Origin of the sequence: Microbacterium aquimaris (assembly GCF_039531285.1) — a bacterium.
GTDB lineage: Bacteria > Actinomycetota > Actinomycetes > Actinomycetales > Microbacteriaceae > Microbacterium > Microbacterium aquimaris.
The window spans coordinates 55756-168564 of record NZ_BAAAPT010000001.1 but is presented as its reverse complement, the minus strand read 5'-3'; the positions used below and the strand labels follow the sequence as shown (position 1 = coordinate 168564).

The 112809-nt window shown below is 69.5% G+C and carries 104 protein-coding genes, 5 tRNA genes and 1 other RNA gene (2 of these 110 cut by a window edge); 64 read left to right on the top strand and 46 right to left on the bottom strand.

Annotated features, from left to right (window positions below):
* Together cydB and ABD204_RS00835 are read right to left on the bottom strand one after the other, a co-directional pair.
* Positions 1-54, bottom strand: partial view of a cytochrome d ubiquinol oxidase subunit II gene (gene cydB, locus ABD204_RS00840; protein WP_194422841.1) — the 5' end (the start) only. It extends 978 nt beyond the left edge of the window; only the first 54 of its 1032 coding nucleotides appear in the window; its start codon is at positions 52-54; its stop codon lies off the left edge, out of view.
* An 18-nt stretch (positions 55-72) separates the two neighbouring features.
* Positions 73-1500, bottom strand: a complete 1428-nt coding sequence (locus ABD204_RS00835; protein WP_194422840.1) for a cytochrome ubiquinol oxidase subunit I — start codon at positions 1498-1500, stop codon at positions 73-75.
* A gap of 120 nt (positions 1501-1620) precedes the next feature.
* On the opposite strand from ABD204_RS00835, the gene ABD204_RS00830 reads away from it, so the two are divergent.
* The 3 genes from ABD204_RS00830 to ABD204_RS00820 are packed head-to-tail and all read left to right on the top strand — an operon-like array spanning position 1621 to position 3080.
* Positions 1621-2124 carry a MarR family winged helix-turn-helix transcriptional regulator gene (locus ABD204_RS00830; RefSeq protein ID WP_194422839.1) on the top strand — a complete coding sequence of 168 codons (504 nt, stop codon included), beginning with the start codon at positions 1621-1623 and terminating at the stop codon, positions 2122-2124.
* A gap of 31 nt (positions 2125-2155) precedes the next feature.
* Positions 2156-2689 (top strand): bifunctional nuclease family protein, encoded by a 534-nt coding sequence (locus ABD204_RS00825; RefSeq protein WP_241747744.1) that lies wholly within the window; start codon positions 2156-2158, stop codon positions 2687-2689.
* Positions 2673-3080 (top strand): (deoxy)nucleoside triphosphate pyrophosphohydrolase, encoded by a 408-nt coding sequence (locus tag ABD204_RS00820; protein WP_194422837.1) that lies wholly within the window; start codon positions 2673-2675, stop codon positions 3078-3080. Before ABD204_RS00825 ends, ABD204_RS00820 begins: the two co-directional genes overlap by 17 nt.
* A gap of 27 nt (positions 3081-3107) precedes the next feature.
* Here ABD204_RS00820 and ABD204_RS00815 read toward each other — a convergent pair whose 3' ends face one another.
* Positions 3108-4148: an LLM class flavin-dependent oxidoreductase gene (locus ABD204_RS00815; RefSeq protein ID WP_194422836.1), complete on the bottom strand. Its 1041-nt coding sequence runs from the start codon at positions 4146-4148 to the stop codon at positions 3108-3110.
* 151 nt (positions 4149-4299) lie between these two features.
* On the opposite strand from ABD204_RS00815, the gene ABD204_RS00810 reads away from it, so the two are divergent.
* Positions 4300-4947 carry an SDR family oxidoreductase gene (locus tag ABD204_RS00810; protein ID WP_194422835.1) on the top strand — a complete coding sequence of 216 codons (648 nt, stop codon included), beginning with the start codon at positions 4300-4302 and terminating at the stop codon, positions 4945-4947.
* Positions 4948-4957: 10 nt separating this feature from the next.
* Positions 4958-5494, top strand: a complete 537-nt coding sequence (locus ABD204_RS00805) for a GNAT family N-acetyltransferase (RefSeq protein WP_241747806.1) — start codon at positions 4958-4960, stop codon at positions 5492-5494.
* Between the two features lie 57 nt (positions 5495-5551).
* On the opposite strand, the gene ABD204_RS00800 is transcribed toward ABD204_RS00805, so the two are convergent.
* The 4 genes from ABD204_RS00800 to ABD204_RS00785 all read right to left on the bottom strand — a co-directional run bounded on the left by ABD204_RS00800 (position 5552) and on the right by ABD204_RS00785 (position 10226).
* Positions 5552-5639: transfer RNA gene (locus tag ABD204_RS00800), tRNA-Ser, on the bottom strand.
* A gap of 49 nt (positions 5640-5688) precedes the next feature.
* A complete protein-coding gene (locus ABD204_RS00795) occupies positions 5689-7965 on the bottom strand; it encodes a transglutaminase TgpA family protein (protein ID WP_344098266.1) in 2277 nt (758 codons plus the stop codon).
* Positions 7955-9202, bottom strand: a complete 1248-nt coding sequence (locus ABD204_RS00790; protein WP_194422833.1) for a DUF58 domain-containing protein — start codon at positions 9200-9202, stop codon at positions 7955-7957. Before ABD204_RS00790 ends, ABD204_RS00795 begins: the two co-directional genes overlap by 11 nt.
* A 7-nt stretch (positions 9203-9209) precedes the next feature.
* Positions 9210-10226, bottom strand: coding sequence for an AAA family ATPase (locus ABD204_RS00785; RefSeq protein WP_409264004.1), 1017 nt, complete (start codon positions 10224-10226; stop codon positions 9210-9212).
* A 124-nt stretch (positions 10227-10350) separates the two neighbouring features.
* Between ABD204_RS00785 and ffs the strand changes: the two genes are divergently transcribed.
* The 7 genes from ffs to recR all read left to right on the top strand — a co-directional run bounded on the left by ffs (position 10351) and on the right by recR (position 20144).
* An RNA gene (gene ffs / locus ABD204_RS00780) (signal recognition particle sRNA small type) lies at positions 10351-10447 on the top strand.
* A 113-nt stretch (positions 10448-10560) separates the two neighbouring features.
* Positions 10561-12702 carry a phosphate acetyltransferase gene (pta, locus tag ABD204_RS00775; protein ID WP_194422831.1) on the top strand — a complete coding sequence of 714 codons (2142 nt, stop codon included), beginning with the start codon at positions 10561-10563 and terminating at the stop codon, positions 12700-12702.
* A 1-nt stretch (position 12703) separates the two neighbouring features.
* Positions 12704-13930, top strand: a complete 1227-nt coding sequence (locus ABD204_RS00770; protein ID WP_194422830.1) for an acetate/propionate family kinase — start codon at positions 12704-12706, stop codon at positions 13928-13930.
* 92 nt (positions 13931-14022) lie between these two features.
* Entirely contained in the window at positions 14023-14766 is a 744-nt protein-coding gene (locus ABD204_RS00765; protein ID WP_194422829.1) for an HAD family hydrolase, read from the top strand.
* Positions 14763-17279: a glycoside hydrolase family 65 protein gene (locus ABD204_RS00760; protein WP_194422828.1), complete on the top strand. Its 2517-nt coding sequence runs from the start codon at positions 14763-14765 to the stop codon at positions 17277-17279. The genes ABD204_RS00765 and ABD204_RS00760 overlap by 4 nt, the downstream gene beginning before the upstream one ends.
* A 43-nt stretch (positions 17280-17322) precedes the next feature.
* Positions 17323-19548, top strand: a complete 2226-nt coding sequence (locus ABD204_RS00755; RefSeq protein ID WP_194422827.1) for a DNA polymerase III subunit gamma and tau — start codon at positions 17323-17325, stop codon at positions 19546-19548.
* Positions 19548-20144, top strand: coding sequence for a recombination mediator RecR (gene recR, locus ABD204_RS00750; RefSeq protein ID WP_194422826.1), 597 nt, complete (start codon positions 19548-19550; stop codon positions 20142-20144). The genes ABD204_RS00755 and recR overlap by 1 nt, the downstream gene beginning before the upstream one ends.
* A gap of 36 nt (positions 20145-20180) precedes the next feature.
* Here recR and ABD204_RS00745 read toward each other — a convergent pair whose 3' ends face one another.
* The gene (locus tag ABD204_RS00745; RefSeq protein WP_194422825.1) at positions 20181-21578 is read right to left on the bottom strand and encodes a threonine/serine exporter family protein; all 1398 of its coding nucleotides are present in this window, start codon (positions 21576-21578) and stop codon (positions 20181-20183) included.
* A gap of 221 nt (positions 21579-21799) precedes the next feature.
* Between ABD204_RS00745 and ABD204_RS00740 the strand changes: the two genes are divergently transcribed.
* The 7 genes from ABD204_RS00740 to ABD204_RS00710 all read left to right on the top strand — a co-directional run bounded on the left by ABD204_RS00740 (position 21800) and on the right by ABD204_RS00710 (position 29640).
* Positions 21800-23086: an aspartate kinase gene (locus ABD204_RS00740; protein ID WP_194422824.1), complete on the top strand. Its 1287-nt coding sequence runs from the start codon at positions 21800-21802 to the stop codon at positions 23084-23086.
* A gap of 81 nt (positions 23087-23167) precedes the next feature.
* Entirely contained in the window at positions 23168-24238 is a 1071-nt protein-coding gene (locus ABD204_RS00735) for an aspartate-semialdehyde dehydrogenase (RefSeq protein WP_194422823.1), read from the top strand.
* A gap of 37 nt (positions 24239-24275) precedes the next feature.
* Positions 24276-25748 carry a malate:quinone oxidoreductase gene (locus ABD204_RS00730; RefSeq protein WP_194422822.1) on the top strand — a complete coding sequence of 491 codons (1473 nt, stop codon included), beginning with the start codon at positions 24276-24278 and terminating at the stop codon, positions 25746-25748.
* Between the two features lie 62 nt (positions 25749-25810).
* Positions 25811-26467 (top strand): thymidine kinase, encoded by a 657-nt coding sequence (locus tag ABD204_RS00725; RefSeq protein WP_194422821.1) that lies wholly within the window; start codon positions 25811-25813, stop codon positions 26465-26467.
* A 28-nt stretch (positions 26468-26495) separates the two neighbouring features.
* Positions 26496-27518 (top strand): UDP-glucose 4-epimerase GalE, encoded by a 1023-nt coding sequence (gene galE, locus ABD204_RS00720; RefSeq protein ID WP_194422820.1) that lies wholly within the window; start codon positions 26496-26498, stop codon positions 27516-27518.
* Positions 27519-27601: 83 nt separating this feature from the next.
* A complete protein-coding gene (locus ABD204_RS00715) occupies positions 27602-28318 on the top strand; it encodes a FadR/GntR family transcriptional regulator (protein ID WP_194422819.1) in 717 nt (238 codons plus the stop codon).
* 32 nt (positions 28319-28350) lie between these two features.
* Positions 28351-29640 carry an alpha-hydroxy acid oxidase gene (locus tag ABD204_RS00710; protein WP_194422818.1) on the top strand — a complete coding sequence of 430 codons (1290 nt, stop codon included), beginning with the start codon at positions 28351-28353 and terminating at the stop codon, positions 29638-29640.
* A 60-nt stretch (positions 29641-29700) separates the two neighbouring features.
* Here ABD204_RS00710 and ABD204_RS00705 read toward each other — a convergent pair whose 3' ends face one another.
* The 5 genes from ABD204_RS00705 to ABD204_RS00685 form a co-directional block, all read right to left on the bottom strand.
* Positions 29701-30468 carry an HAD-IIB family hydrolase gene (locus ABD204_RS00705; RefSeq protein ID WP_194422817.1) on the bottom strand — a complete coding sequence of 256 codons (768 nt, stop codon included), beginning with the start codon at positions 30466-30468 and terminating at the stop codon, positions 29701-29703.
* Positions 30469-30563: 95 nt separating this feature from the next.
* Positions 30564-30637: transfer RNA gene (locus ABD204_RS00700), tRNA-Pro, on the bottom strand.
* A 76-nt stretch (positions 30638-30713) separates the two neighbouring features.
* Positions 30714-33167 (bottom strand): hypothetical protein, encoded by a 2454-nt coding sequence (locus tag ABD204_RS00695; protein ID WP_194422816.1) that lies wholly within the window; start codon positions 33165-33167, stop codon positions 30714-30716.
* A gap of 96 nt (positions 33168-33263) precedes the next feature.
* The gene (locus ABD204_RS00690) at positions 33264-34199 is read right to left on the bottom strand and encodes a metallophosphoesterase (protein WP_194422815.1); all 936 of its coding nucleotides are present in this window, start codon (positions 34197-34199) and stop codon (positions 33264-33266) included.
* Positions 34199-36931, bottom strand: coding sequence for a transglycosylase domain-containing protein (locus tag ABD204_RS00685; RefSeq protein ID WP_194422814.1), 2733 nt, complete (start codon positions 36929-36931; stop codon positions 34199-34201). Before ABD204_RS00685 ends, ABD204_RS00690 begins: the two co-directional genes overlap by 1 nt.
* An 84-nt stretch (positions 36932-37015) precedes the next feature.
* Here ABD204_RS00685 and sp36 point away from each other — a divergent pair, with 84 nt between their 5' ends.
* Both sp36 and ABD204_RS00675 read left to right on the top strand, forming a co-directional pair.
* Positions 37016-37243, top strand: coding sequence for a Sp36 family protein (sp36, locus tag ABD204_RS00680; RefSeq protein WP_071044419.1), 228 nt, complete (start codon positions 37016-37018; stop codon positions 37241-37243).
* On the top strand, positions 37240-37707 hold the full coding sequence (locus ABD204_RS00675) for a RidA family protein (protein ID WP_194422813.1): 468 nt from the start codon (positions 37240-37242) through the stop codon (positions 37705-37707). The genes sp36 and ABD204_RS00675 overlap by 4 nt, the downstream gene beginning before the upstream one ends.
* Before the next feature lie 106 nt (positions 37708-37813).
* On the opposite strand, the gene ABD204_RS00670 is transcribed toward ABD204_RS00675, so the two are convergent.
* A complete protein-coding gene (locus ABD204_RS00670; RefSeq protein ID WP_194422812.1) occupies positions 37814-38389 on the bottom strand; it encodes a uracil-DNA glycosylase family protein in 576 nt (191 codons plus the stop codon).
* 34 nt (positions 38390-38423) lie between these two features.
* On the bottom strand, positions 38424-40397 hold the full coding sequence (acs, locus tag ABD204_RS00665) for an acetate--CoA ligase (RefSeq protein WP_194422811.1): 1974 nt from the start codon (positions 40395-40397) through the stop codon (positions 38424-38426).
* A 402-nt stretch (positions 40398-40799) separates the two neighbouring features.
* Here acs and ABD204_RS00660 point away from each other — a divergent pair, with 402 nt between their 5' ends.
* The 9 genes from ABD204_RS00660 (at position 40800) to ABD204_RS00620 (ending at position 49997) form a co-directional block, all read left to right on the top strand.
* Positions 40800-41879: a TadA family conjugal transfer-associated ATPase gene (locus ABD204_RS00660; protein WP_241747743.1), complete on the top strand. Its 1080-nt coding sequence runs from the start codon at positions 40800-40802 to the stop codon at positions 41877-41879.
* The gene (locus ABD204_RS00655) at positions 41867-42847 is read left to right on the top strand and encodes a type II secretion system F family protein (RefSeq protein ID WP_322597661.1); all 981 of its coding nucleotides are present in this window, start codon (positions 41867-41869) and stop codon (positions 42845-42847) included. Before ABD204_RS00660 ends, ABD204_RS00655 begins: the two co-directional genes overlap by 13 nt.
* Positions 42848-42957: 110 nt before the next feature.
* Positions 42958-43170 carry a DUF4244 domain-containing protein gene (locus ABD204_RS00650; RefSeq protein ID WP_409264007.1) on the top strand — a complete coding sequence of 71 codons (213 nt, stop codon included), beginning with the start codon at positions 42958-42960 and terminating at the stop codon, positions 43168-43170.
* Positions 43167-43523, top strand: a complete 357-nt coding sequence (locus tag ABD204_RS00645) for a TadE family type IV pilus minor pilin (RefSeq protein ID WP_194422810.1) — start codon at positions 43167-43169, stop codon at positions 43521-43523. The genes ABD204_RS00650 and ABD204_RS00645 overlap by 4 nt, the downstream gene beginning before the upstream one ends.
* On the top strand, positions 43523-43840 hold the full coding sequence (locus ABD204_RS00640) for an Rv3654c family TadE-like protein (RefSeq protein WP_194422809.1): 318 nt from the start codon (positions 43523-43525) through the stop codon (positions 43838-43840). Before ABD204_RS00645 ends, ABD204_RS00640 begins: the two co-directional genes overlap by 1 nt.
* A 68-nt stretch (positions 43841-43908) precedes the next feature.
* Entirely contained in the window at positions 43909-46605 is a 2697-nt protein-coding gene (topA, locus tag ABD204_RS00635) for a type I DNA topoisomerase (protein WP_194422808.1), read from the top strand.
* Positions 46602-47255: a dTMP kinase gene (gene tmk, locus ABD204_RS00630; protein WP_194422807.1), complete on the top strand. Its 654-nt coding sequence runs from the start codon at positions 46602-46604 to the stop codon at positions 47253-47255. Before topA ends, tmk begins: the two co-directional genes overlap by 4 nt.
* Positions 47256-47265: 10 nt before the next feature.
* Positions 47266-48450 (top strand): DNA polymerase III subunit delta', encoded by a 1185-nt coding sequence (locus ABD204_RS00625; RefSeq protein ID WP_194422806.1) that lies wholly within the window; start codon positions 47266-47268, stop codon positions 48448-48450.
* Positions 48447-49997 carry an alpha/beta hydrolase gene (locus ABD204_RS00620; RefSeq protein ID WP_322597662.1) on the top strand — a complete coding sequence of 517 codons (1551 nt, stop codon included), beginning with the start codon at positions 48447-48449 and terminating at the stop codon, positions 49995-49997. Before ABD204_RS00625 ends, ABD204_RS00620 begins: the two co-directional genes overlap by 4 nt.
* A 4-nt stretch (positions 49998-50001) precedes the next feature.
* Here the strand turns inward: ABD204_RS00620 and ABD204_RS00615 are convergent, their stop codons facing one another.
* The 6 genes from ABD204_RS00615 to ABD204_RS00590 form a co-directional block, all read right to left on the bottom strand.
* Entirely contained in the window at positions 50002-51351 is a 1350-nt protein-coding gene (locus ABD204_RS00615) for an NtaA/DmoA family FMN-dependent monooxygenase (RefSeq protein WP_194422805.1), read from the bottom strand.
* A gap of 86 nt (positions 51352-51437) precedes the next feature.
* On the bottom strand, positions 51438-52487 hold the full coding sequence (locus ABD204_RS00610) for a LacI family DNA-binding transcriptional regulator (RefSeq protein WP_194422804.1): 1050 nt from the start codon (positions 52485-52487) through the stop codon (positions 51438-51440).
* A gap of 2 nt (positions 52488-52489) precedes the next feature.
* Entirely contained in the window at positions 52490-53308 is an 819-nt protein-coding gene (locus ABD204_RS00605) for an ABC transporter permease (RefSeq protein ID WP_206697109.1), read from the bottom strand.
* Positions 53305-54114 carry an ABC transporter ATP-binding protein gene (locus tag ABD204_RS00600; protein ID WP_194422803.1) on the bottom strand — a complete coding sequence of 270 codons (810 nt, stop codon included), beginning with the start codon at positions 54112-54114 and terminating at the stop codon, positions 53305-53307. Before ABD204_RS00600 ends, ABD204_RS00605 begins: the two co-directional genes overlap by 4 nt.
* Positions 54111-55184: a zinc-binding dehydrogenase gene (locus ABD204_RS00595; protein ID WP_194422802.1), complete on the bottom strand. Its 1074-nt coding sequence runs from the start codon at positions 55182-55184 to the stop codon at positions 54111-54113. The genes ABD204_RS00600 and ABD204_RS00595 overlap by 4 nt, the downstream gene beginning before the upstream one ends.
* Positions 55184-56281 (bottom strand): ABC transporter substrate-binding protein, encoded by a 1098-nt coding sequence (locus ABD204_RS00590; RefSeq protein ID WP_194422801.1) that lies wholly within the window; start codon positions 56279-56281, stop codon positions 55184-55186. Before ABD204_RS00590 ends, ABD204_RS00595 begins: the two co-directional genes overlap by 1 nt.
* Positions 56282-56529: 248 nt before the next feature.
* On the opposite strand from ABD204_RS00590, the gene ABD204_RS00585 reads away from it, so the two are divergent.
* The 4 genes from ABD204_RS00585 to ABD204_RS00570 all read left to right on the top strand — a co-directional run bounded on the left by ABD204_RS00585 (position 56530) and on the right by ABD204_RS00570 (position 58519).
* Positions 56530-57180: a pyridoxine/pyridoxamine 5'-phosphate oxidase gene (locus tag ABD204_RS00585; RefSeq protein WP_194422800.1), complete on the top strand. Its 651-nt coding sequence runs from the start codon at positions 56530-56532 to the stop codon at positions 57178-57180.
* Positions 57177-57920, top strand: a complete 744-nt coding sequence (locus tag ABD204_RS00580) for an SDR family NAD(P)-dependent oxidoreductase (RefSeq protein WP_194422799.1) — start codon at positions 57177-57179, stop codon at positions 57918-57920. The genes ABD204_RS00585 and ABD204_RS00580 overlap by 4 nt, the downstream gene beginning before the upstream one ends.
* Before the next feature lie 74 nt (positions 57921-57994).
* Positions 57995-58067, top strand: a tRNA-Thr gene (locus ABD204_RS00575).
* A gap of 59 nt (positions 58068-58126) precedes the next feature.
* Positions 58127-58519: a hypothetical protein gene (locus tag ABD204_RS00570; protein ID WP_194422798.1), complete on the top strand. Its 393-nt coding sequence runs from the start codon at positions 58127-58129 to the stop codon at positions 58517-58519.
* A 4-nt stretch (positions 58520-58523) separates the two neighbouring features.
* Here the strand turns inward: ABD204_RS00570 and ABD204_RS00565 are convergent, their stop codons facing one another.
* Positions 58524-59483 (bottom strand): EamA family transporter, encoded by a 960-nt coding sequence (locus ABD204_RS00565; RefSeq protein ID WP_194422797.1) that lies wholly within the window; start codon positions 59481-59483, stop codon positions 58524-58526.
* A 54-nt stretch (positions 59484-59537) separates the two neighbouring features.
* Here ABD204_RS00565 and ABD204_RS00560 point away from each other — a divergent pair, with 54 nt between their 5' ends.
* Genes ABD204_RS00560 through ABD204_RS00550 form a run of 3 tightly spaced genes read left to right on the top strand, consistent with a single transcriptional unit; the run spans position 59538 to position 62724 of the window.
* A complete protein-coding gene (locus ABD204_RS00560) occupies positions 59538-61838 on the top strand; it encodes an MMPL family transporter (protein ID WP_194422796.1) in 2301 nt (766 codons plus the stop codon).
* Entirely contained in the window at positions 61835-62416 is a 582-nt protein-coding gene (locus ABD204_RS00555; protein ID WP_194422795.1) for an isochorismatase family protein, read from the top strand. The genes ABD204_RS00560 and ABD204_RS00555 overlap by 4 nt, the downstream gene beginning before the upstream one ends.
* 38 nt (positions 62417-62454) lie before the next feature.
* Positions 62455-62724, top strand: coding sequence for a hypothetical protein (locus ABD204_RS00550; RefSeq protein WP_194422794.1), 270 nt, complete (start codon positions 62455-62457; stop codon positions 62722-62724).
* 19 nt (positions 62725-62743) lie between these two features.
* On the opposite strand, the gene ABD204_RS00545 is transcribed toward ABD204_RS00550, so the two are convergent.
* Positions 62744-62816: transfer RNA gene (locus ABD204_RS00545), tRNA-Lys, on the bottom strand.
* Positions 62817-62929: 113 nt separating this feature from the next.
* Positions 62930-63589, bottom strand: a complete 660-nt coding sequence (locus ABD204_RS00540; protein WP_194422793.1) for a fasciclin domain-containing protein — start codon at positions 63587-63589, stop codon at positions 62930-62932.
* A 225-nt stretch (positions 63590-63814) separates the two neighbouring features.
* On the opposite strand from ABD204_RS00540, the gene sigK reads away from it, so the two are divergent.
* The 4 genes from sigK (at position 63815) to ABD204_RS00520 (ending at position 66986) form a co-directional block, all read left to right on the top strand.
* A complete protein-coding gene (sigK, locus tag ABD204_RS00535) occupies positions 63815-64417 on the top strand; it encodes an ECF RNA polymerase sigma factor SigK (RefSeq protein ID WP_194422792.1) in 603 nt (200 codons plus the stop codon).
* Positions 64414-65181 (top strand): anti-sigma factor, encoded by a 768-nt coding sequence (locus ABD204_RS00530; RefSeq protein WP_194422791.1) that lies wholly within the window; start codon positions 64414-64416, stop codon positions 65179-65181. The genes sigK and ABD204_RS00530 overlap by 4 nt, the downstream gene beginning before the upstream one ends.
* 28 nt (positions 65182-65209) lie before the next feature.
* Positions 65210-65848, top strand: coding sequence for a DNA-directed RNA polymerase subunit beta (locus ABD204_RS00525; RefSeq protein ID WP_194422790.1), 639 nt, complete (start codon positions 65210-65212; stop codon positions 65846-65848).
* Between the two features lie 253 nt (positions 65849-66101).
* Positions 66102-66986 carry an aminodeoxychorismate lyase gene (locus ABD204_RS00520; RefSeq protein WP_194422789.1) on the top strand — a complete coding sequence of 295 codons (885 nt, stop codon included), beginning with the start codon at positions 66102-66104 and terminating at the stop codon, positions 66984-66986.
* 61 nt (positions 66987-67047) lie between these two features.
* Here ABD204_RS00520 and pstB read toward each other — a convergent pair whose 3' ends face one another.
* From pstB to ABD204_RS00500, 4 genes are all read right to left on the bottom strand, one after another.
* Complete coding sequence (gene pstB / locus ABD204_RS00515; RefSeq protein WP_194422788.1) at positions 67048-67827, bottom strand: phosphate ABC transporter ATP-binding protein PstB; 780 nt, start codon at positions 67825-67827, stop codon at positions 67048-67050.
* A gap of 25 nt (positions 67828-67852) precedes the next feature.
* The gene (gene pstA / locus ABD204_RS00510) at positions 67853-68944 is read right to left on the bottom strand and encodes a phosphate ABC transporter permease PstA (protein WP_194422787.1); all 1092 of its coding nucleotides are present in this window, start codon (positions 68942-68944) and stop codon (positions 67853-67855) included.
* A complete protein-coding gene (pstC, locus tag ABD204_RS00505; RefSeq protein WP_194422786.1) occupies positions 68944-69909 on the bottom strand; it encodes a phosphate ABC transporter permease subunit PstC in 966 nt (321 codons plus the stop codon). The genes pstA and pstC overlap by 1 nt, the downstream gene beginning before the upstream one ends.
* Before the next feature lie 111 nt (positions 69910-70020).
* Positions 70021-71127, bottom strand: coding sequence for a phosphate ABC transporter substrate-binding protein PstS (locus tag ABD204_RS00500; protein WP_194422785.1), 1107 nt, complete (start codon positions 71125-71127; stop codon positions 70021-70023).
* A gap of 183 nt (positions 71128-71310) precedes the next feature.
* Between ABD204_RS00500 and ABD204_RS00495 the strand changes: the two genes are divergently transcribed.
* Genes ABD204_RS00495 through ABD204_RS00485 form a run of 3 tightly spaced genes read left to right on the top strand, consistent with a single transcriptional unit; the run spans position 71311 to position 77190 of the window.
* Positions 71311-71961, top strand: a complete 651-nt coding sequence (locus tag ABD204_RS00495; protein ID WP_194422784.1) for a hypothetical protein — start codon at positions 71311-71313, stop codon at positions 71959-71961.
* 1 nt (position 71962) lies between these two features.
* Positions 71963-75919 carry a Pls/PosA family non-ribosomal peptide synthetase gene (locus ABD204_RS00490; protein WP_194422783.1) on the top strand — a complete coding sequence of 1319 codons (3957 nt, stop codon included), beginning with the start codon at positions 71963-71965 and terminating at the stop codon, positions 75917-75919.
* Positions 75916-77190 (top strand): M1 family metallopeptidase, encoded by a 1275-nt coding sequence (locus ABD204_RS00485; RefSeq protein ID WP_194422782.1) that lies wholly within the window; start codon positions 75916-75918, stop codon positions 77188-77190. The genes ABD204_RS00490 and ABD204_RS00485 overlap by 4 nt, the downstream gene beginning before the upstream one ends.
* Before the next feature lie 15 nt (positions 77191-77205).
* Here the strand turns inward: ABD204_RS00485 and ABD204_RS00480 are convergent, their stop codons facing one another.
* Genes ABD204_RS00480 through ABD204_RS00465 form a run of 4 tightly spaced genes read right to left on the bottom strand, consistent with a single transcriptional unit; the run spans position 77206 to position 81561 of the window.
* Positions 77206-77706 (bottom strand): chemotaxis protein CheY, encoded by a 501-nt coding sequence (locus tag ABD204_RS00480; protein WP_194422781.1) that lies wholly within the window; start codon positions 77704-77706, stop codon positions 77206-77208.
* A 1-nt stretch (position 77707) separates the two neighbouring features.
* Positions 77708-78649 (bottom strand): NUDIX hydrolase, encoded by a 942-nt coding sequence (locus ABD204_RS00475; protein WP_194422780.1) that lies wholly within the window; start codon positions 78647-78649, stop codon positions 77708-77710.
* Positions 78646-80811, bottom strand: coding sequence for an RNA degradosome polyphosphate kinase (locus tag ABD204_RS00470; RefSeq protein WP_194422779.1), 2166 nt, complete (start codon positions 80809-80811; stop codon positions 78646-78648). The genes ABD204_RS00475 and ABD204_RS00470 overlap by 4 nt, the downstream gene beginning before the upstream one ends.
* 48 nt (positions 80812-80859) lie before the next feature.
* On the bottom strand, positions 80860-81561 hold the full coding sequence (locus tag ABD204_RS00465) for a winged helix-turn-helix domain-containing protein (RefSeq protein ID WP_194422778.1): 702 nt from the start codon (positions 81559-81561) through the stop codon (positions 80860-80862).
* Positions 81562-81674: 113 nt separating this feature from the next.
* On the opposite strand from ABD204_RS00465, the gene ABD204_RS00460 reads away from it, so the two are divergent.
* The 4 genes from ABD204_RS00460 to ABD204_RS00445 all read left to right on the top strand — a co-directional run bounded on the left by ABD204_RS00460 (position 81675) and on the right by ABD204_RS00445 (position 84913).
* A complete protein-coding gene (locus tag ABD204_RS00460) occupies positions 81675-81965 on the top strand; it encodes a hypothetical protein (protein WP_194422777.1) in 291 nt (96 codons plus the stop codon).
* Between the two features lie 134 nt (positions 81966-82099).
* Entirely contained in the window at positions 82100-82702 is a 603-nt protein-coding gene (locus tag ABD204_RS00455) for a heme-binding beta-barrel domain-containing protein (RefSeq protein ID WP_194422776.1), read from the top strand.
* A gap of 5 nt (positions 82703-82707) precedes the next feature.
* Positions 82708-83805 (top strand): CAF17-like 4Fe-4S cluster assembly/insertion protein YgfZ, encoded by a 1098-nt coding sequence (gene ygfZ / locus ABD204_RS00450; protein ID WP_194422775.1) that lies wholly within the window; start codon positions 82708-82710, stop codon positions 83803-83805.
* A gap of 1 nt (position 83806) precedes the next feature.
* Entirely contained in the window at positions 83807-84913 is a 1107-nt protein-coding gene (locus ABD204_RS00445) for an FUSC family protein (RefSeq protein WP_322597663.1), read from the top strand.
* Between the two features lie 5 nt (positions 84914-84918).
* On the opposite strand, the gene ABD204_RS00440 is transcribed toward ABD204_RS00445, so the two are convergent.
* Positions 84919-85761, bottom strand: coding sequence for a class I SAM-dependent methyltransferase (locus ABD204_RS00440; protein WP_194422774.1), 843 nt, complete (start codon positions 85759-85761; stop codon positions 84919-84921).
* Between the two features lie 33 nt (positions 85762-85794).
* Here ABD204_RS00440 and ABD204_RS00435 point away from each other — a divergent pair, with 33 nt between their 5' ends.
* Positions 85795-86544 carry a phosphoglyceromutase gene (locus ABD204_RS00435; protein ID WP_194422773.1) on the top strand — a complete coding sequence of 250 codons (750 nt, stop codon included), beginning with the start codon at positions 85795-85797 and terminating at the stop codon, positions 86542-86544.
* Between the two features lie 64 nt (positions 86545-86608).
* On the opposite strand, the gene phoU is transcribed toward ABD204_RS00435, so the two are convergent.
* A complete protein-coding gene (gene phoU, locus ABD204_RS00430; RefSeq protein ID WP_194422772.1) occupies positions 86609-87292 on the bottom strand; it encodes a phosphate signaling complex protein PhoU in 684 nt (227 codons plus the stop codon).
* 157 nt (positions 87293-87449) lie between these two features.
* Between phoU and ABD204_RS00425 the strand changes: the two genes are divergently transcribed.
* Together ABD204_RS00425 and ABD204_RS00420 are read left to right on the top strand one after the other, a co-directional pair.
* On the top strand, positions 87450-88646 hold the full coding sequence (locus ABD204_RS00425; protein ID WP_194422771.1) for a sensor histidine kinase: 1197 nt from the start codon (positions 87450-87452) through the stop codon (positions 88644-88646).
* A complete protein-coding gene (locus tag ABD204_RS00420) occupies positions 88643-89326 on the top strand; it encodes a response regulator transcription factor (protein WP_194422770.1) in 684 nt (227 codons plus the stop codon). Before ABD204_RS00425 ends, ABD204_RS00420 begins: the two co-directional genes overlap by 4 nt.
* 60 nt (positions 89327-89386) lie before the next feature.
* Here the strand turns inward: ABD204_RS00420 and ABD204_RS00415 are convergent, their stop codons facing one another.
* A complete protein-coding gene (locus ABD204_RS00415) occupies positions 89387-89908 on the bottom strand; it encodes a DNA modification methylase (RefSeq protein ID WP_194422769.1) in 522 nt (173 codons plus the stop codon).
* A gap of 131 nt (positions 89909-90039) precedes the next feature.
* Between ABD204_RS00415 and ABD204_RS00410 the strand changes: the two genes are divergently transcribed.
* Positions 90040-90522: a CarD family transcriptional regulator gene (locus ABD204_RS00410; RefSeq protein ID WP_071044454.1), complete on the top strand. Its 483-nt coding sequence runs from the start codon at positions 90040-90042 to the stop codon at positions 90520-90522.
* A 21-nt stretch (positions 90523-90543) separates the two neighbouring features.
* A complete protein-coding gene (gene ispD / locus ABD204_RS00405; protein ID WP_194422768.1) occupies positions 90544-91752 on the top strand; it encodes a 2-C-methyl-D-erythritol 4-phosphate cytidylyltransferase in 1209 nt (402 codons plus the stop codon).
* 41 nt (positions 91753-91793) lie between these two features.
* Here ispD and ABD204_RS00400 read toward each other — a convergent pair whose 3' ends face one another.
* On the bottom strand, positions 91794-92714 hold the full coding sequence (locus ABD204_RS00400) for a DMT family transporter (protein ID WP_194422767.1): 921 nt from the start codon (positions 92712-92714) through the stop codon (positions 91794-91796).
* A 74-nt stretch (positions 92715-92788) separates the two neighbouring features.
* Here ABD204_RS00400 and cysS point away from each other — a divergent pair, with 74 nt between their 5' ends.
* The 3 genes from cysS to ABD204_RS00385 are packed head-to-tail and all read left to right on the top strand — an operon-like array spanning position 92789 to position 95856.
* Positions 92789-94198 carry a cysteine--tRNA ligase gene (cysS, locus tag ABD204_RS00395; protein WP_194422766.1) on the top strand — a complete coding sequence of 470 codons (1410 nt, stop codon included), beginning with the start codon at positions 92789-92791 and terminating at the stop codon, positions 94196-94198.
* Positions 94191-95192, top strand: coding sequence for a 23S rRNA (guanosine(2251)-2'-O)-methyltransferase RlmB (rlmB, locus tag ABD204_RS00390; protein ID WP_194422765.1), 1002 nt, complete (start codon positions 94191-94193; stop codon positions 95190-95192). Before cysS ends, rlmB begins: the two co-directional genes overlap by 8 nt.
* 25 nt (positions 95193-95217) lie before the next feature.
* Complete coding sequence (locus tag ABD204_RS00385) at positions 95218-95856, top strand: NAD(P)-dependent oxidoreductase (RefSeq protein WP_194422764.1); 639 nt, start codon at positions 95218-95220, stop codon at positions 95854-95856.
* Positions 95857-95863: 7 nt separating this feature from the next.
* Here the strand turns inward: ABD204_RS00385 and ABD204_RS00380 are convergent, their stop codons facing one another.
* Together ABD204_RS00380 and ABD204_RS00375 are read right to left on the bottom strand one after the other, a co-directional pair.
* Positions 95864-97171 carry a DUF4032 domain-containing protein gene (locus ABD204_RS00380; protein ID WP_194422763.1) on the bottom strand — a complete coding sequence of 436 codons (1308 nt, stop codon included), beginning with the start codon at positions 97169-97171 and terminating at the stop codon, positions 95864-95866.
* Positions 97172-97242: 71 nt separating this feature from the next.
* Positions 97243-98346: an ABC transporter ATP-binding protein gene (locus ABD204_RS00375; protein WP_194422762.1), complete on the bottom strand. Its 1104-nt coding sequence runs from the start codon at positions 98344-98346 to the stop codon at positions 97243-97245.
* A gap of 221 nt (positions 98347-98567) precedes the next feature.
* Here ABD204_RS00375 and ABD204_RS00370 point away from each other — a divergent pair, with 221 nt between their 5' ends.
* From ABD204_RS00370 to ABD204_RS00360, 3 genes are all read left to right on the top strand, one after another.
* The gene (locus ABD204_RS00370; RefSeq protein ID WP_194422761.1) at positions 98568-99557 is read left to right on the top strand and encodes a DsbA family protein; all 990 of its coding nucleotides are present in this window, start codon (positions 98568-98570) and stop codon (positions 99555-99557) included.
* 32 nt (positions 99558-99589) lie between these two features.
* Positions 99590-99665: transfer RNA gene (locus ABD204_RS00365), tRNA-Thr, on the top strand.
* Between the two features lie 99 nt (positions 99666-99764).
* The gene (locus tag ABD204_RS00360; RefSeq protein ID WP_194422760.1) at positions 99765-100700 is read left to right on the top strand and encodes a DMT family transporter; all 936 of its coding nucleotides are present in this window, start codon (positions 99765-99767) and stop codon (positions 100698-100700) included.
* A 3-nt stretch (positions 100701-100703) separates the two neighbouring features.
* On the opposite strand, the gene ABD204_RS00355 is transcribed toward ABD204_RS00360, so the two are convergent.
* On the bottom strand, positions 100704-101234 hold the full coding sequence (locus ABD204_RS00355; RefSeq protein WP_194424151.1) for a nitroreductase family protein: 531 nt from the start codon (positions 101232-101234) through the stop codon (positions 100704-100706).
* 17 nt (positions 101235-101251) lie between these two features.
* The gene (gene msrB, locus ABD204_RS00350; RefSeq protein WP_194422759.1) at positions 101252-101659 is read right to left on the bottom strand and encodes a peptide-methionine (R)-S-oxide reductase MsrB; all 408 of its coding nucleotides are present in this window, start codon (positions 101657-101659) and stop codon (positions 101252-101254) included.
* A 90-nt stretch (positions 101660-101749) separates the two neighbouring features.
* Here msrB and ABD204_RS00345 point away from each other — a divergent pair, with 90 nt between their 5' ends.
* From ABD204_RS00345 to groL, 5 genes are all read left to right on the top strand, one after another.
* Positions 101750-102724: a DUF2332 domain-containing protein gene (locus ABD204_RS00345; protein ID WP_194422758.1), complete on the top strand. Its 975-nt coding sequence runs from the start codon at positions 101750-101752 to the stop codon at positions 102722-102724.
* Between the two features lie 27 nt (positions 102725-102751).
* A complete protein-coding gene (locus ABD204_RS00340; RefSeq protein ID WP_194422757.1) occupies positions 102752-102997 on the top strand; it encodes a DUF3263 domain-containing protein in 246 nt (81 codons plus the stop codon).
* A 78-nt stretch (positions 102998-103075) separates the two neighbouring features.
* Positions 103076-103675 (top strand): LytR C-terminal domain-containing protein, encoded by a 600-nt coding sequence (locus ABD204_RS00335; RefSeq protein ID WP_322597664.1) that lies wholly within the window; start codon positions 103076-103078, stop codon positions 103673-103675.
* Between the two features lie 127 nt (positions 103676-103802).
* Positions 103803-104006, top strand: a complete 204-nt coding sequence (locus ABD204_RS00330; protein WP_194422756.1) for a cold-shock protein — start codon at positions 103803-103805, stop codon at positions 104004-104006.
* 183 nt (positions 104007-104189) lie between these two features.
* Complete coding sequence (gene groL, locus ABD204_RS00325; protein ID WP_194422755.1) at positions 104190-105809, top strand: chaperonin GroEL; 1620 nt, start codon at positions 104190-104192, stop codon at positions 105807-105809.
* 80 nt (positions 105810-105889) lie between these two features.
* Here the strand turns inward: groL and ABD204_RS00320 are convergent, their stop codons facing one another.
* The 6 genes from ABD204_RS00320 to ABD204_RS00295 all read right to left on the bottom strand — a co-directional run.
* Positions 105890-106177: a WXG100 family type VII secretion target gene (locus tag ABD204_RS00320; RefSeq protein ID WP_194422754.1), complete on the bottom strand. Its 288-nt coding sequence runs from the start codon at positions 106175-106177 to the stop codon at positions 105890-105892.
* Between the two features lie 117 nt (positions 106178-106294).
* Entirely contained in the window at positions 106295-107944 is a 1650-nt protein-coding gene (locus ABD204_RS00315) for a sensor histidine kinase (protein ID WP_322597665.1), read from the bottom strand.
* 113 nt (positions 107945-108057) lie between these two features.
* Positions 108058-108750, bottom strand: a complete 693-nt coding sequence (locus ABD204_RS00310) for a response regulator transcription factor (protein ID WP_194422753.1) — start codon at positions 108748-108750, stop codon at positions 108058-108060.
* 64 nt (positions 108751-108814) lie between these two features.
* Positions 108815-110017 carry a saccharopine dehydrogenase family protein gene (locus tag ABD204_RS00305; RefSeq protein WP_194422752.1) on the bottom strand — a complete coding sequence of 401 codons (1203 nt, stop codon included), beginning with the start codon at positions 110015-110017 and terminating at the stop codon, positions 108815-108817.
* Positions 110018-110065: 48 nt separating this feature from the next.
* Positions 110066-111709 (bottom strand): DNA repair helicase XPB, encoded by a 1644-nt coding sequence (locus ABD204_RS00300; protein ID WP_194422751.1) that lies wholly within the window; start codon positions 111707-111709, stop codon positions 110066-110068.
* A gap of 46 nt (positions 111710-111755) precedes the next feature.
* Positions 111756-112809 carry the 3' portion of a helicase-associated domain-containing protein gene (locus ABD204_RS00295; RefSeq protein WP_194422750.1) on the bottom strand. It continues 662 nt past the right edge of the window, so the window shows 1054 of its 1716 coding nt (coding positions 663-1716); its start codon lies beyond the right edge, outside the window — the gene reads right to left on this strand; its stop codon occupies positions 111756-111758.

The following is a 112809-nucleotide window of genomic DNA, read 5'->3' as shown; positions in this document are numbered from 1 at the left end:
ATAGCCCACGAACAGGAAGCCGACGATCCAGAACCACAGGTATGCGAGATCCATGATGTGCTCCTGACGTGCTCAGTAGACGGTCGTGGGCGTGTCTTGGACGGACACGTCGTTCGGGTCGGGGTCGTCCGGCCCGGGCAACGGGTCGGGGCCGGTCTGTGCGGCCTTCTTGATGAGACCGAACTCCACCACCGCGAGAGCGGCGTAGATGAGGGTGAACGCGACGAGCGAGATGAGCACCGTCCATCCGGGCACATTGGGCGAGACGCCGTCTTCGGTGAGCATCAGGCTGAACACGATCCAGGGTTGGCGGCCCATCTCGGTGAAGACCCAGCCGACGAGGCTGCCCAGCAGCGGCAGGGGGGCCGACCAGATCGCCACACGCCACGCCCACTGGGGGACCTCCCGCTTGGCGTTCTTGCGGGTGAGCCACAGGCCGACGACGGCGATGAGGAATGCGACACCACCCAGGCCCATCATCCAGCGGAACGACCAGTAGGTGACCCACACGATGGGCATGTAGTCGACGCCGGCGCCGTAGAGGGTCTCGTACTCCGATTGCAGGGCGTTGAAGCCTTCGACACAGCCGTTGATGTCGTGCGTGGACAAGAAGGCGAGGAGGTAGGGGACGCGCAACGACCAGACTTCCTGCGACGCGTCCGGGGTGCCGATCGAGAAGATCGAGAAGGAGGCGTCTGCGCCGCACTCGGTCTCCCACAGCGCTTCGGCGGCCGCCATCTTCATCGGCTGGGTGTCCACCATCACCAGGCTCAGCTGATCACCGCTGATGCCCACGCCGATGAAGGAGATGATCATGAACCACAGACCGAACTTCAACGACGAGCGCATGGTCTCGATGTGCTGGCCCCGACGCAGGTGCCACGCGGAGACGGCGATGACGATCGCCGCGGCGAACATCCACGCGCTCGTGATCGTGTGCGGGAACGCCGCGAGGACCACCGGGTTGGTGAGGACGGCGACGATGTCGGTCAGCTCGGCGCGACCGCCGTCCGAGGCCATCTGGTAGCCGACGGGGTTCTGCATGAACGCGTTGGCGGCGAGGATGAAGTAGGCCGACAGGGTGGAGCCGAACACCACCGCCCAGATACTCGCGAGATGGAGTTTCTTCGGCAATCGGTTCCACCCGAAGATCCAGACCCCGATGAAGGTCGCCTCGAAGAAGAACGCCATGAGGCCTTCGAAGGCCAGCGGGGCGCCGAAGACGTCCCCGACGAAGCGCGAGTATGCCGACCAGTTCATCCCGAACTGGAACTCCTGCACGATGCCGGTGACCACGCCCATCGCGAAGTTGATGAGGAAGATCTTCCCGAACTGTCGCGTCAGGTGAAGCCACTTGACGTTCCCCGTGCGGTGCCACACCGTCTGGAAGATCGCCGTGACCAGCGCCATTCCGAGGGTGAGGGGGACGAACAGGTAGTGGTAGAGCGTGGTGAGTCCGAACTGCCATCGTGCGAGCAGGAGCGGGTCGAGCAGATCCACGGGGCACCCTCCGGGTCTTGGCGCGGTGTTGGTGCCGTCAGCATACCCGCGTGTGGTCTGACCACACAACGACGTGGGGCGAGATGTCTCGGCGTCGAAGGAGTTCGGTAGGTTCGGAACATGGCGAACACCGGTCCGGATGACGAGGTCGACCTCCTGATCGACGCATGGTCGACCCGGCTGCCCGATGTCGACCTCACCCCGCTGGACGTGTTCTCGAGACTCCGTCGGGTGGCCCTCCGGCTCGGCCGTCTCCGATCGGCGGCGTTCCGTGCCGCCGGGCTGGCCGCGTGGGAGTTCGACGTCCTCGCCGCCCTCCGGCGCGCGGATCCGCCGCACCGTCTGTCCGTCGCGCAGTTGATCGATGCCACGATGATCTCCAGCGCCGCGATGTCCCACCGGATCGACGGCTTGGTCTCGCGCGAGTTCGTCGCCCGAAAAGCCAACCCGCTCGACGGGCGCGGGGTGCTCGTGCAGCTCACCGACGAGGGCGCCCGGCACGTCGATGCCGCCATGACGGCCCTCGCGCGTCGCGAGGCGGAGGTGCTCGAGGGGATCGACCCGACCGATCGCGCGACGTTGGCGCGACTGCTGCGCGCCCTGCTCGACGCGCCCGTCGATTGAGACCTCCCCGTGGGGCGCGTCGCGCCGTACGATGGCAACACACGCATCCCGGGAGGCCGCCATGGTGCAGGTGAGGGTCGCGGGGGTCGCGTTGGACGCCTCGCGGCAACACGTCATCCTGCTCAAGCCCGTGGATGAGATCCCGGGCGCGGGCAGAGTGTTGCCGATCTGGATCGGGGAGCAGGAGGCCACGTCGATCCTCATCGCCGTCGAAGCGGCGCCCACGCCGCGTCCGTTGGCGCATGACCTCATGAAGACGCTCCTGGAGACTGCCGGCGCAGCCGTCGACCGCGTCGAGGTCACGCGCATCGAAGAAGGCACGTATTACGCCGAAGTGACCGTGGCCACGCCGCAGGGGTCACGGTCCGTGGATTGTCGGCCCTCCGACGCCGTCGCGCTCGCCTCGCGCACGGGGGCCCCGATCTGGGTCGCCGACGCCGTGATGGACGAAGCCGGGGTGACCGACATGCTCGCCGATGCCGAGGAGACCGAGGCCGCCGAGCAGAAGGTCGACGAGTTCAAGAGGTTCCTCGACGACGTCGACCCCGATGACTTCCGCAGCTGACGGGGTCGTGCTCGACGTCGTCGCGGCCGTGATCGATCGCGGTGGTCGTATCCTGGCGTGTCGTCGGCGCGAGGACCGGTCCGCCGGCGGGCGATGGGAGTTCCCCGGCGGCAAGATCGAGCCGGGGGAGACCCCGGCGGCGGCGCTCGAACGTGAGATCGCGGAGGAACTCGGCGTGCCCATCCGCGTGCGCGGTGAGCTGACGGTCGATGTCACCGTCGTGGCCGGTCGCGGCATCCGGTTGAGATGCCTGCGCGCCGAGCTGGTCGGCGCGGTGCCTTCGCACAGCACCGACCACGACGAGCTCCGCTGGGTCGCCCCCGCAGACCTCCCCGGCCTTCGATGGGCCGAGCCCGATCTGCCGGCGGTCGCTTTGCTCTCCACCCGGTGACCCGCCGCGGACGGGTGGGATGTCGGGCTACGTCGAGGCGGTCTGGCGGGTGCTCTTCCAGCCGAGGGACGGCGCGACGTGCGTGGCGAAGTTCTCCACCAGGCGCAGGTTGAACTCCACCCCGAGTTGGCTGGGGATGGTGAGCATGAGGGTGTCGGCGGACTGCACGGCGGCGTCCCCCAGGAGCTGGTCGACCAGAGCGTCCGGTTCGCCGGCGTACGTCTTGCCGAACGTCGAGCGCATCCCGTCGATGACACCGATCTGGTCATCGCCCTGAGCGCCGCCGAAGTACAGGCGGTCTTCGGCGGAGACGATCGGGAACACCGATCGGCTGACCGACACCCGCGGCGTGCCGGCATGCCCGGCCTCCCGCCAGGCGGCGCGGAACGCGTCGATCTGCTGTGCCTGGAGCAGATCGAACGGGGTGCCGTCGGCTTCGGTGAGGAGGGTGGAGGACATCAGGTTCACCCCGGTCCGTCCCGCCCATTCGGCGGAGTCGCGGTTGCCGGCGCCCCACCACACGCGCGAGCGCAACCCGTCGGACAGCGGCTCGATGTGCGCACGCCCGCCCACGCCGCCGAACGGTGAGCCCGGGTCGCCGTCTGCGAGCCCCTCGCCCTCGATCGCGCCGAGGAAGGTGACGAAGTGCGCACGCGCGATGTCGGCGCCGCGCGGATCCGCGGAATCGGTGTAGCCGAACGCCTCGTATCCGCGCACGACGGTCTCCGGTGATCCGCGGCTCACGCCCAAGGCGAGGCGTCCGTCGCTGATGAGGTCGACGGACGCGGCCTCCTCGGCCAGGTACAGCGGGTTCTCGTACCGCATGTCGATCACCCCCGTACCGATCTCGATGCGCTCGGTGCGCGCGGCGATCGCCGCGAGCAAGGGCATGGGGGAGGACTGCTGTCGGGCGAAGTGGTGCACACGAAAAAAGATGCCGTTCGCACCGAGTTCGTCCATACCCTGGGCGAGGTCGATCGCCTGATGCATCGAGTCCCGCGCGGTGAGTTGCCGGCCGCCTCCGAGGGGTCCGTAGTGTCCGAACGAGAGCGTTCCGAAGCGTTCCATGCCCGATGCAACCGCGGGAGACCGCAATCCATTCCCCTGGATGGATTCGGCGTCGTCCGCGGCGTTAGCACAGGTGCGGCGTGATGTCTCCCGCCCCGGGCGCGTCATCACGTGTCGGTAGGCTCGCGACACCGACGGAAGGAAGCCCACCATGACCACGCGAATCCTGCTCATCGGCGGCCACGGCAAGGTCGCCCTCCTGACCGAGCCGCTCCTGGTCGACGCCGGCCATCATGTCACCGCGGTCATCCGCAACCCTGATCACGAAGCCGACGTGCGGTCGACCGGAGCCACGCCGTTGCTGGCCGACGTGCAGTCGTTCGACGACGAGCAGATGCGCAACCTCGTCAGCGGCAACGACGTGGTGATCTGGGCGGCCGGCGCCGGCGGGGGCGACGCGGAGCGTACCTATGCGGTGGATCGTGACGCCGCGATCCGGTCGATGGATGCCGCGGTCGCCGCCGGCGCACGTCGGTACGTGATGGTGTCGTACTTCGGTGCGGGACCGGACCACGGCGTGCCCGAAGACCACGCGTTCTTCGCCTACGCCGAGGCGAAGTCGGCCGCGGACGAGCACCTGCGCGGCGCGGAGCTGGATTGGACGATCCTCGCCCCCAGCGCGCTCACGCTCGACGACGGCACCGGCATGATCGACGCGGCCGCCGAGGAGGCCGGCTCCGTCCCGCGCGCAGACGTCGCGGGTGTGATCGCCGCGTCCCTCGCCGACGACTCGACGATCGGCAGGACGATCCGCTTCAACAGCGGCACGACCCCGATCGCCGAGGCCATCGGAGGCTGAGATCGTGGCGATGGACCGGTCGGGGCAACTGGTCGTCCGGGGGATGAGCCCGGCCGATTGGCCCGCCGTCGAGGCCGTCTATGCCGAGGGGATCGCCGAGGGGGAGGCCACCTTCGAAGCGATGACACCGACATGGGAGGCGTTCGACGAGGGGCGACTCGACGTGGGCCGACTCGTGGCGGTCGACCCGGTCGACGACACCGTCGTCGGGTGGGTCGCGGCGTCTCGGGTCTCTTCGCGTGCGGCGTACGCGGGCGTGGTCGAGCACTCCGTCTACGTCTCTTCGCGCGCACGCGGCCGTGGTGTGGGCCGGGTCCTCCTGCAGGCCTTCCTGGATGCCTCCGAGGCCGCGGGCGTGTGGACCGTGCAGTCCAGCGTGTTCCCGGAGAACAGGGCGAGCGTGCGATTGCACGAGTCGCTGGGCTTCCGTGTGATCGGACGCCGCGAGCGGATCGCGCGGAGCGTCGTGGGCCCTCGGGCCGGGCAGTGGCGCGACACCCTGCTGGTCGAGCGGCGCAGCGACGCGGTCGGCCGCGACGACAGCTGACGAGCCTTTCGAGACGGTAGAAGCGCTGCACCTTCGTGGGGTGCAGCGCTTCTTCCGTGGCGGAGGATAGGGGATTCGAACCCCTGAGGGCTTGCACCCAACACGCTTTCCAAGCGTGCGCCATAGGCCACTAGGCGAATCCTCCATGGCCGGTGAGGGCCGCGGACCATCCTAACGCACGTGCGGAGCGGGTCTTACGTCCGCGCCCGTGCACCGGCCCCGGCGAAGGCGCTACCGGGGCGCATGACGAGCGATCGCGGCGTGGCGACGGCGAGGATGCGTCTCGCGATCGGCGCGCTGCGCAGCAACTCCGACGCCGACGCCGCGGCGGCGTCCGCGAGGGTCTCGGGCGCTGCGGAGGCGACCGTGCCGGACGGGGCGTAGCTGGCGCGTTCGACCGCTTCGACGAGGACGGCCAGGGCCGCGGAGGGTGCGCCGTGATCTTCGACCAGGCGCGCGGCCAGCGTGCGGGGGGTGTCGCCGGCCGGCACCGGGATACCGAGGTCGATCGCCGCGTCCTGCACCACCGACCACGCCGCGACGGCGTCGCCGGCTCGCGCTGCGCCGAGCAGGCGCCGCGTCCGTGCGGCGCGCAGGAGTCCGGGCGCGGCGAGCAGGAGGAGCAACGCGGTCACGACGCCGACGACCGGCACCGCGCCCCCGGACTCGCCGCGGTCGCCGAGGGCCTGACCTTCTTGCGGGCCGGTCTCCTCGGGCAGGAGGGTGGGGGTGGGGGTCGGGTCCGCGTCGTCGGTCTGTGCGGCGTCGCCCCGATCGGCGGCGGGGCCGGTCAGCGAGGTCGCCGCGGAGAAGTTCGTCGGCGTTCCGAGGCTGTTGGTCGGCTCGAACGAGATCCAGCCGAGACCCTCGAAGTGGATCTCGGGCCAGGCGTGCAGTTGCGACGAGGACACCGAGTAGACGGTCTGCCCCTCGATCGCGTCTGTCGTGGAGGTGCCGGGCAGGTAGCCGACGACGATGCGACTGGGCATGTCGAGGACGCGGGCCATCAGCGCGAAGGCGCCCGCGTAGTGCACGCAGTACCCCTCCTTCTGCTCGAGGAACTGCGCGACCGCCTCCGCGCCGGTGCCGTCGAAGCCGTCGTCGACGGGGGCGTCCAGGGAATAGCGGAACTCGGAACCGCGGAACCATGCCTGCAGCGCGATGAGCGCGTCGTAGTCGTTGGATGTGCCGGCGGTCACCTCGCGTGCGAGGTCGCCGACGATGTCGGGGAGACCCTCGGGGAGCTGGGTCAGTTCCGGTCGCAGGCCCGACGGCGAGGCGTCGTAGGTGCGGATCTGTTCGCGCGTGGGGCGGGGCACCTGCGTGAGGACCTCGTACTCCTGATCCTGGGTGCGGCCACCGTCGCTGATGACCGTGCGGTTGTCGGCGACGGTGGACCAGTCGCCGTCGAGCCCGGTGACACCGACCGCGGGGAAGGGCATGGGAAGCCACGTCGATGCGAGATTCTGGATCGACACGTCTGTGGTGTATTCCTCGAGTCGGATCTCCGAGGCCACCGAGACGGACTCCATCTCGGTCTGGTCGTCGAGGACCTCGGCCTCATCCTCGTCCGGCAGCCACACCGCGCCGTCGAAGGTCGACAGGGTCGTGGCGCGCAGGTACGGCGGCAAGGGCGAGGTGCTGTACATGCGGAGCACCTCGACCTCGCGCGGCCGGCGCAGGTCGTCGCCGAGTTGGAGCGTCGCGTCGATCCCACTGCCGACGTTCACGCCCCCGGGTGCGCTGCGGGCCAGTGGCTGCGGGAGCGAGGGGGCGACCACGAGGGTGACGACGACGGCGACGACTCCGATACCGGCGGCCGTCGCCGGTACGCCCGCGCCGCGGGTGGCCGCGCGCGCCTTCGGCGCCTGACGCGAGAGGGTGTCCACCCGCATCAGGAACAGGATCGAGGCCGACAGCAGCACGAACGCGACCACGTCGATCTCGTCGGGGACCACGATCGACGGGATGAGGGAGACGGCGATGAGGGCGACGCCGGCCAGGAGGGGCATCCGTGCCGTGACCACGACGTGGTCGACGACGATGGCCAGCAACCCCACCGACGCGACGATGAGGAACGCCAGCGGGGAGCCGGCCCGCAGGGGTGCCGCGCCGTAGGTGATCTCCTCCGCGGCGGTCGCGAGGAGGCGGAACAGCTCGTCCACGGTCTCGGTGGTCGGGATCACCCACAGCAGTGCCGTGTCGCGCAGGAAGAACAGCATGACCAGAACGGCCCAGACGCCGGTTTCGATCAGCGTCACGGCCAATGCGGCCAGTCCGGCGCGGCGCGCGAGGTAGCCGGAGGCGAGGGCGGCGACGATCAGGACGACGGTACCCGGCATCCATTGCCCGGGCAGGACCACCCGTGTCAACGGCAGGAGTGCGGCCACCACCGCGGCGGCCACGCCGAGGGGCAGCAGGACGGCCACGGCCGTGCGATCTCGGGCCGTGACACCTGGATCAGGCGACATGATCGCCCACGAGTCGTTCGCCGACCGATGCCCACGCACCCGACGGATCGCCGTCGACCGGGATCGACGCGGCATGCCACCCCGCGTCCTCCGCCCGCGCGAGGGCGTCGCCGCGCGGTGCGACCGCCAGCACCATCGGCAGGGTGCTGTGGTGGGCGACCGGGGCCACCGCCACCACGTCGGCCGGATCGAAGCGACCGACGATGAGGACCACCGGTCCGCTCATCCCTCCCGTGAACACGGGAGCCAGCCGGGCGAGGTGGTCGTCGGGGTGGGCCACCAGTGTGGCGAAGCGGATGGTGAGATGCTCGACCTCCCCCATGTCGCCCGCGTCGATGCGGTCGGACAGGGCCGTCCCGTCGCTGTCGATCACGTCGACGCCGTACCCGTCGTGCACGAGCCGTGCGACGACGGACACGCACGTCGACACCGCGGTCTCGAACGCCGGGTCGGTGCCCGGTGCGGTCATGGCTTCGGGGGACCATCGCAACGTGCCCAGGTCGAAGACCACGGTCGCTTCCGGAGTGGATTCCTGCTCCTCCTGGCGGACCATCAGCTCGTCGCGGTGCGCGGTCGCCCGCCAATGGATGCGCCGCATCGAGTCGCCTGATTGATAGGGGCGGGCGACGAGGTTGTCGGCGCCCTGTCCCAGGTGCAGGTCGGCTGTGAGCCTGCTTCCGCCCGATGCCCCGCCAGCCTCCGGCAACCCGGGGAGCTCGACGACGGCGGGGGTGACCGTCACGTCGGTGCGTTCGCCGCGCAGGGTGCGTCGGCGCGCAAGACCGAACGGATCGGTCGTCGTGAGCGCGAGCGGACCCAGCGTGTGGATGCCGCGGGTGACCCCCGTGACGGTGTAGGACCGCTCGATCGCACGCGGTGCACCCCGAAGACCGGATGCGAGCGCGGGGAAGGCGCCGGTCGCCGCGCCCATCAGGCCCGTGGGTAGGGAGTCCTCCCACGTTCCCGGAGGGGTCGGGACGGCCGTCCGGATCGCGACCCGTGCCGTCACGACGGCGGTCTCCCCGACTCCGACGGTCTCGGGGACCATCGTGCGTTCCACCGCGCCGGTGCGGCGTGTCAGGAACAGGGAGAGCACCGCCGCGGCCAGGACCGCGAAGAGGAGGACCCCGAAGTAGAGCAGCTCGACCAGGCCGAGCTCGCCGGCGGCGACGAGGCATCCGACGGCCAGGATGAGCGCACCCGTCCCGCGGGTGGTCAGCGGCCACAGACGTCTCATGCTCACCTCACGCGCGGGTCGCCAGGGGCACGCGTACCGCGGCCGCGATCGTCTCCAGCACGCTCGTGACGGCGTCTGGTCCGGATCGGGAACGAGAGCCGCCGGCCGCGCGGGTGGGGATGAGGCGGTGCGCGAAGACGGGGGCCAACAGCGCCGTGACATCGTCGGGGATGACGAAGCCGCGTCCGTCCAGGGCCGCCCACACCTTCGCGGCCCGGACGAGTTGCAGGGTGGCCCGGGGGCTCGCGCCCAGCCGCAGATCGGGATGGGTGCGGGTCGCCGCGGCCAGGGCGACCGCGTACTCCTCGATGGCCGGCGCGACATGGACCCGCCGCGCCCAGGCGATCAACTGCTCGACCTGCGCGGCGGTGACGACCGGCGTGACACCGCGCAGCGGATTGACCGTCTCGCGCTGCCGCAGCATGAGCGCTTCGGCCGCGGCATCCGGATACCCCATCGAGATGCGCATCATGAATCGGTCGCGCTGCGCCTCCGGCAAGGCGTAGGTGCCCTCCATCTCGAGCGGGTTCTGGGTCGCGACGACCAGGAACGGCTCGTCGAGCTCGTGCGACATCCCGTCGACGGTCACCTGATGCTCCTCCATCGCCTCCAGCAGGGCGGACTGGGTCTTGGGGGAGGAGCGGTTGATCTCGTCGGCGATGACGATGTTGGCGAAGATCGCCCCCGCCTTGAACTCGAATTCGCGGGCGACGGGGTTGAACACGCTCACGCCTGTGACGTCGCCGGGCAGCAGGTCCGGGGTGAACTGGATGCGGCGCACGCTCGCGTCGACCGAGGCGGCGAGCGCCCGGGCGAGCATCGTCTTGCCGACCCCGGGGACGTCCTCGATGAGGAGGTGGCCTTCGGCCAGCAGGCAGACCAGCGCGGAACGGACCGCGTCGGGCTTGCCGTCGATCACGCGTTCGACCGACCCGACGATGGCGCGGGTCGTCTCGGCGAAATCCTCGGCCGATGTGATCGTCGCCGCACCGCCGACGTGCCCGGTGATGGTCCTGTCAGTCACTGGGACTCCCCTCGCCCGCGGTGGCGCGAGCCTCATCGCCCACGCGTCGATCGTAACAACGCGTGGTGACTTCGGGGCCCGAACCGCCTCGGCTCGACGCACTCGCGAGAACCGTTAGACTGGGGACAGCTCTCCGCGAGGCGGCATCCAGGCCAACTCCCCCAGGACGGAAACGTAGCAAGGGTAACCGGGCTCTGCCGGGTTCGCGGAGAGTCTTACTTTTCCCGCGACCTGGTGCGTCGGAGCCCGCCGATGGCGACGCAGGTGTCGGTGCGGTCGCTGAACATCCGGCGAATTCAGGTGCCCGCCGGGACACGCCGCCTAGGCTGGGGACGTGACGCAGAGCATCTACATCACGTCCGCCGAAGGCCATTCGGGCAAGTCGACCGTCGCGCTCGGGCTCCTGGAGACCCTCGGGCACGCGACGCCGAAGGTCGGCGTCTTCCGCGCGATCGCCCGATCGACCACCGAGCGCGACTACGTGCTCGAAATGCTCCTCGCGCACGACGGTGTCGACCTCGACTACGACGATTGCATCGGCACGACCTACGACGATGTGCGGCGCGACCCCGACGCGGCTCTGTCCGCCGTCGTCGAGCGGTACAAGGCCGTCGAGGCCCAGTGCGATGCGGTCGTCATCGTCGGCAGCGACTACACCGACGTGGGAAGCCCCGCCGAACTCGCCTACAACGCGCGCATCGCCGCGAACCTCGGGGCCCCGGTGCTCCTCGTGCTGGGCGGCCGGGCCGCGCAGGGCCAGCCGGAGCAGCTCGGTTCCACCGTGCCGCGCACCCCGGACGAGATGGGCCAGATCGCCGCGCTCGCCGTCACGGAGCTGCTCCACGAGCGTGCCGAGCTGTTCGCCGTCGTGGCCAACCGGGCGGGCGAAGACCACCTCACCGAGACGGTCGGGGCCGTGCGGGCCTCGGTCAACGCCTCCATCGCGTCGCACCCGCGGGCCGATCAGGCCGAGGTGCCGGTGTGGGCCATCCCCGAGGACCGGTTTCTCGTGGCCCCCTCGATCCGAGGGATCATGCGGGCGGTCGACGGTGAACTGCTCGCCGGTGACCCGGACCTGCTGACCCGACCCGCCCTCGGTGTGGTCGTGGCGGCCATGTCGATCGTCAACGTCCTGCCGCGCCTGTACGAGGGCGCGGTGGTCGTGATCCCCGCCGACCGCGCCGAAGTGCTCCTGGCGACACTGCTGGCAAACGCCTCCGGGACCTTCCCCTCCATCGCGGGCATCGTCCTCAACGGCGGGTTCGAGTTGGCGGAGCCGGTCCGCCGGCTCCTGGACGGTCTGGGCTCCAAGGTCCCGATCATCACCTCCGACCTGGGCACCTACGAGGCCGCCGTCCGGATCATGTCGACGCGCGGCCGGCTCGCGGCCGACTCGCAGCGTCGCTATGACACGGCGCTGTCGCTGTTCGAGAACCACATCGACACGACCGAGTTGCTGCGTGCCTTCGGTGTCGCTCGCGCGACGGTCGTCACGCCGTTGATGTTCGAGTTCCAGCTGATCGAACGCGCCCGCGCCGCGCGGAAGAAGATCGTGCTGCCCGAAGGAGACGACGACCGCGTGCTCCGGGCGGCCGCGACGGTGCTCAAGCGCGGCATCGCCGATCTGGTCATCCTGGGCGAACCCTTCGAAGTCCGCGCGCGGGCGCTGGAACTGGGCATCGACATCCAGGCCGCCGAGGTGCTCTCCCCGTTCGACGCGGTGCACGTGCACAAGTTCGCCGACGCGTACACCGAGCTGCGCGCGCACAAGGGGATGACGTTCGAACGTGCCGCCGACACGGTCACCGACGTGTCCTATTTCGGCACGATGATGGTGCACCAGGGGCTCGCCGATGGAATGGTCTCCGGTGCCGCGCACACCACGGCGCACACCATCCGGCCGGCGTTCGAGATCATCAAGACCAAGCCGGGGGTCTCGGTCGTCTCGAGCGTGTTCCTCATGGCCCTCGCGGACCGGGTGCTCGTCTACGGCGACTGCGCGGTCATCCCGGACCCCACCAGCGAACAGCTCGCCGACATCGCCGTCACATCTGCCGCGACCGCGACCCGGTTCGGGATCGAGCCGAAGGTCGCGATGCTGTCCTACTCCACCGGCGAGTCCGGGACCGGCGCGGATGTCGACAAGGTGCGGGCGGCGACAGCCCTCGTGCGCGAGCGTGCGCCGGAGCTCCTCGTCGAGGGGCCGATCCAGTACGACGCCGCCGCGGACGCGGCGGTGGGTGCCGCCAAGCTCCCCGGATCGGAGGTCGCCGGGCGCGCCACGGTCTTCGTCTTCCCCGATCTCAACACCGGCAACAACACCTACAAGGCCGTGCAGCGCTCGGCCGGTGCGGTCGCCATCGGCCCGGTGCTGCAGGGGCTGAACAAACCGATCAACGACCTGTCGCGCGGTGCGCTGGTGCAAGACATCGTCAACACCATCGCGATCACCGCGATCCAGGCGCAAGGGAAGTGACATGACACCGGTCCTCGTCATCAACAGCGGTTCGTCGTCGTTCAAGTACCAGCTCATCGACATGGTCGATGAAAGGGTCCTCGCCTCGGGCCTGGTCGAACGGATCGGTGAGGAGGGCGGCTCGGCCACCCACACCGTCTTCTTCCACACCGAGGAGGGGCCGGCACCCGCAGTGCGTAAGGCCACCTCGACGATCGAGGCGAGCATCCCGACCCATACCGCGGGCTTCGACGTGATGACGCGGGCCTTCGCCGAGCACGGTCCCTCGCTCGAGGAAGACCCGCCGATCGCCGTGGGGCACCGCGTCGTGCACGGCGGCGCGCGCTTCTTCGAGCCGACCCTGATCACCTCGTTGGTCGAGATCAACATCGACGAGCTCGCCGTCCTGGCCCCGTTGCACAACCCGGCGAACCTGCAGGGGATCACCGCGGCGAAGAAGGCGTTCCCCGACGTGCCGCACGTCGCGGTGTTCGACACCGCGTTCCACCAGACGCTGCCGGCGGCGGCCTACACCTACGCCATCGATGCGGAGCTGGCCGCCGCACACCGCGTGCGCCGATACGGATTCCACGGCACGTCGCACAAGTTCGTCAGCGAGGCCGTGGCGCGGTTCGTGGACCGCCCCCTCGCAGAACTGCGCCAGATCGTGTTCCATCTCGGGAACGGGGCGTCGGTCGCCGCGATCGAGGGCGGAGCGTCGGTGGAGACCTCCATGGGACTCACACCCCTCGAAGGGCTCGTGATGGGAACGCGGTCCGGCGATCTCGATCCCGCCGTCTTGCTCCACCTCGCGCGGCGCGCGGGGATGACCGTGGACGACCTCGACACCTTGTTGAACAAGCGCAGTGGGATGCTCGGACTCGCCGGGGTCTCCGACATGCGTGATATCCAGGCCGGCATCGCGCGTGGCGACGAGGCGGCCGTGCTCGCGTTCGACGTCTACGTCCACCGGCTGCGGGCCTATGCCGGCGCCTATCTGGCACAGCTCGGCGGCGTCGACGTGATCGCGTTCACCGCGGGCGTGGGCGAGAATGTCCCCGCGGTGCGCGAGCAGGCCCTGGCCACGCTCGGCTTCGCCGGGGTGCGGGTCGACCCCGATCGCAACGCGTCGCGCGAGCGCGGCATCCGGGTCATCTCGACCGACGACTCGACGGTGACGGTGTTGGTGGTCCCCACCGACGAGGAGCTCGAGATCGCCCGGCAGACGCTCCAGGTCGCGCGTGGCTGAGCCGGACCGTACCTCGCACGGCCACCGATCCCCCTAAGCTGGCCACAGGCGCGAAGGTGTGCCCGTCCCGTCCGCCCCCGCGAGGAGGTCCCGTGTCTTCCCCCGCCCTGCCCGACCTGACGGCCTACGACGCCGTGCTCTTCGATCTCGACGGGGTCCTCACCCCGACCGCCGAGGTGCACATGCACGCGTGGCGGACGATGTTCGAGGAGCTCTTCTCCCACTGGGGGATCGAGCCGCCGTACACCGAGCGCGACTACTTCGACCACCTCGACGGCAAGAAGCGGTATGACGGCGTCGCCGCGCTCCTGCACAGCCGCGATGTGGAGGTGCCCTGGGGTGAGCCGTCCGACCCGACCTCGGCCGACACCGTGTGCGGCATCGGCAACCGTAAGAACGACGTCTTCGCACGCGTGCTGCGCGCGGAGGGCATCGCCCCGTACCCGGGGTCGGTCCGCCTACTGGACGCGCTCGCCGCCGTCGACATGCCGGTCAGCGTCGTGTCGAGCTCGAAGAACGCCGAAGAGGTGCTCGCCGCCGCGGGGATCCGCGATCGCTTCCCGGTCGTGATGGACGGCGTCATCGCCGAACGTGACCACCTGGCCTCCAAGCCCGCTCCGGATGTGTTCGTGACCGCCGCCCGCATGATGCAGGTCGCCCCGGAACGCAGCGTCGCGGTGGAGGATGCCATCAGCGGCGTGCAGTCCGCGGCGGCGGGCGGTTTCGGTCTCGTCGTGGGCGTCGACCGCGGAGCGGGCGAGGAGGCGTTGCGCGCCGCCGGTGCGCACGTCGTCGTCGCCGATCTGGCCGAGTTCGTCACGGAGGCACCCGCATGATCGACCGCGACCGGTTCCCCGCCGACCCCTGGCGTCTGGTCGAGACACGTGTCGACATGTCCGACATCGGTGTCACCGAGACGCTCTTCGCCGTGGGCAACGGCTACCTCGGTCTGCGCGGCAACTCCCCCGAGGGCAGGCACGGGCACGAGGACGGCACGTTCATCAACGGCTTCCACGAGACCTTCCCGATCCACCACGCCGAGCGCGCGTACGGCTTCGCCGAGGTCGGTCAGACCATCGTGAACGCACCGGACGCGAAGGTCATGCGCGTCTACATCGACGACGAACCGCTGTCGTTGGACCTCGCCGACGTGCGCGAGTACGAGCGCGTGCTGGACATGCGCGACGGTGTGCTGCGCCAGCGCATCCTGTGGGTCACCCCGTCGGGCAAGGAGGTGCTGATCGAGGACGAGCGGATGGTCTCGTTCGAGGAGAAGCACCTGGCGGTGATGCGCCGGACGGTGACCGTGCTCAATTCCGACGCGCCGGTGACCATCTCGTGCCAGCTGCTGAACCGGCAGGACGGAGAGGACGTCTACGGCGGGATCCCGAACGCCACGAAGAAGTCGGGTTGGGACCCGCGCAAGGCCGAGCGCATCCAGGACCGTGTCCTGCAGCCGCAGGAGTACTGGCAGGACCATGACCGTTCCGCGCTGTCGTTCCGCGTCTCGGAGTCGGGGATGACCATCGCGGTCGTCGCCGACCATGAGATCGAGACGGAGAACGACTACGACGCGCGGCGACTGATCGAGCCGGACATCGCGAAGAACGTCTTCCGCGTGAACGCCCGCGCCGGGGTGCCGACGACGGTGACGAAGTTCGTCAGTTACCACACCTCGCGCGGTGTGCCGGCGCGGGAGCTCGTGGACCGTGGGCGTCGTGTCGTCGACCGCGTGTGCGACCTGGGCTACGACGCGCTCTTCGCCGCGCAGCGGTCGTGGCTGTCGGACTTCTGGGAGCGCTCGGACGTGCGCATCGGCGGCCAGGACGACATCCAGCAGGCGGTGCGCTGGTGTCTGTTCCAGCTCGCCCAGGCGGCTGCGCGCGCCGACGGCATGGGCGTGCCCGCCAAGGGGATGACCGGATCGGGCTACAGCGGTCATTACTTCTGGGACACCGAGGTGTACATCATGCCGTTCATGGCGTACACCAGCCCGTTGTGGGCGCGAAACGCGCTGCGTATGCGCTACCTCATGCTCCCCGCCGCACGTCGCCGCGCGCGGCAGCTGAATGAGGCCGGAGCGCTGTTCCCGTGGCGCACCATCAACGGGGAAGAGGCATCGGCGTACTACGCCGCCGGCACCGCGCAGTACCACATCAACGCCGACATCAGCTTCGCGGTGGCGAAGTACGTGCGGGCCACCGGGGATGAGGAGTTCCTCTACCGGGAGGGCGTCGACATCGCCGTCGAGACCGCGCGGCTGTGGACCACCCTCGGTTTCTGGCGCTCGAGCAACGGCCACGGCGAGGACTCGTTCCACATCCACGGCGTGACCGGGCCCGACGAGTACACCACCGTCGTCAACAACAATCTCTTCACCAACGTCATGGCGCGCTTCAACCTGCGTTTCGCAGCGCGCACGGTCGACGAGATGGCCGAGAACGATCCCGAGGCGTACCGCCTCATGGTCGAGCGTCTCCGCCTCGATCCGACCGAGGCGGAGACGTGGGACCGTGCGGCCGAGGCGATGCACATCCCGTACAGCGAGACGCTCGGGATCCACCCGCAGGACGAGGTCTTCCTCGACCGCGAGGTGTGGGACCTCGAACACACCCCCGACGAGCAGCGTCCGTTGCTGTTGCACTTCCACCCGCTGGTGATCTACCGGTACCAGGTGCTCAAGCAGGCCGACGTCGTGCTGGCGTTGTTCCTGCAGGGGAACCACTTCTCGCCCGAGGACAAGCTCGCCGACTTCGAGTACTACGATCCGCTGACCACGGGCGACTCGACCCTGTCGGCGGTCGTGCAGTCGATTCTCGCCGCGGAGGTCGGCTACCAGGATCTGGCGTTGCAGTACTTCTCGCAGTCGCTGTTCGTCGATCTCGCCGACCTGCACCACAACGCCTCCGACGGCGTCCACGTCGCGTCGGCGGGCGGCGTGTGGACAGCCCTCGTCTCCGGCTTCGGGGGTATGCGCGATCACTTCGGGGAGCTGTCCTTCGACCCGCGTCTGCCGGCTGACTGGCCCGAGTTGGCCTACACGTTGCACTGGCAGGGCACCCGGTTGAGCGTGTCCGTGCGCCCGCACGAGCTGCGCATCTCCGCCGGCGAGGGCGACCCGGTCGCGTTCACCGTCCGCGGTGCGTCATATGTCATCGAGGGCGGGGGAGAGGTCGTCGTGCCGCTGCCCGATCAGGGGCCGCTCATCCCGGGCCGTCCCTCGATCCGCAGCTTCCTCGACGCCCGGCGCGAGGACGGCACGCTGCTGTCGGCGTCCGTGCCCGCGATGACCACGGCGATCCCGGTGCTCGGCGACGGCGAGGAGGTCGAGGAGGGCGCCCCGGCCTGACCCGACTCGCCACGATGTCGGAGCGACGCCGTAGGCTGTCTGGGTGACCACCGCCCTCTACCGCCGCTACCGCCCCGAGGCGTTCGGGGAGATGATCGGACAGTCTCAGGTCACCGAGCCGCTGATGACCGCGTTGCGCGGTGACCGCGTCGGTCATGCCTACCTGTTCTCGGGCCCCCGCGGGTGCGGCAAGACGACCTCCGCACGCATCCTGGCCCGCTGCTTGAACTGCGCGGAAGGCCCGACCGACACCCCGTGCGGCACGTGCGAGAGCTGCGTGGAGTTGGGGCGCGCCGGCGGTGGATCGCTCGACGTCGTCGAGATCGACGCCGCCTCCCACAACGGCGTCGACGACGCGCGCGACCTCCGCGAACGCGCCGTGTTCGCGCCGGCGCGCGACCGCTTCAAGATCTTCATCCTCGACGAGGCGCACATGGTGACGCCGCAGGGGTTCAATGCGCTCCTGAAGCTCGTCGAAGAGCCACCCGACCACGTCAAATTCATCTTCGCGACGACCGAGCCCGAGAAGGTCATCGGCACGATCCGGTCGCGCACGCATCACTATCCGTTCCGTCTGGTGCCGCCCGCGGCGATGCTCGCCTATGTCGAAGAGCTCTGCGCGAGCGAGGGCGTGGCCGTCGAAGCGGGCGTGCTTCCGCTCGTGGTGCGCGCCGGCGGCGGATCGCCCCGAGACACCCTTTCGCTGTTGGATCAGCTCATCGCCGGGTCCGACGTCGGCGAGCAGGGCGTGCTGGTGCGGTATGAGCGGGCGGTCGCGTTGCTCGGTTACACGCACGGTGAACTGCTCGACGAGGTCGTCCACGCACTTGGTGCACGCGATGCCGCGGCGGCGTTCGCCGCGGTCGACCGCGTCGTGCAGACCGGACAGGACCCGCGGCGGTTCGTGGACGATCTCCTCGAGCGGCTCCGTGATCTGATCATCATCGCGGCGACCGGGGACGACGCCGCGGCGGTGTTGCGCGGCGTCTCGGAGGAGGAACTGGCGAACTACACGCGGCAGGCGGACGCCTTCGGGGCGTCCCGCCTTTCGCGGACGGCCGATGTCGTGATCGCTGCTCTCGACGAGATGTCGGGGGCGACCTCGCCGCGACTGCAACTCGAACTCATGGTCGCGCGTGTGCTCACGGCAGCGGAGGCGCCTGCGCCGGCTCCCGCCGAGGGACCGGCGGCCCCGGCCGCCGCGGCGCCGACACCGAGCGCGGCACCCGTCGCGCCGCCCCGTCCCACCGGGGACACGCCTGTGGCGGCACCCGCGACCTCGTCGCCGGCGCCGCCCGCACCCGGCTCCGCGACCTCGTCGACCGCCGTCGCGGAGCCGACGCCCCCGGCCGAGCCGGTGGTCGTCTCGGGACCGATCACGACCGAGGTGGTCCGTGACCACTGGGACGCGGTGCTGGCGCGCCTGGAGGGCATCAGCCGATCCTCGTGGCTCATCGTGCTCGGAGCGCGGGTGGCCGATCTCACCGACGACGTGCTCACGCTGGCGTTCACGAGCAACGCCGACATCGCGAAGTTCAAGCAACGCACCGCCGGTGCCGGCCCGAGCGAAGACCTCCGCCAGGCGATCGTCGCCGTCCTGGGCATCCGGGTGAAATACCTCGCCAACCTCGACGACGGTGGTTCCGGTGGTTCCGGTGGTTCCGGTGGTTCCGGTGGTTCCGGTGGTTCCGGCGGTTCCGGTGGTCCGGGCGTGGAGCCGGGCGGCATGCCGGCCCCCGTTCGCCCGGCCGAGGCGTCACCGAGGGTGTCGGCACCGGCATCCGCCCGGGGGTCGGCGCCCGCGCAGGCGGCGGCGAGCCCCGTCACGGACTGGGCCGTCGCCCCGATCCCGCAGGATGACCCGTCGATCGGACGCGCGCCGTCGGGCGCCGTCCCCTCGGTGGGATCCTCTCTCGGGCAGCTGGCCGTCGACGACGACCCGGAGGACGCCCGAGCGGCGGTGCGCACGGCGACCATCGCCCCCGACCGCGAGGGCGACGTGCTGCCACGCGAGGCCACGACCGCCGTGTCGGACGACGATCGCGACGAGGACCCCGAGCTCGACACCGACGTGCGGCCCGCCGATGTCCCCGTGCCCCCGGTCGTCGCCCCGCCGTTGGCCACCCCCACCCCCGAACCGCGCGCCGCCGGTCGTGCTCCCCGGCGCGAGGGCGGCGTGCAGCGCTACGGCGAAGCGGTCGTGCGGCAGGTGCTGGGTGCGACCTTCGTGCGTGAAGAGCCCTACGAGGCGCCCACGAGGTTCAGCTGATGTACGACGGCATCGTCCAGAACCTGATCGACGAGTTCGGCCGCCTCCCCGGGATCGGGCCCAAGTCGGCGCAGCGCATCACGTTCCACATCCTCCAGACGCCCGGTTTCGATGTGTCCCACTTGGCCCAGCTCCTGTCCGAGGTGCGCGACAAGGTGCGCTTCTGCGAGATCTGCGGGAATGTCTCCGAGCAGGAGCGGTGCGGTATCTGCCGCGACCCGCGCCGCAACCTGACGTTCATCTGCGTGGTGGAGGACGCGAAGGACGTGGCGGCGATCGAGCGCACGCGCGAGTTCCGCGGGCTCTACCACGTGCTCGGCGGCGCCATCAGCCCGATCGCCGGCATCGGCCCCGACGACCTGCGCATCGCGCAACTCATGCAGCGTCTCGCCGACGGCACCGTGCAGGAGGTCATCATCGCCACGAACCCGAACCTCGAGGGGGAGGCGACGGCGACGTATCTGAGCCGGCTGTTGCAGACGCTGCAGATCTCGGTCACCCGCCTCGCGTCCGGTCTGCCCGTCGGCGGCGACCTCGAGTACGCCGATGAAGTGACCCTCGGGCGGGCCTTCGAAGGGCGCCGCGCCATCGGGTGAGTCCGCTCGTGACGGACCCGGGATCTCGCGCGGGTGTCAGCGGCGAAGGCGCACGCGCGCCTTGGAGACCGAGCCGAGCGACGCGCGCACGGGCTGCCCGAGGTAAATACCCAGCGACGCCCCCACGGCGAGACTGATGCCGACGACGGCCGCACCGACGAGCGTCTCGAACCCCACCAGCATGAGCGACCCCTCGTCCCCGGCCTCGACGATGCTCAGCAACCCGCGGAATACCGCGGCGCCGGGGACCATGGGGAGGATGGCGGCGATCGTGATGGCCACCGACGGCACGTGGAGTCGGTAAGCCGCGAGGACCCCGACGAAGCTGCCGACGAAGGCCCCGATGCCGCTCGCTGCGGCCGTGTCGAGTCCGATGGAGGAGGCGGCGAGGTAGCCCGCCCACGCAATGAGACTCAACACGGTGCTCACCACGATGATGCGGCGGCCGGCGCCGTTGTACACGGCAACGGCGACGGCGATGAGTCCCGCTCCAAGGAACTGCAGCGGGACCGCGCCCAGGGGGACCGCCTCATTGGGTGGGTCCATCCCCCGTCCGACGACGCTGGCCACTTCCAAGGCGGCCAGGATGCCGAGCACGACCCCCAACGTGTGCGTCGTCAGCTCGAGCATGCGCCCCATTGCGGTCAGGGCGAACCCGTCGATCGCATCCTGCGCCGCGCCGACGACGGTGAGACCGGCCAGCATCAGGACGATGCCGGAGGCGACGATCACCGATGGTCTGATGTCCTGCGCCCCGGGAAGGGGGGTCAGGGCGAGGAGCGGACTGAACGCAGCGGCCAGGGTGAGGACGAACGCCCCGGCGATCTGGCTGAAGAAGTACGGCACGTGTGCCTTCGCGAGCGCGTACTGGGTGAGAGCGGCCAGGATCGCGGCGACGAACGCGAGCACGATGACGATCCACGGCGCACCGAACATGATGGCGACGCCGACCGCGAGCATGCCCTGCGCGATCACGACCGCCGGCGGGCGGTACAGGAAAGGGGTGTGTCGGATTCGTCGGAACCGTTCCGACGCCGTCTGGGGATCCAGACCCGACCGGATGTCGCTGACCAGTGCCTGCACCCGCTGGAGTCGTTCGTGGTCCGGGGCCGCACCGCGCACCACACGCATGGACGTGATCGGGCGCGCCGCGCCCGGCCGGTGATAGGTCGCCGTGATCGAGTTGTAGCTGACTTCGACGTGGACTTGGTCGAGGCCGTAGGTGCCGGCGACGCGCACGATCGTGAGGGTGACCTCGCTCGCGGGGGCACCGGCGACCAGCATCGTCTCTCCGATGCGGATCGCGAGCTCGACGATCTGCGCGGCCAGAGCGTCGTCGATCACCGGGAACGCCTCGGTGAGGGTGTCGGTGGGCAGGTCACTGCGCACCAGGCTGCTCAGCGAGGGCAGCAGCTTGCGGCGGCGTGGGGCCATGCGGCCGCGACCTCCTGTGACTCGTTCGGCGACGGTCCTCCGGGCGCGGGGACCGCCTCGATCCTAGGACCGATCGCCTGTGCGGGGACCGTGCACGGGCCGAGCGGAAGCCGGGTGCGGTTCGTCACATGGCGATGTGCGCATGATCGCGTCCGTAAGATGGTGGGTCGGGCGTGCTTTCGCCCGATTCCTTCGTGCCCGCGCAACCCGGGAGATCCAACGTGGCGCTGATCGTCCAGAAGTACGGCGGTTCGTCCGTCGCCGACGCGGAGAGCATCAAACGCGTCGCGAAGCGCATCGTCGACGCCCGCCGTGCCGGCCACGACGTCGTCGTGGCCGTCAGTGCGATGGGCGACACGACCGACGAGCTCATCGACCTCGCCGGCCAGGTCGCCCCGATCCCCGCCCCGCGCGAAATGGACATGCTGCTCTCCAGCGGTGAGCGCATCTCGATGGCTCTGCTGGCGATGGCGATCCATTCGATGGGATTCGAGGCGCGGTCCTTCACCGGTAGCCAGGCCGGGATGATCACCACCGCCGATCACGGCTCCGCCCGCATCGTCGACGTCACACCCGTGCGTCTGCGCGAGGCCCTCGACGACGGTGCCATCGTCATCGTCGCCGGCTTCCAAGGGTTCAACCGCGACACCCGCGACATCACCACGCTGGGGCGCGGGGGGTCGGACACCACCGCCGTCGCGCTCGCCGCCGCGCTCGAGGCCGACGTCTGCGAGATCTACAGCGACGTCGACGGCATCTTCACCGCCGATCCGCGCGTGGTCCCCAAGGCCAGGAAGCTGTCGGTGGTCGGTGCCGAGGAGATGCTCGAGCTCGCCGCCAACGGCGCGAAGGTCCTGTACATCCGCGCGGTCGAGTACGCGCGCCGTCACGGCGTGCTCATCCACGCCCGCTCCACGTTCAGCTCGGGCGTGGGCACCTACGTTCTCGGTCCGGGGATGTCGATCCCCGACGGCGAAGAGGGAGAGACCATGGAAGAGCCGATCGTCGCCGGAGTCGCCACCGACCTCGGCCAGGCCAAGATCACCGTCATCGGTGTACCCGATGTGCCCGGGAAGGCGGCGGAGATCTTCAAGATCGTCGCGAAGTCCGGCGCGAACGTCGACATGATCGTGCAGAACGTGTCGGCCGCCTCGACCGGGCGCACCGACATCTCGTTCACCCTTCCCAAATCCGACGCCGCCACGGCCATCAAGGCGCTCGCCGGTGACCAGGACGACATCGGTTTCGCGAGCCTGGTGCACGACGACCAGATCGGCAAGCTCTCGGTCGTGGGCGCCGGGATGCGCACCCACTCGGGTGTCTCGGCGACCCTGTTCGAAGCGCTGAGCACCTCGGGCATCAACATCGAGATGATCTCCACCTCCGAGATCCGCATCTCGGTCGTGCTGCGCGGAGACGATCTCGCCGACGCCGCCCGCGTCGTCCACACCGCCTACGGACTCGACGGTGACATCGAGGCGACCGTCTACGCCGGTACCGGCCGCTAGACTCGGCCCCTCCACCCTTTCCGGCCGCCCGTCGCGGCCGCCGTGCGAGCCGGCAGGTTCGAACCGACCCGAGGAACCGTCATGACCCGTATCTCCGATTCCGGACTCTCCGTCGCCGTCGTCGGCGCCACCGGCCAGGTTGGCACCGTCATGCGTGAGATCCTCGCGGAGCGCTCTTTCCCCATCCGTGAGCTGCGCCTGTTCGCGACCGCCCGTTCTGCGGGGACCGCGGTGGAGTTCGGTGGCCGGAGCGTCGTCATCGAAGACGTCGCCACCGCAGACCCCGCGGGCATCGACATCGCGCTGTTCTCGGCCGGAGCCACGGGCAGCCGCGCCCACGCGCCCCGGTTCGCGGAGGCCGGCGCGACCGTCATCGACAACTCCAGCGCCTGGCGCATGGACCCGGAGGTCCCGCTGGTGGTCAGCGAGGTGAATCCGCACGCGATCGATCAGGCCGTCAAGGGCATCGTCGCGAACCCGAACTGCACGACGATGGCGGCGATGCCGGTCCTGAAGGCCCTGCACGCCGAGGCCGGGCTGGAACGTCTCATCGTCAGCACCTATCAGGCGGTGTCCGGTTCCGGGCTCGCGGGCGCCCAGGAGCTGCTCGGCCAGGTCGAAGGTGTCCTCGCGCAGGGTGACACCCTGCGGCTCGTGCACGACGGTTCGGCGGTGGATTTCCCGCAGCCCGAGAAGTACGTCGCGCCGATCGCGTTCGACGTCATCCCGCTCGCGGGTTCGGTCGTCGACGACGGACTGAACGAGACCGACGAGGAGAAGAAGCTTCGCAACGAGAGCCGCAAGATCCTCGAACTGCCCGACCTCCGTGTCGCCGGGACGTGCGTGCGGGTCCCGGTGTTCACCGGCCACTCGCTGTCGATCAATGTCGAGTTCGCGCGCGAGATCACGCCCGAGCGCGCCCGCGAGGTGCTGGCGGAGGCGCCCGGCGTGCGCCTCGACGAGGTCCCGACACCGCTGCAGGCGGCAGGCCAGGACCCGAGCTTCGTCGGCCGCATCCGCCCCGACCAGTCGGCGCCGGAGGGTCGCGGGCTCGTGTTGTTCATCAGCAACGACAACCTCCGCAAGGGGGCGGCGCTGAACGCCGTGCAGATCGCCGAGGTCGTCGCGGCCAAGCGGGGCGTGTCCGCCTGAGTTCGGCGCATCGCGGCCGCCCGCCTAGAATCGACGGGTGACCGAAACCGCCGACGTCGTGCTGATCGGTGGTGGCATCATGAGTGCCACCCTGGGCACGCTCATTTCCGAACTGCAGCCCGACTGGAAGATCGTCGTCTACGAGCGCCTCGGCGAGGTCGCCGAAGAGAGCTCCAGCGCGTGGAACAACGCCGGCACCGGTCACGCCGCGCTGTGCGAGCTGAACTACATGCCCGAGGCGAAGGACGGCACCGTCGATCCCGCCAAGGCGATCTCGATCAACGAGCAGTTCCAGCAGAGCCGACAGTTCTGGTCGTCGCTGGTCGAGGCCGGAGTGCTCGATGAGCCCTCGACGTTCATCAACTCCACGCCGCACATGACGTTCGTGCGCGGCGAGAAGGACGTCGCGTATCTCAAGAAGCGGTACGAGGCGTTGAAGGACCAACCGCTGTTCGCCGGCATCGAGTACAGCGAGGACTCCCGCGTCATCAATCAGTGGGCGCCGCTGTTGATGGACAAGCGCCGCGCGGGGGAGTCGTTCGCGGCCACCCGGGCTCCCGCCGGAACCGACGTCGACTTCGGCGCCCTCACCCGGCAGATGTTCGCCGCCTTGCGCGAACGCGGCGTCGAGGTGATCACGAACCGTGAGGTGCGCAAGCTGAAGCGCCGCCCGGACGGGTCTTGGCGTGTCCGCTGGCGTGACACCGTCGGTCGGACCCCCGGCGCGACCGACGCGAAGTTCGTGTTCGTCGGCGCCGGCGGCTGGGCGATCAAGCTGCTGCAGTCCTCCGGCATCCCCGAGATCTCCGGATACGGGGTGTTCCCCATCGGCGGGCAGTGGCTGAAGACCTCGAATCCGAAGATCGTCGCCCGCCATCGCGCGAAGGTGTATTCGCAGGCGTCCGTCGGCGCACCGCCGATGTCGGTCCCTCACCTCGACACGCGCGTCGTGGACGGCGAGACATCGCTGCTGTTCGGTCCGTTCGCGACCTTCAGCCCGAAATTCCTGATGAACGGGTCGTGGTTCGACCTGTTCGCACAGGTGCGCCCGGGCAACATCCTCCCCATGCTCAAGGTCGCGGTCGACAACCCCGGGCTGATCAAGTACCTCATCGGTGAGCTGCTGAAGAACCACGCCAAGAAGGTCGACAGTCTGCGCGAGTTCATGCCGACCGCCAAGGACGAGGACTGGGAGCTGCTGAACGCCGGTCAGCGCGCACAGGTGATGAAGAAGGATCCGAAGAAGGTCGGCGTGTTGCAGTTCGGCACCGAGGTGGTGACCGGTGCGGACGGGTCGATCGCGGGCCTGCTGGGCGCCTCGCCGGGGGCGTCCACGGCAGTGTCCATCATGCTGGGTCTGCTGAAGACCTGCTTCCCCGACCGTATCGACGAGTGGGAGCCGCGTCTGCGCGAACTCATCCCGAGCTACGGCGAGACCCTCAATCCGCGTCCCGAAGCGGCCGACGCGGTGCTCGAGGAGACGGCCGAGACCCTCGGCATCGGGCGATGACGCGCCGGTCGACGGAGTCCGCGCGCGTGTACCCCGCCGGGCACGGAAGCTGAGGACGCCCCGTGGCCAAACTGTACTTCCGCTACGGCGCGATGAACTCGGGAAAGTCCACCGCGCTCCTGCAGGCCGCCTACAACTATGAAGAGCGCGGTCAGCGTGTGCTGTTGGCCAAACCCGCCATCGACACGAAGGACGCCGATCGGGTCTCCAGCCGGCTCGGCGTGACGCGACCGGTCGACTTCCTCATCCCGCCGGACGCTGATCTGCGCACGCTCTTCGCCGTGCACCGCGACCGGGTGAAGGAGGACGCCGAGGCGAGCCTGCTTCCCGACGAGCAGCCTCCGCGTCGCGCCGACGTGGCATGCCTGTTGCTCGATGAGGCACAGTTCCTCACGCCCACCCAGATCGACGACCTGTTGCGGATCGTCGTCCTGGACAAGATCCCGGTGCTCGCGTACGGCATCCGCACCGACTTCCGCACCGAGGCGTTCCCGGGTTCGCGGCGGCTCATGGAGCTCGCGCACAGTCTCGAGGAGCTCAAGACGATCTGCCGCTGCGGGCGCAAGGCCCTGTTCAATGCGCGCCTGGTCGGCGGGCGGTTCGTCTTCGACGGCGACCAGGTCGCCATCGACGAACTCACCGCCGACCGTGTGACCTATGAGTCGATGTGTGCGGAGTGCTACCTGCGCGAATCCGGCGGGCGGCTGGACGGCCGCTGATCACGGCGCCCCTGGATAGGCTGGTGCCATGCGAGTTCTCCTTGCCGGCGGTGCCGGCTACATCGGTGCGCACACCGCCGTGTCCCTGCTCGACGCCGGCCATGACGTGGTCCTCCTCGACGATCTGTCGGGGACCAGTGCCGTGGCCGCACAACGGGTCGAGCGCATCACCGGGAAGTCCGCCCCGTTGGTGGTCGGCGACGCGGCGGACGACGAAGTGGTCGAAGGCGTCTTCGCCGACCACGGCCCGATCGACGCGGTCATCCACTTCGCCGCGTTCAAGGCCGTGGGGGAATCGACCCTGAAACCCCTGGAGTACTACGCGAACAACCTCGACACGACATTCGCGCTGCTGCGCGTCGGGCTGGCGCACGGCATCCGCTCGTTCGTGTTCTCGAGCACCGGGACCGTCTACTCCGACCCGGCCGACCTGCCGTTCACAGAGGATTCGACCACGAGCGTCGACCTGTCCAACGCGTACAGCAAGTCCAAGCGCATGAACGAGGTCGTCCTCGCCGATGTGGCACGCGTGAACCCCGACGTGAACGTCACCGTCCTGCGCTACTTCAACCCGGTGGGCGCGCACACCAGCGGCCTCATCGGGGAGGACCCCACCGGCATCCCGAACAACCTCATGCCCTACGTCTCCCGCGTCGCGATCGGGAGCCTCGAGCGGATCGGGGTCTTCGGCGACGACTACGACACCCCGGACGGCACCGGGTTGCGCGACTACATCCACGTCGTCGACCTCGCGGAGGGTCATGTGTCGGCGCTCGAGAAGGCCGCCCCCGGCTACGCGGTCTACAACCTCGGCACCGGGCGCCCGGTGAGTGTGCTCGAGCTGATCGCGTCGTTCGAGAAGGCCGTGGGCCACGCGCTTCCCACGCAGATCCTGGACCGGCGGCCCGGTGACGTCGCCGCGACGTACTGCGACCCGGCGAAGGCCGAGCGCGAATTGGGGTGGAAGGCGCGGTTCGACATCGACGACGCGTCTCGCGACTACTGGCGCTGGCAGTCGCAGAACCCGCAGGGGTACGCCACCGCGACGTAGTTCTCTGCGAGCTCCCGCACACAGACTCCTCGTGGTCTGACCACAGTGTGTACTATGGTCAGACCACACGAGGGGAACGCTGAATGGTCGAAGAGGCCGCATCCGCGCCGTCGCGCGCGTGGCAGATCGTGCTCGAGCGGATCGAGAACGATCTGCTCGACGGTCGCCTCGGTCCCGGCGACCGGCTCCCGGCCGAGCGTGAGCTCGCCGGCACCCTCGGCGTCGGTCGATCCAGTGTCCGTGAGGCGCTGCGCGTGCTCGAGGTCATGGGGCTCATCCGCACCGGGACCGGCTCGGGGCCATCCTCCGGTGCGATCATCGTCGCGGCGCCCAGCGGGGGTATGCAGTCACTCCTGCGATTGCAGGTCGCCGCGCAGGGGTTCCCCCTGGACGATGTCGTGCGTACCCGCCTGGTGCTGGAGGAAGCCGTCGTCGATGCGTTGGCGCAGGATCCGAACCGCGGTATCCGGGAGGCCCGGCGCGTGGTCGAGGCGATGGCCGGCACCGACTTGTCGCCGGGGGAGTTCCTCGCGCTCGATGCGCAGTTGCACCTGAGCCTGGCCGAGGCATCCGGCAACGTCGTGATCACGGCGATGATGGCGGGTCTGCGCTCGTCCATCGAGTCCTACGTGCGCGAGGGCGCCGACAACATCGAGGACTGGGAGGCGACCGCCGATCGTCTGCGTGACGAGCACGCGGCGATCCTCGACGCCATCGATGCCGGTTCTCCCGACCGCGCCCGTGCGCTCGTGCACGCGCACATCTCCGGGTACTACGCCCACGCGGGTCTTTCCCGTTGACCGTCCGTCCACCGAAGAACGAAAAGGAAACAATGGTCCAGCGCCAGCTGCCCCAGCCCGCCGAACTGCTCGAACTCATGCAGTTCAAAAAGCCCGAGCTCAACCCCACCAAGCGTCGCCTCGACGGCGCGCTGACGATCTACGACCTGCAGCGCATCGCGAAGCGGCGCACGCCCAAGGCCGCTTACGACTACACCGACGGTGCCGCCGAGGGGGAGTTGTCCCTCGCACGCGCCCGTCAGGCTTTCGAGGACATCGAGTTCCACCCCGACGTGCTGCGGCCCGCCGAAAAGGTGGACACCTCCATCGAGGTGCTCGGCGGTCCCAGCGCGCTCCCGTTCGGCATCGCGCCCACGGGGTTCACCCGTCTCATGCAGACAGAAGGGGAGATCGCCGGTGCCGGAGCCGCCGGGGCTGCGGGCATCCCGTTCACGCTGTCGACGCTCGGGACCACCTCGATCGAGGACGTGAAGGCGACCAACCCCGGCGGTCGCAACTGGTTCCAGCTGTACGTCATGCGCGATCGCGACATCTCCTACGGTCTCGCCCGGCGCGCGGCTGCGGCCGGGTTCGACACGCTGATGTTCACGGTCGACACGCCGATCGCGGGAGCCCGCCTGCGGGACAAGCGCAACGGATTCTCCATTCCGCCGCAGCTGACGGTCGGGACGATCCTGAACGCGATCCCCCGGCCGTGGTGGTGGATCGACTTCCTCACCACTCCGAAGCTCGAGTTCGCGTCGCTGTCGACCACCGGCGGCACCGTCGGTGAGTTGCTGAACGCCGCGATGGACCCGACCATCAGCTACGAGGACCTCGCGGTCATCCGCGATCTGTGGCCCGGCAAGATCGTCATCAAGGGCGTGCAGAACGTCGCCGACTCGAAGAAGCTCATCGACCTCGGCGTCGACGGCATCGTGCTCTCCAACCACGGTGGTCGACAGCTCGATCGGGCTCCGGTTCCGTTCCACCTGCTTCCGCAGGTCGTGCGCGAGGTGGGCAAGGACGCCACCGTCATGGTCGACACGGGCATCATGAACGGTGCCGACATCGTCGCGTCGATCGCGCTCGGGGCCAAGTTCACGCTGATCGGTCGTGCATACCTGTACGGCCTGATGGCCGGTGGCCGTGCGGGTGTCGACAAGACGATCGAGATCCTGCGCACCGAGATCACCCGGACGATGGCCCTGCTCGGTGTCTCGTCGCTCGACGAGCTCGAACCGCGGCACGTCACGCAGCTGCAGCGGATGACGCCGGTCGCGGCGCCGACCCGCTCGCCGCGACCACGTGCGGCCGCGGCGAAGTCGCCCGCGAAGGCCTGAGGCATTCCGGGTGGGTGTCCGTGCCGTGCGCGTCAGCGGGCGCGGACGCCCTCCGGGAGGTCAGCGTGGGGGAAGGGTGGGGATGAGGCCGTCGAGGAAGTCGGCGGTCTGTTCCCAGCCGTCGACCGCCTGACAGGCGACACCCATCGCCAGAACGGGGTAGTCGTTGCCGTCGGGGTCGAGTCGATCGCCGACGAAGAGCATCTCGTCGAGGGGGATGCCGGTCTGTTCGGAGAGCTGACGCATCCCGTAGGCCTTGTCGATGCCGCGGTGGGTGATGTCCACGGAGGTGGAGCCGCCTGAGCGTACCTCCAGGTCGGGGATGCGGTCGGCGACGGCCTGACGGAGGGCGTTCTTCTTCTCGCCGGTCGGATCCCATGCCTTCTTGGCGTCCAGTGGCGCGCTCTGGCCGAGGGCCGAGAAGGTGATCTGCGAGCCGCGGTCCTCCAGGATCGGCCCCCAGGTCTCGCTCTCCCAGTAGCCGAGTCGTCGGGCTTCCTCCTCGACGGCGGTGAGGGCGCGGGACTTCTCGTCATCGGTCAGGCTGTGGGCGTAGACGGTGTGCACGTCGCCGTCCCGGAGTCGGTAGTACTGGGTGCCGCACGTGGGAAGCAGGTGGATCCGCTCGAGGCTCGTGCGATCCGACTCGGGGAGACGCTCGACGACCTGGCTGCGGAACTGGGTGAGCTGGCCGCCCGAGATGACGGCCACCTCCACGCGCTGGGCGAGGGCGATGAGCAGGTGTCCCATGCGTGCGTCGATGGCGCTCTTGGACGGGGCGAGGGTGTCGTCGAGGTCGAAGGCGACCAGGCGGATGCTGTCGGGCACGATTCTCCACATCTTCGATGTCACCGTACTCGAGGCATGCCCGATCGCACACCCCGACACGAAAGGCTCCACCCGAAGGTGGAGCCTCTCTGCGGTCGGGGTGACAGGATTTGAACCTGCGGCCTCTTCGTCCCGAACGAAGCGCGCTACCAAGCTGCGCCACACCCCGTGGCAACCCTGCGAGTCTACCCTGCTTCGGCCGATGTGCCGAATCGGAACCGGGGTGCAGCAGACCGATGGCCCGGTCAGGCGCGCCGCGAACGCAAGCCCAGTGCGGCGAGTCCGAGGGAGACCAGGGCGATGCCTCCGGCCGCCCACATCTGCGTCGACACGCCGGCCCCGCTGCCGGAGACGCCGGTCGCCGCGAGGTCGTCGACGATCGTCGACTCGCCCTCCTCTCCGCACTCGCCGCGGTGGATCACCACCGTGTCACCGCCCGCTTCGGGCCGGTATTGCAGCTGAGCGACCCACTGGACGGTGCCGGCGATGTCCGACGTGACGGCGGGCGATTCGTACTCCCCGTCGCCGTGGACCGGCACGGCCGCGGTCTCGACGATCCGTTCCGAACAGTCCGGGGTCTGACCGGTGCGGTGCAGGTAGGCGGAGAACACCAGCTCGGCGTCGACCGACTCGTCCAGGCCGGTGACCGTGGCGATGTCCGTGAACGGCTCGCCGGTCGCGGCGCGGGGTGTCGCACGGGTGGCCACCGCCGGTCGGTCCACGACCGTGGTCTCCTCCTCGGTGCCACACGCCCCGCGCGCAAGGGTCCGGGGTTCGCCGTCATCGGGGCTCCAGCGGAGTTCTTCGATCCAGTAGTAGGTGCCAGACGCGGTCGTGGGGACGCCGGGGGAGTCGTATTCGCCCGCGTCGGGCACGGCGACGGGCTCGGTCACAGCGACGAGCGTCTCCTCGGTGCAGGCCTCCGCCGGAGGGAGCCCGTCGGGGGCGAGGTGTACCCGGAAGACCAGGGATGTCGAGCCGCTCGCCGGGACGTTTCCGGAGACCGTCGCGGTGTCGGTGATCACCGCGCCGAAGCCCGCCGAGGGCTGCGCGTGGGTCACCACGGTCGGCGGCTCTGCGACGGCGGTCTCCTCGGGCACGCCGCACCCGCCTACGTGCACGCGCACGCCGTCGGCGTCCTCTGCGCTCTCCTGCCAGTAGTACGTGCCGAACTCCGGTACCGAGGGTGCCGTGAACGTCGCCGCGCCCGGTTCGGAGACACGCGTCTTCTCGGAGGCCCACACGAGGTTCTCCGCCGTGCAGCTGTCTTCGGGCGCGATCCCGTCGACGGCGCGGTAGACCGCGGTGCTCAGGACGAGGCCGTCGCGAGGCACGGGGCCGGCCACGATCACCTCGTCGGACATCGTCCCTCCCACGGTGAGGTCGCTCTCCGCGCGCGAGAAGACCGAGGGCACCATGATCGTCTGGGCACGCACGCCGTACTCCTCTTCCCACGCATAGTCGTCGGGGAGACGGTCGCGCACCGCCGCGCTCTGATCTGCGGCGAAGATGCGCCAGACCGCGGTGTAGAACCCGGGCTCGGTGAGCGCCTCGGTGGCCTCGACGCGATACGGGGAGGTGGGGCCGAGAGCAGGGTCGGTCTCGAGCACCATCGTCGCGACGGGCTCACCGGGGATCGCGTCTCCGGGGGCGGGCTCGACGTCGTCGCGGTACACGTCGGCGACGGCACGGACCACGGCGTAGGCGCCGTCGTCGGCGCGTGGCCATGAGCCGTCGCCGCGGACGGTGACCTCGTCGGCGAACACCCCGTCCGTGACGTACCGTTCGACCACTTGTGTGGTGATCGTGGGCGTGAAGGTGAAGACGCGGGGCTCCATGTCTTCACCTTCCACGGTCGTCTCTGCCGGTCCTGCGGGCCCGGCGGTGTCCTGACCGCCCGGTGTGGTGAAGTACCGGACCGCGGCGCGGGGCGCGGTCGGGAACACACCCGATCCGCGCACGGTGACCTCGGGCGCGCCGGCGGCGGGTGTCACGCGGATCTCATAGCTTTCGCCGGCACGGACATCCGATCGTGACGTGCCGCCGCCCGCGAACTCTGCGCCGGTCAGCTCGATCGTGCCGAGGCCGGTCGCGCTCGCGACCTTCGCGGTGACGGTCCCGTGGCGCGGGTCTTCGTCGTCGGTGGTGAAGACGAGACGTCCTTCAGATCCGCCCTCGGCGACGGGAAGCGCGGTCGCCTCCGCATAGTACGAGGTCGCGAGCTGTTGCACGCGCTCGTTGTGCTCGGGGGCGAGGGCGGAGAACGTCCAGTTGATCGCACCGGCGAGTGTGTCGCCGGGATAGCCGAAGGCATGAAGTGTCTGGTCCCAGTCGGCGATCGCCTTCACCGCCCACCCCACACTCGCCGCCTGCACGGGATCCGATGTCTGACCGTATGCGGTCACGAGATGGTTGATGCCGGTGAGCTGCTTCGGGCTGAGCCCGCCCGCGTCGGAGCGGACCCCGCGATCGGTCGTCTGGCCGGTCGGGGCCGCAAGGCCCGGCCGGATGCAGTACGTGTGCACGTCTCCCACCTTCATCGACCCGTGCCATCCGTACGTCGAGGTCGGTGCCCACGTCCCGAATCCGGCGCCGGCGGATGCGGCCTGAGACGGGGTCGCGACCGACCAGGAGGTGATGACGATGCCCGCGGAGACGACGGCGAGGAGGATCCCGAAGACGACCAGAGCGCGTTTCATACCCTCGATGGTCGGCAGTCCCCGCTTCAGACCGAAGGGTCGATGCGGTTCCTGTGGATGCAGGCGCGCCCGCCGTCGATGGGGAGGAGGAGTGGGTCAGCTCCGTGCGGTGAGGGTGATCAGCGACACCTCGGGGCGGCATCCGAAACGCACCGGCGCGAAGATCGAGTGGCCGATGCCTGCGCTGACGTTCAACGGGACGTTCCGGCCGTCGTGCGTCCACGCGCTCAAGCCACGCGCCTGGTCGAGTGGGATGTCGCAGTTGGCCACCAGCGCGGCGGGGGAGCCGGGGATGCGGACCTGGCCGCCGTGCGTGTGGCCGGCGAACATGATGTCGGCGCCGAGCTCGCTGTACGCGTCGAGGACGTGACGATACGGGGCATGGGTGACCCCGAGCGTCAGAAGGGCCTCCGACCGGTTCGGCAGCGCCTGGAGGGCGGCGGGCAACCCGTCCAGGCGCTCCCACCCCCGATGGGCGTCGCTGACGCCGAACGCGTCGATCCGCGCACCCGCCACGTCGATGCTTCCCGCAGCGTTGTTCAAGTCGAGCCAGCCGAGCCCGTCCCGCAGGTATGCGTCCAGCGCCGCGGTATCGAGCGGCACCTCGCGCGGCTTCGATCGGCTCGGGCCGGTGAAGTAGCGCAGCGGGTTGCGCGGCGAGGGCGCGCTCAGGTCGTTGGAGCCGTGGACGAACACGCCCGGCACACCGCGGAGCGGATCGAATGCGTGCTGGATGCCGGCGAGTCCCGCGGCGTGGCCGAGGTTGTCGCCGGTGTTGACGACGAGATCGGGCTCGAGGGCCGCCAGGCCCGCCATCCACTCCTGCTTGCGATGCTGCCACGGCGCCATATGGGCGTCGGAGACGTGGAGCACCCGGACCGGCGTGCTCCCGGCGGGAAGGAGGGGGAGCGTGTGGCGCCGCACCGTGAACAGGAACCGCTCGACCCCGATGCCCCAGGCTGCTGCGCCCGCGCCGACCGCCCCCACCACCCCGAGGGTGGTGAGGGCGGCGCGCGTCGTGCGTGAGGCCACTAGCAGGACTCGGCGCGGTAGTTCACCGAGATGGTGTCGCCGCGGTTGACCAGCTCGCCGGCCCCGGGGCTTGTCCCGGTCACCTGCGTGGCGCCGTTCCCGTTGCCGTTCCCGCCGTTGTTCTCGTCGTCGTCATCGTCGTCTCCGCCGCCTCCGCCGGTAGCGGTGCAGCTCCCGGGTTGGACGCTGTCGAAGCCCTCCGAACGCAAGGTGCTGATCGCATTCTCCAACGACTGCCCGGACACGTCCGGGACGGTCACCCCCTGGCCGTTGGAGGGGCGGATGGTGACGTTCGTGCCACCGGCCACGCGGCCGGCGCCCGGGTCCTGCTCGGCGATGATCCCGGCGGCCTCGCTCGAGTCGACCTCTTCTCCCAGCGTGACACTGAAGCCGGCTTCCTCCAGGGTGGCGGTGGCCTGGTCGATCGACATGCCGACGACGTTCGGCAGGTCGGTGTAGACGACGCGCAACAGATCCTGGTCGGGATCGGGGAACGCGCCGCCGCCGTAGATCGCGTTCGCGGCGCTCTGCACGCCCTTGCCGAGCGCGTACCGGTAGTAGGCCACGCCGTAGTCGAAGACGTCGGAGAAGCCCTGGATGTTCCCCACCCACGCCGCGGTGGCGACCTTGGTGCTCGATTCGACGAGCCAGGTCTGGTACGTCTCGTGCGTTCCGGTCTTGCCGATCACGGGAATACCGTCGTACGGGTTGCCCAATGCGCCGGTTCCGCCGTTCATCACGCCCTGGAGGGCGTAGGCGGCGGTGGCGGCGACCGAGGAATCCAGCACCCGTTCGCACGAGCGCTCGGGAACGGCGAGCTCGTTGCCGTCGGAGTCGGTGACGCGGTCGATCGCCTGCGGCTCGCAGTACACGCCGTCGTTGGCGACCGTGGCGTAGGCGCCGGCCACGGCGATCGGGGAGACGGCCTCGGAGCCGAGGATCGAGAACGCGCCGTTGACATCGGCGGGCTCGCCGGTGGCGGCCTGTACGACGCCCATCTTCGTGGCGACCTTCTCGATGTCGCACAGGTCGAGGCGTTCGGCCATCGCCAGGAAGCCGGAGTTCAGGGAGTCGGCGGTGAATTGCATCGGCGTGCCGACGTACCCGGGGGCCTTGGCGAAGTTGTCGATGGCGTCCGCGCCCGGATCGATCCAGTAGCCGCCCTCGACGCAGCTGTCCTGCAGGCGGGTCACGGTGTGCACTCGGCCGTTGAGCACCTCGTTGAGGGAGTTGCCCTTTTCCAGCCAGTCGATGAGGGTGAACAGCTTGAACGTCGACCCGGCGTTGAAGCCGTCGGAGGACCCGAACAGGTGATCACCCGCATAGACGAGGGAGGTCTTGGTCGGATCGCTCGCGTCGTCCGCCCGCTCGCTGAAGGTCTTGTTCTGGGCGATGGAGAGGATGCGGCCGGTCTCCGCCTCGATGCTGACCGTGGTCGAGCCGAGCTGCATGCCGTCGATCGACTGCGGGACGGTGTCCTTCATCGTCTGCTCGGCCGCCAGCTGGAGGTCGATGTCGAGCGTGGTGTAGATGTTCAGGCCACCGCGGCGAAGGGCCGCGGCCCGGTCGTCGGCGGTCTCGCCGAAGGCGGGGTCGTTGGCGATGACGTCCTGGACGTACTTGCAGAAGAAGGCCGATCCGCCGGCTTCGGCGCATCCCGAGGAGGGAACCGTGATGTCGGGCTCGATCGGGGATTTCGCCGCTTCGATGTACTGCTCTTCGGTGATCTTCCCGTCGTCGAGCATGCGGCTGAGCACGTAGAGCTGCCGTCCCTTGGTGAGGGTGTAGCCGTCCGCGGCGGCGAGGTACTCCTCTTCGGTGATCGTGCCGTCGGCCAGAAGGGTGTCGAGCGCCGCGAGGGTTCCCTCGCTCGCGTTCACCTCGCCGTCGGGCGCGGTGTTCAGCGCCGTTCCCTCGCTGTTCGTGATCGACCCGCCCGGCAGGTCGATGCGGTAGGTGTTGGGGTTCTGCACGATGCCGGCGAGGGTCGCGGCCTGCGCGATGCTCAGGTCCGACGAGCTGACGTTGAAGTAATAGTGCGACGCGGCTTCGATGCCGTAGTTCGTGCCGCCGAAGTTGGCGATGTTGAGGTAGCCGAGCAGGATGTCGTTCTTCGAGTACTTCTGCTCCAGCGCGATCGCGTACCGCATCTCCTGCAGCTTGCGCTGGTACCCCTCGACACCGGACGCGGTCGTCGCCTCGGTCCAGCATTCGAGCTTGGCGGCGGCCACTTCTTCGTTCGTCTCGCCCTCGGCGTTGCTCTCGCACTGCTGGATGAGGATGTTCTTGACGTACTGCTGGCTGATGGAGGAGCCACCCTGCGTGGCGCCGCCCTGTGCGTTGCTCAGCAACGCCCGGGTCGTTCCGATGAGGTCCACGCCGCCGTGTTGGTAGTAGCGCGGGTCCTCACTGGAGAGGATCGCGTCGTACATCACGGGAGCCACCTCGTCATAGGTGACCGGTTCGCGGTTCTGGTCGTAGAACTGGGTGAGTTCGACGTAGTCGCCGTCCGAGTCCTGGTAGTAGATCGTGGAGGGAAGCATCAGCTTCTCGATCTCCAGGACGCTCGGCAGCTTGTCGAACATCGTGATGGCGCTCGAGGCGGCGGCACCGGTCACGGCGATGGCGGGCGTGACCGTGGCGGTGATGAGGATACCGGCGACCGCGCTCAGGCCGACGACGCCGAGGATTCCCCCGAGCACACCGCTAGCCGTCCGATTCTTCTGAGGCATAGGCTTGATCGTAGGGGAGCTAGCTGGGGAACCCCTTGACGATCGGCGCCATTCCGCCACCGCACCGAACACCGAGGAGCCTCTATGACGACGTGGGAGTACATGACCACGCCCCTTTTGATCCACAACACCGCCGCGATCCTCAACAACTGGGGCAAGCAGGGGTGGGAACTGGTGCAGGTGGTGCCCGGGCCCGAGGGCGGTCTGGTCGGCTACTTCAAGCGTCCCTCCGGCGGCGACGGCGCGGCGAACACCGCCGGGCTCGACGCGGCGGCCCAGGCCGCGCGACAGTTCGACGGGGGTGCGGCATGAGCGTCTCGGAGCGTCTCGCGGAACTGGGGATCGAACTTCCGCAGGTGGTGCCGCCCGTTGCCGCATATGTGCCGGCGAAGGTGCACGGCGACCTCGTCTACACCGCAGGCCAGCTCCCCATCGTCGGAGGCGCACTGCCCGCCATCGGCAAGGTCGGTGAAGGCGAGGGCCTCGTTGCCGCCGCCGATGCCCAGGTCTACGCACGTCAGTGCGCGCTGAACGCCGTCGCGGCCGCAGCGGCTGCCGCAGGAGGCGTCGACCGGCTGAGCGGTGTGCTCAAGGTCGTCGGCTTCGTCTCGTCCGTTCCTGATTTCACGGGCCAGCCCGGCGTCATCAACGGTGCGAGCGACGTGCTCGGGGAGATCTTCGGTGAGTCGGGCCGGCACGCCCGGTCGGCCGTCGGCGTGCCGGTTCTGCCACTTGACAGCCCCGTAGAGGTCGAGGTCGTCTTCACCCTCGTCTGAGGCCCACGTTCGTCTCGTCACCGCGCTCCTGCCTCGACGATCGGGGCAGTCTCGGTCTTCTTCGTGGTCGTTGAGCGTGCAGAGCGAGACGAAACGCGGCCGCCCGTCACTTCCGGCCGATGGCGTCACGCACGAGGCGGCGCAGCCGCGGCACGTTCTCCTCGACGAACCACGGGTTCCGCGTGCGCCAGCCGCGCGCGAGGGGTGATGGATGCACGATGGGGTACATCGGCAGGAACGTCTCCGCTGCGCGCACGTTGGCGGTCACATCCGACGAGCCGAGATAGCGGCGCTGCGCGTAGCCGCCGATGACGATGCGCAGGCGCACCTCGGCGAACCGCGCGAGGAAGAGCGGGTGCCACCGCTCGGCGAAGTCCCGGCGCGGTGGCTTGTCGCCGCTGGTCCCCTTGCCGGGGAAGTAGGCGTCCATCGGCAGCACGGCGACGAGGTCGGGGTTCCAGAATTCCTCGTCGGTCACTCCCATCCAGCTGCGCAGGAGGCGTCCGCTGGGATCGTCGAACGCGATGCCGGACGCCTGGGCGAGTCGGCCCGGCGCCTGGCTGAGGATGAGCACGCGCGCCCGTTCGGTGCCGATGATCAACGGGTCCCATCCGCGCTCGCGCGCCCAGGCGTTGGAGGGATGCTCCGCCACCCGGGCGCGCAGCTCGTCGAGCGTGCTCATCGGCCTGTCCACCCCTCGGAAAAGGGGCGGGCGGTCATGTGGTGATCTTGGCCTGGATCGTCGACATCACCATCGTGTCGGCCAGGGTCGTGGTGTCGCCCACTTCGCGGCCCTCGGCGACGTCGCGGAGCAACCGGCGCATGATCTTCCCGGAGCGGGTCTTGGGCAGTTCGCCGACGATGTAGATGTCGCGGGGGCGCGCGATGGGGCCGATCTGCTCGCTGACCCACCGGCGCAGCGTGGTGGCCAGGCCCTCGGCGGGGTGCGCGTCGAGGAAGCTCTGCTTGAGGATGACGAAGGCGACGACCGCCTGACCGGTGGTCTCGTCCGAGGCGCCCACCACCGCGGCCTCGGCCGTGGCCTCGTGGGCGACGAGGGCCGATTCGATCTCGGCGGTCGACAGGCGATGGCCCGAGACGTTCATCACGTCGTCGACGCGGCCGAGGAGCCACACGTCGCCGTCCTCGTCGAGCCGTGCGCCGTCGCCGGCGAAGTAGAACCCGCGATCGGCGAACTTGTCCCAGTACGTCTCGACGAACCGGTCGGGGTCGCCCCAGATGCCGCGCAGCATGCTCGGCCACGGCTCCGTGATCACGAGCAGTCCGCCGTTGCCGTTGCCCACGTGCTCACCGGCTTCGTCCACGACGTCCACCGCGATCCCGGGGATCGGTACCTGCGCGGATCCGGGCTTGGTCTCGGTGACCCCGGGCAACGCCGAGATCATGATCGCGCCGGTCTCGGTCTGCCACCACGTGTCGACGATGGGAGTGCGGTCCGACCCGATGATCTCGCGGTACCACATCCACGCCTCGGGGTTGATGGGTTCGCCCACGGAGCCGAGCAGGCGCAGGCTCGACAGGTCGAACGACTGCGGCACGGTGCGCCCGATCTTCATGAACGAGCGGATGGCGGTCGGAGCGGTGTACAGCACGGTGACGCCGTACTTCTCCACGATCTCCCACCAGCGACCCGGGTGGGGGGTGTCGGGGGTGCCTTCGTACAGGACCTGGGTCGCGCCGTTGGCCAGGGGGCCGTAGGTCACGTAGGTGTGGCCGGTGATCCATCCGATGTCGGCGGTGCACCAATAGACGTCAGTCTCGGGGTGGATGTCGTGCACGACCTTGTTCGTGAAACCCGCTTGGGTCAGGTAGCCGCCCGAGGTGTGGAGGATCCCCTTGGGCTTGCCGGTGGTCCCGGAGGTGTAGAGGATGAACAGCGGCGTCTCGGCCGGGAACGCCTGGGCCTCGTGCTCCGCGGCTGCCGCCGGGACCACATCGTGCCACCAGAGGTCGCGCCCCTCGGTCCACTCGACGTCGTTGCCGCCACGGCGGACGACCAGGACATGCTCCACCGTCTCCTGCGGACCGCTGCCGTTGCGGTCCGCGAGGGCGGCGTCGACCGCGGGCTTGAGCGCCGACACCTTGCCTTTGCGGTATCCACCGTCGGCGGTGATCACCAGCTTCGCCCCGGCGTCATCGATGCGGGCCCGCAGGCTGTCGGCCGAGAATCCGCCGAACACGACCGAGTGGATGGCTCCGACGCGCGCGACGGCGAGCATCGCGGCGATCGCCTCCGGGATCATCGGCAGGTAGATCGCGACGCGATCGCCCTGTCCGACGCCGAGCCCGGTGAGGACGTTGGCGACCCGCTTGACCTCATCGGTCAGCTCGGCGTATGTCACACGGCGTTCGTCGCCGGGCTCGCCTTCCCAGAGCAGGGCGATACGATCCCCGTTCCCGGCCTCCACATGGCGGTCGAGGCAGTTGTAGGCGACGTTGAGCTCGCCGTCGGCGAACCATTCGGCGAACGGCGGGTTGGTCCAGTCGAGCACCGACGTGAACGGCGTGTGCCAATGGAGGAGCTCACGGGCCTGGTCGGCCCAGAAGCGCTCGCGATCGGAGTCCGCCCTCGCGTACAGGTCAGCGTCGCCGACGGCGGTCGCGGCGAACGCGGCGGAGGGGGCGAAACGACGGTCTTCGTTCAGCAGGTGGTCGATCTGACTGCTCATCGGTGCTCCTTCGCAACGGGGGGAGCGGCGCGCCTGGCCGCCCGAGACGCTGGCAAATCTAGCCATCGTGGTCCGATCGGACCACCTCCGATAGTAGGTAGTGATGGCACGGTGCCGCGATATCGAGAACATCTGCGATATATCGGTAGAAAGAGCTGAGAAGGCGTCGACCCATCGGTTTCCATGCGTACACTCGTCTCGGCCGAACATCGATTCTGGCATCGCGACACCCGTACCCCCCCAACACCCGGGTGTTCGCACGGCGGCATCCCATTCCCCCCATGGGATGCCGCCCTCTTTTTGTGCGGGCACTCCTCCTGCACAGCCGGGGCGTTCGACGGCGGGTCCACGACCGTCCCGTGCGCCCATCGCGGCCGGTTCCCGCCCGCCTAGCGTCGGGGCATGGCCGCTCCATTCGTCGTTTCGCGTCGAGACACCGACATGTCGCCGACGCCGACGCCGACGCCGACGCAACCGAGCGACCGTGAGACGCTGGTCGCTTTCGGCGGTCACGGCACCGCGTCCCCGGTGGTCTCCGCGGTCGGGATCCCCGCGGCCTTGCGGTCCTTCGAGCGCGTGCTGCGCGATCCCGCCGTCACCGACCTGTTCCTCAGTGCCGCCCGAGGACTGCACGTCGATCGGGGCGAAGGCGCCCAACCGGAGCCCGGGTGGCGATTCGCCGAGGAGGACGTCCGCGACCTGGCGATCGCGTTGATCGGTGAGGGCGACCGTCACATCGACGATGCACATCCCTGTGTCGATGTGCGGCTTGCCGACGGGATCCGCGTCCACGCCGTGCTTCCCCCGATCGCGCTGGCCGGAACGGAGATCTCGATCCGAGTGCCACGGCTCGCACGCGCGGGGCTCGCCGAGCTCGGCCGATCCGGCATGTTCTCGCCCGAAGGGGGCGCGCGGCTCGAAGAGGTCGTCGCGGCCCGGCGCAACGTCCTGGTGACCGGTGCCGCAGGGGCCGGCAAGACCACATTGCTCGCCGCCCTGCTCTCGAGTGCCCCGGCCTCGGAGCGCATCGTCACGGTCGAAGACGTCGCCGAACTGCGGGTGGACCACCCGCATCATGTGCGTCTGGAGGCGCGGCAGGCGAACCTCGAGGGGGCCGGTGCGGTCGACCTCTCCCGGTTGGTGCGCGAGGCGCTTCGCATGCGCCCCGACCGCCTCGCGGTGGGCGAAGTGCGCGGCGCCGAGGTGCGCGACCTGCTCGGCGCCCTCAACACGGGGCATGACGGCGGTGCGGGGACCGTCCACGCGAACGGCATCGGCGAGGTCGCCGCACGGCTGGAGGCGCTCGGGGCGCTGGCGGGGTGGGACGATCGTACGCTCGCGCGCCAGACGGTCAGCGCGCTGGATCTCGTCATCCATGTGTCCCGGCGCCCCGACGGACGCCGGGAGGTCGCCGCGGTCGGGCGCCCGGAGCTCGACGGATCGGGACGCCTTCGCGTCGAGGAGATGCCGTGGCCCTCCTGAGATCGCCGGGAACGGGACGCGACTCGTCGGATCCGGCCGGTACGGTGCTCCGATTGGCCGTCATGCTGCAAGCCGGGGTCAGTCCCGCGCGATCGTGGGACATGCTCGGTGAGACCGGAGATGTCACGGCCGGGCGTGTTGTGGCCGCCACCCGGACCGGCGTCGAGACGGCGACCGCGATCGCCGCGTGCGCCGAACCGTCGTCGAGGACGGCGCGGTTCGGCGCGCGGCCGGCGCGCACGGCTGCGTGGGCCGATGTCGCCGCAGCGTGGCAGGTGGCGACCACCGTGGGCGCGCCCCTCGCCGACACTCTCCGCGGGTTCTCCCGCGCGCTCCGCGACGCCGAGGAGGCCGCGGATGACGTGCGGGTCGCGTTGGCCGAACCGACCTCGACCGCCCGGTTGATGGCGTGGCTGCCGCTGGTGGGCGTCGCCCTCGCAGCCGCCTTCGGGTTCGACACGTTCTCCGCGCTCACCCGGTCCCCGGTCGGCGTGGCGTGTCTGGTCGGCGGTCTGCTGCTCACCCTCGCCGCCCACCGATGGAACGCCGTGCTCGTCCGGCGGGCGAGCGGGGCGCCGGAGATCCCGGGGATGACCGCGGAACTGCTGGCCATCGCCCTCAGCGGCGGGGTCTCCGTCCCGCGGGCGCGCGACCTCGTCGACGGCGCCCTCTCCGGACGCGACCGGTCGCAGGACGACACGGCCGACGAGGCGCTCGCGTTGTCACGGCGCGCCGGTGTGCCCGCCGTGGAGATGCTCCGCGCGTCCGCCGCGCTCGAACGCCACCGTGCGCGCATGGACGGCCGACTCCGCGCCGCCCGCCTGTCCGCGCGTCTGCTGATTCCGCTCGGAGTGTGCACCCTGCCGGCTTTCCTCCTCCTCGGCGTCGCGCCCATGATGCTCGGCGTGCTCGGCGCCGTGCCTCTCGACGTCGCGCCGCCCGCCCCGACGAGCCCGTCCCTGCCCTGAATAACCGGCGACCAGCCCCGATGAAGCGACCAGCCCCGATGAAGAAGGAGTACCCGATGGAGAAGGAGTATCCGATGAATAACGAGTACCCGATGAAGAAGGAGTACCCGATGGAGAAGGAGTACCCGATGACCGTTCCGAACCTCACCGGCGGGCGGGCGCGGCGGCTGTTCGTCGATGACTCCGGCGCCGCGACCGCCGAGTACGCCATCGCCACGATGGCGGCGGTGGCCTTCGCCGGACTGCTGGTGGTGATCATGCGGTCCGATGAGGTCCGCGGCATCTTGACCGACCTGGTGCGTCGCGCCTTGACGGTCGAATGAGCGGCCGCGCGCCCGGCGCCGGGCGGTTCGCCATCGGCGAGCGCGGATCCGCCGCCGCCGAGTTCGCCGTGGCGCTGCCTGCGGTCGTGCTCGTGGTGGCATTCGGGGTGGGTGCGCTGGGCGCCGGTGCGCGGCAGGTGCGCCTTCAGGACGCCGTGGCCGATGCCGCGCGTCTGGCGGCCCGGGAGGAAGACCCCACGCGGGCGGCCGCGGCGGTGACCGCCGCGGTGCCGGGTGCGACGGTGGAGATCACCCCCCGCGGAGACCTGGTGTGCGTGACGGCGGTCGTGGCCGCCGATCCGCTGCCGGCGACGCTGACCGCCGAGGGGTGCGCGCTGGCGGGAGGGCTCTGATGCCCGGTGTGCCCTCGACCGTGGGGGTGGTCGCGACCGTGGCCACCCTCGTCGGTGCGCTCGCTGTCGTGGGTGCGGCCTCGGGTGCGGCGCAGCGGCTCTCCGGCGCAGCGGATTCCGCCGCCCTGGCGGCGGCGGACGCGGCGTCCGGAGCCGCCACCGGAGTCCCGTGCGAACGCGCCGCCGAGGTGGCCATCGCGAACGGCGCGGCGGTCGGCTCGTGCGCGTCGGTGGACCTGATCGTCACCGTCACCCTCGTCTCGAATTTCGCCGGGGTGCCGTTCTCGGCGTCCGCGCGAGCGGGACCGCCACCGTGAGCGGTCCTCTCTCAGCGAACATGCCCCGTGGCGGTGTGTAGGGTGTGCATCGACGAAAGGACCCCGCGTTGGCCACAGGCAAGAAGCTCGTCATCGTCGAGTCGCCGACGAAGATGAAGTCGATCCAGGGATATCTGGGGGACGACTACGAGGTGCTCAGTTCGGTCGGACACATCCGCGATCTCGCGGACAAGAAGCAGATCCCGGCGGAGAAGAAGGACGCCTACGGCAAGTACTCCATCGACGTCGAGAACGGTTTCGATCCGTACTACGTCGAGAGCGAGCGCGGGCGTAAGACCGTCACCGAACTCAAGCGTGCGCTCAAGCAGGCCGACGAACTCCTCCTCGCCACCGATGAAGACCGCGAGGGTGAGGCCATCGCATGGCACCTGCTCGAGACGCTGAAGCCGAAGGTGCCCGTCAAGCGGATGGTCTTCCACGAGATCACCAAGGACGCCATCCGGGCGGCCGTGGAGAACACCCGTGAGCTCGATCTCGCGCTCGTCGACGCTCAGGAGACCAGACGGATCCTCGACCGCCTGTACGGCTGGGATGTCAGCCCGGTGCTGTGGTTCAAGGTGCAGCAGGGCACATCGGCCGGACGCGTGCAGTCCGCCGCCACCCGCCTGGTCGTGGACCGCGAGCGCGAACGCATGGCCTTCGTCTCGGCGTCGTACTGGAGCATCGACACGACCGCGGTGACCTCGCCCGACGCCAAGGACCCCGAGAAGTCGTTCTCGGCGCGGCTGGTCCGCGTCGACGGCGGCTCGTTGGCGCGCGGGAGCGACTTCGACGACCGTGGCGAGCTCAAGAAGGCCGTGATCGTCCTCAGCGAGGATGAGGCGCGGACCCTCGCGGAGGCGATCCGCGCCGCAACGCGTGCGTCCGTCTCCCAACTCGAGTCGAAGCCGGGCACCCGCAGTCCGAAAGCACCCTTCACGACCTCCACGATGCAGCAGGAGGCCGGTCGCAAGCTCTCCATGAGCGCGAAGCACGCGATGAGCGTGGCCCAGCGGCTCTACGAGAAGGGGTTCATCACGTATATGCGCACCGACTCGACCGCCCTGTCGAAGCAGGCGGTCGAGGCGGCACGCGCGCAGGCGGTCACCCTCTACGGAGACGACGCCGTGCCGGCGAACCCGCGGGTCTACCGCAGCAAGTCCAAGAACGCCCAGGAGGCGCACGAGGCGATCCGCCCCTCGGGTGACGAGTTCCGCACGCCCTCCTCGGTGGCCGGTGAGCTCGACCGCGACGAGCAGCGCCTGTACGACCTCATCTGGAAGCGCACGATGGCCAGCCAGATGTCCGACGCGAAGTACGAAACCACCACCGTCACCCTCGAGGTCGACGCCGGTGGCCGGCGGGTCGAACTGACGGCATCCGGCACCGTCTACACCTTCAAGGGCTTCCTCGAGGCGTACGAGGAAGGCAGCGACGAGAAGCACGGCGATTCCGACACCTCCAGCGACCAGTCCCTGCCGCAGCTGGCGGTCGGTGACGTGTTGCAGTTGTCCGAGGTCGAGCCGAAGGGCCACGCGACCTCCCCGAAACCGCGCTACACCGAAGCGAGCTTGGTGAAGGCGCTCGAAGAGAAGGGGATCGGTCGCCCCTCGACGTTCGCGAGCATCATCGATGTCGTCCTCAACCGCGGGTACGTCTCCAAACGAGGCCAGGCGCTCATCCCGAGCTGGCTCGCCTTCAGCGTCGTGCGTCTTCTCGAACAGCACTTCGCCGACCTCGTCGACTACGACTTCACCGCCGCTCTCGAGGACGATCTGGACGCGATCGCCCGAGGGGAGCAGAAGCGTGTCGACTGGCTGCACGAGTTTTATTGGGGCTCCGACAGCCACGTGGGACTGCGCAACATCGTCGACAATCTCGGTGAGATCGATGCCCGCGCCCTCAACTCCACGCCCATCGGTGATGTCGCGACCCTCCGGTTCGGTAAGTACGGCCCGTATCTGGAGGTGCCGAACGCGGAGGACCCGGAGGGGGATCCACGGCGGGTCAACATCCCCGAAGACCTCGCCCCGGACGAGCTGACGGTGGCCAAGGCGATCGAGCTGATCGAGGCGCCCGTGGCCGGGGACCGGGTTCTCGGCGAGAATCCCGAGAACGGCAAGTCGATCATCGTCAAGGACGGTCGGTACGGTCCGTACGTGCAGGAGGTCGAGCCCGAGCCGGAGGAGCCTCCCGCTCCGGTCGACGCCGACGCGCCGAAGAAGCGCACCGCCAAGAAGAAGGATGCGCCCAAACCCCGCACCGCCTCGCTGTTCAAATCGATGTCGGTGGAGACCGTCGACCTCGACACAGCACTACGGCTGCTCTCGTTGCCGCGCACGGTGGGGGAGGACCCGGAGAGCGGTGAGACCATCACCGCGCAGAACGGTCGCTACGGTCCCTACCTGAAGAAGGGCACCGACTCGCGCACGCTCGAGAACGAGCAGCAGATCTTCGACATCACGCTCGAGCAGGCGCTCGAGGTGTACAAGCAGCCGAAGTACGGCGCGCGCCGCGCGGCGAGTGCCCTGAAGGAGTTCGACGCCGATCCGACCTCGGGAAAGCCCATCAAACTCCGCGACGGGCGTTTCGGTCCGTATGTGACCGACGGGGAGACCAACGCCACCATCCCGCGGGGCGAGGACGTGGCAGAGGTCACCTTCGAGCGGGCCGTGCAATTGCTGGCCGACAAGCGTGCCAAGGGACCCGCCCCCAAACGCAAGCGCGCCACCACAACCCGTAAATCGACCGCCAAGAAGTCGTGACCCGCGGACTGTTCGTCACCTTCGAGGGCGGCGATGGTGCGGGGAAGACCACGCAGGCCCAGCTGCTGGAGCAGTGGATGATCTCCCGGGGGCGCGCCGTCGTGAGAACGCGGGAGCCCGGGGGGACCGAGGTCGGCACGTTGATCCGCGACATCGTGTTGCACCACCGGGGGGAGGTCGCCGCGCGGGCCGAAGCGTTGTTGTACGCCGCAGACCGTGCGCACCACATCGCCACCTTCGTCCGCCCCGCGCTCGAGCGCGGCGACGTCGTCATCCAGGATCGCTACCTCGACTCTTCGGTCGCCTACCAGGGGGCGGGGCGTGTGCTCGGCCGTGAGGAAGTACGCGACTTGTCGCTGTGGGCCGCCGAGGGACTGCTGCCGGACCTGACGGTCCTGCTCGATCTCGATCCCGCCGCCGCGCGGGCCCGTCTCGACGCCGACGAAAAACCCTTCGACCGGCTCGAAGCCGAGAAAGAGGCCTTCCATCAGGCCGTGCGCTCGGAGTTCCTGGCGTCCGCGGCCGCCGAGCCCGAGCGGTTCTTGGTCGTCGACGCCTCCCGGTCGCCGGAGGAGATCGCACGCGTGATCCGCGAGCGCGTCGCCCTCGTGCTCGAAGACGGGCCGGACGAGGTCGGGAGGGCCGATTAGGCTGACGGGCATGGATGCGACGGTCGACGCGATACCCGCCGGCGACCGTGCCGTGGACGCGGTCGCCCCGTGGGACGCCGTATGGGGGCAGGCCGAGGCGGTCGAGGTGCTGCGGTCCGCCGCCGCCGACCCGGCGGCCATGACGCACGCGTGGCTGATCACCGGCCCTCCGGGGTCGGGCAGATCCACGCTCGCGTACGCGTTCGCCGCCGCGCTGATCGCGGAACCGGGCGACGAGGCGGCCATGCGTCAGGTTCTCGCGCGCACACATCCCGACCTGACGGCGTTGCGCACCGAACAGGTCATCATCCGGATCGACGAGGCCCGCAAGCTCGTCGAACGCTCGTCCTACGCGCCCTCTCTCGGTCGTCACCGGGTGATCGTCGTCGAGGACGCCGACCGCATGGCCGAGCGCACGTCGAACGTTCTCCTGAAGGCACTCGAGGAGCCCCCGGATCACACCGTGTGGGTGCTGTGCGCACCCAGCGACGCCGACCTGCTCCCCACGATCCGCTCCCGCGTGCGCACCCTGCGGTTGCGCGACCCCGAGGTCGAAGACGTCGCGCGCCTCATCGTGCAGCGGACCGGTGCGGATCCGGGGGTGGCGGAGCAGTCGGCACGCCACGCCCAGCGTCACATCGGCATGGCCCAGCGTCTGGCCACCGACGTCGCAGCCCGCGCGCGGCGGGAGCAGACCCTGCGCGCCGCGCTCGGGGTGCGGGGTGTGGGGGACGCCGTCGAGGTCGCCGCGCAGATCGTGCACGCGGCGACCGACGACGCCAAGGCACTCACCGCCGAACGCGATGAAGCCGAGCGTGCCGATCTGCGCCGCACCCTCGGGGTCGCCGAAGGAGCCGCACTCCCCCCGGCGGTGCGATCCCAGCTCTCCGCGCTCGAGGACGAGCAGAAGCGTCGCGCCACCCGCAGTCTGCGCGACGGCATCGACCGTGTCCTGACGGATCTGCAGTCGATGTACCGCGATGTCGTGATGCTCGCGTTCGGGCGTGAGGCCGACATGATCAATCGGGAACTAGAGCCCGAACTGCGCGCGCTCGCCGACGCGTGGGGCCCACGGCGACCGCTTGTCGTCCTCGACCGCATCGCCGAGACACGTCGCAACCTGGAGCAGAACGTCAACCCCACCTTGGCCCTCGAGAGCTTGCTGGTGACCGTCGCCAGCGGGAGGACACCGTGAAGACCACCCCGCTGCGCCGCACCGGCGCCCTCGTCGCCGGCCTCGCCATCGTGGGCCTCACGCTGACCGGCTGTCTGTACGCGATGATCCCCGAGGACGGGGGAGAGGCCGTTCCGAGCGCCAGCGCCGACCCCGACACCGACGGGGTTCCCGCCGAGCTGCTCCCCTTCTACGAGCAGACGCTCGACTGGAGTGTGTGCGGCGCCTTCGACTGCACCACCGTGGTCGTACCGCTGGACTGGGACGAGCCGGGCGCGGGGGAGATCGAGCTGTCGGTCATCCGTCACCGGGCCACCGGCGGGGACCCGATCGGGTCGCTGCTGACCAACCCGGGCGGCCCCGGATCCAGTGGTGTCTCGCTGATCCGCGACTCCCTCGACTACGCCGTCGGCAGCGACGTCGTCGCCGCGTACGACGTCATCGGCTTCGACCCGCGCGGTGTGGGGGAGTCCACCGCCGTCACCTGCTTCGACGCCGCCGAGATGGACGCGTACCTGTACGACATCCCGGAGGACCCGCGCGGAAGCGAGGGATGGACGGCGGAACTGGAGGAGCGCAACCGGGCGTTCGCCGAGGCGTGTGAAGCGGGGAGCGGCGGCATCCTGGCCTCCATCACGACCGACGACGCCGCGCGCGACATGGACGTCATCCGCGCGGTCCTCGGCGACACCGAGCTGAACTACCTCGGGTACTCCTACGGGACCTTCCTCGGCGCGACCTACGCGAAGCTGTACCCGGAGAAGGTCGGCCGGCTCGTCCTGGACGGTGCGATCGATCCGTCGATCCCGGGCCTCGAGGTCGGTACCGTCCAGGCGCTCGGATTCGAGTCGGCCCTGCGCGCATACATGGCCGACTGCCTCGACGGGCAGGACTGCCCGTTCCGTGGATCGGTCGACGACGCGATGGCAGACCTCGGCGCGCTCCTCGCCGCCGTCGACGTCGATCCCCTGCAGGCGGGGGACGGACGCGAACTGGGCGCCGACTCGCTCATGACCGGCATCATCGCCGCGCTCTACTCGCAGGACAGCTGGCCGTTCCTGACCCAGGCGCTCGCCGACACCCTCGCCGGAGATCCGACGCTGGCGTTCACCCTCGCGGACTTCTACAACGGGCGCGAGGGCGGCCAGTACACCGACAACTCATCGGAGGCGTTCCGCGCCTACAACTGCATGGACTACCCGGACGACTCCACCGCTGAGCAGGAGGCGGCCGCCGAAGAGCTCATCGCGGCCGAGGCGCCGACGATCGCTCCGTATTGGTCCGGTCCCGATCCGTGCGACGCGTGGCCGGCCGCTCCGACGGGGGTGCGCGAGGAGATCACCGCGGAGGGTGCCGCGCCGATCTTGGTCGTCGGCACGACCAACGACCCCGCGACCCCGTACGAGTGGTCGGTCGCGCTCGCCGAACAGCTCTCCTCCGGCGTTCTGATCACCCGCGTGGGAGAAGGGCACACCGGGTACAACAAGGGCGACGCATGCGTCGACGATGCGGTGGAGGCCTATCTCCTGGGGGGCGTCGCGCCCGAGGACGACCTGTACTGCGACTGACTGTTCAGCCGCGACGTTCGGGGCGGAAACCCGGTGTGGCCTCGGGAAAGCCCAGACGCTCACGGAGGGTCGCCTCGCGGTCCGGCTCCCGCCACGCTCCGCGCCGGCGCAATTCGGGGAGTACCAGCCGAATGAAGTCCTGATAGGCGCCCATGTCCCCGAAGGTCGGCTCGAGCATGTAGCCGTCCACGTCGGCGTACTCGGCGGTCTCGATGAGTTCTTCGGCCACGGACACGGGGTCGCCGGTGACGACGAATCCGCGCTCCTGCACGCGGAAGGCATCCAGGACGTCTTGGACGGTGTCGACCCCCTCGACCGTGCGATAGCGATCCAGCGGGGTCTGCCCCTGGTCGTTGCGGGGGATGTCGTCCAGGTGCATCTTCGGGTCGAGGCTGCGCAGGTCGATGCCGGTGAACCCGGCGAACAGGATGGCTGCGTCGTCGGAGGAGAACAGCTCCTCGAGCTCGCGACGCTTCGCCGCTGCCTCGTCAGAGGTCTCCGCGACGGTGACGGTCACGCCGCTGAGGATGCGAAGGTCATGGGGGTCCCTTCCCGCCGCGGCGACTCGCGCGCGGATGTCCTGTGAAGAGGCCCGGGCCTGCTCCTTGTTCTGGCCCTGGGTGAACATCGCCTCGGCGTTGCGGGCGCCGAAGTCCTTCCCGCGCCCCGACGCGCCGGCCTGGAAGAGGACCGGGGTGCGCTGCGGCCCGGGGGGCACCTTGAACAGGCCACGGCTGGCGAAGTGCCGGCTGCGATAGTCGATCTCGTGGACGCGGCTCGGATCGACGAGTGTGTCGCCGTCCACATCGAAGCGCACTGCGTCGTCGTCCCACCCGTCCTCCCACAGCGTGCGGCAGAGGTCGACGAACTCGTCGGCGACGTCGTATCGGGTGTCGTGGTCGTAGTGCGAGATGCCGAACAGGCCTTCGGTGACCTGCGCGGTGCTGCCGGTGACGATGTTCCACCCGATTCTGCCGCCGGTGAACTCGTCCAGTGTCGCGAACCGTCGTGCGGTGGGGAAGGGCTGTTCGAGGGAGGTGGAGGAGGTCACGACGATGCCGAGGCCGGGTGCGGCCTGCGAGACGGCGCTGACCAGGAGCATGGGGTCGTAGCCGGGGAAGAGGATGCCGTGGCGCATGACCTCGTCCGGGACCTCCCCGTCGATGATCGGATACCCGTAGCTGTCGGCGAAGAACAGGAAGTCGAAGCCCGCCTCGTCGAGGGTGCGGGCGACGTCGCTCCAGTACGCCACGTCGCCGTAGCGTCGCGCGCGGCCGTTCGGGTGGCGCCATGTCGGCACACCGTTGGAGGGGGTGAGGATCTCGAACACTCCGAGATTCAGTGGCTTGGTCATGACGCTCCTTCCGCGGTCGCCGACGAGGGGCGACCTTCACAGCTTGCGCGGTCGAGGGGGGTGTGGTCCAGCGGAGCTAAATCGTTTTACGTGATCGTAACGGGAGAGGGCGCGAGGGTCCGCTGTGTCGACTCCCTCGTCACCAGGGAGACCGGGAACACCTCCGTTCGGGGCGCGGCGCCGGTGGTCACCATCTCCAGGAGCATGCCGATCGCCGCGGTGGCCATGCCTTCGGCGTCCTGGCGCACGGTCGTCAGCGGGGGTGACAGGCGTGCGGACCAGCTGATGTCGTCGAAACCGCACACGAGGAGGTCATCCGGCACGGCGCGTCCCGCGTTGAGGACTTCGAGCATGGCACCGATGGCCTGGTTGTCGGTGGACGCGAAGACCGCGTCCACGTCCGGATGCGCCGCGAGCAGCCGGCGTATCCCCTCTCGGCCACCCTCGAAGGAGTACTCCGCCTTCACGCTGTGGACTGCGGATTCCGGGACGCCGGCGTCGCGCAGCCCCTCGCGGAACCCTTGGCGTCGCGCGGAGGCCGTCGACAGCGCCTCGGGTCCCTCGAGCATCCCGAACACCGTTCCGCCGCTGTCCACCAGGTGGTGGGCTGCGGTGCGAGCGCCGTCGACGTTGTCGGAGTAGACCCCGCCCAGGCCCGGTACGTCGATCACCTCGTCGCACGCGACGATGGGGATCCCCATGTCCAGCAGTGGCTGCAGGGTGGCGGCGGTCGGCCGGGTGGAGAACAGGACGATGCCGTCGACCCGGCTGACCAGGCCCGCCAGGGCGCTGGTCTCGCGGGTGGCATCGAACTCGGTGTTCGTCAGCGCCACGTGGAAACCGGCAAGTGCGGCCTGACGCTCGATCGTGCGGATCATGCCACCCCAGAACGGGTTCGTCACGTCGGGCACGATGACGCCGACCGTGTTGCGCAGCCCGGTCCGCAGGGTCCGGGCCACCTCGTTGCGACGGTAGCCGAGGGCGGCCGCCGACTGCAGGACGCGCTGGACGGAGGCGGGACTGACCGAGCGAGAGCCGGTGAGCGCATTGCTCGCCGTCGAGATGCTCACGCCCGCATGATCGGCGACCTGCTTCAAGGTCACCGGTCCCGCAGGCTCCGGCCGTGTGCGCGTCATGCTCACCAGCGTACGATCACACGCTCGAGCAAGCCGATGATCCCGAGCAGGCAGAGTGTCGTGACCGCCGAGAAGAGGATCGCCGCCCACATCTGGGGCAGGTTCAGGTAGGTCGTCGCGCTGACGATGACCGCACCGATGCCTCGGCTGGCGCCGGTGAACTCCGACACGACCGCGCCGACCATCGCGGCGGTGACCGACAGGCGCAGGCCCGCGAACAGGTAGGGCAGGCTGGAGGGAATGCGCAGGCGGAGGAAGATCTCGCGCGAACTCGCGGCCATGGCGCGGAAGACCTCGAGAGCCTGGGGGTCCACAGAGCGTAGTCCGGTGATCGAATTGATCAGCATGGGGAAGAACGCGCTGACGGCGGCGATCACGATCCGGGGGAGGTCGCTGAATCCGAATGCCACGACCAGCGCCGGGGCGATGGCGACGATCGGTGTGACGTTCAGCAACAGTGCGACGGGCATGATCGCCGCTCGCAGGAACGTGAAGTGGACGATGGCCGCACCCAGCACGAGTGCGGCGGTCACACCGATGACCAGACCGATCATCGCCGACCTCACGGTGGAGAGGAGGTTCTCGAGGTAGAAGTCGGGGCGGGAGGCGATGTCCTCCGAGACCTCATGGATCGGCGGGAGCACGCTGGTGAAGGTCAGTGCCGTCCACTCCCATGCCACGGCGAGCAGGAGGAACAGCAGAAGCGGCGCGCCCACGTGCAGCGCCAGGTCCTTCGCGATGCCCATCGCCTGACGGCGAGATGCCGGAAGGCGGTCCTGCGCCGATGCCGCCTCGGACGGGGCGCTGTCGATGTCGCTCATTCGTCGCCCTCCCAGGCGCTCCACAGGACGCGCTTGACCTCGGCGACCTTTTCGATGAATTCCGGTTCCTCCGTCAACTCCCACCCGCGAGGTCGCGGGAACGGGATGTCGACGATCTCGCTGATACGACCGGGTCGTGGACTCATCACCACGACCCGGTCGCTCAGGAGCACCGCCTCCTGGGCGGAGTGCGTCACGAAGACGATGGTCTTCTTGTGGCGGTCCCACAGCTCGAGCAGGCGGATGCGCAGCGTGTCTCGTGTCAGCTCGTCGAGTGCGGAGAAGGGTTCGTCCATCAGCATCAAGGGCGCACCCTGTGCGAACCCTCTCGCGATCGAGGCCCGCTGGCGCATGCCGCCGGACAGCTCGTCGGGACGGGAGTCGCGGAAGTCTCCGAGGCCGATCTCCGCCAGCAGGGCGTCCGGATCCTCCGGGCGACGCGAACTCAGCCCCTGGCGGTCGGCGCGGCGGTTCAGGACGGAGGACAGGCCCGCGTTCGCCTTGATGTCCAGCCACGGCAGGAGGGCGGAGGACTGGGGGATCCACGCGATGTCCTTGCGGCGCGATGCCTGGGCCGGTGTCGACCCGAACAGCGAGATGCTGCCGCTGGTCTGGGTGTCGAGCCCGGCGATGAGTCGGAGGAGCGTGGACTTGCCGCACCCCGACGGGCCGAACAGTGTGACGAACTCGCCCTGCCTGATCGTCAGATCGACACCGGTGAGGGCCTTCACCGTGCTGCGCCCGCGGGTGTAGGTGCGCCCGACGCCCCGGAGGTCGATGGTGGATGTGGTGTTCTGCTGGGTCATGCGTCCTCACCTCGCGGGGCCAGGCCTGGTCCGAGGACCACGATCTTGCCGAAGAAGTCGTTGGATTCGAGCCGTGCTTCCGCCTCGGGGAGGGCTTCGAACGGCCAGACGGAGTCGATGTGGACCGCGTAGCGACCCTCGGTGAAGCCGGCCACGGCCGCAGCCATGTCGGCCCTGCCGTAGCTTCCGTGCCCGAGGATGCTCCTGCCCGGTTGATACAGATCGGGAAGATGCAGTCGCGTGTCCAGGCCGGCCGTCGTGCCCGACAGGACGACCCGTCCGCCCGGCCGGGTCGCCCGCAGTGAGGCGCCGAGGAAGTCGCCGCCGACGTGGTCCCACACCATGTCGGCGCCCTCGCCGCCGGTCAGGCTCTGGACCTCGGCCACCCAGTCGAGGGTGGCCGTCCGGTCGATGACGTGGTGGGCGCCTGCCTCGAGCGCGCGACGCTTCTTGGACTCACCCGAGACGAGTGTGATGACCGTCGCTCCGAGGGAGAGGGCGATCTGAACGCCGACGGCGCCCAGTCCCGAACCCGCGCCCGGGATCACGACCACCTCTCCCGACCGGAGTCCCCCGGCTCCGAGGAGCCCGCGCCAGGCGGTGGCGCCGGAAACCGGCACCGCCGCGATGCGCGCGAGCTCCTCGGGATCCTGCGGCGAGACATGCACCGGAAGGACGTTCCGTGCCGGCACCGCCACGTACTCGGCCATGCCACCGTCGCGGGTGGAACCGATCGTGGCGAAATCCGCACAGTAGGTGGGGGTGTCATCGACGCACATCCGGCACCGGCCGCAGCTGACGACCGGGTCGATCAGTGCGACGGTGCCGAGCAGATCGCCATCGACCGCGTCACCGGTCGCGGCCACCTCTCCGACGATGTCCATGCCCGCGATGTGAGGCACCGACATCCCGCCCACGACCGCTTCGGAGCGCTGCAACACGTCGAGCCGGTTCAGAGCGACGGCGAGGACCCGTACGAGTACCTCGTCGGGGCCCGGCGCAGGTGCGGCGACATCGAGCAGTCGCCGCACCTCGGGTCCGCCGAAGGCCTCCTGGACCCAGGCGCGCATCAGGGGGCGGGCCAGATGAGAACGCCGTCTTCGTACAGGGCGTCCACGAACTGCGTCTGGATCGCCGCCTCGACGTCGGGCGCCTCCGTGACCAGGTCGTACTTGACCAACATGTCCGCTTCGGGGGTGAACTGTTCGACCGACTGGGAGCCGAGGACGGTCCCCTCCGGCTGGGAGTCCTCCACGAGGGCGACCTCGGTGTGCCAGCGCTCCGCGCTCAGCTCGAGATCGTAGCCGGCGTCGGAGAGAGCCTCGGCGTAGGAGAGCGCCTCATCGAGGTTGGCCTCGGACTCGTTGATCCACGCGTACGCGGCGAAGCTGGCCCGAAGGAAATCCTCGACGGCGGTCGGGTGCTCTTCGGCGAAGTCGTTGTTGACGATCTGGGTGTTGAAAGCGGACTCGATTCCGTAGTCGGCCGGGTCCCACTGAGTGACCTCGTAACCCTGAGAGGCCAGGACGAGCGGCTCGTTCGACTTGTATCCGGTCAACGAGTCGACCTGGCCCTGCGGCAGGATGGTCGGGTCGTAGCCCACCGACACCCATTCGACCGCTGAGGCGTCCACTCCGTCTGCTTCGAGCATCGACGAGATCTGCGGGGGGATCGCCCCCTTGTATCCGGCGATGGTGCCTTCGAGGTCCGAGAGCGACGTGACGTCGCTCTCGGTCATCAGCATGATCGCCGGAGTGTTCCCATACGTCGCGATCGCGGTGATGTCGGCTCCGTTGTCCAGGGCGACCAGGACGTCGGAGGGGCTTCCGAGCCCGGCGAACTGAGCAGTTCCCGCACTGACCAGCTGTGCGTTGTTCGAGCCGGGCTCGATCGTGACGTCCAGGCAGAGGTCGTCGAACATCCCCGTCTCTTCGGCCGTGACGACGTCGAGGAGGCCGACGGATGCGACATACCCGAAGGAGGTCAGGAAGGTGATCGGGCCGGCGGCTTCGTTGGCCTCGCACCGTTCGGCGCTGATCAGATCGGAGTCGCCGGCAGGCTCCGCGGTGTCGACGTCATCCGTCGAGGAGGAGCAGCCGGCGAGGAACAGCAAGCCGACCGCGGATGCGGCGGCCAGGCGGCGGGTGGAGCGCTGGGGGGTTGTCATGGAACGACCTTCCTGGGGGGCGTCGAGTGCATCGACGTCGGGCGGGTGTACATGGTGCCTGCGTGCTCGGGTGTGGATCGGGTGGAGCGGGGTGAGCGCGTGTCGGGAACGCTAACAACTATGCGAGTCCGGATGTAAATCGGTTTATTACCGGCGTGTAAAAGGTTTTTGTGAGAGCCGTTCCTCGTCGTTCCCCGCTGGCATCCTGGACGGGTTCGACCGGGTGGACCGGTGGACAGGAAGGCCCCATGGCGAAATCAGCTTCCGTCGCGACCGTCGTCTTCCCTCGGGACAACGACGCTCTGGAACGGCTCGATCACCGTGCAGTCCCGCGGAACCCGCTCGATCTGTTCGACGGGTGGATCGCGGATGCACGCGACCACGGAGCCGGAGAGGCGACTTACGTCACGCTGGCGACCTCGTCGCCCGAGGGCGTCCCCTCCAGTCGCACCGTCCAGTTGCTGGCGGTCGAGGAGGACGCATTGGTGTTCACGACCAACGCCGACAGTCGCAAGGGACGTGAGATGACGGCCACCGGCCGCGCCGCCGTATCGGTGTACTGGGAGCAGACGTCGCGTTCGGTGAACGTGACCGGCGTGGTCGCCTGGGCCGACGACGACGAGAGCGACGCCCTCTTCGCTGCGGAAGACCGAGGGGTACAGGCCTCTCGGACGGTGTCTTTCCACGGTGAGCCGTTGCGCGACGAGGCGGAGCAACTGACCCGGTTCCGTGCGCTGCTCGCGTCCGGAGAACCGATCGCCCGCCCGGCCCATTGGCGCTGGTTCCGGATCGTCCCGGATGCGGTGACGTTCTGGGAGGCGGTGCCGGAGGCGTTGAACCTCCGGGTCCACTACCGACGCGACGGTCGAGACTGGACCTCGCAGGCGGTGCAGTCATGAGCGCGAGCAGGTTCGAGGGCTCTCGAGTCATCGTCACGGGCGCCGCGCGAGGGATCGGTGCGCGGATCGCCGAGCGATTCGCCGCGGAAGGTGCGAACGTGGTCGTCATCGACAGGTTGCGCGAGGAGGGGTCGGCGCGCGCGGAGGCGATCGGTGGTGCGTTCGTCCAGGCCGATCTGGCGTCGGTCGAGAGCACCCGCGACGCCATGGAGGCCGCGGTCACCGAGCTCGGCGGCGTCGACGCCCTCGTCAACAACGCGGGTCTGCTGCGGTTCGCCTCGCTGATGGAGACGACCCCGGAGCAGTGGGACGAGACCTTCGCGGTCAACAGTCGGTCGATGCTCCTGACGCTGCAGATCGCGGCGCGCGAGATGGTCGCAGCCGGTCGCGGCGGCGCCATCGTCAACCTCGCGTCCATGGCCGCGAAGACCGGAGGTGCCGGTCAGGTCGCCTATGCCGCATCGAAATCGGCAGTCGTCGCCTTGACCCGGGTCGCCGCCCTCGAACTCGGCCCCAGCGGCATCCGCGTCAACGCCATGTGTCCGGGTTACGTGCTCACCGAGATGGGTGCGGACACCCGTACGCCCGAGAAGATCGCGCAGTGGTCTTCGTATTCGCCGTTGGGTCGGCTGGGTGAACCGGATGATGTCGCGGGACTTGCGCTGTTCCTCGCCTCGCAGGACGGCGCGTACCTCACGGGTCAGGCGGTCAACATCACCGGCGGTATGGTCATGCACTGAGCGTCCGCAGGTGGTTCGCGGGGACCCTCGCGAGGCTGTAAGATCGTTGATCGTGCGTCGCGCAAGCGATGTGCGCCACCTTAGCTCAGTCGGCAGAGCGATTCACTCGTAATGAATAGGTCGGGGGTTCGATTCCCCCAGGTGGCTCCCACGCGAAAGGGGTCGCATCCGCGGCCCCTTTCGCCATCTTCACCGGGAGCGCGCCGATGGATGGAGCGGTCGACACCGTCGCAGAGATCTTCGCGTGGCTCGGGTTCGGACTCGGAGCCCTCGTATCCGGTGTCGCGCTCATCCTGTATCTGGCCGACGGTACCTGGCGGCCCGTGCACGTCGTCATCGACGACGCGCACGGGGGGCGCGTCGCCCGCTGGTTCGGCGACGACGGCGTCGGGCAGGCCATGCTGTCCGAGGAAATGCTCCGAGAGCTCGGCGACGCCGACACCGCCGACGTGTTCGCTCGGCAGGGAAGCCGTGACCGTCTCCGGCTGACCGCGCATTCCCCGCTCGTGCGTGCTGTCACATGGTTCGCGGTCGGGTTCCTCGCAGTCGGTGCCGCGTCGGTGACCGTCTCGGTTGTGATGATCTTCGTGCGCGGCTGAGGGGTCAACCGACCGCGAGGAGTCCTCCGGCGGCGAGGGCCAGGGCAAGGCCCACCCACTGCACCACCGCCACACGTTCCCGGAGTACGACCGCGGCCAACAGGATCGTGCCGGCGGGGTAGAGCGCCGTCAACGCCGACACGACAGCGAGGTCGCCGGCGCGCAGCGCGATCAACGCGGCGGCGTTCGCCGCGACGTCGAGGACACCGCAACCCACCGCCAACCACCAGGGGGAGACCCGTGGTCCGGCCGGGCTCGATACGGGCCCGGTCGATGCGTGCTCGAGATCGATGTGACCACTGGGTGCTGCGCCGACCCGTGCTCCCGCGGGGACGAGCGCGTCCGCCGCAGATACGCCGCGGCGCCGTGCCAAGACCACCAGCGCGACGACAGCCATCGCCGTGATCGCGGTGTTCGTGGCCCGGTTCACCACCAGTGGTACGAGGCCGCTGGCCGCGCTGGTCTGGTCGAGTGCGATGAGGAAGGCCCCGAGCGTGGTGCCGGCGCCGACTGCCATCAACAGGCCTCGTGTGCTCGGGCGCACGACTTTCTCCCCGGGGATGAAGCCGACCAGGATCACGGCGACCAGGGCGACGGCGAGACCCACGTAGCCGAGCGGGCTGAACGCCTCGCCCTGCACGAGCAGGCCCCACGACATCGGGGCCACGGCGGTGATCACCGCCGTCAGGGGGGAGAGGATGCTCATCGGGCCGACGGCGAGGCACGCATACAGGAGCACGATCGCCACGACGCCGAGCACACCGGACAGAGCCCCCCAGAGAACGTCGGCGGGCAGCCATGCGCCGCCGACGAACGGCATCAGCGCGAGCAGGGCGACCAGTCCGGACGCCGCGGCGACGGCCGTGACGACGATCGAGCGGAGTCGCCGGGCGGCGAGGCCTCCGAGGAAGTCGGCCGAGCCGTAGACCAGCGCGCCCGCGAGGGCGACGAGTGCGGCGATCATCCCGATCAGCCTACGGTGAACGCCGCGCGGGTGATTGCTAGATAGGCTAGCAATATGTCCTCGCCGCATCACGCCCGCCGATCGCCCAACCGATGGGTCCGGGTCGGAATACCCTTCGTCCTGGTTCTCATCTGGATCGTCGGCGGATCCGTCGGCGGCCCCTACTTCGGCAAGGTCGACGAAGTGGCCACGAACGACCAGTCGAGCTTCCTGCCCGAGAGCGCCGACGCGACTCAGGTGTCCGAGCGGTTGTCGGATTTCCTCGGAGACGACGCGATCCCCGCCATCGTCGTCATCGAGGGGGAAGGCGAGCTGACCGAGGAGGAGCTGGCCGAGATCACCACCGTCTCGGAGGAGATCGCCGAACTCCCCGGGATCATCGACGCGGTCTCGCCTCCGATCCCCTCCGACGATGCGCAGGCGGTGCAGATCGTCGTGCCCATCGACGCCTCGGGCGAGGTTCGCGAGACGGTGGAAGAGATCCGCGACCTGCTCGAGGAGGACCTGCCCGCCGGCGTCGAGGGCTGGGTCACCGGGCCCGCCGGGTTCACCTCGGACCTGACCGAGGGCTTCCTCGGCATCGACGGTCTGTTGTTGGCGGTCGCTCTGATCGCGGTGTTCATCATCCTCGTGATCGTCTACCGGTCGCCCCTGCTTCCGGTGCTCGTGTTGCTCACGAGCGTGTTCGCGCTGTGTGTCGCGCTCCTGGTGGTGTGGTGGCTGGCCTTCGCCGACGTCGTCGTGTTGAACGGTCAGGTCCAGGGGATCCTGTTCATCCTGGTCATCGGTGCGGCCACCGACTACGCCCTTCTCTACGTCGCGCGCTTCCGGGAGGCCGTCGGTGAGGGGATCGGGAGGTGGGATGCCACGCTGCGCGCCTGGCGCGGCGCCTTCGAGCCGATCCTCGCCTCCGGGGGGACGGTCATCGCGGGGTTGCTCTGTCTGCTCCTGAGCGACCTCGCCACCAACCGTGCACTGGGTCCGATCGCCTCCATCGGCATCGTGTTCTCGATGCTCTCGGCCCTGACCTTCCTTCCCGCACTTCTGGCGCTGTTCGGGCGGGCGGCATTCTGGCCCTTCATCCCGAAGAACCCGCCGGCACAGATCCCCGAGGATCTCACCCAGCCGGTCAAGGGGTTCTGGCAGCGCCAGGCGCGACTGGTGGCCCGACACTCCCGGCCGGTGTGGATCATCAGCACCGTCGTCCTCCTCGCCGCCGCCGTGGGAGTCACCCAGCTGAAGGCCGACGGTGTGGCCACCAGCGACCTCGTGCTGGGTTACTCGGAGGCTCGTGAGGGGCAGGATGTGCTCGCCGAGCACTTCCCCGCCGGCTCGGGGAGCCCCGTGTACGTGATCGTGCCCGAAGACGACCTGGCGCAAGCCGCGGAGGTCCTCGACGACAGCGCAGGCGTCGACGCCGTCGCGGTCTCGACGGAGGACTCGCCGACCGGCCAGGCGACGGTCACGGTGGCCGACGGCGAGGCCACCCTCGAGGCGTTCGGCCCGCCCGGTACCGACGCCCCCGCCCCGACGGTCTCGGACGGCGACGTCCTGCTCATCGGCACGCTGACCGACACGGCCGACTCCGTCGAGGCCGAAGACGCCGTGCGTGACCTCCGGGTCACCTACGACGACACCCTGGGGGAGGGGACGGCGCTGGTCGGTGGTGTGACGGCGACGGACATCGACTCGAACGACACCTCGATCCGGGACCGCACGATCATCATCCCCGTCGTGCTCGTGGTCATCCTGCTCATCCTGATGCTCCTGCTGCGGGCCGTCGTCGCGCCGGTCATCCTCATCCTGAGCGTGATCTTGTCGTTCGGCTCCGCCCTGGGTGTGGCCGCCCTGGTGTTCAACGGGATCTTCCAGTTCCCCGGCGCAGACCCCGCGGTGCCCTTGTACGGATTCGTGTTCCTCGTCGCGCTCGGTGTCGACTACAACATCTTCCTGATGTCGAGGGTGAGGGAGGAGACGATCACCCACGGCACGCGCCGGGGAATCCTCCGCGGGCTCGTCGCGACCGGCGGTGTCATCACCTCCGCCGGGCTCGTGCTGGCGGCCACCTTCGCGGCCCTGGGCGTCATCCCGATCCTGTTCCTCGCGCAGATCGCGTTCATCGTCGCCTTCGGTGTCCTGCTGGACACGTTCGTCGTGCGATCTCTTCTGGTCCCGGCGCTGTCGTATGACATCGGTCGCGCGATCTGGTGGCCCTCCAAGCTTGCGCGGCGGGACGAGCCGCCACGGGCCGCGGCGACGGGCGGGCCTGTGGCCGCGGCATCCGCGACGGGCGCGGTCACCGACGACGGACACGCGCTGACACGGGCGGAGTACCGGCGTACGCTCGAAGAATGACCAGGGCACTGTTCATCGTCGACCTCCAGAACGACTTCACCGAGGGCGGTGCGCTCGGCGTGGCCGGCGGCGACGACGTGGCGAGCCGCATCAGCGCCCACGTCACCGCCCACCGGCACGAGTACGCGATCGTCGTCGCCTCGCGGGACTGGCACGACGCCGACAACGACAACGGCGGGCACTTCGCCGCCGGTGAGCCCGACTTCGTCCAGACCTGGCCCGTGCACTGTGTCGCCGGGACGGCGGGGGCGGAATACGACGACCATTTCGACACCTCGGCGGTGTCCCATCATCTGAAGAAGGGGCAGGGCAAGCCTGCCTATTCGCTCTTCGAAGGGGAGACCGACGAAGGGGTGACGGCGGTGCGGCTGCTCGAGGAGCACGGCATCCTCGACATCGATGTGGTGGGAATCGCGACCGACTACTGTGTGCGCGCATCCGCTCTCGACGCGATCGCGGCGGGTCGTCACGTGCGTGTGCTCACCGACCTGGTGGCGGGCGTCGCCGCCGAGACCAGCGACGCGGCGCTGGCCGAGATCGCCCACGCGGGTGGAGAGCTCACGAAGACTGTGGATTGATGCCGCACGGGAGGCGGCGCGCCGCGTAGTCTCGACGTGTGACCGACGAAGAGCCGGAAGCCTCCGCCCAGGACCGTGTGACCAACCCGGTCGCGATCGCGGGTGTGGCCCTCGCGGTCGTGGCACTGCTGCTCAGTGTCGTCAGCCCGGGGCTGTCGATCCTCGTCGGCGTGCCCGCGGTGGCCTGCAGTGCGTTCGGGTTCCGCCTGTACGCCCTCGGGCGCGGCGGCCGATTCCCCGCGGCGGCGGGATTGGTGATCGGGACGGCGGCGGTCATCCTGCCCATCGGGCTGTATCTGACGATCTGAGCCGTCCCCGGCCACACGGTGGGCCCCGTGGGGCTCGAACCCACGACCCGCGGATTAAAAGTCCGATGCTCTACCGACTGAGCTAGAGGCCCGTGAGCTTCCAGCCTAATAGGCGACGCGGCCGTCGACGCACCTCGCATGGCGTCGACGACCGCGTCCCCGTGATCGCGACCGGTCCCCCGGGCCGGTCGCCGGCGGTCCGGCCTTACGGCATCAGGACCGAGTCGATGAGGTAGACCGTCGCGTTCGCGGTCTGCACACCGCCGCAGATGACCATCGCGTCGTTCACCATCAGCTCGTCGCCCGAGCCGGTGACCTCGACCTCGCCGCCCTGGACGGTGGTCTGGGTGCCCACGACCTCGTCGGGGCTCAGCTGGCCCGGGACCACGTGGTAGGTGAGGATCGTGGTGAGCAGGTCGGCGTCGGTCGACAACGTCTGGATCGTGTCGTCGTCGATCTGCGCGAACGCGTCGTCGACCGGCGCGAAGACGGTGAATTCGTCGCCGTTGAGGGTGTCGACCAGGTTCACGTCGGGGTTCAGCTCGCCGCTGACGGCGGCGGTCAGGGTCGTCAGCAGCGGGTTGTTGGACGCCGCGACGGCGACCGGGTCCATCGCCATGCCCTCGACCGACCCCGCCCCGTCCGGGACGGCCTCGGCGTAGTCGGCGCAACCGGCGCCGACGAGCATCGCGGCGGGGTCCATCTCGTCCGCCATGGCGTCCTCCTCCATGGGGGCGGTCGTCTCCTCCGTCATGTCCTCGTCCATCGTCTCCGACGAGGTGGATCCGGAACAGGCCGACAGCGCGAACGTGGCGGCGACGGCGAGCGTGAGACCCGCGGTGATGTGCGACTTCTTGGTGAGCATGACTTACCTCCGGTGTAGGTGGCCGCGAGGGCCGGATCGTCGTCCGCAGAAGCGGCGTACACAGGCTGTTCGGAGACCCCGGCCGGGCGGATTGGATCGACCTGACATCCGTCGAGACCGGCAGGGGTGCGCGCCGGCGGATGCGACGGCCGCCGACGTGATCCAGATCAGCCGACACACGTCAAGGGAGTCGGGCCGATACCGGGTCGCGCGCGCACGTGAGGCATGCTGGATCGTATGGTCATTGACGGCGTCGACGTGCCCGAAGACGGCGGCGACCGCACCGACCACGTCGCAGAACTGCTCGGGCGGATCGCCGCCGGCGATCAGAGCGCCTTCGCCGCTGTCTACGGAATGCTCTCTTCGCGGGTCTTCGGTCTGATCCTGCGGGTGCTCGTGGACCGCTCGCAGAGCGAAGAGGTGCTCCAGGAGGTCTTTCTGGAGGTGTGGCAATCCGCCGCGAAGTTCGCTCCGAACAAAGGTCAAGGAAGGTCATGGGTGCTCACGATCGCCCATCGCCGAGCGGTCGACCGGGTGCGGTCGTCGCAGGCGAGCAGTGATCGTGACGTTCGCGTCGGCATCCGGGACCTCGGCGTGGCGCACGACGGGGTCGCGGAGCACGTCGAGCTCAAGCTCGAGGGGCGACGCGTCTCGACCGCGCTCGCGACCCTTCCCGACCCCCAGCGCGAGGCCATCGTCCTGGCGTATTACGGGGGTTACAGTCAAAGCGAGATCGCGGCGCTCACCGGAGCGCCGCTGGGAACGGTCAAGACCAGGATGCGTGACGGACTGTCACGACTGCGAGTGGAGATGGGGGTGGGAGCGTGAATCGCGACGAGTTCGCGGAGCTGTCGGCCGGGCACGCCCTGCACGCCCTGTCGGCCGAGGACGAACGTGCCTACCAGGCGGCGCTCGCCGCCGATCCGGAGTGGCAGGACATGGCCGCTCAGGACGTCGACGCCGCGGGGTTGCTCGGCGCCGCGGTCCCGGCCGAGGAGCCGCCGGCGGCGATCGGCGATGCGCTCTTCGCGCGCATCGCACAGACCCCGCAGATCCCGGCGACGCCGGCGCAGGAGGCGGCGATGGCGCCGCCGCCCCCGCGAACCGAGGCCATCCAGACCGTCGCACGTCAGAAGTGGATGCGCGGCATGTTCGCGCTCGCCGCGTCGCTGGTGTTGCTGGTCGCGTTGGGCTTCGGGGCCGTCACCGTCAACGAGTATCTGACACGCCCCGCCTCCGTCGTCGCGTTGCAGCAGATCGAGGACGCGTCCGACTCCCAAGCGGCCACTGCGGAGCTCGCGTCGGGCGAGGGGACCGTCACGGCCTTCTGGTCGGAGTCGCTCGGGCAAGCCGTGCTGGTCTCGGACGACCTCCCCGCACTGACCGACGAGGAGATCTACGAACTGTGGTTCGTGCGGGGCGAGGAAGCGATCTCGGCCGGGCTGTACCGCCCCGCCGACGGTGACCAGCCCGCGCTGCTCGAGGGCGACCTGCAGCCCGGTGACGCGCTGGCGGTCACGATCGAACCCGCCGGTGGATCTCCGACCGGCCGACCATCGACGGTCCCGATCGTCGTCATCCCCACGGCATGAGCGGCTCCCGGGCGCGTAGCCTGGAGGGATGAGCGACGAGCCGCGGGAGTTCCACAAGCCGGTGCGCCGCCCCGCGGAGTTGTTCGATCGGCTCTACTCCGCAGAAGACCCGGCGGAGGTCTCACGCGCCGCGCACTCGACCGCGCAGGCATTGCTCTCTCGGGTGCGGGAGGAGCCGGACGCCGCGGTGATCGAACGCCTGGTGACCTTCACCGACGAACACGGCATCGACGACATCGCGGAGTTGTGGTCGCGATCGCCCGCCACGAGCCTTCCGGGCGCGCTGTGGCGCCTGTATCTGCTGCAACTCATGATCCACGACGACCCGCGTACGGCGGCGCTGCTGTACGAGCGGGGGCGCGTTGAGCTGGCCTCGTCCGACGACATGGTCGCGGGTGCGCCGACACCCGCCGGACCGGAGGAGCTCGTCGCCCTGATCGACGTCATCCTCCGTGGTGCGTTCACGGGCGACTTCGCGATCGCGCTCGATCGTGCCGCCGCGTTCTGCCGCGTGCAGGCGGCCGGATCGACCCACCTCGCCGATGACTACGAGCCGACCGAGTCCGACCGTGCGAGCGCGCTGACCAGGCGCGCGCTGCGGCTGGCCGATTACGGCACCGACCTCGCCGCGTGCGCTGCTCTCTGGCGCCGCGACACTCTGACCTGACGCGCTGTGTGCCGGTCTTCGATGTCGGAGAATCGGCTCGATGTCGGAGGATCTGGCGCGGATCCTCCGACCAACGCGCGATTCTCCGACCGGCGCGGATCCGCCCGGACACGAAAGTGCCGGGCCGCAGAACGCCTCTCGGCGCAAGGCCGCTCGCAGCGGCAGAAGATGGAGCCCGGGGTTACTGCGGCCCGGCTGTTCCAGTGTAACGGACCGTGCCCCGGGTGTATTCCGAGCGCTCTAGGCTCGTGGCATGACCTGGCGATACGCGCTCATCATCGATCCCGTCGCCACCGACGTGCGCGGCACCGATCACGCGGCGACCTTCCGGGTGGTCGATCCCTCCGCCCCGGCGTTGAGCATCGGGGAACTGAGCACGCAGCGCGGTGACGGCATCTTCGAGTCGATCGGGGTCGTCGACGGTCACGCCCAGGAGGTCGGACCCCACCTGGAACGGCTGGCGCACTCCGCCGCGCTGTGTGACCTGCCCGCCCCGAACCTCGATCAGTGGCGGGATGCCGTCGCCGTCGTCGCCTCGCAATGCCCACCCGGAGAGTGCGTCATCAAACTGATCCTGAGCCGGGGCATCGAGCACGGACCCACCCCGACCGCGTGGGTCACCGCGGCGGTCGCCCCCGACAACACGGCGGTGCGCGAACGGGGCCTCCGGGTGGTGACGCTGGACCGGGGCTTCGACAGCGGGGCGCCGGTCCGTGCACCCTGGCTGCTGTTGGGCGCCAAGACCCTGTCGTATGCGGTCAACATGGCGGCGATCCGCGAGGCCCGGCGGCGTGGCGCCGACGACGCGCTGTTCGTCACGACCGACGGTGTCGTGCTGGAAGGACCGACCAGCTCGGTCATCCTCCGCTTCGGCGACCGCTACATCACGCCCGAACCCGGAGCCGGCATCCTGCACGGAACGACCCAGATGAGTCTGTTCGCGCATCTGCGGGATCTGGGCCATGACGCGGCGTACGAGACCGTGCACACCGACAGACTCGGTGAGGCGGATGCCGCATGGCTGGTCTCCAGCGTTCGGCTGGCGGCGCCGGTTGCCGCATTCGACGACGTGTCACTCGCGGTGGACGCCGATGTCACGGCATCGCTGAACGCCTATCTGCTCCGCCCCCGCGACTGAACGGACGATGCCCGCACAGTGAACTGTGCGGGCATCGTCCGTTCAGCGTGCGCGAAGACGCTCACCCGAAGCGGCCGGAGACGTAGTCCTCGGTGGCCTGCTCCTGCGGGGTGGTGAACAGTGTCTTGGTGTCGTTGTACTCGATGAGCTTGCCCGGCTTGCCGGTTCCGGCGATGTTGAAGAACGCCGTCTTGTCGCTCACACGGGAGGCCTGCTGCATGTTGTGCGTCACGATCACGACGGTGTAGTCGTTCTTCAGCTCACCGATCAGCTCCTCGATCGCGAAGGTCGAGATCGGGTCGAGGGCCGAGCACGGCTCGTCCATGAGGATGACATCCGGTGCGACGGCGATCGCGCGGGCGATGCACAGTCGCTGTTGCTGTCCACCGGACAGGCCCGAACCGGGACGCTCGAGGCGATCCTTGACCTCGTTCCAGAGGTTGGCGCCGCGCAGCGACTTCTCGACCAGCTCGTCGGCGTCCTTCTTCGAGATCCGCTTGTTGTTCAGCTTCACCCCGGCCAGGACGTTCTCGCGGATCGACATGGTGGGGAAGGGATTGGGGCGCTGGAAGACCATGCCGACCTGGCGGCGCACGGAGACCGGGTCGACGCCGCTGCCGTAGAGGTCGTCCCCGTCCAGCAGCACCTGCCCCTCGACGCGTGCGCCGGGGATGACTTCGTGCATGCGGTTCAGCGTGCGCAGGAAGGTCGACTTGCCGCAGCCGGACGGGCCGATGAAGGCCGTCACCGAACGCGGTTCGATGTCGAGAGAAACACCCTCGACGGCGAGGAAGTCGCCGTAGTAGACGTTGAGGTCGTTGACTTCGATGCTCTTGGACAAGACGGTTCTTTCTCTCGGGTGTGGGTCAGCGACCGGTCTTCGGGGCGAAGAACTTCGCCACTGCGCGAGCGGCGAGGTTCAGCACCATGACGATCAGGATCAGCGTGAGGGCACCGGCCCAGGCGCGGGCGATCGCGGCGTCGGGGCTGGTGCCCTGGTTGGCGTACTGGTTGTAGACGAACACCGGCAGCGTCATCATGTTGCCCTCGAACAGGTTGAGGTTGAGGCTCTGCGTGTATCCGGCGGTGAGCAGCAGGGGTGCGGTCTCACCGATGACGCGGGCGATGGCGAGCATGACGCCCGTGGTGATGCCCGCGATGGAGGTGGGAAGCACGACCTTGACGATCGTCAGCCACTTCGGAACTCCCAGCGCGTATGCGGCTTCGCGCAGTTCGTTCGGGACCAGGCGCAGCATTTCTTCGGACGAGCGCACGACGACCGGGATCATCAGCACGCTCAGCGCGACCGCGCCCATGAAACCGTTGGAGATCCCGGGGCCGAAGAAGACCACGAACAGCGAGTAGGCGAACAGACCGGCGACGATCGACGGGATTCCCGTCATGACGTCCACGAAGAAGGTGATCGCCTTGGCGAGCCTGCTGCGCGAGCCGTACTCGACCAGGTAGATCGAGGTCATGAGACCGATGGGCACGGAGATGATCGTCGCCGCGAGGGTGATCAGCAGTGTGCCGTAGACGGCGTGGATGGCTCCGCCGCCTTCTCCGATCACGTTCCGCATGCTGTAAGTGAAGAACTCGATGTCGAAGCGGGCGAGCCCGTTGACGACCACCGTGAACAGCAGCGAGATGAGGGGGAGCAGGGCGACCACGAACGCGGCCGACACGATCGCGGTGACGAAGCGGTCCGCGGCCTTGCGCTGCCCCTCGACGATCGTCGAGATCACGTAGATGGCGAGGACGAACACGACCGTGCCGAGGAACACGGTCGCGGCGATGTTGAAGTCGCCGACCGGGTTGCCGATGTTCGCGAACGCGAACACCACGGCCATCAGCGCCCAGGAGGCGGCGAGGACGACCCAGGGGGTCGCTTTGGGGAGCCGACCGCTCGTGAGCGAGTTCGCCTTCGCGGTCGCCGTGGTCTTCTCGATGGTGGTCATCAGTTGGCTCCCGAGAATTCAGCACGACGCGCGACGATCCAGCGCGCCAGCGCGTTGACGCCGAAGGTCAGCACGAACAGGACGAGGCCGGTGGCGATGAGGACGCTGATGCCGTCTCCGTACGCCTCCGGGAAGGACAGCGCGATGTTCGCGGGGATGGTGGTGGGGTTCGTGGCGGTCAGCAGCTCGATCGTGACCACTCCGGACACCGAGAGCACCATCGTGACCGCCATCGTCTCGCCGAGGGCACGTCCGAGGGCGAGCATCGCGGCGGAGACCATGCCACCGCGGGCGAACGGGAGGACGGCCATCTTGATCATCTCCCAGCGGGTGGCGCCGAGAGCGAGGGCCGCTTCCTCGTGCAGGACGGGTGTCTGCAGGAACACCTCGCGGCTGATGGCGGTCATGATCGGCAACACCATGATCGCCAGCACGAGTGCGGCGGTGAGGATGGTGCGGCCCGTGGAGGACACCTGGCCGCCGAACAAGGGGATCCAGCCGAGGTTCTCGTTCAGCCAGGCGTAGAACGGCTGCGCCATGCCCGCGAACACCAGGCCGCCCCACAGGCCGAAGACGACGGAGGGGACGGCGGCGAGCAGGTCGATGATGTAGCCGAGGGTGGCCGAGACGCGGCGCGGCGCGTAGTGCGAGATGAACAGCGCGATCCCGATCGCCAGCGGCGCCGCGACGATGAGTGCGAGGATGGCTGCCCAGATCGTGCCGAAGATGAGAGGCCAGACGTACTCGAGGAACGTGGCGCCGCGCAGGATGGGGTTCTCATCCGGATCGGACGTGAACGCGGGCACGGACTCGGCGATCAGGAAGACCGAGACCGCCGCCAGGAGCAGCAGGATGGTGATTCCCGCGGCCAGCGCGGTGCCCGAGAAGGCGAGGTCTCCGGGGCGACGTCGCGCTCCGCGCCTGCTTTCGGTCTTCGTGGGTGGATTGTCGGTGGTCGTCGCCATTGTGTGCCTTCGCCTCGGGTGCTGAGAGCCAGTATGTCGGCTGCGGATCGGACGGGACATCCCGGCCTGCCCGGGCGAAACGCTCGAGCAGGCCGGGTATCAGGGGGAGTCTCAGCCGATCAGGGCGATGGCGGAGTCGATCTCCTCGCGCAGCGAGTCCGAGATCGGTGCCGACCCGGCGTTCTCCTCGGAGGCCTGCTGGCCCTCGGGGCTGGCGATGTAGGAGAAGTACGACGACACCAGCTCGGCGGTGTTCGCGTCTTCGTACTCGACACAACCGATGAGGTAGCTCACCAGCGCGATCGGGTAGACGCCGGCTTCGACGCTCGAGTAGTCGATCTCGAGGGCGAGGTCACCTTCCGAGCGACCCTCGACGCGCGGAGCGGTCTCGACGATCTTCGCGGCTGCTTCCGAGGAGTACTCGGTGAAGTCACCGTCGGCTCCGACGGCGACGGTCCCGAGGTCACCGACCTGGGAGGCGTCGGCGTAGGTGATCGCCCCGTTGCCGTTGCGGGTCGCGTCGACGACACCCGAGGTGCCCTGCGCGGCCTCACCGGACTGGAGCGGCCACACGCCGTCGGCGTCGAAGGTCCACGTGTCGGGAGCGGCCTGGTGCAGGTACTCGGTGAAGGTCTCGGTGGTTCCCGAGTCGTCCGAGCGGTGCACCGGCGAGATCGCGAGGTCGGGGAGCTCGGCGTCGGGGTTGAGGCTGGCGATGGCCTCGTCGTTCCAGTTGGTGATCTCTTCGGCGAAGATGCCCGCGATGGTGTCCGCGTCCATGTTGAGCGTGTCGACGCCCTCGAGGTTGAACGCGACGGCGATCGGGGAGATGTACAGGGGCAGCTCGACGATGCCGGCCGAACCCCCGTCGGCGCATGCGCCGAACCCGCCGGCGGCGATCTCTTCGTCGTTGAACGCACGGTCGGAGCCGATGAAGTTGCTGGCGCCCGCGACGAAGTTCTCGCGGCCCGTGCCGGAGCCGGTGGGCTCGTAGTTGACGGTGACGTCAGGGTTGGCGGTCTGGAAACCGGCGACCCAGGCCTCCTGGCCGGCGGTCTGCGACGAGGCACCGGTGGCGTCGAGGGTACCCGAGAGCGTGCTCGTGCCCTCGGAGCTGTCCGAGGAGCTGTCGGTGCCCTCGTTCGCGGCGCAGGCGGTCAGGGCGAGTGCGGCGACGGCGCCGACGGCGCCGATCTTCGCAATGCGGTTGAGCTTCACTGTGAATCCTCACGTGTAGGGGTTTGGGGTTGCGGCCCGGTGCGGGGCACGTCGTGCACGCTAGGCACGCAGCCTTAAGAGCGTGCGCGCGGGAGGTGAACGGAGGGTGAACGCCGGTGGGGGTGTGTGTTCCGGGGCGCGATTCGTCGGTGCGCGACCGTTCTCGCCGGATAGCGTGGGGCCATGGCGAAGACCACGAAGGCCGAGCGCAAGGCGCTCGATGCGATGGCGGACGCCGCTGATGCGGCGAAGCAGGCGAAGAAGGTCGCGAAGACCCTTCCGAAGAAGCCGGCGGCAGAGGTGCGCGAGCTCGCCGCGGAAGCGGCCGGTGCCGCCGATGCGTCGAAGAAGCAGGTGCGTAAGAAGCCGAAGAAGGTCGCTGATCGTGCCAAGCGGGCGGTGACGCGTCTGCAGAAGGCCACGGCGAAGGCGATCGCGAAGGCCGAGGCCAAAGCCACTCGGCGGGCCGAGGCGCAGGCGGCGGCCGCCGAAGCGGAGCGCGTGGAGGCCGAGGCCGCCCAGCGCAAGGCGGAGGCCAAGGAACTGCGCAAGCTTGCGGCGAAGGCGCAGCGCGCGGCGGAGAAGGCCGATCGCGAGGCGGCCGACGCGCAGGCCGACGTCGTGGCGGAGATCGGCCCGGACGAGCCGTCGGCGCCCGCCGCGGCGGTCGGCGCCGGCGGGACGCGGCGCGGCGGGAGCCCGGGGCGCACGGCGTCACCGTCCCCGGACCTGGCGTCTTTGACCGTCCCGCAGTTGCGTGCACGTGCGCGCGACGAGGGGCGCACCGGGTACTCGCGCATGACCAAGGCCCAGCTGGTCGACCTTCTCAGCTGACGTGCTCGCAGACATCGCCGCCCAGGACGTCCTCGACGGTTCTGAGGCCGTCACGCCCCCGCGGACGCTCATCGATATCTTCCGCGACACCGTCGCGCGGTATCCGGAGGCTTCGGCGCTGGACGACGGTGCCGGGGCGCTCAGCTATGGGGAGCTCTCCGCGCTCGTGTGGCGCACCTCCGCGCGCCTGCACGACGCGGGCGTGCGTCGAGGAGACCGGATCGGGGTGCGGGTGCCTTCCGGCTCCCGCGACCTCTACGTCTCCATCCTCGGTGTGCTCGCCGCCGGCGCCGCGTACGTCCCGGTCGACGCGGACGACACCGACGAGCGCGCCGCTCTGGTGTTCGGCGAGGCCGCGGTGACCGGGATCATCGGGGCCGGCGGTGTCTACGTGCCCTCCGCGCCGGCCGAGCACGGGGAGACGGCCCCGGCGGCGGCGCGTCTCTACGGCGACGCCGACCCGCATCCGAACACCCACGCCGTCGCCGCGGTTCCGCCCCCGACCGTCGAGGACGACGCGTGGATCATCTTCACGTCGGGCTCGACGGGTGTGCCCAAGGGCGTCGCCGTGACGCATCGAAGCGCGGCGGCGTTCGTGGACGCCGAGGCGAATCTCTTCCTTCAAGGCGCGCCCCTCGCGCCGGGGGATCGCGTTCTGGCCGGCCTGTCTGTGGCCTTCGACGCCTCGTGCGAGGAGATGTGGCTCGCATGGCGGCACGGAGCGTGTCTGGTCCCCGCCCCCCGCTCGCTGGTGCGCTCGGGCGACGACCTCGCACCCTGGCTGCTGCGTCAGAGCATCACCGCGGTGTCGACCGTGCCGACGCTCGCGGCGATGTGGCCGGGGAGTGCGATCGAGAACGTGCGCCTGCTCATCTTCGGTGGCGAGGCGTGTCCGCCCGAACTGGCCGCCCGCCTTGCGGCGGATGACCGCGAGGTCTGGAACACCTACGGCCCCACCGAGGCGACCGTGGTCGCCTGCGCCGCGCCGCTCGGCGGAGACGGTCCGGTGCGCATCGGCCTACCGCTGGACGGTTGGCGGCTCGCCGTCGTCGATGCCGAGGGCGCCCCCGTGGGTGAAGGTGAGGCGGGGGAGTTGATCATCGGCGGGGTGGGGCTTGCGCGCTACCTGGACCCCGAGAAGGACGCGCAGAAGTACGCACCGATGCCCTCGCTCGGGTGGGAGCGCGCCTATCGCTCCGGCGATCTCGTGCGCTACGAGCGCGAGGGCCTGATCTTCCAGGGGCGTGCCGACGACCAGGTGAAGATCGGCGGCCGACGAATCGAGCTCGGCGAGGTCGAGGCTGCTCTCGGCGACCTTCCCGGTGTGACCGCGGCGTGTGCGGCGGTGCGTAAGACCGAGGCGGGTGTGTCCGTCCTGGTCGGCTACATCGTCACCAGTGCGCCGCTGGACCGTGCGTCCGCGCGCGCCCGGCTGACCGAGCGCCTCGCCGCCGGTGTCGTCCCGATCCTCGCGGAGGTCGACGATCTGCCGGTGAGGACCTCGGGGAAGGTGGATCGGGCGGCCCTGCCGTGGCCGCTGCCCGGTGCCGACGATGTCGCGGCCGCGGGCATGACCGACGATGAGGCGTGGCTGGCGGAGCAGTGGCAGGCCGTCCTCGGCATGCCGGTGACCGACCCGTCCGCGGACTTCTTCGACCTCGGCGGCGGGTCGCTCGCGGCCGCCCAGCTCGTCTCCCGCATCCGCGTGCGGGTTCCGGAGTTCTCGGTCGCCGACATCTACGATGTGCCCCGCCTCGCGGCGATGGCCTCGGCGATCGGCGCCGTGGCCGCCGCAACGCCGGCGGGCGAGTACTCGACGCCGAAGCCCACGCCGCGTCGGATGCAGTGGATGCAGTCGGTCCTCGGGGTGCCGTTGTTCATCGTGACCGGCGTGCGCTGGCTGCTGTACCTGCTGACCGCGAGCGCGGTTCTGCGACTCGTCCCCGGGTTCGAGGTGCTCCCCGCGGTGCCTTGGTGGCTGCTTTTGGTCGGTCTGGTGCTGTTCGCGACGCCGTTCGGTCGGATGGGGATCGCCGCCCTGGCGGCGCGGGTGTTGCTGGCCGGCCTGCAGCCCGGGGACTATCCGCGCGGAGGCTGGGTCCACCTGCGGCTGTGGTTGGCCGAGCAGTTCGCCGATCAGATCGACGCCGTGGGGCTGGCCGGTGCACCGTGGGTGACCTATTACGCGCGCATGTTGGGCGCGAAGATCGGCCGTGACGTCGACATGCATACCCTGCCGCCGATCACGGGCATGCTCGAGGTGGGGCCGAGGGCATCGATCGAACCGGAGGTGGACCTCACCGGGTACTGGATCGACGGCGACCAGGTGCGCATCGGGCCGGTCCGCATCGGCGCAGACGCCGCGGTCGGCGCCCGCAGCACCCTCGCACCCGGAACGCGCATCGGGCGTCGCGCCGAGATCGCGCCGGGTTCGGCCGTGTTCGGTCGGGTGCGCGCCGATCAGAAGTGGGCGGGGTCGCCGGCGGTCCGTGTGGGTGCCGCCGGAGACGACCGCTGGCCTGAGGACGCCCCGCCGCCGGCGCGGGGTTGGTTGTGGGCCTATGCGATGTCGTCGCTGTTCCTCGCACTCCTCCCGATCGGCTCGTTCGCCGTGGGGGCACTGGTCGTGGCGGCCGGTGCCCGTGGCGCGGACACGCTCGGCGGGTCCTACCTCGTCGCTGTGCTGTGGCTCGTTCCGGCGGTGCTGGCCGCCGGTGTCGTCTACGCCGGCGCGGTGGTCCTCGGGGTGCGTGTGCTCGCGCTCGGCCTCGAGGAGGGCACGCACCCGGTGCGCTCGCGCACCGGATGGCAGGTCTGGACCACCGAGCGTCTCCTCGACTCGGCGCGGCAGTTCCTCTTCCCGCTCTACTCGAGCCTTTTCACGCCGGTGTGGCTCCGGATGCTCGGGGCGCGGGTCGGGAAGAACGTCGAAGCGTCGACGGTGCTGCTGTTGCCGTCGATGACCCGCGTCGAAGACGGCGCCTTCCTCGCCGACGACACCATGGTGGCGTCCTACGAGCTGCGCAAGGGGTGGATGCGCATCGGCAAGGTGCGCATCGGCAAGCGCGCCTTCCTCGGAAACTCCGGAATGGCCGGTCCCGGTCACCGCGTTCCCAAGGACGGGCTGGTGGCTGTCCTGTCTGTGGCCCCCGCCAAGGCGAAGGCAGGTTCGTCGTGGCTCGGGTCGCCCGCCGTGCGGCTGCGGCGCGTTGCGACAGAGGTCGACGAGAGCCGCACGTATCGTCCCGGCGCGGGGCTGCGCGTCGCGCGGGCGACATGGGAGCTGCTGCGGATCGTCCCGGTCTTCGTCAGCTGTGCGCTGGGACTCTCGGTGCTCTACACGCTGGCGGCGCTGTGGGAGACGCTGGGCCCGCTGTGGACCTTGATCCTCTCGGGACCGGTCCTCATGCTGGCCGGCGGTGTCGCGGCGGCGGTCTCCACGGTCGCCAAATGGGTCATCGTCGGCCCGATCCGCGCGGGTGAGAAACCGCTGTGGTCGAGTTTCGTCTGGCGCACCGAGGTCTCCGACACCTTCACGGAGATGGTCGCCGCGCCGTGGTTCGCCCGGGCGGCGGCCGGAACACCCGCCCTGGCGGTGTGGCTGCGCTCCCTGGGGGCGAAGATCGGTCGCGGAGTGTGGTGCGACTCGTACTGGCTGCCCGAACCTGATCTGGTGACCCTCGGCGACGGATCGACGGTCAATCGTGGCTGCGTTGTGCAGACGCACCTCTTCCATGATCGAATCATGAGCATGGATGCCGTCGAACTGGAGTCCGGGGCGACCCTCGGGCCGCACAGTGTGATCCTTCCCGCCGCGACGATCGCCGCGGACGCGACCGTGGGCCCCGCCTCGCTGGTGATGCGCGGCGAGAGCGTGCCGGTGGGCTCGCGCTGGAGCGGCAACCCGATCGGCCCGTGGCGTGCGGTGAAGGTCCGCGCCTACCAGACGACCTCGTGAGCGACGCCTATACGCCCGGCAGCGGCGACGACTCATACGACGTGGAGTCGTACGATCTCGACCTCCGGTACGCCGTGCGCACGAACCACCTCGAGGCGCAGGCCACGGTCAACGCCGTCGCCGCCGTCGACGTGCGCACCGTGTCGTTGGATCTGGTCGGCCTGCGGGTGAGCCGGGTGACCGTCGACGGGGTGGCGGCCAAGCACAGCCAGGGCCCGCGTGCCGTCCGGGTCACCTCCCCGCATCCGATCGCCGCGGGCGAGCCGTTTTCGATCGATGTGCGCTACTCCGGACGGCCCTCCCCTCGCCGGTCCGCGTGGGGGCCGATCGGCTGGGAGGAGCTGGAGGACGGGTCGCTGGTGGCCTCGCAGCCGATCGGCGCCCCCACGTGGTTCCCGTGCAACGACCGGCCGGACAACCGGGCGCGGTTCACGATCGCCGTCACCGCAGACACCGGCTACACGGTCGCGGCCACCGGTCGGCGTGTGTCGGTGACCAAGCAGGGCCGGGCGACGCGGTGGGAGTTCCGCAGCGACGTGCCGACGGCGACCTATCTCGCGGCGGTGCACGTGGGCCCGTACCGGCAGAAGCCGTTGGGACCGGCCACCGTCTTCGCCCCGGGCGGGCTGCTCGCCGAGGCCCGTCGCGCACTCGGGGACGTGCCTCGGATGATCGCGTGCTTCGAGCGGCGTTTCGGGCCCTATCCGCAGGAGGCGTGCACGTTGGTCGTGACACCCGACGACCTCGAGATCCCGCTGGAGGCCCAGGGGCTTGCGGTCTTCGGTGCGAATCATCTCGACCCCGAGCACGAGCGATTGATCGCCCACGAGCTCGCCCACCAGTGGTTCGGCAACAGCGTGGGCATCGGCCAGTGGCGGGACATCTGGCTCAACGAGGGTTTCGCCTGCTATTCGGAATGGGTGTGGTCGGAGGACTCCGGCGGGCCCTCCGTCGACGATCTCGCCGAGCAGTTCCATATGCAACTGGGCGATCTGCGCCAGGACATCGTGATCGGTGACCCCGGACCGGATGTCATGTTCGACGACCGTGTGTACAAGCGGGGGGCGCTCACCCTCGAAGCACTGCGCCGCACGCTCGGTGAGGCGGCGTTCGATCGGATCCTCCACGAGTGGACCGCGCGGCATCGCCACGCGGTGGTGGCGACCGAGGACTTCATCTCCCTCGCGGAATCGGTCGCGCAGCGCCCGATGGGGGCGTTCTTCGACGAGTGGCTCGCGTCGCGGCCGCTTCCCCCGCTCCCCCCTCGCTGATCACCACGGGCGAGGTCACGCGCTGCGCCACGCGGCGCTGAGCAGGACGCCGGTGGGCCCGTCCAGATCACGTCCCCGGACGATGTCCGCGCCGTCCCATGCGGCGGTCCAGCCGTTCTCGGAGGGGGTCACTCGGGCCAGATCGGCGCGGAGGCCGCGGCCCTCGGCTTTCGCCGCCGCTTCGATCCGCACCCAGTCCCGCAGGGTGCCGACGCCGAGCACGCCCGAAGGATCAGCAGACTCACCGGCCTGCGCGTCGATGCCGAATCCCACGAGTCCGCGACGCTCCATCACCGCGACGACGACGCCCACGACACGGTTCATGCCGTCTCTGACATACGTCGCGGACGCGAGCGCATCCGTGCCCGTGAGCAGGGGCGCGCCGTGATCGCCGCCGCACCGGGGGCACACCCGCGAGATCTCCGCCGTCGGCACGAGGTCGCCCAGCAGCGCATCGGCCACTTCGCGTCGGCGCGGACCGGTGGCCGCGGCCCACGCGACCCGGATCGGCGTCATCTCACACGCCGGAGTCGTGTTTCTCGGTCGCGACGATGCCCGAGCCGGGGTTCCCGGTGGAGAGATGCACGACGGAGAACTCGCCGGTGTCCAGCGCCGAGACGCTTCCGAGGTAGGAGCCCGGGATGCTCCCGGTCGCGAGGGCGAGTTCGGCGACGATATCGGGGAGGACGGGGCCGTGGCTGCACAGCAGGGCGGGTCGCCGGGCGCGCACGCGTTCGCCGACGACGCGGCGTGCGTCTGCCCGACCCTCCTCCCACGCGTCCTGGCTGATCGCCGGCTCCAGGTGGACCTTGCCTCCCGACGCCGCCGCGAGCGGGCGTACGGTCGACGTGCAGCGCAGGGACGGGCTGGAGATGATTTTGCGCACGCCGAAGGCGAGCAGCGGGCCGACCAGTTCCTGGGACTGGCGACGCCCACGCGGTGCCAGCGGGCGTTCGGTGTCGCTGGCGCCCTCGAAGTCGTCGCGTGAGATCGCCTTGCCGTGGCGCAGGATCACGAGGGGGAAGGTGCGCAACGCGCCCTGATCGAGCTTCGCGCGGAACTTCTCCACGATGTCCACGTCGACGGGGTAGCTGAGACGCTTGAGCGCCTTCTTGGGCGAGACCCACTCGAGTCCGGCGATCTCTTTGTTGGGCACGAAGGTACTGGCCTTCACCGCGGCGTCGGTCGCTTCCGCCGCCCAGTAGTGGACGATCTTCTCGCGCGAACTCGGGAGCCGGTAGTGAGAGATGCCGACGTGCACGCCGAGGCTGACGCGGATGCCGGTCTCCTCCTGGATCTCGCGCACCGCCGTCTCCGGGAGCGTCTCGCCCGGGTCGACTTTTCCCTTGGGAAGGCTCGCGTCGCGGTACTTCGTGCGGTGCACGAGGAGGATGCGCAGCTTGCCGTCGACGACGCGCCACACCACGCCTCCGGCGGCGTAGACGACGGGCGCCGTCATCGCACCGCTCGCGCGCGGCGGCGACGGCGCACGTCGTTCATCGTGCGGTCCTGGAGATCCGGCAGCGGGGCGCCGTCCTTGTCCTGCCAGTGGCGTGTCCACTCCGCGTCGGGCCCCAGCCACCAGGAACTCGTGTGGTCGCTCATCGCGAGGGTGAACAGATCGTCGATCTCGCGCAGGTGCGCGGGCGCGACGATGCGCACGAGCGCTTCGATGCGGCGGTCGAGGTTGCGGTGCATCATGTCGGCGCTGCCGATGAACACCTGCGGGTCGCCGTCGTTGTCGAACGAGAAGATCCGGGAGTGCTCGAGGTAGCGGCCGAGGATGCTGCGGACGGTGATGTTCTCGCTGAGTCCGGCCACGCCGGGACGAAGCGAGCAGATCCCGCGCACCCAGATCTCGATCGGAACCCCCGCCTGGCTGGCACGGTAGAGGGCGTCGATGATCTGTTCGTCGACCATCGAATTCACCTTGATGCGGATGCGCGAGGGCTTGCCCGCGAGCGCGTTCTTGCGCTCCTTGTCGATCCGTCGCAACAGTCCCTTGCGCAGGTGGAGCGGAGCGACCAGCAGGCGCCGGAACTTCTTCTCGATGGCGTATCCGCTCAGTTCGTTGAACAGGCGGGTGAGGTCGCGGCCCACTTCGTCGTCGACGGTGAACAGGCCGAAGTCCTCGTACAGGCGGCTCGTCTTCGGGTTGTAGTTGCCCGTGCCGACATGGCTGTAGTGGCGCAGGACACCTTCTTCCTCGCGGATGACGAGCGCGAGTTTGCAGTGGGTCTTGAGGCCGACCAGGCCGTAGACCACGTGCACACCGGCCTTTTCGAGCTTGCGCGCCCAGACGATGTTGTTGGCCTCGTCGAATCGCGCCTTGACCTCGACGAGTGCGAGGACCTGCTTGCCGGCCTCGGCCGCGTCGATGAGCGCCTGGATGATCGGGCTGTCGCCCGATGTGCGGTACAGGGTCTGCTTGATCGCGAGGACGTGGGGGTCCTTCGCGGCCTGCTCGAGGAAGGCCTGCACGCTCGTCGCGAAGGACTCGTACGGGTGGTGCACGAGCACATCGGCCTTGCGGATCGTCGTGAACACGTCGTTGCGCTCGTTGTTGTCGCCGGGCTGGAACGCGACGGCGGTCGTGGGCAGGTGGGGTTTGTAGTGCAGATCCGGGCGGTCGATCTTGGCGAGGCCGAACAGCCCGCGCAGATCGAGCGGGCCGGGGAGGCGATAGACCTCCTGCTCGGTGATGTCGAGTTCGTTGACCAGAAGCTCGAGGGTGAGGTCGTCCATGTCGTCGGTGACCTCGAGCCGGATCGGCGGACCGAAACGGCGCCGCATGAGTTCGGCCTCGAGCGCCTGGATGAGATTCTCGGTCTCGTCCTCCTCGATCACGAAGTCCTCGTTGCGGGTGAGGCGGAACGCGTGGTGGTCGAGCACCTCCATACCGGGGAAGAGGTCGCTGAGATTGTTGGCGATGAGGTCTTCGAGCGGCAGGTAGCGCACCCGCTCTTCGTCGCGGGAGACCTCCACGAACCGGGGGAGCATCGGCGGCACCTTCAGACGCGCGAATTCCTGCCGTCCGGTGCGGGCGTTGCGGATGCGGATGGCGAGGTTCAGCGAGAGTCCGGAGATGTACGGGAACGGGTGTGCCGGATCGACCGCGAGGGGCATCAGGACGGGGAAGACCTGCGTCTGGAAGTAGGTGTAGAGCTTCGCGCGGTCGTCGTCGTCGAGGGCGTCGTACGAGAGGACTTCGATGCCTTTGTCGGTCAGGCCCGGCTTGACGAGGTTGGTCCAGGCAGCCGCGTGACGCACCTGGAGGGCATGAGCCTCGGCGGAGATGTCGGCGAGAACTTCGTGCGGGGACCGCCCCACGTTGGTCGGTACGGCGAGGCCGGTGACGATGCGGCGCTTGAGGCCCGCGACGCGCACCATGAAGAACTCGTCGAGGTTGCTGGCGAAGATGGCCAGGAAGTTCGCACGTTCGAGAAGCGGCGTGCTCGCATCTTCGGCGAGCTCGAGCACGCGCTGGTTGAAGGCGAGCCAGCTCAGCTCGCGATCGAGATATCGGTGCTCGGGCAGATCCGCATCGAAACTCTCCGACTGGTCGAAGTCGTCGTCGTCCGCATCGCCGAGGCCGGCGTCGAGCACCCCTGGTTCGATCATCCTCACATCATTGCAGGACCCAGGTGACGCGGGCGTGAACGCGGCGCGTCACGACGCGTCGCCGCGCTCGCGCGGCGGGGGCACCTGATCCTCTTCGTACACATTGAAGCGGTATCCGACATTGCGAACGGTGCCGATCAGCTGCTCGAGGTCGCCGAGCTTGGCGCGCAGGCGCCGGACGTGCACATCGACGGTGCGCGTGCCCCCGAAGTAGTCGTAGCCCCACACTTCGCTCAGCAGCTGCTCACGGGTGAAGACCCGCGACGGATGTGTCGCGAAGAAGTGCAGCAGCTGGAACTCCTTGTACGTCAGGTCGAGCGGCTTGCCGTGCACCTTGGCCGAGTAGGAGGATTCGTCGATCGATATCCCCGATGTCTGGATACGGCTCGAGCCCTGGTCCTGACTCTTGCGCCCGACGGCGAGTCGGATGCGCGCGTCGACCTCGGCGGGGCCGGCGGTGACGAGGATGACATCGTCGACGCCCCAGTCCGTCGACACCGCCGTCAGGCCACCCTCGGTGACGATGAGGATGAGCGGTGCGTCGGCGCCGGTGGTGTTCAGGATCTTGCTGAGCGACTTCGCGCCGACGAGGTCGGCCCGGGCGTCGATGAAGATGACATCGGCGCTCGGGGCGTTCACCAGCTGCGCGGCTTCGGCGGGGATCTGACGCACCCGGTGGCTCAGCAGTTCGAGCGAAGGCAGGACGGGGCCGCCCCCTTGTGCGGAGCTGAGAACCAGAAGCTGTGCCAAGACGCCATCCTCTCGACGCCGATCACGCCGTGGGCCCATATTAGGGCTTGGGCGCGGCATGCTCCGAATGCGCCGCTTGGCGCAGGGTCGTCGTGTGGGGGACAATGGCGATGATGTCCACTCCACCCCTGGCCCCGCGCTCGACCTTCGGCGGTGTCATCGCCGTCTGGATCGTCGCCGCGGTCGCGGGCGTCTCGATCGGTCTTTTCGTGCCCTCGGAGTGGCGCGCGGCCTGGCTTCCGCTGGCTCTGGGCGGGTGTTTGATCCTCGCCTTCGCCGTGCAACTCGGTTATGGACGTCCGCACCGTTTCATCCAGCGCGTGGCCGCGAGCGTGGTCGGCGCACTGTTGATCCTGGGCGTGATCAGCCTCGGGTTCGGTCTGGCCGCGGTGGTTCCGGGATAGAGTGGACGTATGGATCTCGTCGCGCTGGAACTGTTCTTCATCGGCCTTCTGGGCCTGGCGTCGCTGGCGATCGTCTTCATCTCCGGCGTCGTCGTCAAGAACCTGTACCGCGGTCAGCGCTGACGGAACGCGTCGTGCTCGAGCTGCCGACCGACCTCCCCGCCGACCTCGCCCCGCTCTCCTGGCTCATCGGCGTGTGGGAGGGGGACGGGTTCCTCGACTACACCGCCGGTGACACGCGATTCTCGGGGGAGTTCACCCATCGGGTGAGTTTCCGTCACGACGGTGGAGCCCACCTCGCCTACTCCGCGGACGCGTGGACGACAGGCCCCGCGGCGGAACGTATCCCGCTGGTCTCCGAGGTGGGCTTCTGGCGCCTGGACCGACCCGCCGTCGACACCGACGCGGGCCCGGCCCTGCTTCCGCCCCGATCGACGGCGCCGACGCGCACCGCCGACGATGTCGAAAAGCTCCGCAACGCGGAGGGGGGCTTCGACATCCAGGCCCAGATCGTGCACTCCGACGGGATCGGCGAGCTGTACCTCGGGCAGATCACGGGCCCGCGCATCGACCTCGCCACCGACGCCGTCGTCCGCTCGGCGGGTGCACGGGAGTACGCCGCGGCGACCCGCATGTACGGACTGGTCGACGGGCACCTGCTCTGGGCGTGGGACATCGCCGCCCTCGGGACCGACCTGCGTTCCCAGGCGTCGGCCCGACTGGCCCGCGTGGAGTGACGCGGATGGTGGATCTCGGTCGCATTCCCGGTGCCGTCGTCGACGACGGGGTGCTGCAGCATGCCGGCTCGCCGCTGGCGGAGCAGCGCGCGCTCTCCTCGGGCCGCGCCGTCGACGTGCTCGGCGATCGACGTGTGATCGCGGTGACGGGGGAGGACCGGCTCTCGTGGCTCGATTCGATCTCCTCGCAGGAACTGCGCGCGCTCGAGCCGGGACGCTCGACCGAGACGCTCGTGCTCGACCCGCAGGGACGCGTCGAGCACGCCGCGTCGGTGTTCGACGACGGTGAGACCACCTGGCTGATCGTCGATGCCGCCGACGCCGAGGCGCTGCTGGCCTGGCTCATGCGCATGCGCTTCCGCCTGCGCGTCGCGCCCCGCGACGCCGGCGACGAGTTCGTCGTCGTCGGTGGCGTCGCCGATGCGGTGACGCCATGGGTGGGTCACACGGGCGTTCCGCTGCTATGGCGGGACCCATGGCCGCAGGTGGCCGTCGGCGGCTGGTCCTACGCGGTCGTCGATCCCCACCCGGGCGGGGACCGCTCGTGGACGGAGGGCCTCGTGACGCCGGACGGCCTCGACGCGCTCATGGCGGCCGTGACCTCCGGGGAGGTCGGTGTGGCCGGCCGCGTCGCGGCCGAGGCGCTGCGGGTCGCGGCGTGGCGTCCCCGGTGGGCCACCGAGGTCGACGGGCGTCTGCTTCCCCATGAAGTCGACTGGCTGCGCACCGCGGTGCACCTCGACAAGGGGTGCTATCGCGGGCAGGAGACCGTCGCGAAGGTGCACAATCTCGGCCACCCGCCGCGGCGGCTGATCTTCCTGCAGCTGGACGGCAGTGAGAGCGTGCTGCCCGAGCGCGGCGCCGAGGTCCGAGCCGGTGGCGATGCGATCGGCGAGGTCACCTCTGCCGCCTTGCACTTCGAAGACGGCCCGATCGCCCTGGCACTCGTGAAGCGCGCCGCCCCCGTGCCCGGGGATCTCACCGTCGAGACGCCGGAGGGCGAGATCGCCGCCCGCGCGGAGACGATCGTGCCTCCCGACGCCGGACGGACCGCGGCGATCCCTCGTATGCCCCGGCTGTCACGGCGCACGGGCTCGGGGTGACGTGAGCGACGCGCCGCCACCTCTGACCGAGGCCATTCCGGTCGGATGGCGTGCTCAGCTCGACCCCCGACCGCGTCTGCGGCGGCTGCGGGAGTCGGCGAACGCCATCCTGCAGATCGTCGTCGCCGCGACGGTGGCGTACTCGTTCGCGCACGAGGTCCTGGGGCATCCCGCTCCGCTGATCGCGGCGACGGTGACCGTCTCGAGCCTCGGTCTGGTGCGGGATGCCCGGCCGCGGCGGGTGCTGCAGACCGTGCTGGGCATGCTCGTGGGCATCCTCGTGGCCGAGCTCATCGCGATGGTCGCCGGTTCGGGATGGTGGCAACTGTCCCTCGCGTTGGCGTTGACGATGACGGTCGCGCGTCTGCTCTCCTCGCACGCCGGCTTCACGATCGCCGCGGCCATCCAGGCGATCATCGTGATCGTGGTCCCCGCCGAGGCGCCGTTCCTGCGCCTGATCGACGGGGTCGTCGGCGGTGTCGCGGCGCTCGCGGTGACGGCACTGATCCCACGCAACCCGCACAAGGCGGAGAGGCGCGACGCGGCCGCGCTGTTCGCGGCCACCGGCAAGACGATGGACACCCTCGTGCAGGCGTTGCGTCGCGGCGATCGACTGCGTGCCGAACGTGGCCTGCAGCGGGCCCGCGCGCTCCAGCGCCACGTCGACCGGTGGTCCGACTCGCTGGATTCGGGACTGTCGATCGCTCGGATCTCGCCCTTCCTCCGGCGGGCGCGCAGCGAATTGCAGCGCCACGAGGGTGTGAAGCAGGCGATGGATCTCGCGACGCGGAACCTGCGCGTCGTCGCCCGGCGGGCGGTGTACCAGACCGATGACCGCCGCCCACGGGTCGTCGTGGCCGAGGTGCTGGCCGAGATCGCACGCGTCGTCGCGCTCGTGGAGGACTCACTCGACGACATCGCGCTCGAGCCGGCGGCGCGCGAGGCGGGGAAGGCCGTCGCGGCACGTCTGGACCCTCGGGCGATCCTCCCGGACGGCGATCTGGGAGAGCACAATCTCATCGTCGCGATGCGGCCCCTCGTGACCGACCTGCTCGCGGCGACGGGGATGACCCCGGACGACGCCCGGGCGTGCCTACCGCGGCTCTGAGGACCTCAGCACCGCGGCCCCACCACCTCCCACGGCACGGTGACCTCTCCGAGCCGCCAGCGTCCACGATCACGGATAGGCCACCCCGCCGCCGAGACGAGGGCGAGCGTGCGTCGCCATCGGTGCACCGGGCCGAAGGCGCCCTCGGGCGCGGCGCGATCCCACGACGCGGACAGATCCCGGAGGAACCGGTGCACGGGTTCGCCCTCGACGTTGCGGTGGATGAGGGCCTTGGGAAGGCGCTCGGCGGCGACGGCGGGCGAGGCCAGGCCCGCCAGGCGCAACGAGATCGTCAGCGACACAGGACGGGCGCCCTCGTCGACGGCGACCCAGGTCGAGACCCGCCCGATCTCGTCACATGTTCCCTCCACGAGCAGACCACCGGGTTGCAGACGTGTACTCATCCGGCCCCAGGCGTCCGCGACGTCCGCCTCGTCATATTGGCGGAGCACGTTGAAGGCACGGATGACCGCAGGACGCCGGCCTTCGGGGAGAGGGACCTCGAAGCCGCCGCGGGCGAAGGAAACCGTCACGTCGTGGGGGAACCCGGTCACTCCCGCCCGAACCCTGGTCATCTGCGCGTTCGCGCGGTCTACGCGGCCCTGGTCGATCTCGAGACCGACGACCTCCGCATCCGGCCGCGTCCGCACGAGCCGTGAGTGCAGCTCGAGGGCGGTGACGGCGCTGGCGCCGAAGCCGAGATCGACGACGACCGGGTCGTCGGCGCGCCGCAGGACCGGGTGTCGGGCGATCCAACGGTCGACACGTCGGAGGCGGTTCGTCCCGGTCGTCCCCCGCGTCGGCCTCCCTATCGGGGCGGCGTGTCGAGAAGCGGAGGGAGAGGCCACGACACCATCCTCGCAGTCAGTAGGATTGCGGGTATGAGCGAGCCCTACACGCTGATCCTCCTCCGTCACGGTCAGAGCGAGTGGAACAAGACCAACCAGTTCACCGGCTGGGTCGATGTCCGCCTCACCGACCAGGGCAAGTCCGAAGCCGCGCGCGGCGGCGAGTTGCTGGCCGAATCGGGCATCCTCCCCGACGTGCTGCACACATCGTTGCTGAGCCGGGCGATCCAGACCGCGAACATCGCGCTGGACACGGCCGACCGCCTGTGGATCCCGGTCAAGCGCACGTGGCGCCTGAACGAACGCCACTACGGCGCTCTCCAGGGCAAGGACAAGGCCCAGACGCTGGAGGAGTTCGGCGAGGAGCAGTTCATGCTCTGGCGCCGGTCCTTCGACGTCCCGCCGCCCCCGTTGGCCGCGGACGCCGAGTACAGCCAGTCCGCCGATCCGCGTTACGTCGGCATCGACGGCGACGTGCCCGACACCGAGTCGCTCAAGCTCGTCATCGACAGGATGCTGCCGTACTGGCACAGCGACATCGTGCCCGATCTGCAGGCGGGCAAGACCGTGCTGGTCACGGCGCACGGCAACTCGCTTCGCGGCCTCGTCAAGCACCTCGAGGGCATCAGCGACGACGACATCGCCGCGCTGAACATCCCGACCGGCATCCCGTTGGTCTACCGACTCGGCGAGGATTTGGCCCCCCTCGGCCCCGGGGAGTACCTGGACCCGGAGGCGGCCGCGGCGGGGGCCGCCGCGGTGGCCTCGCAGGGCAAGGGCTGACCTGGATCCACGAAAGGGCGGGCACCGGATCTCCGGTGCCCGCCCTTTCGTGCGTCGGTCGAGGTCAGTCGTCGGCCACGCCGGTCGTGTCGATCTCCTGGTCGTGGGTCGCCCAGTCGCCGGTTGCGAGGTAGACGACCTTCTTCGCGACCGAGACGGCGTGGTCGCCGAAGCGCTCGTGGAAGCGGCTGGCCAGGGTCGCGTCGACGGTCGCCGAGGCCTCGTGGTCCCACGAGTCCGAGAGGACCTTCTCGAAGACGCTGACGTGCAGCGCGTCGATCTGGTCGTCGATCTCGCGGATCTCCTCCGCCAGGGCGAGATCCTCGCTGCGCAGCAGCTCGGTGAGCGTGCGTGCGGCGGCCACGTCGAGCTCGCCCATCTTCGTGAATGTCGCCTTGAGCCCGTGCGGGACGACGCGTTCCGGGAAGCGCATGCGGACGAGCTGGGCGACGTGCTCGGCGATGTCGCCCATGCGCTCGAGCGAAGCGCTCATCCGCAGGGCGCTCACCACGATCCGCAGGTCGCGGGCGACAGGCTGCTGTCGGGCGAGGATCTCGATGGCCAGCTCGTCGAGGGCCACCGCCTTCTCGTCGATGATGATGTCGGCCTCGATGACTTCTTCGGCGAGAGCCACGTTGCTCTTCTCGAACGCGGTGGACGCCTTGTCCATCGCGATCGTGACGAGCTCGGCGATCTCGACGAGACGTGACTGCACGTCCTCGAGGGACTGGTGGAAGACTTCGCGCATTGCAGCACCTTTCGTTGGTCGTGCGGGGTGCGGCCCCGGCGATTCTCCTGAGACAAGGTGAACGGACGGTTCCCCCGGGGTGAATAGTACTGATCTTGCGTGCTCGGCATCCGGGCTTGCGTGAATCGCGCGTTCCCGCTCCGTTTACGCTGGTCGAATGACCACGACGGCTGCCGCGCTGCTCGCGCTACTGGTCGGTGCGGTGATCGGCGCCGGCATCGCGGTCGTCATCTTCCTGTCGTTGCGTGAACGTGACCGCGCGCGTGCCCAGGTGTCGCGGGCGATCCCGGAAGGCATCCAGGAGGTCCTGCACGGTATGGAGGATCCCGCCGCCATCGTCGACGCGTCCTTGACGGTCCTGGCATCTTCGCCCGCAGCCGCGCCCTACGGCATCGTCGAGGCCGTCGCGCTCACCGCAGACGAGCTGCGACAGGTGTCCCGGAAGGCTCGGGACTCCGAGGGGGTCGCGACGGAGACGTTCCGGCTGATGCGCGGGGCCGCGCCCGCCGAGTCCCGCCTGGTGACCGTGCGCGCGACCAAGGTCTCGCCGCGGCTTACGCTCCTGGTGCTGCGAGACATCACCGAGCGCGAACGCGTCGAGCAGATGCGTCGTGATTTCGTGGCCAACACCAGCCACGAGTTGAAAACCCCGGTGGGGGCGGTGAGTCTGCTGTCCGAGGCGATCGAGTCGGCCGCCGACGACCCCGAGCAGGTGCGGATCTTCGCGTCCCGGCTGACCGGCGAGGCCCAGCGGCTCGCCTCGTTGACCTCCCGCATCATGAACCTGTCGCGCCTGCAGGCCAGCGACGAGCTGACCGAGATGCGCGAGGTCCCCGTCGACGAGGTCTTGACCTCGGCCATCGAGGCGAGCCTGATCCAGGCGGCTGCGGCGAGCGTCGAGATCGTGCGCGGGGGAGACCGGGACCTTTATGTGAGCGGTGATGCCCAGGTGCTCTCCGAGGCGCTCAGCAACCTGATCACCAACGCGATCGCCTACTCCTCGGAGGGGAGCAAGGTCGGTGTCGGAGTCAAGCGCGTCGACGACGTCGTCGAGGTGGCCGTCACCGACCGGGGCATCGGCATCCCCGAAGCCGACCAGCAACGCATTTTCGAGCGCTTCTACCGCACCGACCAGGCCCGGTCCCGACGGACGGGCGGGACCGGGCTCGGCCTGTCGATCGTCAAGCACGCCGTCCAGCGTCACGGCGGCGAGGTGCGGCTGTGGTCGCGTCCCGGCCGCGGCTCGACGTTCACCATCGTGCTTCCCCTCATCGAGGCGCCGATCGAGGCGACCCCGGGTAAGCGGAAGAAGAAGAACAAGATGAAGGCGTCCAAGAACGGAGACCACCGATGACACGCGTTCTGATCGTCGAAGACGAACCGGACCTCGCCGACCCCCTGGCGTACCTGCTCCGGCGGGAGGGGTACGAGGTCGAGACCGCCGAGGACGGCGCGCTCGCCCTCACCGCGTTCCGAGAACGCGGCGCAGACATCATCCTTCTCGACCTGATGTTGCCCGGGATGCCCGGGACGGAGGTGTGCCGTCAGGTGCGCACATCCTCACAAGTGCCGATCATCATGCTGACGGCGAAGGATTCCGAGGTCGACATCGTCGTGGGGCTCGAACTCGGAGCCGACGACTACGTCACCAAGCCGTATTCGACACGGGAGCTCCTCGCGCGTATGCGCGCCGTCCTGCGCCGCAACGCGCAGGCCGAGGCCGACTTGGAGGACCACATCCTCGAAGGAGGGCGGGTGAGCCTCGACATCGACCGACACACCGTCTCGGTGGACGGGAACGAGATCAGCATGCCGCTGAAGGAGTTCGAACTTCTCGAGGTGCTGATGCGCAATGCCGGTCGCGTGCTCACGCGAGGGCAACTCATCGACCGGGTCTGGGGCACCGACTACTTCGGCGACACCAAGACCCTCGACGTCCACATCAAGCGCATACGCTCGAGGATCGAGCAGAGTCCCAGCGATCCGACGATGCTCGTGACCGTGCGCGGGCTGGGGTACCGGTTCGAAGCGTGAGCCCCCACCGATGAGGAAGGCCCCGGGGATCCCGGGGCCTTCCTCATCGGTCGATCGTGCTCAGGGCACCAACGGTGCGAGGTAGTCCTGTGCGCCGTCGAGGACGGGGATCGGGACCACGGCGGTCTCTCCGTCTCCGGACTGGAACGACATCGGGATGTCGGTACCGGGCATCGCGCCCCCGAGGTCTTCGATCAGGAGCGGTTCGGTCTCATCGGAGCCGAGGCTGACGACGGAGTTGGCGGGAACGCGGACGGTGGCCGATCCGATCGAGCCGGCCTCGCCGATGTCGATGCGCAGCGTGTGCGCCGACCCAGTGCCGTTGACGACGGCCGCGACGAGGTTTCCCTGCTCGCCGTCGTCGCTGACGACGAGGACGTTGCGCACCTGCAAGGGGCCCGAGGTGTCGGGGACCATCATCCCGTCACCGGGGGAGTACTGAATGGTGGTGGCCTGCGTGGAGATCATGCTGCAGCCGGTCGCCCCGAGGACGACGGCCGCGCCGAGCGCCAGAGACGCCAGTCGTCGCGCAGTGCTGCGGTTGTTCGAGATCACGGATCCTCCCGGGACGGATGACGGCATCGTCTCCGATTCTAGGGTGTCCCGCGCCCGACCGCCGACCCGCCGGTTCTGCGTCGCGCTGCGGATGCGGCGGAGAACTCTAGCGCATGTCGCCTGTGGTATTCTGGAGGTTGCCGAAGGGACATAACTCCATGCTTTTTGAGGTTGGCGAAACCGTCGTTTACCCCCACCACGGAGCGGCGACCATCATCGAGGTCAAAGACCGTGTGATCAAGGGCGAGACGAAGAAATACCTGAAGCTCAACGTCACCCAGGGGGATCTGGTCATCGAGGTTCCGGCCGAGAACGTCGACCTCGTCGGCGTCCGTGACGTGATCGGCAAGGAGGGCCTGGACAAGGTCTTCGAGGTTCTGCGCGCTCCCTTCACCGAGGAGCCCACCAACTGGTCGCGTCGGTACAAGGCCAACCTCGAGAAGCTCGCCTCCGGCGATGTGATCAAAGTCAGCGAGGTCGTCCGCGACCTGTGGCGTCGTGACCAAGACCGTGGTCTGTCCGCCGGTGAGAAGCGCATGCTCGCCAAGGCCAAGCAGATCCTCATCTCCGAGCTTGCGCTCGCAGAGAAGACCGATGAAGACAAGGCGAGCGTCATGCTCGACGAGGTGCTCGCGAGCTGATCGTCCCGGTAGCGTGATGCCGTGAGCATCACCCCGGTTCCGCATATCGCCGTGATCGTCGTCGCCGCGGGCGACGGGACTCGGCTGGGCGCCGGCGGGCCCAAGGCCCTCGTCGGTGTCGACGCGCACACGATCCTGCGCCATTGTCTGCAACGCGTGTTCCAGGCGCCGCCCGCGCAGGTCGTGGTCGTCGCGCCGGCGGGCCGTGAGGGCGACGCCCTCACCGACGCCGTGGAAGCGGCAGGCGGGCGTCGCGACCTCGTGACCGTCGTCACGGGCGGGTCGTCCCGGCAGGCGTCGGTGCAGGCGGGACTGTCCGCGCTGTGGGCCGACATCCGGCTCGTCCTTGTGCACGACGCCGCACGCGCGCTCACCCCGCCGCAGGTCTTCGCACGCGTGATCGAGGCGCTCGAGGCCGGTGCCGCAGGCGTCGTCCCCGTGTTGCCGGTGATCGACACGATCAAACGCGTGGACGACGACGGCGTCGTGGTGGGGGCGGTCGACCGTGCGGAGCTGTCGGCGGCGCAAACGCCGCAGGGTTTCCGCCGGGAGGCCCTGGACGCCGCGTACGCGCGCGCGGCGAGGGAGCACACCGACGACGCCGCCCTCGTGGCCGAAGCCGGAGGCGAGGTGTCCGCCGTGGCCGGAGACCCGCTCTCGTTCAAGATCACCACCCCCGCCGACCTCGAGCGCGCGCGGCACCTCGTCGCCGACGCTCCCGTGCCGCCGCGGCGCTCCCGCGTGTCACCGGGCGAGGACAGCGCGCGGGTGGGTGTCGGCACGGATGTCCACGCGTTCGGGCGGGACGGCCGGCTCCGGCTCGCCGGACTCTCTTGGCCGGACGAACCGGCGCTCGTGGGGCACTCGGACGGCGACGCCGTGGCACACGCCATCGTCGACGCCCTGTTGTCGGCCGCTGGACGGGGAGACATCGGCACGCACTTCGGAACCGCGCGACCCGAGTACGACGGCGCTCACGGCGAGGCGTTCCTGCGCCGGACGGTGGCGATCCTCGGGGAGGCGGGCTGGCGGGTCGGCAACGTCGCGGTGCAGCTCCAGACGAACCGGCCCAGGTTCTCCCCGCGCCGTGTCGAGGCCGAACGCGCTCTCTCGCATGCACTCGGTGGCGCGCCGGTGTCGGTCTCGGCGACCACGACCGACGGGCTGGGGTTCGCCGGACGGGGGGAGGGGGTGGCGGTCACCGCCGTCGCCCTCGTCGTCCGCGCCTGAGGACGCGACGGGTCTGGGTCCAAGGCTCGTTCTGGGCGAGCTCATCCCTCCACGGCGAAGGGTTCCGGGTCGCGCGGTGCGCGTGAGCCCCACGCCAGCAGCGCGAGCCCCGCCGCGAGGACGCCCAGCCCGACCAGGGCCGGGAGGGGGAGGCGCTCGCCGAGGACGACCACACCCAACACCGTGGCCGTCAAGGGTTCACCCAGGGTGAGGGTGGCCGCCGTCGCCGCGGTCAGGCCGCTCAGTCCCCAGGTGAAGAGGGTGTAGGCCGCGGCGATCGTCGCCAGGCCCAGCCAGAGTGCGACCGCGAGTCCCGCAGGATCGGCGAGCCAGGACAGATCGACGAAGAACGCCGCGCCGAGCGCGAGGACGCCCGCGCCCGCGCCCATCGCCCCGACCAGGAGGAACGGATCCCAGCCGTCGTCGAGCAGGCGTCGCTGTGCGACCGCGATCGCGGCGAAACTGGCGCCCGCCCCGATGGATCCGGCAAGCCCCGCCGGGTCCGTACCGGCTTCTCCACCGCCCGCGGCACCCAGCACCACGACACCGGTCGTGGCCAGCGCGGTCGCGGCGAACCAGGTCGCGGTGGGACGGCGGCGGGTGAGGAGCCACTCGGCGACGCCCGCGAGGATCGGTGCCGAACCCAGAGCGACGACCGTGCCCGCCGCGACGCCGTTCTGCGCCGTGCCCAGGAAGAACAACGGTTGATAGACGGCGAGGGCCAGCCCCGTCAGTGCCATCAGCGCCCATGCCCGAGGCGTCAGGCCCGGACGAGGTGCCGGCGCCCGGCGCGCGCGACGCGCAGCCACCGGGAAGGCCACCGCGGCGACGGCGACCCCGCCGAACAGGATGCGTGTCACACCCACCGACAAGGGTGTGGTCCCCTCCGGGCCGAGCGCCTGCGCGGTGCCGGTCGTGCCGAACAGCATGGCGGCCACGAGGACGGCGAGAACGTAGAGCACCACCCCGTTGTACCCCACGGGGGCCGCCGCGAGAGACGGGCGGGTGTGCGGCGCGCCGCGGGTAGGCTGGGCGGGTGACTCTCCGGCTCTACGACACCAGGACGCGGCGACTGCGCGACTTCGTGCCGATCGACCCCGCGAACGTCACCATCTACGTCTGCGGACCCACGGTCCAGTCCGGTCCGCACCTCGGGCACCTGCGCGGCGCATTGATCTTCGACATCCTGCGACGGTGGCTCGCGCACCGACACGGCCGCGTGACGCTCGTGCGCAACGTGACCGACATCGACGACAAGGTGCTCGAGAAGGCTTCCGCCGAGGAACCGTGGTGGGCTCTGGCCTATCGGATGGAGCGCTCCTTCGCTCGTGCCTACGAGGCGATCGGAATCCTGCCCCCCACCTACGAGCCGCGCGCCACCGGATCTGTTCCACAGATGATCGAGCTCATCGCGACGCTCATCGAGCGCGGTCACGCCTACCCGGCGCGCGGCGACGTCTACTTCGACGTGCGGTCCTGGGGCTCCTACGGCGAGCTGACGCGGCAGAAGCTCGACGCCATGGAACCGGCGACCGACGCAGACCCCCGCGGCAAACGGGACCCCCATGATTTCGCGCTGTGGAAGGGCGCGAAGCCCGGTGAGCCCGAGACGGCGATGTGGGATTCGCCGTGGGGGGAGGGGCGCCCCGGCTGGCACATCGAGTGCTCGGCGATGGCCAGGCGATATCTCGGCGGTGCGTTCGACATCCACGGCGGCGGACTGGACCTGCGCTTCCCGCACCACGAGAACGAGCTGGCCCAGTCGAGTGCCGCCGGAGACGACTTCGCGCGCTACTGGGTGCACAACGGGCTCGTCACCGTCGGGGACCAGAAGATGTCCAAGTCGCTGGGGAACGTCCTGCTCGCCGATGACGTCCTCACCGGACGCGACCCGCTCGTCGTGCGCTACGCGCTCGTCGCGGCGCACTATCGATCGAGTCTGGACATCTCCGACTCCAGCTTCGCCGAGGCCGACGCCGCGCTGGAGCGCATCCGCGGTTTCCTGGAGCGCGCCGTACGCACTCTGCGTGACGACGTCGACGACCTGCGCGTGACCGCGACGATGCCCGACCGGTTCGCCGCAGCCATGGACGACGACCTCGGCGTGCCGCAGGCGCTCGCCGTCGTGCATGAGACGGTGCGCACGGGGAATGCGGCCCTCGAGGCCGACGATCGCGACACGGCGCTGCGCGCATTCGCCGACGTCGCCGTGATGACCGGCGTGCTCGGACTCGACCCGCTCGACCCACAGTGGACGGCGACGCCCGGCGGGCACGCCGATCAGGCACTCGACACCCTGGTGCAGACGATGATCACCCAGCGGGCGCAGGCCCGCACGGCCAAGGACTGGGCCACCGCCGACCGGATCCGCGACGCGATCGCGGCGGCCGGCATCACCCTCGAAGACACCCCCCACGGAACACACTGGAGCTTGAGCGATGGCTAAGCCAGGACGACCCGGCGCGAGCCGCGGCAAGAAGAAGGGCCCCACGAAGGGCTCCGGCGGACAGAAGCGCAAGTCCCTCGAAGGCAAGGGCCCCACGCCCAAGGCCGAGGAACGGGCGTGGCACCCCGCCGGGAAGCGGAAGGCGGCGCAGGAGCGCTACGCCGCAGCCGGGGGCAAGGGGCGACCCGGGCCGAAGCCCCACGGGTCGAACCCGAACCGTTCCGGACGCGGCGGGTCATCGGATGACACCGAGACGGTGACCGGGCGCAACTCCGTGCTCGAGGCGTTGCGCGCGCGCATCCCCGCCACGGCGCTCTACGTCGCCCAGCGGGTCGAGATGGACGACCGGGTCAAAGAGATGCTCGCGCTCGCGACCCACCGCGAGATCCCGATCCTCGAGGTCACCCGCCCCGAACTGGACCGCATGGCCGGATTCGACGGCGTGCACCAGGGGGTCGCCCTCAAGGTGCCGCCGTACGAGTACGCCCACCCCCAGGACCTGCTCGAGCAGGTCCTGGATACCGGCGCGGCCCCGCTGCTGGTCGCGCTCGACGGGGTGACCGACCCTCGCAACCTCGGCGCGATCATCCGCTCGACGGCCGCGTTCGGCGGACAGGGCATCATCCTGCCCCAACGTCGCTCGGCGAGCGTGAATTCGGCGGCGTGGAAGACCAGCGCCGGCGCCGCGGCCCGCGTCCCCGTGGCGCTCGCCGCGAACCTGACCTCCACGCTCAAGGAGTTCAAGAAGCAGGGCGTGTTCGTCCTCGGCCTGGACGGCGGCGGCGACGTGTCACTGCCCGGTCTGGAACTGGCCGATCGACCCGTGGTGATCGTGGTCGGCTCCGAGGGAAAGGGGCTGTCGCGCCTGGTGACCGAGACCTGCGACCAGATCGTGTCGATCCCCATCTCCGCCGCCACCGAGTCGCTGAACGCGGGTATCGCCGCATCCGTCGCCCTTTACCAGGTCGCCACCGTCCGCGCCGCCCAGGGCTGACCCCGGCACGATCGAAAGGACCACCATGGCTCGCATCGCCGTCATCGGAGGGACCGGCTACGCCGGTCGACACATCGCCGCGGAGGCGACACAGCGCGGACACACGGTGCTCGTGGTCGCCCGCAAGGCGGTCTCCGAGCGCGTCGAGCACGCCATGTACCTCGAGGGGAGCATCGCCGATGTCCCCACCCTGGTGGCCGAGATGCAAGGCGTGGAGGTCGTCGTCGTCGCCGTCCCCGCCCGCGGCGACATGACCGGGATGCTGCGCCCCGCCGTCGCCGAGCTGTCCGCGCACCTGCCGGCAGAGGTACGACTCGGCGTCGTCGGCGGTGCCGGCGGCAGCCGCGTGAGCCCGGACGGGCCGCGACTGGTGCACACCCTCGAGTTCGCCGAGGAGTACAAGCCCGAAGCGCTCGAAGCGCTCGAGATCCTCGAGGACCTCGAGGCCGGGTCGCGTCGGGAATGGTTCTACGTGCATCCGGCCGGGGGCTTCGGCGCGTGGAACCCCGGCGAACGCACCGGAGAGTACCGCGACGGCGGCCCCGTCCTGGTCGTGGATCCCGACGGGGACTCCTACATCTCCGGAGCGGATCTCGCGGTGGCCGTCCTCGACGAGATCGAAAACCCGCGGCACACCGGGGAGGCGTTCTCCGTCGGCTACTGATGTCGTTTCAGACGAGGTCCCGCCAGTCGACGGTGTCGCCTTCGTCGTCGACGACCGGCATATCGGCGGTGACCACCGGCAAAGACATCGTCTCGGTCGGCGGACCCATGACGGTCGCCTCGTCACGTCGGTGGCGCAGGACCGCGTCGACGTAACTGCCCAGGGCCTCGGCCAGTGGCACGGAACCCCCGCGCGACTGCGACATATACCATCGGTGCTCCAGGACCTGGTGATACACCTCCGCCGGTTCGAGCTTCGCCCGCAGGTCGTACGGGATCGCCATCACGACCGGTTCGAAGACGCGGGTCAACCACTCGTGCGCCACGACCTCCTCGTCGTCGCCGAGCCGCGAGATGCGGGCCCGGAACTCGTCGAGGTCGTTCAGCAGACGCCGCGCCTGGTTCTCCTCGACGTCCAGACCGGTCAGACGCAGCAGCCGACGCTGATGGTGCCCGGCGTCGACGACCTTGGGCTGGATGGCCACCCGGGTGCCGTCGTCGGTCGTGGTGATCGACATCTCGCCGATGTCGAACCCGAGCGCATTCAGGCGCTGCACCCGCTCGGTGATGCGCCACGACTCGTCGGCGCCGAACGACTCACGATCGGTCAGCGCGGCCCACAGCGAGTGGTATGACTCGACGATCCCGTCGGCGATCGCGAGGGCGTCCACGCCGCCCTCGAGTCGCCCGCCGGCTTCGAGGTCCATGATCTCCCCGGCGATGTTCGTGCGGGCGACATCCAGATCGTGGGCGCGCTGTCCGGCGGTCAGCCCCGCCTCGTGCAGTTCACCCGTCTCGGCGTCGACGAGATAGGCGGCGAAGGCGCCCGCGTCGCGTCGGAACAGCGTGTTCGACAGGGATACATCCCCCCAGAAGAATCCGACGTTGTGTAGCCGGACCAGCAGTGCGGCGAGCGCGTCGACCAACCGGGTCGCGGTGTCAGGCCGCAGCACCTGGGTGAACAGTGCGCGATACGGGAGGGAGAACTTCAGGTGGGCGGTCACCAGGGCCGCCGGAAGCGGTTGCCCGTCCGCGTCGGTGCGTCCCGCGATGACGGCCACCCGCTCGACGCACGGCGCATCCAGACGGTGCAGGTTGCCGAGCATGTCGTATTCGCGGCGGGCCATCTCCTCGGTGGTCTCCTTGATGGCCACCACGCGTCCCGAAAGGCTGGCGAATCGCACCAGGTGACGCGAGATGCCCTTCGGGAGGAACACGATCGTGCTCGTCGGCCACTCGGCCAGCGGTGTCGACCACGGTAGGGCGAGCAACGCCGGATCGACCGAACTGGCAGTGATGGACAGGGATTCCGCCACGATTCCTCCTGGAGACAGTGCGGCGCGGGAGGGTCCGTGACCCGCCCGCGCCGCACTGGTGTCTGATGCGATTACGCCGAGTGGATCGCTTCGCTCGTGAGACGCTCGCCGTTCTCGGCATCGAACACGTGGATGTGTCCGGGCACCGGGGCCAGCTTCACCGTCTCGCCCGCCATCGGGTGCTTGCGGCCGTCCACGCGCGCGACGATGTCGGTGCGCTTGCCGTTGATGTCGGCGTGGCCGTACAGGTAGCCGTCGGCGCCGAGCTCCTCGACCAGGTCGACCTTGACCGGCAGACCCTGGTCGTCCTCGGGGGCGACGATGATGTCCTCGGGGCGCACGCCCACGGTGACCTCGGACCCGTGTGCCTTGCCGAGGGTCTCGTGGTCGACGCTGACGATCTTGTTGCCGAACTCCACGCCGCCTTCGACGAGGTGCACCGGGAAGAGGTTCATCGCCGGCGAACCGATGAAGCCGGCCACGAACACGTTCGCGGGTGATTCGTACAGGTCGCGCGGGGTGCCGACCTGCTGGAGCAGACCGTCCTTGAGCACGGCGATGCGGTCACCCATCGTGAGCGCCTCGGTCTGGTCGTGCGTGACGTACACCGTGGTGACGCCCAAGCGACGCTGCAGCGACGCGATCTGGGTGCGGGTCTGCACACGGAGCTTCGCGTCGAGGTTCGACAGCGGCTCATCCATGAGGAACACCTGCGGCTGACGCACGATGGCGCGACCCATCGCGACACGCTGACGCTGACCACCCGAAAGGGCCTTGGGCTTACGGGTGAGGTACTCCTCGAGGTCGAGGAGCTTGGCGGCCTCGAGCACGCGCTGGGCGCGCTCTTCCTTGCCCACGCCGGCGATCTTCAGGGCGAAGCCCATGTTCTCGGCGACGGTCATGTGCGGGTACAGCGCGTAGTTCTGGAAGACCATCGCGATGTCGCGGTCCTTCGGCGGAACGTCGGTGACGTCGCGGTCGCCGATGCGGATGGCACCCGAGTTGACCTCTTCGAGGCCGGCGAGCATGCGCAGCGAGGTGGACTTTCCGCAACCGGAGGGTCCGACGAGGACGAGGAATTCGCCGTCGGCGATCTCGAGGTTGAGCTTGTCGACCGCGGGGCGCTGGCCTCCGGGGTACAAGCGGGTTGCGTTGTCGAACGTGACGGACGCCATGGTCTTTCTCCTTCACCGGCAGGTACGTGCCGGACGATCCGTAGTGAATGGAAGCGGGGGTGTTCCCGCGCGCCCACCATCGGGCGCGTGACCAGTATGCCACGCGGGGCTGTGAGCGACGTGTCTGGTCATTTCCCAGGGACGGTGGCTAGCATCGTCCAAGCCGCGCTCCCCGAGCGGCACGCCGGAGGATACGGCCCCAAGCTCTTCCACGAGGTTCCATGTCACACGACGAATCGACTCCCGAGACACCCGCTCCCGCACCCACCCCCGAAGACCGCCGGGACGCCGTGCGCGCAAAGGCGAAGCAGGTGCAGCAGCGGCAGTCTCGCACGCGCCTGATCCAGCGGGTCTCGCTGGCCACGGTCATCGTCGCCGTCGTCGCCGCGGTGGCCGTCGTGATCACCTGGACCGTCTCCAGCAACGCCTCGCGCACCATGGCGCAGCCGGCCAACGTCAGCGAGGACGGATTCGTCGTGACGAACGTCACGGGTGTCGGATCCGTCGGCGCCGAGCCGACGACGGCCGATGACGAGGAGGAGGACACGGACGCCGACGGCGGCGACGACTCATCCGCCGCCGCGATGACCGCCGAGGCGGAGCCGGTGGAGACCGAGACCCCCGAGCCGGGCGTGGTCGACATCCGGATCTACGTCGACTACCTTTCCAGCGGCGCGAAGGATTTCCAGGTCGCCAACGTGCAGCAGCTGCAGAAGTGGGTCAGTGAAGACGCCGCGACCCTCAGCTACTACCCGGTCGCGATGCTCACCGCCAAGTCCAACGGAACGAAGTACTCGCTGCGCGCCGCGAGCGCCGCAGCGTGCATGGCGCACCACTCGCCCGACGACTTCTTCAAGTTCAACGACACGCTCCTGAAGCAGCAGCCCGAGCTCGACACCGAAGGCTACTCCGACATCGAGCTCGCCGACCTCGCGCAGGCCTCCGGCGCGGACGACCCGCAGACGGTGCGTGACTGCATCGTCGAGGAGAAGTTCGCGGCATGGGCCAAGTCGGCCACCGACCGCGCACTGGATGGCATCCCGGACACCGACGACATCTCCCTCACCGGGACGCCCATGGTCCTCGTCAACGGCATCCCGTACGTCGGGGCGCTCGACGACGGTGCGGAGTTCGCACAGTTCGTGCTCACCGTCTCCAGCGACGCGTACTACGAGGCCGCGCCTACGCCCACCCCGACGCCGACGCCGTGACCCGGGTGGCGGCTGGGTAGACTGGTCGCCTTGCCGACTTGGCGCAATTGGTAGCGCACCCGACTTGTAATCGGGCGGTTACGGGTTCGAGTCCCGTAGTCGGCTCCACGTACGGTGCCCGTCGGGCGCCCTTGGCGTCGACCCCGACGTTGTCATCGGGCGGTTACGGGTTCGAGTCCCGCGCCGAGCGCGGGGCAAGATGGGGGGATGATCGCCCACCGTCCGCTCGCGATGGTCGGCGCCGTCATGATCGGTGTGCTCACCGCGATCCAAGCGCGCGTCAACGGGTCGCTCGGCGAACGGTTGCAGGACGGCTTCGTCGCGGCCGCCGTGTCGTTCGGCTCGGGTCTGCTCATCCTCGTGGCGGTCAGCCTCGCCCTTCCCGCCGGACGGCGTGGCCTCACGACGTTGACCACCGGGCTGCGCGCACGGACGGTGCCGTGGTGGATGCTCATCGGCGGGTTCGCCGGAGCCTTCAGCGTCGCCACACAGAGCCTCACGGTCGCCGTCATCGGGGTGTCGCTGTTCACCGTCGGCATGGTGGCGGGCCAGGCGGTCAACGGGCTCGTGCTCGATCGTGCCGGCTACGGTCCGGCCGGTGTGGTGGCCGTGACGATGTCGCGCGTCCTCGGCGCCTCGATCGCGGTCGGCGCGGTGCTGCTGTCGGTCACCGGGGAGTCGGTGCGCGGCGTGCCTTGGTGGATGCTCGTGCTGCCGTTCCTCGTCGGGGGCGGGATCGCCTGGCAGCAGGCCACGAACGGACGCCTGCGTCAACGTGTGGGGTCGGCCCTCACCGCGACCGCGGTCAACTTCGCCGGCGGCACCCTGGTGCTGCTGGCCGCCGCGGCGGTGCACGTGCTCCTGGTCGGGCCACCGGAGGCGTTCCCGACCGAGCCGTGGCTGTATCTCGGCGGCGCGCTGGGTGTCGCCTACATCTTCATCGGCGCCGCGGTCGTGCAACACACCGGCGTGCTGCTGATGGGTCTGGGGGCGGTCGTCGGGCAACTGACGACATCGGTGGTGCTGGACGCACTGTGGCCCACGGTGGCCAGCCCGCGCACCGTCATCGGGATCGTGGTCTCGGCGATCGCGCTGGTGGGGGCGGCGATCGCCGTGTTCCCGCGCGCCCGGCGCCGTCGGTGACGGTCAGCGCGCGCGTGTGCCGCCGGGCATCGGCGAGACGAAACGTTCCGGATCGATCCGCTTCGGGCGTGGCGGGCGGGCCCGGTTCGGCTTGCCTCCGACGTAGAGCCATCCGAGTAGCTCCTCGTTCTTCGCCAGGCCGTGGGCCTTCGCGACGGCCTTGGTGCGCGTGGCGCTCCCGGTGCGCCAGAAGACCCCCCACCCGGCGTCGTCGAGGGCGAGGCTGAGCATATGGGCGACGCCGGATGCGACCGCCTCCTGCTCCCAGCGGGGCACCTTGCTCTTGCGGCGGCAGGTGACCACCGCGAGCACGAGCGGCGCGCGCAGCGCCTTGGACGACACGCCCTTGCGCCCTTCGGCCTTGTTGAGTGCGCGTCCCAGCCGCTCGCGGGCGGCACCCCGGATCTCGATGATGCGCCATGGCCCGAGCGAGGAGTGGTCGGCAACCCGGCCCGCCGCGGCGACGCAGTCGAGCACCTCGTCCCGATCGGGGGCGTCGTCGGTGACTTTGGACAGCGAGCGCCGGTCGCGCATCGCCTTCCGGACACCTGTCACGCGTTGCCTTCGGGCGTGAAGTTCAGCGAGAGCGAGTTCATGCAGTAGCGGTCGCCGGTCGGCGTGCCGAAGCCGTCCGGGAACACGTGCCCGAGGTGGGAACCGCAGGACGCGCATCGCACTTCGGTGCGCACCATGCCGTGGCTGTTGTCCTCGATCAGCTCGACCGCTTCCGGCCGGACCGATTCGTAGAAGCTCGGCCATCCGCAGTGGGAGTCGAACTTCGTGCCGCTCTTGAACAGCTCGGCGCCGCACGCGGCGCATGTGTACAGGCCGGCACGTTCCTCGTCGAGGAGTTCGCCGGTCCAGGGCCGCTCGGTGCCGGCCTCGCGCAGCACCCGGTACTGCTCGGGGGTCAGCTGCTCACGCCACTGCGCATCGGTCTTGTCGACGGAATAGTCCATGGAGACCTCCTTCTCCTCCATTCAACCTCAGCGCGGCGCAGTCGGCGCCGTCTGTGACGCAGATGACGTCGCGCGCGGGAGGATGGAGCCATGGACCGGTGGCGGGAGGTGGGCGAGAGGTATGCGCGGTTCGCGCGCGACGAGGCGCCGGCGCGGTCGGCGTTGTACGCGGAGTGGGCCTCCGGAGTGGCAGCAGACGAGCGCGTGCAGCGGGTGCTCGCGCGCATCCCGGCCACGAGAGGTCAGCCACCCCTGGTGTTCGCGCTCACGCGGATGCTCGGAGCGCCCGAGGGGACCTTCGACCGGTGGCGGAAATGGCTGGTCGCACACGCCGACGCCGTCGTGGCCGAGGCGGCGCAGCGGTCCCTGCAGACCAATGAGCCGTTGCGATGCGCGGCACTCCTTCCGGCACTCGCCGACGTGCCGGGCCCGGTCGGGCTCATCGAACTCGGTGCCAGCGCCGGGCTCTGCCTCGTTCCGGACCGCTATTCGTACCGCTACCGGTGCGGCGACGACATGGTGGCACTCGATCCCGTCACGGGACTCTCGCCGGTGCTGTTGGAGGCGCGCGTGATCGGCGACGCACCGTTGCGCATGCCGGCGATCGAGTGGCGCGCGGGTGTCGACCTTTCTCCGCTGGATCCCGCCGACCCCGACGACCGCGCGTTCCTGCTCGCCCTGGTGTGGCCCGGAGAGGACCAGCGCGCCCGCCGCATCGAGGCGTCTCTGGCCGTGGCGGGCGCGTTCGGCGTCGACGTGGCACCCGCCGACGCCGGCGACCCCGCCGTCGTCCGCCGCCTGGTCGAAGCCGTACCCGGCGGCCTGACCCCCGTGGTGTCGACGCTCGGTCTGCTTCCGCACCTCGCGCGCCCCGTGCGCGAACGGTTGATCGACGCCATCGTCGAGACGGGGGCGACGTGGATCTCCCTGGACCCGGCCGGCGTGCACGACCGGTGGACGAGTCCGGTCGCCCCCGGACCGGGGAGGTTCGTGCTCCACCGCGACGGGCGGCCGCTCGCCTACGCCGATCCACTGGGTGGGTCGGTGGAGTGGCTTCCCGGGTGACGGATGGGCCGCGGTTAGCGTGGAGGCATGACCCTGTCGGATCGAGATCGCACCCTCCTGGACTTCGAGGCCGAATGGCGCCGGCACATCGGCGCCAAGGAGGAGGCGATCCGCGCCGAGCTCGGGCTGGCCCCGGCCCGCTACTACCAGGTGCTGGATCGTCTCATCGACACGGTCGAGGCCCAGGAGTACGACCCCATGCTCGTCAAGCGGCTGCGGCGCCGCCGGGACGAGAGGGAGGACCCGCGCGCCTCGGAGCCGACGCCGGGCTGACCGGCGCGCACCGGCATCCGCGCGCACGAGAGGGCCTCTCGCGCACGGGCGGCATCCGCGTGCGGGTAGCATCGTGGGGTGCCGAAATCGACCTACCCGCGGGATCGCTTCGACGACCTCCCCACGGACAGCGGACGAGTCGGCGCCCACCGGGCCGAGAACCCGCACATGCGTGGTTGGGTGGTCTTCCTGTGGGCGGCTGTGGCCACGCTCCTGCTCATCGTGGTCGGAATCTTCGCCACCATGGTCATGAGCGGTCGCGTCTCGCTCGTCCCCGACGCCGAACCCACACCCACGCCCACGGCGACGGTGGAGCCGGTGATCGACACCTCCTATGACGTGCTGGTGCTCAACGCCACACCGGAATCGGGCCTTGCCACGCAGGTGAAGGACATCCTCGTCACCGCCGGGTGGTCATCCGACCAGGTCAACGCCAGTGAGGCCGGCACCACCGATTTCGCCGAGACGACGATCTACTACGCGTTCCCCGACGACGAGGCCGCCGCGGCGGGTATCGCCGACCTGCTGGGTGGAGCCCGCATCGAACAGAGCGACTTCTACCAGCCGGTGGACGACACGGCCACCGAGGACGTCGACGAGAGCCAGTCGTCACAGCTGACGGTCGTCATCGGACTGGACCGCACCGCCGACGCCCCCGAAGAGACCCCCGCGCCCTGATCCGCGCCGGTTGTTTCAGGCCGGTAAACGTTTCTATTCACCGGTGTCAACAGTTGCTGTGATGGCCGTTCCGTGAATTCCCGTCTGCCTACGATGAGCCTGTCCCACCGCATTACAGGAGATTCGCATGGCCCAGGGCACCGTCAAGTGGTTCAACGCCGAGAAGGGTTACGGCTTCATCACCGTGACGGACGGGCAGGATGTGTTCGTCCACTACTCCAACATCGAGATGAGCGGTTTCCGCGTCCTCGAGGAAGGCCAGGCGGTCGAATTCACCGTCGGCTCGGGCCAGAAGGGCCCGCAGGCGGAGTCCGTCCGCGTCGTCGTCTGACGCGAGGTCGCCTCACGGGCGACGCGCGTCGTGAAGGGCGGGGTGCCGGTGGCGTCCCGCCCTTCCGCCTGCTTCCGGACAGCGGCTTGCACTCCCCGGGGTCGAGTGCCAGAATGGATTAGCACTCGTCTTGTATGAGTGCTAATAGACCGAAAGCCAACGTCCGGGAGGGACGACACACACATGGCAAAGATGATCGCTTTCGATGAGGAGGCCCGCCGCGGTCTCGAGCGCGGCCTCAACACGCTGGCCGACGCCGTCAAGGTGACCCTGGGCCCGCGTGGGCGCAACGTCGTGCTCGAGAAGAAGTGGGGCGCTCCCACCATCACGAACGACGGTGTCTCGATCGCCAAGGAGATCGAGCTGGACGACCCGTACGAGAAGATCGGTGCGGAGCTCGTCAAGGAGGTCGCCAAGAAGACCGATGACGTCGCCGGTGACGGCACCACCACCGCCACGGTCCTCGCCCAGGCCCTCGTCCGCGAGGGGCTGCGCAACGTCGCCGCCGGCGCCGACCCGATCTCGCTCAAGCGCGGCATCGAGAAGGCCGTCAAGGCGATCACCGACCAGCTGCTGACCGACGCCAAGGAGGTCGAGTCGAAGGAGCAGATCGCCGCGACCGCGTCGATCTCCGCCGCCGACGCCGAGATCGGCGAGCTCATCGCCGAGGCGATCGACAAGGTCGGCAAGGAAGGTGTCGTGACCGTCGAGGAGTCGCAGACCTTCGGCACCGAGCTCGAGCTCACCGAGGGTATGCGTTTCGACAAGGGGTACATCAACCCCTACTTCGTCACCGACCCGGAGCGCCAGGAAGTCGTGTTCGAGGACCCCTACATCCTCATCGCGAACCAGAAGATCTCGAACATCAAGGACCTGCTGCCGATCGTCGACAAGGTGATCCAGGACGGCAAGGAACTGCTGATCATCGCCGAGGACGTCGAGGGCGAAGCGCTCGCGACCCTGGTGCTGAACAAGATCCGCGGCATCTTCAAGTCGGCCGCCGTCAAGGCCCCCGGCTTCGGCGACCGCCGCAAGGCTCAGCTGCAGGACATCGCGATCCTCACCGGTGGTCAGGTCATCACCGAAGAGGTCGGCCTGAAGCTGGAGAACACCACGCTCGACCTGCTCGGCCGTGCTCGCAAGGTGATCATCACCAAGGACGAGACCACGATCGTCGAGGGTGCCGGCGAGGCGGAGCAGATCGAGGGTCGCGTGACCCAGATCCGCCGCGAGATCGACAACACCGACAGCGACTACGACCGCGAGAAGCTCCAGGAGCGCCTCGCCAAGCTCGCCGGCGGCGTCGCCGTCATCAAGGCGGGTGCGGCCACCGAGGTCGAGCTGAAGGAGCGCAAGCACCGCATCGAGGACGCCGTGCGCAACGCGAAGGCCGCCGTCGAAGAGGGTGTCGTCGCCGGTGGTGGCGTGGCCCTCATCCAGGCCGGCAAGGGCGCCTTCGGCGGTCTCGAGCTCGTCGGAGACGAGGCGACCGGTGCGAACATCGTCAAGGTCGCCATCGAGGCCCCGCTCAAGCAGATCGCCCTCAACGCCGGTCTCGAGCCGGGCGTCGTGGCGAACAAGGTCGCCGAGCTGCCCCTCGGTCACGGTCTGAACGCCGCGACCGGCGAGTACGCCGACCTGTTCGAGCAGGGCATCATCGACCCGGCGAAGGTCACCCGCTCGGCGCTGCAGAACGCCGCGTCGATCGCGGGTCTGTTCCTGACCACCGAGGCCGTCGTGGCCGACAAGCCCGAGAAGGCTCCGGCCGCTCCGGCCGACCCGACCGGCGGCATGGACTTCTGACGCCGAACCCCGCGAGGCTCGTTCCGACGAGCTGACCACACGAAGCGCCCCTCCCCATCGGAGGGGCGCTTCGTCGTTCCTCAGCGGAACAGCCCCGTGGTCGCCTGTTCGGCATCGGCGTAGTGGCGCCCGGCCTGTTCCAGCGCCGCGCTGATCGTCGTGAGGGAATCTTCGACCTGCCGTTGGGTGCCGCGCCACTGCTCGACCACCCCCTGGAAGGCGATCGCGGCCGGACCCGACCACGACGACTGCAACTGCGTGAGGTGCGCCATCATCGCCTGGACCTCGCCCTGCAGGCGATCGACGGTCCCGCGGACCGCCGTGGTCGTACTGAGGACGGCGTCGCTGTCGACGGAGAACACTGTCATGGGAAACCCCTCTCTCGGTGGCTCCCCACGGTAGGGGTCACCGCAGACGGGTGCGCGTGGCCCCGCAGCCCTCGGGGACAGGAAACCGGGGAAGACGGCTGGGGAGGAGAGGTCCGGTCAGAGCCCGTCGCGTTCGAGGCGGGGCAGGGGCTGGGTCTCGATGAGCAGGTGCTCCTCCCTCTCTCGCTGCTGCGCGAGAGGGAACGACACCCGGAAGGTCGCCCCGCCGCCCGGCGTGTCGACCACGCGCACGTCACCGTGCAGGGCGTCGACGATGGAGGCGACGATCGACAGGCCGAGCCCGGTGCCACCGGTCTCCCGGGTGCGAGAGGAGTCCGCGCGCCAGAAACGTTGGAAGATCTTCTCCTTCAACGGGTCGGGGACGCCCTCGCCGTGGTCGATGACCTCGATCCATCCGGTGGCGGCGACCGGATCCACGCCGACCCGCAGCTCGATGGGGGAGTCGTCCCCGGTGAAGCGCCGCGCGTTGCCGAGCAGGTTCGCCACGACCTGCCGGATGCGGTTCTCCTCTCCGCTGACGATCGGCTGAGGACGCCGCACCGCGATCGGCAGTGTGTCCGCGTTCGGATCCGCTGGAGGCGCCGCGGGCTTCGAGCGCCGCCGGAGGAGGGAGGCCCCGGCCCGCGCGATCACCGCCGTCGGAGGTGCGCTGCGCTTCTTGCCCTCCGAGGCCGCCTCGTCTGCGCTGTCGTCTGCCGTGTCGGGAAGGACCGTGTCGATCGCTTCGATCACGGTGACCTTCCGCGAGGGAGAGGTGGCCCGTACATCGAGGGCCGCGTCGCGCGCGATGGGTCGGAGGTCGACCGGTGCGATGTCGACGTCGCGCCGCTCATCCAGCCGCGCGAGCGCCAAGAGGTCCTCCACGAGAACGCCCATGCGGATCGCCTCCTTCTCGATCCGGTCCATCGCCTGCGCGGTGTCGTCTCCGGGAGGGATCGCGCCCATGCGGTACAGCTCCGCATAGCCACGCACGGTCACCAGCGGAGTGCGCAGCTCATGACTGGCGTCGCCGATGAAGCGCCGCATCTGCCGTACCGTCGCCTCGCGTTGCGAGATGGCGGCGTCGATGCGGCCGAGCATCGTGTTGATCGCGATCTTCAACCGCCCCACCTCGGTGCGGGGCTCGATGTCGGTCATCCGCTGGCTGAAGTCGCCGGCGGCGATCGACATGGCGGTGTCCTCGACCTGCCCGAGGCTCCGGAAGGTGAGCGTGACCAGCCACCTCGTGCCCAGCGCCCCGGCTCCGAGGATCACCACCGAGATGACGGCGTAGATGCCCAGGAAGGTCGCGACGACCTGATTCGTCGAGGCGGTGGAGACCACCACCATCTGTGTGAACAGATCGCCGACGCCGTCGGGCTGGAAGACATCCACCGCCGCGAGGAAACGCTCGTCGCCCTCGACGTCGGGGAGCGCGAAAGGCTGGAGCCCGCGCGCCGCCGTGGACTGCAACGTGAACGTCTCGGGGAAATCCGGTTCGACCCCTCCGGAGCCGCCCGCGATCGCTTCGAGGGAACCGTCGGGGCCGTACACCGCGACGAAGTACGGCGTGGGCGGCACGTCGTCTTCGTGGCGCGGGGTGAAGGAGACCTGGCCGCCTTCCACCGACACGTCGATCAGGCCGCTCACCGCATCGGTGGAGGCGTACCCGCGCACGCTCGCGTCGATGTTGTTGTAGAGCGTGCTGCGCAGAAAGGTCATCGTGCCGAACCCCGCCGCGAACAAGCCGACAGCGAGGAGGGTCACGGTGACACCGGTGACCTTCGCGCGCAGGCTGATACCGCGCCACCAACGGGTGACGGCATCCGTCTCGGAACCCAGGGTGCCCGCCCCCTCCCGTGTGCGTCCGGCGGGCCGGATCAGGTGGTCTTGCCGGTCTTCAGCATGTACCCGAAACCGCGTTTGGTCTGGATGAGCGGCTCGGACGAGTGCGGGTCGATCTTGCGGCGCAGATAGGAGATGTAACTCTCCACGATGCCCGCGTCGCCGTTGAAGTCGTATTCCCAGACATGGTCGAGGATCTGCGCCTTGGACAGGACCCGGTTCGGGTTGAGCATGAGGTATCGCAGCAGCTTGAACTCCGTCGGGCTCAGCTCGATCGCGGCGTCACCGACCTGCACGTCGTGGGTGTCCTGATCCATCGTGATCTCACCGGCGCGGATGATCGAGTCCTCGTCGGCCTGCATCGTGCGCCGCAGGATCGCCTGGATGCGGGCGACGATCTCGTCGAGGCTGAACGGCTTGGTCACGTAGTCGTCGCCGCCGGCGTTGAGGCCGGTGATCTTGTCGTCGGTTTCGTCTTTGGCCGTCAGGAACAGGATCGGCGCGGTGTACCCCGCTCCACGGAGCCGCTTGGTCACACTGAAACCGTTCATGTCCGGGAGCATGACGTCGAGCACGATGAGGTCGGGTTCCTCCTCGAGCACGGCCGAGATCGTCTGGGCGCCATTGGTCACGGCGCGGACCTGGAAGCCGGCGAAGCGCAGGCTCGTGATCAGCAGGTCACGGATGTTCGGCTCGTCGTCGACGACGAGGATGCGCGGTGCGGTCATAGGGTCATTATTGCCAGGGTTTCCAGGAACCTGCTGGATATCGGCCGGTTCGCCGGGCATCCGGTCACTCCCGCGTCTGTGCGGAGAGGGTGAAGCCGTGGGCGCGCAGCCTGTCCGGGAGGACGTCACCGAGCGCGCTCATCGGCGTGGAGACGCCTCCGGCGCCCTCGCCGGCGGCGAGGGCCAGTCCCGCCTCGCCGAGCATGATCGCCGTGCCGCCGTAGGCCGGGTCGTACGGTGCCGAGACGGTCGCGCGCACGGCGGGGCCGACCACCGGGTACGCGTCGACGTCGAGATGGAAGCTCCCCTCCGCCATGGTCTGCTCGGAGGGTCCCTCGCCGGGATCGGGGAGCGCCAGATCGACGAGCCGGCGGGTGGGCGCGAAGAACATCGCCGCTGCGAGCGCACCGATCCCCAGGCCCAGCGCGGTGGCGAGGATCCGTCCCTTGACGCCGGGTCCGGTGTCGACGAGCTCGCGGTACCGCAGATGCTGGCCGTACCCCCACCCCGACAGGTGATTGGAGCGGTTGACGATCTGGCGGTTGTAGGAGCTCATCACGAACGGCGCCTGCCACGTCCGACTCGACGGGTCACGACGCACACCCCCGCGCCACGCCGAATCCGGCAGGAGCGACGCGGGCCGGGGACACAGTGCGTACGGATCGACGATGAGGCGTCGCAGGGCCGGATCCGATCGCGCTTCGATGATCTGCTGGCGCATCGAATCCACGGTTCCGCCGCTGATCCCGCCGCGCAGCGTGCGCACTTGGCCGGTCGCGTCGATCAGCGGGACGCCTCCGGCCTCGCGATGGGCGAGCCCGACGGCCAGGTCCGACGGGACCGAATCGAAACCGCATGAGTGGACGATCCGTGCACCGCGATCCCGGGCGGTCCGATCGAACCGGTGCACGCTTTCGGCGACGAAGGCCGTCTCTCCGGAGAGGTCGGCGTAGTGCGTTCCGGCGTCCGCGCACGCGGCCACCACCGGAAGACCGTGCCGCAGGTAGGGGCCGACGGTGGTCACGACGACGGAGGTGGCACGCGCCATGCGCTCTACGCTCTCCGAATCGGCCGTGTCCACGAGCAGGAGGGGCCAGTCGACGCCGAGGTCGGTCGCGAGGGCCTCCAGTCGGGGTCGGGAGCGCCCCGCGAGGGCGATCCTCAGCCCGTCCGGGGCATGGCGGGCCAGATGGCGTGCCGTCAGGCGACCGACGAATCCGGTCGCGCCGAGCAGGACGATGTCCAGATCGCGTGAGGCGTTCGACATGGCTACGACCCTACGGGGCCGGGCGGGAGCGAGGGCCGTCGCCCACGATCACGCGGCGTCGAGACGATCGGCGTCCATGATCGTGTAGGCGTAGCCCTGTTCGGCCAGGAAACGCTGGCGGTTCTGGGCGAAATCCTGGTCGACGGTGTCCCGGGCGATCAGGGTGTAGAAGCTCGCCGTGTGGCCCGACGTCTTCGGGCGCAACAGACGCCCGAGGCGCTGCGCCTCCTCCTGTCGCGACCCGAACGACCCGGAGACCTGGATGGCCACGGAGGCTTCGGGCAGGTCGATCGAGAAGTTGGCCACCTTCGAGACCACCAGCACGGAGATCTCCCCCTCCCGGAAGGCCTGGTAGAGCTCCTCGCGCTCGTCGACGGGCGTCTTCCCGGTGATCTTCGGTGCGTCCAGCGCGTCCGAGAGGGTGTCGATCTGCTCGAGGTACTGACCGATGATGAGGATGCGTTCACCCGCGTGACGGGCGACCAGATCACGCACCACATCGACCTTCGCCGGGGCGGTCGCGGCCATCCGGTACCGGTCGTCGTCGGCCGCGGCGGCGTATTCGAGCCGTTCGTCGGCGGGCAGGTCGACGCGGACCTCGTAGCAGGCCGCCGGGGAGATGAACCCCTGAGACTCGATCTCCTTCCACGGGGCGTCGAATCGCTTGGGACCGATCAGGCTGAAGACGTCGCCTTCGCGGCCGTCCTCGCGCACGAGGGTGGCGGTCAGGCCGAGCCGGCGCCGTGCCTGCAGGTCGGCGGTGAGCTTGAAGACCGGAGCGGGCAGCAGATGGACCTCGTCGTACACGACCAGACCCCAATCCAGGGCGTCCAGCAGCGCCAGGTGCGCGTACTGGCCTTTCCGCTTGGCGGTGAGGATCTGGTAGGTCGCGATCGTGACCGGCTTGACCTCTTTGGACTGCCCGGAGTACTCGCCGATCTCCTCGGGGGTCAGCGACGTGCGCTTGAGCAGTTCGTCGCGCCACTGACGCGCGCTGACCGTGTTGGTCACGAGGATGAGGGTCGTCGTCCCGGTCGCCGCCATCGCCCCCGCGCCCACGAGGGTCTTGCCCGCACCGCATGGCAGGACCACCACGCCGGAGCCGCCGTCGTGGAAGGTGTCGACCGCCTGGCGTTGGTACGGACGCAGTGCCCAGCCGTCTTCGGCGAGATCGATCTCGTGCGGGGTCCCCGGGGTGTATCCGGCGAGGTCCTCGGCCGGCCAGCCGATCTTCAGCAGCTCCTGCTTGATGTGACCGCGCGCCCACGCGTCGATGAGGTAGCTGTCGGGGTGGGGGTGGCCGATCAGCAGCGGCTGGATGCGCTTGTTCTTGGTCACCTCCGCGAGCACCGGCGCGTCGTCCGAACGCAGCACCAGATCGCCGTCGTCGGTGCGCTCGATCGTGAGTCGGCCGTATCGCGCCACGGTCTCACGGATGTCGGTGGAAACCGACGGCGGCACCGGGAAGCGCGACCACCGGTCGAGGGTGGCGAGCATGTCCTCGGAGTCGTGACCGGCCGCGCGGGCGTTCCACAGGCCCAACCGGGTGACCCGGTAGGTGTGGATGTGTTCCGGGGCGCGCTCGAGCTCGGCGAAGATCGCCAATTCGTGACGCGCGGTCTCCGCGTCGGGGTGCGCGACTTCCAGGAGCACCGTGCGGTCGCTCTGAACGATGAGGGGGCCGTCAGCCATAGCGTTCGATCCTACCGGCCCGCGGCGGGATGGTCGTTCGGCGGGCTCAGACGGGGGTCACGCGCACGATGCTCCGCAGCGGGAGGGTGCGTTCGACGTCGGCGGCCCGATCGAGCCCCCGCAGGCGTCCACCGCCCAGTCCCGACGCCTCGAGGGTGAGTTCGCGGTCGGTGCCGTCGGGCATCCGCACCGACACGCGGATCGCGGCCCGCGCGCGCACCGCTTGTTCGAGCTCGCGCTGCATCCAGGCCTCATCGCTGTCGGTGCTGTGGCCCGCGCGCAGCCGCGCGATCAGCTCGTCGAATCTCCCCGGGGCCGCGGCGTCGTGGGGAGCCGGGCGACGCGAGCGTCGAGGCGATGTCGGCCGCCCGTCGTCACCGATCATCGTGACGGGGTAGCGTGCGTCGGAGAGCGCCCAGGACACCGTGTCTCGACCGGCGCGCGTCAGCAGCACCTTGCCTTCCGGGACCAGCCCGAGCGGCCGCAACGCCTGGTCGACCGACAGCGCTTCGCGTCGGTCGTCGTCGTCGACCTCGACGACGGTGAGCGCACGCGCATCGTCGGTGCGCACCCGCACCGCACCGTGGCGCCGCGCCGTGCTGTCGAGGAGGTACTCCAATGGCTGGGGGATCCCGGTGAGGGAGAGTCCGGTGAGGAACGCGCGGATGCCCTCGGCGGTCTCCCCGTCGGTCAGTCCCGCGTCGAGGGACTCGGCCGTGAACCGATAGGTGGAGGCCTGGGCCCGGGATTCACGGGCCGCGATGCCGCGCAGACGCAGTTCGAGGTCGGGAAGCAGCGGCCCGGGGGCGATGACCGACAGGTCCGCCTGGAGATACACCTTGTCGATCTCCGTGGGGAGATGCCCGCGGAGCGCGTCGGCGGTGATGGCGCCGGAATCGCGCAGAGCTCTCGTCCACGCCGGCTCGGCGCCGTCGTCGTCGAGGAGCCCCCATCGCCGGAGGACGCGCCCCCACTGCGCGGCGACAGGCGGCCAGTCCTCGTCCAGGGGGTACGCGCCGGCGTGGTCGGCGGCGGCGCGGATGCCCCCCGTGCGGTCGCGCAGCCCGACGGGCAGCGCCGCGACGATTCCGGTCGCCGCG

What these genes read in the sequence shown, in the direction of transcription:
- ABD204_RS00770 (WP_194422830.1), top strand. Translation starts at nt 12,704, where the DNA reads ATGACACCGGTCCTCGTCATCAACAGCGGTTCGTCGTCGTTCAAGTAC.
- rlmB (WP_194422765.1), top strand. Translation starts at nt 94,191, where the DNA reads ATGGCTAAGCCAGGACGACCCGGCGCGAGCCGCGGCAAGAAGAAGGGC.
- ABD204_RS00695 (WP_194422816.1), bottom strand. Translation starts at nt 33,167, where the DNA reads ATGAAACGCGCTCTGGTCGTCTTCGGGATCCTCCTCGCCGTCGTCTCC.
- ABD204_RS00815 (WP_194422836.1), bottom strand. Translation starts at nt 4,148, where the DNA reads ATGGAACGCTTCGGAACGCTCTCGTTCGGACACTACGGACCCCTCGGA.
- ABD204_RS00805 (WP_241747806.1), top strand. Translation starts at nt 4,958, where the DNA reads ATGGACCGGTCGGGGCAACTGGTCGTCCGGGGGATGAGCCCGGCCGAT.
- ABD204_RS00375 (WP_194422762.1), bottom strand. Translation starts at nt 98,346, where the DNA reads ATGGCGTCCGTCACGTTCGACAACGCAACCCGCTTGTACCCCGGAGGC.
- ABD204_RS00345 (WP_194422758.1), top strand. Translation starts at nt 101,750, where the DNA reads ATGGACCGGTGGCGGGAGGTGGGCGAGAGGTATGCGCGGTTCGCGCGC.
- ABD204_RS00340 (WP_194422757.1), top strand. Translation starts at nt 102,752, where the DNA reads ATGACCCTGTCGGATCGAGATCGCACCCTCCTGGACTTCGAGGCCGAA.
- ABD204_RS00475 (WP_194422780.1), bottom strand. Translation starts at nt 78,649, where the DNA reads ATGACGGCGCCCGTCGTCTACGCCGCCGGAGGCGTGGTGTGGCGCGTC.
- ABD204_RS00745 (WP_194422825.1), bottom strand. Translation starts at nt 21,578, where the DNA reads ATGGCCCCACGCCGCCGCAAGCTGCTGCCCTCGCTGAGCAGCCTGGTG.
- ABD204_RS00600 (WP_194422803.1), bottom strand. Translation starts at nt 54,114, where the DNA reads ATGACCCAGCAGAACACCACATCCACCATCGACCTCCGGGGCGTCGGG.
- ABD204_RS00305 (WP_194422752.1), bottom strand. Translation starts at nt 110,017, where the DNA reads ATGTCGAACGCCTCACGCGATCTGGACATCGTCCTGCTCGGCGCGACC.
- ABD204_RS00415 (WP_194422769.1), bottom strand. Translation starts at nt 89,908, where the DNA reads ATGCCGTCATCCGTCCCGGGAGGATCCGTGATCTCGAACAACCGCAGC.
- acs (WP_194422811.1), bottom strand. Translation starts at nt 40,397, where the DNA reads ATGAGCAGTCAGATCGACCACCTGCTGAACGAAGACCGTCGTTTCGCC.
- ABD204_RS00560 (WP_194422796.1), top strand. Translation starts at nt 59,538, where the DNA reads ATGTCCTCGCCGCATCACGCCCGCCGATCGCCCAACCGATGGGTCCGG.
- sp36 (WP_071044419.1), top strand. Translation starts at nt 37,016, where the DNA reads ATGACGACGTGGGAGTACATGACCACGCCCCTTTTGATCCACAACACC.
- ABD204_RS00735 (WP_194422823.1), top strand. Translation starts at nt 23,168, where the DNA reads ATGACCCGTATCTCCGATTCCGGACTCTCCGTCGCCGTCGTCGGCGCC.
- ygfZ (WP_194422775.1), top strand. Translation starts at nt 82,708, where the DNA reads ATGGTGGATCTCGGTCGCATTCCCGGTGCCGTCGTCGACGACGGGGTG.
- ABD204_RS00520 (WP_194422789.1), top strand. Translation starts at nt 66,102, where the DNA reads ATGACCTGGCGATACGCGCTCATCATCGATCCCGTCGCCACCGACGTG.
- ABD204_RS00370 (WP_194422761.1), top strand. Translation starts at nt 98,568, where the DNA reads ATGTCACACGACGAATCGACTCCCGAGACACCCGCTCCCGCACCCACC.
- pstA (WP_194422787.1), bottom strand. Translation starts at nt 68,944, where the DNA reads ATGACCACCATCGAGAAGACCACGGCGACCGCGAAGGCGAACTCGCTC.
- groL (WP_194422755.1), top strand. Translation starts at nt 104,190, where the DNA reads ATGGCAAAGATGATCGCTTTCGATGAGGAGGCCCGCCGCGGTCTCGAG.
- ABD204_RS00625 (WP_194422806.1), top strand. Translation starts at nt 47,266, where the DNA reads ATGGATGCGACGGTCGACGCGATACCCGCCGGCGACCGTGCCGTGGAC.
- sigK (WP_194422792.1), top strand. Translation starts at nt 63,815, where the DNA reads ATGCTGGATCGTATGGTCATTGACGGCGTCGACGTGCCCGAAGACGGC.
- ABD204_RS00715 (WP_194422819.1), top strand. Translation starts at nt 27,602, where the DNA reads ATGGTCGAAGAGGCCGCATCCGCGCCGTCGCGCGCGTGGCAGATCGTG.
- ABD204_RS00460 (WP_194422777.1), top strand. Translation starts at nt 81,675, where the DNA reads ATGTCCACTCCACCCCTGGCCCCGCGCTCGACCTTCGGCGGTGTCATC.
- ABD204_RS00685 (WP_194422814.1), bottom strand. Translation starts at nt 36,931, where the DNA reads ATGCCTCAGAAGAATCGGACGGCTAGCGGTGTGCTCGGGGGAATCCTC.
- msrB (WP_194422759.1), bottom strand. Translation starts at nt 101,659, where the DNA reads ATGGACTATTCCGTCGACAAGACCGATGCGCAGTGGCGTGAGCAGCTG.
- ABD204_RS00795 (WP_344098266.1), bottom strand. Translation starts at nt 7,965, where the DNA reads ATGTCGCCTGATCCAGGTGTCACGGCCCGAGATCGCACGGCCGTGGCC.
- ABD204_RS00760 (WP_194422828.1), top strand. Translation starts at nt 14,763, where the DNA reads ATGATCGACCGCGACCGGTTCCCCGCCGACCCCTGGCGTCTGGTCGAG.
- recR (WP_194422826.1), top strand. Translation starts at nt 19,548, where the DNA reads ATGTACGACGGCATCGTCCAGAACCTGATCGACGAGTTCGGCCGCCTC.
- ABD204_RS00605 (WP_206697109.1), bottom strand. Translation starts at nt 53,308, where the DNA reads ATGAGCGACATCGACAGCGCCCCGTCCGAGGCGGCATCGGCGCAGGAC.
- ABD204_RS00660 (WP_241747743.1), top strand. Translation starts at nt 40,800, where the DNA reads ATGGCCGCTCCATTCGTCGTTTCGCGTCGAGACACCGACATGTCGCCG.
- ABD204_RS00675 (WP_194422813.1), top strand. Translation starts at nt 37,240, where the DNA reads ATGAGCGTCTCGGAGCGTCTCGCGGAACTGGGGATCGAACTTCCGCAG.
- ABD204_RS00650 (WP_409264007.1), top strand. Translation starts at nt 42,958, where the DNA reads ATGGAGAAGGAGTACCCGATGACCGTTCCGAACCTCACCGGCGGGCGG.
- ABD204_RS00330 (WP_194422756.1), top strand. Translation starts at nt 103,803, where the DNA reads ATGGCCCAGGGCACCGTCAAGTGGTTCAACGCCGAGAAGGGTTACGGC.
- ABD204_RS00810 (WP_194422835.1), top strand. Translation starts at nt 4,300, where the DNA reads ATGACCACGCGAATCCTGCTCATCGGCGGCCACGGCAAGGTCGCCCTC.
- ABD204_RS00525 (WP_194422790.1), top strand. Translation starts at nt 65,210, where the DNA reads ATGAGCGACGAGCCGCGGGAGTTCCACAAGCCGGTGCGCCGCCCCGCG.
- ABD204_RS00355 (WP_194424151.1), bottom strand. Translation starts at nt 101,234, where the DNA reads ATGCGCGACCGGCGCTCGCTGTCCAAAGTCACCGACGACGCCCCCGAT.
- galE (WP_194422820.1), top strand. Translation starts at nt 26,496, where the DNA reads ATGCGAGTTCTCCTTGCCGGCGGTGCCGGCTACATCGGTGCGCACACC.
- ABD204_RS00610 (WP_194422804.1), bottom strand. Translation starts at nt 52,487, where the DNA reads ATGACGCGCACACGGCCGGAGCCTGCGGGACCGGTGACCTTGAAGCAG.
- ABD204_RS00420 (WP_194422770.1), top strand. Translation starts at nt 88,643, where the DNA reads ATGACACGCGTTCTGATCGTCGAAGACGAACCGGACCTCGCCGACCCC.
- ABD204_RS00555 (WP_194422795.1), top strand. Translation starts at nt 61,835, where the DNA reads ATGACCAGGGCACTGTTCATCGTCGACCTCCAGAACGACTTCACCGAG.
- ABD204_RS00385 (WP_194422764.1), top strand. Translation starts at nt 95,218, where the DNA reads ATGGCTCGCATCGCCGTCATCGGAGGGACCGGCTACGCCGGTCGACAC.
- ABD204_RS00790 (WP_194422833.1), bottom strand. Translation starts at nt 9,202, where the DNA reads ATGAGACGTCTGTGGCCGCTGACCACCCGCGGGACGGGTGCGCTCATC.
- ABD204_RS00645 (WP_194422810.1), top strand. Translation starts at nt 43,167, where the DNA reads ATGAGCGGCCGCGCGCCCGGCGCCGGGCGGTTCGCCATCGGCGAGCGC.
- ABD204_RS00615 (WP_194422805.1), bottom strand. Translation starts at nt 51,351, where the DNA reads ATGACCAAGCCACTGAATCTCGGAGTGTTCGAGATCCTCACCCCCTCC.
- ABD204_RS00830 (WP_194422839.1), top strand. Translation starts at nt 1,621, where the DNA reads ATGGCGAACACCGGTCCGGATGACGAGGTCGACCTCCTGATCGACGCA.
- ABD204_RS00410 (WP_071044454.1), top strand. Translation starts at nt 90,040, where the DNA reads ATGCTTTTTGAGGTTGGCGAAACCGTCGTTTACCCCCACCACGGAGCG.
- ABD204_RS00320 (WP_194422754.1), bottom strand. Translation starts at nt 106,177, where the DNA reads ATGACAGTGTTCTCCGTCGACAGCGACGCCGTCCTCAGTACGACCACG.
- ABD204_RS00480 (WP_194422781.1), bottom strand. Translation starts at nt 77,706, where the DNA reads ATGACGCCGATCCGGGTCGCGTGGGCCGCGGCCACCGGTCCGCGCCGA.
- ABD204_RS00360 (WP_194422760.1), top strand. Translation starts at nt 99,765, where the DNA reads ATGATCGCCCACCGTCCGCTCGCGATGGTCGGCGCCGTCATGATCGGT.
- ABD204_RS00435 (WP_194422773.1), top strand. Translation starts at nt 85,795, where the DNA reads ATGAGCGAGCCCTACACGCTGATCCTCCTCCGTCACGGTCAGAGCGAG.
- ABD204_RS00300 (WP_194422751.1), bottom strand. Translation starts at nt 111,709, where the DNA reads ATGGCTGACGGCCCCCTCATCGTTCAGAGCGACCGCACGGTGCTCCTG.
- phoU (WP_194422772.1), bottom strand. Translation starts at nt 87,292, where the DNA reads ATGCGCGAAGTCTTCCACCAGTCCCTCGAGGACGTGCAGTCACGTCTC.
- ABD204_RS00825 (WP_241747744.1), top strand. Translation starts at nt 2,156, where the DNA reads ATGGCAACACACGCATCCCGGGAGGCCGCCATGGTGCAGGTGAGGGTC.
- ABD204_RS00540 (WP_194422793.1), bottom strand. Translation starts at nt 63,589, where the DNA reads ATGCTCACCAAGAAGTCGCACATCACCGCGGGTCTCACGCTCGCCGTC.
- ABD204_RS00565 (WP_194422797.1), bottom strand. Translation starts at nt 59,483, where the DNA reads ATGATCGCCGCACTCGTCGCCCTCGCGGGCGCGCTGGTCTACGGCTCG.
- ABD204_RS00595 (WP_194422802.1), bottom strand. Translation starts at nt 55,184, where the DNA reads ATGCGCGCCTGGGTCCAGGAGGCCTTCGGCGGACCCGAGGTGCGGCGA.
- ABD204_RS00585 (WP_194422800.1), top strand. Translation starts at nt 56,530, where the DNA reads ATGGCGAAATCAGCTTCCGTCGCGACCGTCGTCTTCCCTCGGGACAAC.
- ABD204_RS00310 (WP_194422753.1), bottom strand. Translation starts at nt 108,750, where the DNA reads ATGACCGCACCGCGCATCCTCGTCGTCGACGACGAGCCGAACATCCGT.
- ABD204_RS00590 (WP_194422801.1), bottom strand. Translation starts at nt 56,281, where the DNA reads ATGACAACCCCCCAGCGCTCCACCCGCCGCCTGGCCGCCGCATCCGCG.
- ABD204_RS00670 (WP_194422812.1), bottom strand. Translation starts at nt 38,389, where the DNA reads ATGAGCACGCTCGACGAGCTGCGCGCCCGGGTGGCGGAGCATCCCTCC.
- ABD204_RS00495 (WP_194422784.1), top strand. Translation starts at nt 71,311, where the DNA reads ATGGCGAAGACCACGAAGGCCGAGCGCAAGGCGCTCGATGCGATGGCG.
- ABD204_RS00470 (WP_194422779.1), bottom strand. Translation starts at nt 80,811, where the DNA reads ATGATCGAACCAGGGGTGCTCGACGCCGGCCTCGGCGATGCGGACGAC.
- ABD204_RS00820 (WP_194422837.1), top strand. Translation starts at nt 2,673, where the DNA reads ATGACTTCCGCAGCTGACGGGGTCGTGCTCGACGTCGTCGCGGCCGTG.
- ABD204_RS00640 (WP_194422809.1), top strand. Translation starts at nt 43,523, where the DNA reads ATGCCCGGTGTGCCCTCGACCGTGGGGGTGGTCGCGACCGTGGCCACC.
- ABD204_RS00710 (WP_194422818.1), top strand. Translation starts at nt 28,351, where the DNA reads ATGGTCCAGCGCCAGCTGCCCCAGCCCGCCGAACTGCTCGAACTCATG.
- ABD204_RS00425 (WP_194422771.1), top strand. Translation starts at nt 87,450, where the DNA reads ATGACCACGACGGCTGCCGCGCTGCTCGCGCTACTGGTCGGTGCGGTG.
- ABD204_RS00580 (WP_194422799.1), top strand. Translation starts at nt 57,177, where the DNA reads ATGAGCGCGAGCAGGTTCGAGGGCTCTCGAGTCATCGTCACGGGCGCC.
- pstC (WP_194422786.1), bottom strand. Translation starts at nt 69,909, where the DNA reads ATGGCGACGACCACCGACAATCCACCCACGAAGACCGAAAGCAGGCGC.
- ABD204_RS00570 (WP_194422798.1), top strand. Translation starts at nt 58,127, where the DNA reads ATGGATGGAGCGGTCGACACCGTCGCAGAGATCTTCGCGTGGCTCGGG.